Annotated in this window: 95 protein-coding genes, 2 tRNA genes and 1 pseudogene (2 of these 98 running past the window's edge); 68 read left to right on the top strand and 30 right to left on the bottom strand. The window is 44.1% G+C overall.

What is annotated here, in order from left to right; all coding sequences use genetic code 11:
* Positions 1–714, bottom strand: the 5' portion of a protein-coding gene (locus tag P5V12_RS12345; RefSeq protein ID WP_316953396.1) for a diguanylate cyclase. It extends 681 nt beyond the left edge of the window; only the first 714 of its 1,395 coding nucleotides appear in the window; its start codon is at positions 712–714; the stop codon falls past the left edge of the window.
* A gap of 358 nt (positions 715–1,072) precedes the next feature.
* Here P5V12_RS12345 and P5V12_RS12340 point away from each other — a divergent pair, with 358 nt between their 5' ends.
* From P5V12_RS12340 to P5V12_RS12325, 4 genes are all read left to right on the top strand, one after another.
* Positions 1,073–2,005, top strand: coding sequence for a DUF808 domain-containing protein (locus tag P5V12_RS12340; protein ID WP_316953395.1), 933 nt, complete (start codon positions 1,073–1,075; stop codon positions 2,003–2,005).
* A 320-nt stretch (positions 2,006–2,325) separates the two neighbouring features.
* A complete protein-coding gene (locus P5V12_RS12335) occupies positions 2,326–2,997 on the top strand; it encodes a CsgG/HfaB family protein (RefSeq protein WP_316953394.1) in 672 nt (223 codons plus the stop codon).
* A 16-nt stretch (positions 2,998–3,013) separates the two neighbouring features.
* Entirely contained in the window at positions 3,014–3,394 is a 381-nt protein-coding gene (locus P5V12_RS12330; protein ID WP_316953393.1) for a DUF4810 domain-containing protein, read from the top strand.
* On the top strand, positions 3,391–4,035 hold the full coding sequence (locus tag P5V12_RS12325) for a DUF799 domain-containing protein (protein ID WP_316953392.1): 645 nt from the start codon (positions 3,391–3,393) through the stop codon (positions 4,033–4,035). Before P5V12_RS12330 ends, P5V12_RS12325 begins: the two co-directional genes overlap by 4 nt.
* A 22-nt stretch (positions 4,036–4,057) precedes the next feature.
* On the opposite strand, the gene P5V12_RS12320 is transcribed toward P5V12_RS12325, so the two are convergent.
* Genes P5V12_RS12320 through P5V12_RS12310 form a run of 3 tightly spaced genes read right to left on the bottom strand, consistent with a single transcriptional unit; the run spans position 4,058 to position 6,533 of the window.
* A complete protein-coding gene (locus tag P5V12_RS12320) occupies positions 4,058–5,539 on the bottom strand; it encodes an N-6 DNA methylase (RefSeq protein WP_316953391.1) in 1,482 nt (493 codons plus the stop codon).
* Positions 5,540–5,592: 53 nt separating this feature from the next.
* Positions 5,593–6,192, bottom strand: a complete 600-nt coding sequence (locus P5V12_RS12315; RefSeq protein WP_316953390.1) for a restriction endonuclease subunit S — start codon at positions 6,190–6,192, stop codon at positions 5,593–5,595.
* 59 nt (positions 6,193–6,251) lie between these two features.
* Entirely contained in the window at positions 6,252–6,533 is a 282-nt protein-coding gene (locus P5V12_RS12310) for a hypothetical protein (RefSeq protein ID WP_316953389.1), read from the bottom strand.
* A 919-nt stretch (positions 6,534–7,452) separates the two neighbouring features.
* Between P5V12_RS12310 and P5V12_RS12305 the strand changes: the two are divergent.
* The 9 genes and pseudogenes from P5V12_RS12305 to P5V12_RS12265 all read left to right on the top strand — a co-directional run.
* Positions 7,453–8,094: pseudogene (locus tag P5V12_RS12305) on the top strand (IS3 family transposase); the annotation flags it as partial.
* A gap of 349 nt (positions 8,095–8,443) precedes the next feature.
* A complete protein-coding gene (locus P5V12_RS12300) occupies positions 8,444–8,782 on the top strand; it encodes a hypothetical protein (protein ID WP_316953388.1) in 339 nt (112 codons plus the stop codon).
* A 569-nt stretch (positions 8,783–9,351) separates the two neighbouring features.
* Positions 9,352–9,651 carry a hypothetical protein gene (locus P5V12_RS12295; protein WP_316953387.1) on the top strand — a complete coding sequence of 100 codons (300 nt, stop codon included), beginning with the start codon at positions 9,352–9,354 and terminating at the stop codon, positions 9,649–9,651.
* A gap of 81 nt (positions 9,652–9,732) precedes the next feature.
* Positions 9,733–9,999, top strand: coding sequence for a hypothetical protein (locus P5V12_RS12290; protein WP_316953386.1), 267 nt, complete (start codon positions 9,733–9,735; stop codon positions 9,997–9,999).
* A complete protein-coding gene (locus P5V12_RS12285) occupies positions 9,996–10,370 on the top strand; it encodes a hypothetical protein (protein ID WP_316953385.1) in 375 nt (124 codons plus the stop codon). The genes P5V12_RS12290 and P5V12_RS12285 overlap by 4 nt, the downstream gene beginning before the upstream one ends.
* Before the next feature lie 878 nt (positions 10,371–11,248).
* The gene (locus P5V12_RS12280) at positions 11,249–11,713 is read left to right on the top strand and encodes a hypothetical protein (protein WP_316953384.1); all 465 of its coding nucleotides are present in this window, start codon (positions 11,249–11,251) and stop codon (positions 11,711–11,713) included.
* Positions 11,714–11,832: 119 nt separating this feature from the next.
* A complete protein-coding gene (locus P5V12_RS12275; protein ID WP_316953383.1) occupies positions 11,833–12,531 on the top strand; it encodes a DUF3592 domain-containing protein in 699 nt (232 codons plus the stop codon).
* Positions 12,532–12,795: 264 nt separating this feature from the next.
* Complete coding sequence (locus P5V12_RS12270) at positions 12,796–13,284, top strand: hypothetical protein (RefSeq protein ID WP_316953382.1); 489 nt, start codon at positions 12,796–12,798, stop codon at positions 13,282–13,284.
* Between the two features lie 565 nt (positions 13,285–13,849).
* Positions 13,850–14,455: a Vat family streptogramin A O-acetyltransferase gene (locus P5V12_RS12265; RefSeq protein WP_410483339.1), complete on the top strand. Its 606-nt coding sequence runs from the start codon at positions 13,850–13,852 to the stop codon at positions 14,453–14,455.
* A gap of 9 nt (positions 14,456–14,464) precedes the next feature.
* Here the strand turns inward: P5V12_RS12265 and P5V12_RS12260 are convergent, their stop codons facing one another.
* The gene (locus P5V12_RS12260; protein WP_316953380.1) at positions 14,465–14,833 is read right to left on the bottom strand and encodes a hypothetical protein; all 369 of its coding nucleotides are present in this window, start codon (positions 14,831–14,833) and stop codon (positions 14,465–14,467) included.
* A gap of 152 nt (positions 14,834–14,985) precedes the next feature.
* On the opposite strand from P5V12_RS12260, the gene P5V12_RS12255 reads away from it, so the two are divergent.
* The 3 genes from P5V12_RS12255 (at position 14,986) to P5V12_RS12245 (ending at position 18,600) form a co-directional block, all read left to right on the top strand.
* Positions 14,986–17,121: an adenosylcobalamin-dependent ribonucleoside-diphosphate reductase gene (locus P5V12_RS12255; RefSeq protein WP_316953379.1), complete on the top strand. Its 2,136-nt coding sequence runs from the start codon at positions 14,986–14,988 to the stop codon at positions 17,119–17,121.
* Positions 17,122–17,212: 91 nt separating this feature from the next.
* The gene (locus P5V12_RS12250) at positions 17,213–17,893 is read left to right on the top strand and encodes an NrdJb (protein WP_316953378.1); all 681 of its coding nucleotides are present in this window, start codon (positions 17,213–17,215) and stop codon (positions 17,891–17,893) included.
* Between the two features lie 170 nt (positions 17,894–18,063).
* Positions 18,064–18,600, top strand: a complete 537-nt coding sequence (locus tag P5V12_RS12245) for a hypothetical protein (RefSeq protein WP_316953377.1) — start codon at positions 18,064–18,066, stop codon at positions 18,598–18,600.
* Positions 18,601–18,742: 142 nt separating this feature from the next.
* Here the strand turns inward: P5V12_RS12245 and P5V12_RS12240 are convergent, their stop codons facing one another.
* Positions 18,743–19,849, bottom strand: a complete 1,107-nt coding sequence (locus P5V12_RS12240) for an alpha/beta hydrolase family protein (protein WP_316953376.1) — start codon at positions 19,847–19,849, stop codon at positions 18,743–18,745.
* Between the two features lie 178 nt (positions 19,850–20,027).
* On the opposite strand from P5V12_RS12240, the gene P5V12_RS12235 reads away from it, so the two are divergent.
* Positions 20,028–20,705, top strand: coding sequence for a DUF2461 domain-containing protein (locus P5V12_RS12235; protein ID WP_316953375.1), 678 nt, complete (start codon positions 20,028–20,030; stop codon positions 20,703–20,705).
* Positions 20,706–20,985: 280 nt separating this feature from the next.
* Positions 20,986–21,837: a class I SAM-dependent methyltransferase gene (locus P5V12_RS12230; RefSeq protein ID WP_316953374.1), complete on the top strand. Its 852-nt coding sequence runs from the start codon at positions 20,986–20,988 to the stop codon at positions 21,835–21,837.
* A gap of 141 nt (positions 21,838–21,978) precedes the next feature.
* Here P5V12_RS12230 and P5V12_RS12225 read toward each other — a convergent pair whose 3' ends face one another.
* Positions 21,979–22,491 carry a MerR family transcriptional regulator gene (locus P5V12_RS12225; protein ID WP_316953373.1) on the bottom strand — a complete coding sequence of 171 codons (513 nt, stop codon included), beginning with the start codon at positions 22,489–22,491 and terminating at the stop codon, positions 21,979–21,981.
* A gap of 210 nt (positions 22,492–22,701) precedes the next feature.
* On the opposite strand from P5V12_RS12225, the gene P5V12_RS12220 reads away from it, so the two are divergent.
* The 3 genes from P5V12_RS12220 (at position 22,702) to P5V12_RS12210 (ending at position 26,825) form a co-directional block, all read left to right on the top strand.
* On the top strand, positions 22,702–23,295 hold the full coding sequence (locus P5V12_RS12220; RefSeq protein WP_316953372.1) for an outer membrane beta-barrel protein: 594 nt from the start codon (positions 22,702–22,704) through the stop codon (positions 23,293–23,295).
* Between the two features lie 287 nt (positions 23,296–23,582).
* Complete coding sequence (locus tag P5V12_RS12215) at positions 23,583–25,370, top strand: trypsin-like peptidase domain-containing protein (RefSeq protein WP_316953371.1); 1,788 nt, start codon at positions 23,583–23,585, stop codon at positions 25,368–25,370.
* A 276-nt stretch (positions 25,371–25,646) separates the two neighbouring features.
* On the top strand, positions 25,647–26,825 hold the full coding sequence (locus P5V12_RS12210) for an acyltransferase family protein (protein WP_316953370.1): 1,179 nt from the start codon (positions 25,647–25,649) through the stop codon (positions 26,823–26,825).
* 115 nt (positions 26,826–26,940) lie between these two features.
* Here the strand turns inward: P5V12_RS12210 and gloA are convergent, their stop codons facing one another.
* Positions 26,941–27,357 (bottom strand): lactoylglutathione lyase, encoded by a 417-nt coding sequence (gene gloA / locus P5V12_RS12205; protein ID WP_316953369.1) that lies wholly within the window; start codon positions 27,355–27,357, stop codon positions 26,941–26,943.
* Positions 27,358–27,500: 143 nt separating this feature from the next.
* Between gloA and P5V12_RS12200 the strand changes: the two genes are divergently transcribed.
* Positions 27,501–28,634: an MBL fold metallo-hydrolase gene (locus tag P5V12_RS12200; protein WP_316953368.1), complete on the top strand. Its 1,134-nt coding sequence runs from the start codon at positions 27,501–27,503 to the stop codon at positions 28,632–28,634.
* Between the two features lie 104 nt (positions 28,635–28,738).
* On the opposite strand, the gene gnd is transcribed toward P5V12_RS12200, so the two are convergent.
* The 8 genes from gnd to P5V12_RS12160 form a co-directional block, all read right to left on the bottom strand.
* Positions 28,739–30,190, bottom strand: a complete 1,452-nt coding sequence (gene gnd, locus P5V12_RS12195) for a decarboxylating NADP(+)-dependent phosphogluconate dehydrogenase (protein WP_316953367.1) — start codon at positions 30,188–30,190, stop codon at positions 28,739–28,741.
* A 398-nt stretch (positions 30,191–30,588) separates the two neighbouring features.
* On the bottom strand, positions 30,589–31,929 hold the full coding sequence (locus tag P5V12_RS12190) for a hypothetical protein (RefSeq protein WP_316953366.1): 1,341 nt from the start codon (positions 31,927–31,929) through the stop codon (positions 30,589–30,591).
* A 101-nt stretch (positions 31,930–32,030) separates the two neighbouring features.
* Entirely contained in the window at positions 32,031–33,836 is a 1,806-nt protein-coding gene (locus P5V12_RS12185; protein ID WP_316953365.1) for a DEAD/DEAH box helicase, read from the bottom strand.
* Positions 33,837–34,046: 210 nt separating this feature from the next.
* On the bottom strand, positions 34,047–36,365 hold the full coding sequence (locus P5V12_RS12180; RefSeq protein ID WP_316953364.1) for a methyl-accepting chemotaxis protein: 2,319 nt from the start codon (positions 36,363–36,365) through the stop codon (positions 34,047–34,049).
* Between the two features lie 401 nt (positions 36,366–36,766).
* Complete coding sequence (locus P5V12_RS12175) at positions 36,767–38,254, bottom strand: PKD domain-containing protein (protein WP_316953363.1); 1,488 nt, start codon at positions 38,252–38,254, stop codon at positions 36,767–36,769.
* Between the two features lie 418 nt (positions 38,255–38,672).
* Positions 38,673–39,614 (bottom strand): DUF4340 domain-containing protein, encoded by a 942-nt coding sequence (locus P5V12_RS12170; RefSeq protein WP_316953362.1) that lies wholly within the window; start codon positions 39,612–39,614, stop codon positions 38,673–38,675.
* A gap of 18 nt (positions 39,615–39,632) precedes the next feature.
* Positions 39,633–42,536 (bottom strand): Gldg family protein, encoded by a 2,904-nt coding sequence (locus P5V12_RS12165; RefSeq protein ID WP_316953361.1) that lies wholly within the window; start codon positions 42,534–42,536, stop codon positions 39,633–39,635.
* The gene (locus tag P5V12_RS12160; RefSeq protein WP_316953360.1) at positions 42,526–43,458 is read right to left on the bottom strand and encodes an ABC transporter ATP-binding protein; all 933 of its coding nucleotides are present in this window, start codon (positions 43,456–43,458) and stop codon (positions 42,526–42,528) included. The genes P5V12_RS12165 and P5V12_RS12160 overlap by 11 nt, the downstream gene beginning before the upstream one ends.
* A 255-nt stretch (positions 43,459–43,713) precedes the next feature.
* On the opposite strand from P5V12_RS12160, the gene P5V12_RS12155 reads away from it, so the two are divergent.
* The gene (locus P5V12_RS12155) at positions 43,714–44,328 is read left to right on the top strand and encodes a transglutaminase-like cysteine peptidase (protein ID WP_316953359.1); all 615 of its coding nucleotides are present in this window, start codon (positions 43,714–43,716) and stop codon (positions 44,326–44,328) included.
* Between the two features lie 52 nt (positions 44,329–44,380).
* On the opposite strand, the gene gltA is transcribed toward P5V12_RS12155, so the two are convergent.
* Positions 44,381–45,691, bottom strand: a complete 1,311-nt coding sequence (gltA, locus tag P5V12_RS12150; RefSeq protein ID WP_316953358.1) for a citrate synthase — start codon at positions 45,689–45,691, stop codon at positions 44,381–44,383.
* A gap of 600 nt (positions 45,692–46,291) precedes the next feature.
* On the opposite strand from gltA, the gene sdhC reads away from it, so the two are divergent.
* The 13 genes from sdhC (at position 46,292) to P5V12_RS12085 (ending at position 62,392) form a co-directional block, all read left to right on the top strand.
* Positions 46,292–46,666 carry a succinate dehydrogenase, cytochrome b556 subunit gene (gene sdhC, locus P5V12_RS12145; protein WP_316953357.1) on the top strand — a complete coding sequence of 125 codons (375 nt, stop codon included), beginning with the start codon at positions 46,292–46,294 and terminating at the stop codon, positions 46,664–46,666.
* On the top strand, positions 46,660–47,028 hold the full coding sequence (gene sdhD / locus P5V12_RS12140) for a succinate dehydrogenase, hydrophobic membrane anchor protein (protein ID WP_316953356.1): 369 nt from the start codon (positions 46,660–46,662) through the stop codon (positions 47,026–47,028). The genes sdhC and sdhD overlap by 7 nt, the downstream gene beginning before the upstream one ends.
* 3 nt (positions 47,029–47,031) lie before the next feature.
* The gene (gene sdhA / locus P5V12_RS12135) at positions 47,032–48,804 is read left to right on the top strand and encodes a succinate dehydrogenase flavoprotein subunit (protein WP_316953355.1); all 1,773 of its coding nucleotides are present in this window, start codon (positions 47,032–47,034) and stop codon (positions 48,802–48,804) included.
* 90 nt (positions 48,805–48,894) lie between these two features.
* Positions 48,895–49,599 (top strand): succinate dehydrogenase iron-sulfur subunit, encoded by a 705-nt coding sequence (locus P5V12_RS12130; protein ID WP_316953354.1) that lies wholly within the window; start codon positions 48,895–48,897, stop codon positions 49,597–49,599.
* Positions 49,600–49,893: 294 nt separating this feature from the next.
* Positions 49,894–52,734, top strand: a complete 2,841-nt coding sequence (locus P5V12_RS12125) for a 2-oxoglutarate dehydrogenase E1 component (RefSeq protein ID WP_316953353.1) — start codon at positions 49,894–49,896, stop codon at positions 52,732–52,734.
* Between the two features lie 65 nt (positions 52,735–52,799).
* Entirely contained in the window at positions 52,800–54,032 is a 1,233-nt protein-coding gene (gene odhB / locus P5V12_RS12120) for a 2-oxoglutarate dehydrogenase complex dihydrolipoyllysine-residue succinyltransferase (protein ID WP_316953352.1), read from the top strand.
* An 84-nt stretch (positions 54,033–54,116) separates the two neighbouring features.
* Entirely contained in the window at positions 54,117–55,571 is a 1,455-nt protein-coding gene (lpdA, locus tag P5V12_RS12115; protein WP_316953351.1) for a dihydrolipoyl dehydrogenase, read from the top strand.
* 311 nt (positions 55,572–55,882) lie between these two features.
* The gene (gene sucC, locus P5V12_RS12110) at positions 55,883–57,046 is read left to right on the top strand and encodes an ADP-forming succinate--CoA ligase subunit beta (protein WP_316953350.1); all 1,164 of its coding nucleotides are present in this window, start codon (positions 55,883–55,885) and stop codon (positions 57,044–57,046) included.
* A 52-nt stretch (positions 57,047–57,098) separates the two neighbouring features.
* Entirely contained in the window at positions 57,099–57,971 is an 873-nt protein-coding gene (gene sucD / locus P5V12_RS12105; protein WP_316953349.1) for a succinate--CoA ligase subunit alpha, read from the top strand.
* Between the two features lie 354 nt (positions 57,972–58,325).
* Positions 58,326–59,192, top strand: coding sequence for a delta-class carbonic anhydrase (locus P5V12_RS12100; protein WP_316953348.1), 867 nt, complete (start codon positions 58,326–58,328; stop codon positions 59,190–59,192).
* Positions 59,193–59,496: 304 nt separating this feature from the next.
* The gene (locus tag P5V12_RS12095) at positions 59,497–60,237 is read left to right on the top strand and encodes a murein L,D-transpeptidase family protein (RefSeq protein WP_316953347.1); all 741 of its coding nucleotides are present in this window, start codon (positions 59,497–59,499) and stop codon (positions 60,235–60,237) included.
* A 165-nt stretch (positions 60,238–60,402) separates the two neighbouring features.
* Positions 60,403–61,329: a recombination-associated protein RdgC gene (rdgC, locus tag P5V12_RS12090; RefSeq protein ID WP_316953346.1), complete on the top strand. Its 927-nt coding sequence runs from the start codon at positions 60,403–60,405 to the stop codon at positions 61,327–61,329.
* 88 nt (positions 61,330–61,417) lie between these two features.
* Entirely contained in the window at positions 61,418–62,392 is a 975-nt protein-coding gene (locus P5V12_RS12085) for an NAD(P)-dependent alcohol dehydrogenase (RefSeq protein WP_316953345.1), read from the top strand.
* Between the two features lie 112 nt (positions 62,393–62,504).
* Here P5V12_RS12085 and P5V12_RS12080 read toward each other — a convergent pair whose 3' ends face one another.
* Complete coding sequence (locus P5V12_RS12080; RefSeq protein WP_316953344.1) at positions 62,505–63,443, bottom strand: GGDEF domain-containing protein; 939 nt, start codon at positions 63,441–63,443, stop codon at positions 62,505–62,507.
* 340 nt (positions 63,444–63,783) lie between these two features.
* Between P5V12_RS12080 and P5V12_RS12075 the strand changes: the two genes are divergently transcribed.
* Together P5V12_RS12075 and P5V12_RS12070 are read left to right on the top strand one after the other, a co-directional pair.
* Positions 63,784–64,326 carry a flavodoxin gene (locus P5V12_RS12075; RefSeq protein WP_316953343.1) on the top strand — a complete coding sequence of 181 codons (543 nt, stop codon included), beginning with the start codon at positions 63,784–63,786 and terminating at the stop codon, positions 64,324–64,326.
* Positions 64,326–64,733, top strand: a complete 408-nt coding sequence (locus tag P5V12_RS12070; RefSeq protein WP_316953342.1) for a diacylglycerol kinase — start codon at positions 64,326–64,328, stop codon at positions 64,731–64,733. The genes P5V12_RS12075 and P5V12_RS12070 overlap by 1 nt, the downstream gene beginning before the upstream one ends.
* Before the next feature lie 60 nt (positions 64,734–64,793).
* Here P5V12_RS12070 and cmoB read toward each other — a convergent pair whose 3' ends face one another.
* Both cmoB and cmoA read right to left on the bottom strand, forming a co-directional pair.
* On the bottom strand, positions 64,794–65,768 hold the full coding sequence (gene cmoB / locus P5V12_RS12065) for a tRNA 5-methoxyuridine(34)/uridine 5-oxyacetic acid(34) synthase CmoB (RefSeq protein ID WP_316953341.1): 975 nt from the start codon (positions 65,766–65,768) through the stop codon (positions 64,794–64,796).
* Positions 65,769–65,775: 7 nt separating this feature from the next.
* A complete protein-coding gene (cmoA, locus tag P5V12_RS12060; protein WP_316953340.1) occupies positions 65,776–66,516 on the bottom strand; it encodes a carboxy-S-adenosyl-L-methionine synthase CmoA in 741 nt (246 codons plus the stop codon).
* A 110-nt stretch (positions 66,517–66,626) separates the two neighbouring features.
* On the opposite strand from cmoA, the gene P5V12_RS12055 reads away from it, so the two are divergent.
* From P5V12_RS12055 to P5V12_RS12045, 3 genes are all read left to right on the top strand, one after another.
* Positions 66,627–68,240 carry a response regulator gene (locus P5V12_RS12055; protein ID WP_316953339.1) on the top strand — a complete coding sequence of 538 codons (1,614 nt, stop codon included), beginning with the start codon at positions 66,627–66,629 and terminating at the stop codon, positions 68,238–68,240.
* 36 nt (positions 68,241–68,276) lie between these two features.
* A complete protein-coding gene (locus tag P5V12_RS12050) occupies positions 68,277–68,969 on the top strand; it encodes a HAMP domain-containing sensor histidine kinase (protein WP_316953338.1) in 693 nt (230 codons plus the stop codon).
* A 211-nt stretch (positions 68,970–69,180) separates the two neighbouring features.
* A complete protein-coding gene (locus P5V12_RS12045) occupies positions 69,181–70,560 on the top strand; it encodes an SLC13 family permease (protein ID WP_316953337.1) in 1,380 nt (459 codons plus the stop codon).
* 110 nt (positions 70,561–70,670) lie between these two features.
* On the opposite strand, the gene P5V12_RS12040 is transcribed toward P5V12_RS12045, so the two are convergent.
* A complete protein-coding gene (locus P5V12_RS12040) occupies positions 70,671–73,769 on the bottom strand; it encodes a transporter substrate-binding protein (RefSeq protein WP_316953336.1) in 3,099 nt (1,032 codons plus the stop codon).
* Between the two features lie 173 nt (positions 73,770–73,942).
* Here P5V12_RS12040 and P5V12_RS12035 point away from each other — a divergent pair, with 173 nt between their 5' ends.
* A complete protein-coding gene (locus tag P5V12_RS12035) occupies positions 73,943–75,901 on the top strand; it encodes a flavin monoamine oxidase family protein (protein ID WP_316953335.1) in 1,959 nt (652 codons plus the stop codon).
* A 290-nt stretch (positions 75,902–76,191) separates the two neighbouring features.
* Here the strand turns inward: P5V12_RS12035 and P5V12_RS12030 are convergent, their stop codons facing one another.
* A complete protein-coding gene (locus tag P5V12_RS12030) occupies positions 76,192–76,590 on the bottom strand; it encodes a thioesterase family protein (RefSeq protein ID WP_316953334.1) in 399 nt (132 codons plus the stop codon).
* Between the two features lie 119 nt (positions 76,591–76,709).
* On the opposite strand from P5V12_RS12030, the gene P5V12_RS12025 reads away from it, so the two are divergent.
* Positions 76,710–76,889 (top strand): hypothetical protein, encoded by a 180-nt coding sequence (locus P5V12_RS12025; protein WP_316953333.1) that lies wholly within the window; start codon positions 76,710–76,712, stop codon positions 76,887–76,889.
* A gap of 188 nt (positions 76,890–77,077) precedes the next feature.
* Here P5V12_RS12025 and P5V12_RS12020 read toward each other — a convergent pair whose 3' ends face one another.
* From P5V12_RS12020 to P5V12_RS12010, 3 genes are read right to left on the bottom strand one after another with little or no spacing between them, the layout of a single operon-like run.
* Entirely contained in the window at positions 77,078–79,981 is a 2,904-nt protein-coding gene (locus P5V12_RS12020; RefSeq protein ID WP_316953332.1) for an insulinase family protein, read from the bottom strand.
* Between the two features lie 52 nt (positions 79,982–80,033).
* Positions 80,034–80,741, bottom strand: a complete 708-nt coding sequence (locus P5V12_RS12015) for a molecular chaperone DnaJ (protein WP_316953331.1) — start codon at positions 80,739–80,741, stop codon at positions 80,034–80,036.
* Positions 80,738–82,228 (bottom strand): Ppx/GppA phosphatase family protein, encoded by a 1,491-nt coding sequence (locus P5V12_RS12010; protein WP_316953330.1) that lies wholly within the window; start codon positions 82,226–82,228, stop codon positions 80,738–80,740. The genes P5V12_RS12015 and P5V12_RS12010 overlap by 4 nt, the downstream gene beginning before the upstream one ends.
* A 140-nt stretch (positions 82,229–82,368) precedes the next feature.
* On the opposite strand from P5V12_RS12010, the gene P5V12_RS12005 reads away from it, so the two are divergent.
* The 3 genes from P5V12_RS12005 to rrtA all read left to right on the top strand — a co-directional run bounded on the left by P5V12_RS12005 (position 82,369) and on the right by rrtA (position 84,413).
* Entirely contained in the window at positions 82,369–82,998 is a 630-nt protein-coding gene (locus tag P5V12_RS12005; RefSeq protein ID WP_316953329.1) for a class I SAM-dependent methyltransferase, read from the top strand.
* Positions 82,999–83,027: 29 nt separating this feature from the next.
* Complete coding sequence (msrA, locus tag P5V12_RS12000) at positions 83,028–83,657, top strand: peptide-methionine (S)-S-oxide reductase MsrA (protein ID WP_316953328.1); 630 nt, start codon at positions 83,028–83,030, stop codon at positions 83,655–83,657.
* A 147-nt stretch (positions 83,658–83,804) separates the two neighbouring features.
* Positions 83,805–84,413: a rhombosortase gene (gene rrtA / locus P5V12_RS11995; RefSeq protein ID WP_316953327.1), complete on the top strand. Its 609-nt coding sequence runs from the start codon at positions 83,805–83,807 to the stop codon at positions 84,411–84,413.
* Here the strand turns inward: rrtA and P5V12_RS11990 are convergent.
* Both P5V12_RS11990 and P5V12_RS11985 read right to left on the bottom strand, forming a co-directional pair.
* A complete protein-coding gene (locus P5V12_RS11990) occupies positions 84,384–84,668 on the bottom strand; it encodes an EscU/YscU/HrcU family type III secretion system export apparatus switch protein (RefSeq protein ID WP_410483289.1) in 285 nt (94 codons plus the stop codon). The two genes, rrtA and P5V12_RS11990, sit on opposite strands and share 30 nt — an antisense overlap.
* The gene (locus tag P5V12_RS11985) at positions 84,665–86,338 is read right to left on the bottom strand and encodes a flagellar hook-length control protein FliK (protein WP_316953326.1); all 1,674 of its coding nucleotides are present in this window, start codon (positions 86,336–86,338) and stop codon (positions 84,665–84,667) included. The genes P5V12_RS11990 and P5V12_RS11985 overlap by 4 nt, the downstream gene beginning before the upstream one ends.
* A gap of 144 nt (positions 86,339–86,482) precedes the next feature.
* Between P5V12_RS11985 and ccmA the strand changes: the two genes are divergently transcribed.
* From ccmA to P5V12_RS11920, 13 genes are all read left to right on the top strand, one after another.
* Positions 86,483–87,139: a cytochrome c biogenesis heme-transporting ATPase CcmA gene (ccmA, locus tag P5V12_RS11980; protein WP_316953325.1), complete on the top strand. Its 657-nt coding sequence runs from the start codon at positions 86,483–86,485 to the stop codon at positions 87,137–87,139.
* A complete protein-coding gene (gene ccmB / locus P5V12_RS11975; RefSeq protein ID WP_316953324.1) occupies positions 87,129–87,830 on the top strand; it encodes a heme exporter protein CcmB in 702 nt (233 codons plus the stop codon). The genes ccmA and ccmB overlap by 11 nt, the downstream gene beginning before the upstream one ends.
* A 41-nt stretch (positions 87,831–87,871) precedes the next feature.
* Positions 87,872–88,612, top strand: a complete 741-nt coding sequence (locus P5V12_RS11970) for a heme ABC transporter permease (protein ID WP_316953323.1) — start codon at positions 87,872–87,874, stop codon at positions 88,610–88,612.
* 2 nt (positions 88,613–88,614) lie between these two features.
* Entirely contained in the window at positions 88,615–88,833 is a 219-nt protein-coding gene (ccmD, locus tag P5V12_RS11965) for a heme exporter protein CcmD (protein ID WP_316953322.1), read from the top strand.
* Between the two features lie 18 nt (positions 88,834–88,851).
* Entirely contained in the window at positions 88,852–89,334 is a 483-nt protein-coding gene (gene ccmE / locus P5V12_RS11960) for a cytochrome c maturation protein CcmE (RefSeq protein ID WP_316953321.1), read from the top strand.
* A complete protein-coding gene (locus P5V12_RS11955; protein ID WP_316953320.1) occupies positions 89,324–91,414 on the top strand; it encodes a heme lyase CcmF/NrfE family subunit in 2,091 nt (696 codons plus the stop codon). The genes ccmE and P5V12_RS11955 overlap by 11 nt, the downstream gene beginning before the upstream one ends.
* Complete coding sequence (locus tag P5V12_RS11950) at positions 91,411–91,926, top strand: DsbE family thiol:disulfide interchange protein (RefSeq protein ID WP_316953319.1); 516 nt, start codon at positions 91,411–91,413, stop codon at positions 91,924–91,926. The genes P5V12_RS11955 and P5V12_RS11950 overlap by 4 nt, the downstream gene beginning before the upstream one ends.
* A gap of 15 nt (positions 91,927–91,941) precedes the next feature.
* Positions 91,942–92,967, top strand: a complete 1,026-nt coding sequence (locus P5V12_RS11945) for an agmatine deiminase family protein (RefSeq protein WP_316953318.1) — start codon at positions 91,942–91,944, stop codon at positions 92,965–92,967.
* A 112-nt stretch (positions 92,968–93,079) separates the two neighbouring features.
* A complete protein-coding gene (locus P5V12_RS11940; RefSeq protein ID WP_316953317.1) occupies positions 93,080–93,991 on the top strand; it encodes a carbon-nitrogen hydrolase in 912 nt (303 codons plus the stop codon).
* A gap of 97 nt (positions 93,992–94,088) precedes the next feature.
* Positions 94,089–95,339 (top strand): polyhydroxyalkanoate depolymerase, encoded by a 1,251-nt coding sequence (locus P5V12_RS11935; RefSeq protein WP_316953316.1) that lies wholly within the window; start codon positions 94,089–94,091, stop codon positions 95,337–95,339.
* 810 nt (positions 95,340–96,149) lie between these two features.
* On the top strand, positions 96,150–99,287 hold the full coding sequence (locus P5V12_RS11930; RefSeq protein WP_316953315.1) for a TonB-dependent receptor: 3,138 nt from the start codon (positions 96,150–96,152) through the stop codon (positions 99,285–99,287).
* A gap of 86 nt (positions 99,288–99,373) precedes the next feature.
* Positions 99,374–100,882, top strand: a complete 1,509-nt coding sequence (locus P5V12_RS11925) for a tryptophan halogenase family protein (RefSeq protein ID WP_316953314.1) — start codon at positions 99,374–99,376, stop codon at positions 100,880–100,882.
* Positions 100,882–102,393: a tryptophan halogenase family protein gene (locus tag P5V12_RS11920; RefSeq protein ID WP_316953313.1), complete on the top strand. Its 1,512-nt coding sequence runs from the start codon at positions 100,882–100,884 to the stop codon at positions 102,391–102,393. Before P5V12_RS11925 ends, P5V12_RS11920 begins: the two co-directional genes overlap by 1 nt.
* A 40-nt stretch (positions 102,394–102,433) precedes the next feature.
* Here the strand turns inward: P5V12_RS11920 and P5V12_RS11915 are convergent, their stop codons facing one another.
* Positions 102,434–103,939 (bottom strand): tryptophan halogenase family protein, encoded by a 1,506-nt coding sequence (locus P5V12_RS11915; protein WP_316953312.1) that lies wholly within the window; start codon positions 103,937–103,939, stop codon positions 102,434–102,436.
* Positions 103,940–104,123: 184 nt separating this feature from the next.
* Between P5V12_RS11915 and P5V12_RS11910 the strand changes: the two genes are divergently transcribed.
* The 5 genes from P5V12_RS11910 (at position 104,124) to P5V12_RS11890 (ending at position 108,991) form a co-directional block, all read left to right on the top strand.
* Positions 104,124–106,514: a beta-N-acetylhexosaminidase gene (locus tag P5V12_RS11910; protein ID WP_316953311.1), complete on the top strand. Its 2,391-nt coding sequence runs from the start codon at positions 104,124–104,126 to the stop codon at positions 106,512–106,514.
* A 92-nt stretch (positions 106,515–106,606) separates the two neighbouring features.
* Positions 106,607–107,986, top strand: a complete 1,380-nt coding sequence (locus tag P5V12_RS11905; protein WP_316953310.1) for a tetratricopeptide repeat protein — start codon at positions 106,607–106,609, stop codon at positions 107,984–107,986.
* Between the two features lie 47 nt (positions 107,987–108,033).
* Positions 108,034–108,480: a hypothetical protein gene (locus P5V12_RS11900; RefSeq protein WP_316953309.1), complete on the top strand. Its 447-nt coding sequence runs from the start codon at positions 108,034–108,036 to the stop codon at positions 108,478–108,480.
* A 127-nt stretch (positions 108,481–108,607) separates the two neighbouring features.
* Entirely contained in the window at positions 108,608–108,736 is a 129-nt protein-coding gene (locus P5V12_RS11895; protein WP_316953308.1) for a hypothetical protein, read from the top strand.
* A gap of 111 nt (positions 108,737–108,847) precedes the next feature.
* On the top strand, positions 108,848–108,991 hold the full coding sequence (locus tag P5V12_RS11890) for a hypothetical protein (RefSeq protein WP_316953307.1): 144 nt from the start codon (positions 108,848–108,850) through the stop codon (positions 108,989–108,991).
* An 80-nt stretch (positions 108,992–109,071) separates the two neighbouring features.
* Here the strand turns inward: P5V12_RS11890 and P5V12_RS11885 are convergent.
* Positions 109,072–109,148, bottom strand: a tRNA-Asp gene (locus P5V12_RS11885).
* A gap of 31 nt (positions 109,149–109,179) precedes the next feature.
* Positions 109,180–109,255 (bottom strand) — tRNA-Val (locus tag P5V12_RS11880).
* 154 nt (positions 109,256–109,409) lie between these two features.
* On the opposite strand from P5V12_RS11880, the gene P5V12_RS11875 reads away from it, so the two are divergent.
* The 4 genes from P5V12_RS11875 to zipA form a co-directional block, all read left to right on the top strand.
* On the top strand, positions 109,410–109,940 hold the full coding sequence (locus P5V12_RS11875) for a cytochrome c-type biogenesis protein (RefSeq protein WP_316953306.1): 531 nt from the start codon (positions 109,410–109,412) through the stop codon (positions 109,938–109,940).
* 16 nt (positions 109,941–109,956) lie between these two features.
* Positions 109,957–111,228: a c-type cytochrome biogenesis protein CcmI gene (ccmI, locus tag P5V12_RS11870; protein WP_316953305.1), complete on the top strand. Its 1,272-nt coding sequence runs from the start codon at positions 109,957–109,959 to the stop codon at positions 111,226–111,228.
* A 159-nt stretch (positions 111,229–111,387) separates the two neighbouring features.
* Positions 111,388–114,903: a chromosome segregation protein SMC gene (smc, locus tag P5V12_RS11865; RefSeq protein ID WP_316953304.1), complete on the top strand. Its 3,516-nt coding sequence runs from the start codon at positions 111,388–111,390 to the stop codon at positions 114,901–114,903.
* 40 nt (positions 114,904–114,943) lie between these two features.
* Positions 114,944–115,343, top strand: partial view of a cell division protein ZipA gene (zipA, locus tag P5V12_RS11860; protein ID WP_316953303.1) — the beginning only. The gene runs 572 nt beyond the window's last position; only the first 400 of its 972 coding nucleotides appear in the window; it begins with the start codon at positions 114,944–114,946; its stop codon lies beyond the right edge, outside the window.

Genomic DNA, 115,343 nt, shown 5'->3' with positions numbered 1-115,343 from the left:
CGAAATAACAACAACTTGAACGGTGAAGGTTAAGCGCTGGCTGGAGTTGAACAGAATAAAAAATAATCCGGGCAAGCCCAAAAATAGGGTGTATAAAAAGTAATTGCCTGGACGAATAATATCAAAGCTCAGGGTGGCTAGAATGAGCGAGTAGATTACGCAGGCAACGAAGGTTAAGGTGGATTCCCGGGCGCTTTCTCTGGGCGTTAACCAGGAGTAGATCAATGGAGTGAAAAGCAGGGCCCCCGTTGCATCACCGATTAGCCAGGTAAAGAAAATGGAGGTCGCTTTGTGCCCTTCTATAAAACCGAAAATCGATAAGCCTCCTACACCAAACACGGCACTGAGCGTCGGACCGACAACCACACCGAGCACAAAAAAGCACAGAAGGTTGTTTAATGATTCGATGGGTTGTTCTTTACCTATTCTCGATTTTATTAATATTGCGATACCGGGGAGAGCTAGGGCGTCGCCTATCCCGTTAAGCGTTGCTGCTGCGATGGCGCTTGTGGCAACAGTCAGGGAAGATAAGGAAAAGTACGCCCATATATTACCGAGAAATGCGCCCAGAAATATGCCGGGCCATATCTGTGGGCCACGGTATAGTGCAAGCGCGAGCATGACGCCGGATGGAATCCACACTGGTGTGACGTTTGCGGGTTCAATGGCGAACGATTGTCCAATTCTGGCGGTGATGACATAGAGAACCGCCACCCAACAGATTTCTCTGAGGCGAGCATTTTGGAGGCTGTTGGAGAAAAATATCCTTATCTTACTGGATTTCATTCAAGTATTATTACGCGAAATGTACGTTTATAAGGTTAGGCTAGTTCAGCGCATAATCAAATAATAAATACATAAAATAATTTTTAGACTCTATGGGAATATCAAACATAAGTATTAGTGGTGTGGATGCTCATGCCTGGTGCTTATGCTTCCCAAACCATAAGCCAACATAATTAGACGGTTAACTGCTTCAACCCCTCATTCGCCAGAGCAATGCGAGCTATAAGAGGGCTCATGATGAGGTGTTAGCTGCATACAATTGACGGAAATCTGTAAGGACAACACTATGGCCGCTGGCAGCTTACTGACGCTACTCGATGACATTGCGACGTTACTGGACGATATTGCTGTAATGTCGAAACTTGCTGCCAAGAAAACCGCAGGTGTTTTGGGGGATGACCTGGCAGTGAATGCCGAACAGGTACAGGGTGTGCGTGCAGAGCGGGAGTTACCGGTTGTTTGGGCGGTCGCTAAAGGGTCATTTGTCAATAAGTTGATTATTGTCCCCGTGGTGTTGTTGGTCAGTGCTTTTCTGCCGTGGTTAATTACCCCGGTGTTGATGATTGGCGGTGCCTACCTGTGTTTTGAGGGCGCGGAGAAGGTGAGTCATTTCCTTTTCCATCACAAAGCCAAGGGCGATTCGGTGCTTCCTTCTCCTGAACCTGTGCTTGATTTGCTTGCTCTTGAAAAGGCAAAAATCTCGGGAGCGATCCGAACGGACTTTATCCTTAGCTTGGAGATTATTGTGATTGCGCTTGGCACGGTGCAGAGCCAGCCAATGATGACTCAGACCCTGGTGGTATCCGTCGTCGCAGTGGGCATTACGATAATGGTTTATGGGTTAGTTGCGGCTATTGTTAAGCTGGATGATTTAGGTTTACACCTGATAGAGCAAAATCGACTGCGTTATGTTGGGGAGTTCCTATTATGGTTGGCTCCAGTGTTGATGAAGTTTCTTTCCGTTGCAGGCACTTTGGCTATGTTCCTTGTGGGGGGCGGTATTATTACCCACGGCTTTGATTCTTTTTTTCATCACTTGCCGGAATTATTTTTGCCCGACAGTGCATCGGCTTGGTTGGTTTCCAGCGTACAAATCCTAATTAGTGGTGTGGTTGGTTTATTGCTGGGCTTTGTGGTAATTGGCTTGGTAAAACTTGTGCAACTGGTTAGGCACCGGGTTATGGATAAAAAAGCCGACTATTCGTTTGACGGTGAATAATTCCTGGGTGTTACACTCTTTCAACCTTGTTGGCCATAACATACTGTGACGTTCTGATACAATACTGGGCATGCCTTTTGGTTATTATCTGGCAGATGGCCATCGAGGGGTGACGTTGAGCGTTTACTGTGCAGTGCTTGAATAATATGAGGCAATGTTTCTTTGCCAATACTCATGCTGCATGGGCGGTCATCTCGAAAGGTTATAGTGCAATTTCTTTTTGCGCTAATGGCATTGAATAATTCGTTGTGAATAGTGTTCAACTTAGTTGAAGAGTAAACACAGGCTTATCAGCAGTCAGTTTATTTATGGAGCATATTATGTCAGCCAAATCTTTTCTCACTTCTATACTGCTCACTTGTTTACTTGCCGGGTGTGCAACGACCGAATCCCATAAGGTATTAGATACACAAAAAGTTGATTCCTACGGAACAGTGTATACCGGCAGTAAGACTACTCTAGTTGTTGGTAAGTTTAATAACCGATCAAGTTATATGCAGGGATTATTTTCTTCTAATACAGATTTGTTAGGTAATCAGGCAAAAACGATTTTAAAAACACATCTACAGCAAACCAATCGATTTAAATTGGTTGATCGCGAGAATATGAGTGAAATTGAGCAGGAAGCTAAGCTATTGGGTAAAACACAGACCCTGAAGGGTGCTCGTTATGCTGTTACCGGTGGTGTGAGCGAGTTTGGACGTAAAGAAGTTGGTGATAAACAATTATTTGGTATTGTTGGTTCAGGTAAAAAACAAATTGCTTATGCCAAGGTCTCTTTAAATGTGATTGATGTGTTGAACTCTGAAATTGTGTATACCACTCAGGGTGCTGGCGAATACTCGTTAAGCGAGCGGGAAGTTTTAGGTTTTGGGTCCAATGCGGGCTATGATGCGACCTTAAATGGCAAGGTGTTAAATCTGGCAATTACCGAAGCCGTCAATAATTTTGTTCGCGACCTCGAACAAGGGGTATTTGTTATTAACCCATAGGCCCGGTTAGTAGATTATGCGTATGCGATCTTTCAAGGTGGTTGTTCTAATCGCGAGTTTTACGGTTTTGCAAGCATGCGAAACCGTTCAGCCGTTGTATTATTGGGGAAATTACGAAAGCCTTATTTATCAAATGTACCTGATGCCAGGCAAGGCTCCACCCGAAGTGCAAATTGAACGCTTAACACAGGATATACAGCGGGCTGAAGGCAGTGGCTTGCGTGTTCCTCCGGGTTTATATGCTCATCTGGGAATGATGTATGCCATGCAGGGAAGTGTTGCCCAGGCTGAGGCTGCATTTGCAGAAGAGGTCAGGCGTTATCCCGAGTCAGAGGTTTTTATTCAGGGCATGATGACAAGAGTGAAAACTCAAAACATCCAAGGAGTAGCTCTGTGATAAATCGTCTTCGCTCGTTTTTTTTGCATTGCATGGCCATTTTCGCTATTGGTAGTATTCTGGCTGGTTGCAGCAGTATACAGACTCAGAACAACACCGAATTAGTGCAAAACCGCCCTCGTTCAATTTTGGTGATTCCGCCATTGAATAACTCTGTCGAGGTGAATGCGCCTTATACTTTTATTTCAACCATCACGCGACCACTGGCAGAAAAAGGCTACTATGTTTTTCCTGTTGCAGTGATTGATCACTTCTTTAAAGAAAATGGCTTGCCAACACCGGGTGAAATGAATGGGGTTCCTCTGGACAAAATTCGTGAGCACATTGGTGCCGATGCGGTGTTATATACCACCATTGAGGACTGGGGGCAGAAGTACCTTTTGTTTAATACCGTAACGGTGGTAAATGCTAAATTAAACTTAGTCGACACACGTACTGGAACGGTGTTATGGACGGGCAGGGCCAGAGCTGAACGATCGCAAGGGGATGGGCAATTACTGCAAGCCATTGTCAGTCATATTGTTGAATCGTTAACGGATTCCACGCCGGAACTGGCGCGAGAAGCAAATCGTTCGGCAATAAATGGCTCTGGTTCCGGGTTGGTTGATGGCCCCTATAAGGATGTGCAGGTAACCCCCTGACGTTTAATTATTGATTTTACGTTTACGGTTCTTCTTTATCCTGCGTTGAAGAGAGTATTGCGAGGATGTGATCAATTTCATTTTCAATCGCGTTGTACTCCTGTTTTAACTGATGCCGTTCATGTCGAATACTGTGTAAATCCAAAAATTCTTCTTTGAAAGAATTGATGTAACGATGCAAGCTTAAGTTGTAGTTGTTTTTTCTAACTTCATCCCAGCTAGCTATGTAAGACACGTCTTCCTCCTGCTGCCAACGGTTATAGATATTAACCGTATCTGAGATCAATTGATCCGGAAAGTGAATGGACATCTTTTTCGCTGCCGTAAAATTGTTGCCGTCGATAAAAAGGATATCCCGTTTTTTTCGACTTTTCCTAAAAAGCAAAATTACTGTTGGCGATATTCCGCTATGGGATAGTTTTTCCGGTACGCCTATGACAGCCTCAAGCAGGTTTTCATCAATGAGTTTTTTGCGAATAGTCCATTCCGCTGCTTCTCGAAAAAGTGCGCCTTGAGAAATGTGAATTGCCATTCTTCCTGCGGGTAAGGCAGTGCTCTCAATCATATGGAGTATTAGCGCCCAATCGCCTTTCCCTTTGGGCGGTATTCCTCGCCGAAATCGTTTAAATGTATCTTTTTTGGCATGGGTATAGTCCCAGTTTTCAATCGAAAATGGGGCGGAAGAGAGCACTATGTCAAAAGTCGTCAGTTGATTACCGGAATGGGTATAGGATGGTGCACCAATATAATCGCCATACTGAATTGCATTTATATGTTCACCGTGTGTATGCATGTTCAGTTTAGCGATCGCCCAGGTATTCGGGAGTGCTTCCTGGCCATGTAACTGATAGTTGTGGCTGGAAAAATTATGTTGGATATGCTTTCCGCAGGAGATTAAAAGATGCGCGGCGCCACACTTAGGATCGTATATTGATTCTCCAGGGTGTGGATCGAGAAGCTCGGTGATTAATTTCGATATATTGGGGGATGTGTATGCAAAATTCCGGTTATTCGTTGTTTTGTTGTATAGCTTGTCGAGCAGCTGCTGAAATAGCCGGTATTTTGGCTTTTCCGTTTTAAGGGCTGAAGATGTTGAATGATGTATTTGTTCAAGTAGCCCCTCTATAATTTTATTTCGTCGTGTTCGACTCAATCGCTTTTTTGAATAGGAAACGATACTGCTGAAACTGCCCAGACTGTTTTGCGTAAATATATGGGGATTATGAGATTCCAAATTGAGTAGAGCGGTATCAACTAAATTGCTAATGTCTGGGTGGTGTCTAGTGCTGTAAAGTGCAAAGAAATCAGTTTCTATAGGATGTAGAATTTCAGCAGTTCTACCTTGGATTGCTGTAAAAGCAGATTTTACTTCCGGCTTTGTGTGTTTGCTTCTTGTAATGGTTTTATTTTCGCTTAAGTAACGTAAGAAAACGAGTGCGAGCGTGTACTCTTTAAAACTATCAAGTTCAAATTCGTTATGAAATATATTCTGAAGCTTGTCCATTATCGTGTAAATCTGATGGTACGAAGTTGTATTCTATATGGGGGTAGTTGGTTTTATTCCGGGGTATTTTTTATGTCCAATAAGGTATTGAATACGCCATGTATTTGTTTCTCCCGGTTTTTTTGTAGATTTTTTTGACTGCACTGCTCTTTTTCCCATAGTTGCTGTATATGGATGATTTTTTCCTGGACTTCAATGGGGGGAAGTTGAATAGTTAATAACCCTAGGCTGTTTTTACTTAGCCTTGGTATTTTTGTGCCTCGACTCTCGGTATAAAGAAAGTGTTGTGCACCTGGTTGATTGACGGCCCAACATAAGTATGCGGGATTCACCTGTTTCTTTTTAATGGTAACAACCAAAATATGACTGGTGGGCAGGACTCCGGTGTTTCCTAAAAAATATGCAGATTGGTAGTGATCCCCTCGTGCTGGTACCACAATGGAGTTTGGAGGGAGTAGGGTCTTATGGTTGCCATGCCAGTTTATTCTGGGTAACCTGTGAGCCATTAATTGATTTTGTTTGTGTTCAATGAGCTGCTTTCGTAGATCTTTTATTTGCAGTACGTGAACGTTGCCATTGGCGGACTCATTTATTTTCTCGCGAAAAGTATAGCCGTTGCGAATATGCGCCAGATTTTTGAGTTGAGTAAGCATACTGTTTTCCCTGGTATTTGACTTCAGGGCGCATCCAAGTGTGGAGTTGCGCCCACAAATTATGCGTCGTTATCACGCATCTGATTATTCATCCAGGTTGCGGAGTCTGCATCAATACCTTGCCAAGCGGCATCGCCATGGAGGCGTGTGACGAGTAATTGGTCATCATCACCCAATGCTTTTATCAGTTCTGCACGAAGTTCCATCACCCCTTGAGTGCTTGTAATAATCCATGTTGATTCCAGCGGTCGGCACCAGTATCCGCACGCATTTATACGCTTAAACAACGGTTCGAAATGGCTTTGGTTTCTAAGTTCATAACTGATTTGATATACTTTCATAGTTCATGATCCTTAATGTTTGAACTCTTACTTCACAATGTTAATGTCATGAATCGCACGGCAGGTGGCCGCCTGCCGTGCTCTTTTATTCCTTCCCTGTTAATTTTTCCCGCCTTTAAAGCCCTGCACGCTTTTGTTCTTTTAATGCAATTTTTGAAATTTTTCCGACGTATTAACCGGACAATTTTCGGCTGATAAAAGGTGAAAAATACCTACGGGGATAGGCAGGGCGGGACTTTCGCTTTTCTGAAAATTCTTGTCAATACTGTATAAACAGTAGAATGTCTACTGCATTTAAGTGTTTAGGTTGCCGAAATAATGATATTGGTGACAATTTTAAATTGTCTTCTATGTATAATTTGCCAAGATGGCTGATCTTTGTTTTGAGCGGAAGAGAATGTGATATGCGAGGCGATATAACACGCTGCATCTGTGTGAGCAGTATCGGGGTTTTATTATTGTGATTTTGTATTTGGTGGTGGGATCATCTTATGTCCTTCAGTATTAATTTAGATGTTCTCGTCGAGTAATAAATGGAAGGTTATGGTTAAGACAAGCTTCGAGCTAAGCCAATTTTTTCGTCTAGCCTTATCGATCACTATTCCTTCTTCGTTGAAAATAAAACTTCGACCGGGCGTTCTGTGATTAAAATCTAACCGCAATTGAGTTCTGTTCTCAATAAGATGTGCTTGCACTGTTTTGTTAGCGAGAGGGTGGCGGAGAAGAATAGAATCAAATTTGCCATAGGCAGGCATAGTGGAAGTAGAGGGATGATATCGCATTCTGTATGGACAAATAACAAGGAAAACTTCAAAAATACTGGAGGCACGAAGTGTAGTGGTCTAATAAACCTGGACACACCTTTAGGTGATAATATTGCAAATCACTAGAGGTGAGATATGACAAGAAAACGAAGAACATTGGCCGTTATAAAGTTCGTCATTTAATGAGAGAGTGCCATTTAGTATCAAAGCAGCCAGGGTCTCACAAGTATAAGAAGGCTGTTACTGAGCATCCTACGGTGCCGAACCATCTCAACAGAGAATTTGACGTTGATAGGATGAACCAGGCTTGGAGTGGAGATATCACATACATATGGATAAATGGTCAATGGAATTATTTAGCGGTAGTTATGGATCTATATGCTCGACGAATAATAGGCTGGAGTCTATCGACAAGAGCAGATGCTGCACTCGTAATTAATGCGCTGGATATGGCATGGGAAATAAGAGGGGAGCCGAAAAATATTATGTTTCACTCTGATCAAGGTAGTCAGTATGGTAGCAAGGAATTTCGTCAGCGGCTTTGGCGCTACCGCATGAAACAAAGCATGAGTCGCAAAGGTAATTGTTGGGATAACGCACCAATGGAAAGCGTTTTCAGGAGCTTTAAGTCAGAAAGAATGCCAAAAACTGGTTATCCCAATACCAGCATCGCAAAAAAAGATATCAGCAATTATTTGATGACGTATTATAACTGGCGGCGACCACATCAGGCGAACAGCGGGTTGCCACCAGCAGTGGCAGAAGAAAACCTTAAAAGTGTGTCCGGTTTTTGTTGACCACTACAGACGGTAATTATGGAGAATAGAGAACTGGATATGTGGGGTTTTATATGTGCAAAAATAAAAATTTGAAAAAAATATCCTCTGTTAAAACAAAAAATATCTTATGTAAGCATTAAGTAAGTAAAATATATATTTAAATAAGATAAAAAGTAGATAATTATTCAGGATTGTTGGGTGGTTGTGTTCGATATGGGTGGTAATTTATAGTTTTAGACGGCTAACCAATAATTTATAAAATATATGGCTAGCGGTTAAGTGTTTCTAAATTTATACGACTTTACGATGACCTTAGTTTCTGCGTTATTCGTCGTTAACCATTGTTGTTGCTTATCAAGGAGAGTTTATGAAAACAAAAAACATATTTGTGTTAATGCTGGTGCTGTTATCTGCTGTTTCCATGGCTGATACCACCAATAACGCTGAAATCCGACAGATAAATTATAACGCAGCGGATGACTATCTTTTCTTTTTAACAAACGGAAGGTGGGAAGTGAAAGCCGCCGATGGTAGTATTTCCTGTAATCCTGTCTATGTTCAAGTTAATCCTGACTTGAAAGGGCGAGATAAATTATTGTCTATTGGGCTTGCTGCCAAACTGTCTAAGTCTGCTGTTAGGTTTGTTGGCTCATGTCGTAGCGATAATCAAGATTACTTTATTACTACTTATGCAATTATAGAGTAATTCGAAAATTGGATAATTCGGGTTTGGCAAGGCTGCTGTCCTTTTTATCCTAAAAATTCTCTAATCTCACGAGACGTCAGCGTGCGGTGACAGGCAATCCTGCATACTTCGTTTCTTCAATCACGTATCAAATTGGGTTGTTCAGAATTTTAACGTCAGCTACTCGTGCAGTTCCTATGTATTTTGGTTTTTGCGTAATCGGTACGTTCAGTTTATGTGACGCTGGTGCAAAATGTATGCGAGAATTCTGTAATTGCATTTATGTTGTGGAGTGGTAAAGTATCAAAAATAGCCATGTCCAAGTGGCTTAGCACCAGGGAGTGTGCGAAATCAAACTCATTCTCGTTCATTCTCGTTCATTCTCGTTCATTCTCGGTGCCAATAGCATTAGCTGTCAGCGGCACATTTTAAACTTTATTCTTGATGTGTCTCTAGGTGAAATATGCTTGGGGGTAGCTCAAATTTATTTCTTAAATTGCCTGACTTCGTTGGTGCTGTGTAACTTGTGTCCTAAATAGGTAAGGATAAATTTTCCGGTTTTCTGGCTGTTATATTAAACGGGGTGGTTAGTGAAGGCTTTTTACGTAGTATTTTTTTCGTTGTTGTTAATATCTTGTAGTGAAGGTCAAATTGAGGAGTTTGTTTTTAGGAAAACATTAGAAATTTCTCTGGTGGACTTGTGTGGTGAGGAAGATAAAGGATGTGTCGAAGCGGTGAAGTCTCAGGTTGGCAATTGCATGGAGACGAGTAATTGGCGGATGTACATGGAAAATGAAGATAATCAGGATGAATTTAATCGCTTCATTAAGGAATTCTATTCTTGTATTGTTGATGAAGATGGAAATCCGTACTTTGAACCCAGTGAGTAAATATCTAGCATTAGGTCGTCGTTATTTCTACTGCTTAGAATGCCCAAAAGCATTGATTTTTTTCTTCATTCGGAGGTTGATATGTCTGATTTGATACTGAAAGTTAGTGTGTTCCTGAGTAAATTGACCAGTAAGATTGCTGCATTGATTGTTATTGTTATTTCACTTTTTTTGGGTGTTCTCGGCGTTAAGCAATTAGTGAGTTCAGTGTTGGCGATTATGAATTCGAAGGAGGTGAGTGGTAGCTTTGAATATGGCGTTGTGTATGGGGGGATAATTGCTGGCCCGATACTTTTATATGTGGCTTATAGGTTCCTAAGGTACGCCTTTAAAGCATTAAAAGTATGATGAGTGTTGTTAGTCTTGTGCAAACAGTGCGTGCAATTGATAATCGATTTGGCTGGGTGGTGGTTATGGGGATACTATTTAATTCAAATGGTAATGAAAGAACTATCCTATTTAGAGGGATAATTTTCTTTGGATGGTTTATCTTGGCGGTATTTATAGTAAAAATTTTAGCTATAGGGATTGTTAGTGGAATAGGAGGCCTAATCCTGGCATTCCCAGAATATTCCATTGAGCAAGCTTATAGAGCTGGTGCTATAGCTAGAATGCGTTATTTTAATCCATATGAATTTATCGTACCTTATGTGTCGTTTTTTCTGTGTCTGGTTCTTCATTTTTTTGGCATACTTCCATACACAACAAAGTATGAATGAAATTATATGGAAATGATTTTTTCTTTATATTTTGCTTCTTTAAGAGTGGTATGACTGTTGTTGGATATGAGGATAAATTTTCATGCTTTGTGTGTTGCTGATAACGACGCTCCGTATATATACCGATTTTCGAATAAAATATATCCAAATAAGATATCCGAGATGCATTTGGATGTGACTTTTTAAGAATAAATTCTATATTAACTATTTTAGTTTGTGATTAATGTGAAGTGTGTCTGCGTTGTAGGTAGATATATTTTGTATTTGTTGTTGTACTTTTTTGTATGTTAAATGGATTGTTATATGCGGTCAATATTGTTGAGTTTTTTGTATGTTTTCTAGATTTAGTCTAAGTGCCTGCCGGATGTCGTTTTTTATATTTGTGTTTTTGTTTAACGGATGTGATAGGGGGAGTGAAGGTGATGTCACCGTTACACATAATATAAACAACAAAACATATAGCGCACAAATTCTATGTTTGAAAAGCAAAAGTACATGCTATTTGAAGGTTAAAAGAATCGACAGCGGCCAGCTGGTTCTTGAAAAAAAGATGGATCTTTTATGGGGATACCATGATCCTGTGGTAACTTTAACATATATGAGTGATCGAACTGGTATTAGAGTTAGAGTTGATCATGATTTTGGGGATGGAGTTATCGAGAAAGTCTATGAGTTTTAGATAAAGATGTACCAGTTAAGTGAAGTTATAGTTTAGTGGTTCAAATACGTTATATGAGATTCTGAACGTGTCATGGGATTTTTGGAGGACGATAGATAAGATGGTGTTCTCGGATAAATACGTATGAGCACCGGTATAAACTGGAAGGTGAATAGGATTTGTTTTGTCGTAAATATTAGGTTTTGTGTGTGGTATAGGAATGAAGATTCTTTTTTTGGCTATTGGAATGTTTGTGTCGATTAATGGCTATGCATGTTCGGTTGCTTTGCCAGTTATTATTCCTCCAGATGATGCGTTCGGTGAATTTACATATGTTCCTCCTCCCTCAGAAAATGATCTAGCCATTGAAGCTATTTCAAGTGGTGTCGATGTGGCCGTCGTCAAAGTGAGTTTAGATTGGCACCAAGAAATACCTCCATATAATGCACTTACACAAGTTGAAGTGCTATATGGTTGGGGTTATCAAAATTCGAAAGTGGTTAAGTATTATCGATATGCCAACTCATGTGGTAAGCCAGATGTGTTGTTGGAAGGAAAATGGTATATAGCTATTATGGATAAAGGAATACCAACGCGGTTATTGCTGTATAGTGAATTTAAGGATAACTTGGCCGGTAAAGGTAAGCCTACTTATGTTTATAGTAATATAGGTCTGCTTAAGTAAAGGTATTGCGGGGCTTTAATATGAATATGTTGAGTTGGCAATGTTCTTTATCTAAGTTGCCAACTGCTCTTAAGTATATGTTAAAAAAAGACTGTGGTGATATTTGGGTATAGTGAGTTATGAAGACAATTGTAGTTATAAAATATATTTTTACGTTAGTGGGTTTAGGCTTATTGTTGGGCGCTTTCTTCGTGTATAAAAATACACAAGATTTTATGCGGGATAGTTTAGCCGCCGAGGGCGTGGTTGTGGATTTGGTGCGTTCGAGATCAAGCGATTCAACAACCTACCGACCTGTTGTTCAGTTTGAGACTCGAGATGGCACTCTTGTAGAATTTACATCTTCGATGGGCAGTAATCCCCCTAGCTATTCCAGGGGCGAAGTCGTTCAAGTTCTGTATCAATCCTCTTCTCCGGAGCAAGCTAAAATTAACGGATTCTTCTCGTTGTGGGGAGCTGCAGTTATTTTAGGTGGGCTGGGTGCTGTTTTTTCTCTTGTGGGAGCTTCAATTATTGTTTTTGGGAATCTGACAGGAAGGAAAATAGAATATTTAAAGCAGAATGGTGTTCGTGTTAAAGCTAAATTTCAGAGTGTGGAAAGAAATAAATCACTATCTGTTAATGGTAGAAACCCATATAAGATATATGCTCAATGGAAGAATCCTACTACAGGTAAATTGCATGTGTTCAGTAGTGAAAATATATGGTTTGATCCAACGGATCATATTCATACTGATGATATCTCTGTTCTAATCGATAAAGGTAATCCCAAGAAGCACTATATTGATATCTCTTTTCTCCCCGAAGTGGCTGATTAATCTTGGTTTGGAAAATACCATTTTAAAACTGATATCCGTGAGAATGTAATAGTTCTATTCTGTAGCTTTCAGTTTTTACGACTTTGTGTGGTTTATCGTGGCTATAGGAATACTATTTATATAGCCGGATTGCCGGTATGGTACGGGGAGCTAGTAGAGTTTAAAGCTTTACGATTCTTTTCGCTCGCTTAACAATAATTAACAGTTGTTTTGGTTAGTATTGCTGTCAGAAAAACATCAATCATGATATGAACTGTTAATTCTATGTTAAAACTTGTTTTTTTTACTCTGGTGTCCTTTTTTGTTGTTGCTTGTGCTAACCATCGACCTCCGAAACCCGTCAGCGGTGAATTGGTGACTGCTATTTACCCAAATGGGATTAAGCAATTTCAATTTCGTTTAACTGGCCCCGACTTTGACGGTAGACGTCCTGGTGCTCGAGGACAAGGTGATCCCAGGGGAGAAAAAGGGAGAGGTGGCCCTCCGCCGGGTGGAGGAATGGACGGACGGCGTGCACCGGGTAAGCCCAAGCTAAACAATAATAAGCAAATTGAGCAATTACTGAATCAAGCTATAGCGGAATCTCAGTACTGTCGGGAAGGGTATATACTCTACAAAGATGGCGCGACGTCTGGTCGCCCAGTTGTCAGGGGAGAGTGTAACGAACCTGCAACCGAGCAAGATAGGGAGAACTTTCCGAATAAAGGTAAAACACCTGGAGTGGTGACAATTGAAGACCTGGATGACTTGTAGCCATATATTCAGCTTAAAGGGATTTTGTTCTTTGCGTAATGTTAATATGCCTTGATCTAGCGAGTTAAAATGCTCTGGCTTTGATGAATATAATCAGTTATGGAAATTGATAAAAGGCAAGTATTTGTATAAACACATAATATTAATAATCTTCTCTGTATTGTTTTTATTTGGGTGTTCTAAGTCTAGTGAGAATAGATCTATTCAAATTGAGGACTATGTCCTGGGTTCTCCGTATGAAATTGTTCTTGTTGATGGCTCTCCTCCATACAGAGCGGAAAGTAGATTTTTCGTACCAATAGTACCTACAGTATTGGTATCTGAAGGAACTCATATTTTGACTGTAAGGTTAAGCAATCTATACATAATTATGCATGGTGAAACTTTGCCCCAAGACCGCTCTCCAGTTCAGTTGCGTATTAATGTTTCTCCAAACCGTACCTATCGAATAGTTGATTTAAATGGTAATCCCAAACTTATTAAAATTGGTAAGCGGTGAGCTTTAAAAAAGCATCTAGACATAGGAGGCACTTTGCACGGCCCAAATCCTGATGATAAAGAACCTATGAAAGGGTTTCCTCAAGTTGGATATCTGAAAAACTACATTTCTTCTGACAATATTATTGTTGGTGATTACACCTATTACGACGACCCGGACGGGCCAGAGCGTTTTGAAAGCAATGTCCTGTATCACTTTCCGTTTATTGGCGATAAGTTAATTATCGGGAAATTTTGTGCCATCGCCAAAGATGTCAAATTTATTATGAATGGCGCAAACCATAAGATGTCTGGTTTTTCGACTTACCCATTTCAGATATTTGGTCAGGGGTGGGAGAAGGTGATGCCCGAGGATGGTGAGTTGCCCTATAAGGGCGATACGGTGATTGGTCATGATGTCTGGATTGGCTACGACGCAACGATTATGCCCGGTGTTGAAATTGGTAGTGGCGCGATAGTGGCCAGTAAGTCGGTTGTGGTTAACGATGTTCCTGCTTATAGCGTTGTGGGGGGGAATCCGGCCAAGGTGATTAAACAGCGATTTGACGATGAGGTCATTCAGCAGTTGTTAGATATTGCATGGTGGGATTGGAGTGCCGGGAAAATAACGGAAAATCTGGCCGCGATAGTGGGGTGTGATCTTGTTGCTTTGCAAAAGGCGAGTGAATCATAGGCTGGGCAGTTAAAGGCACCCGCCGCAGCTACCGCAACGCCAGTCTTCTTGATTCACGGCTTGATAAAACCAGCGCATATGTTGTTCGTCGATGAGGATATCGTTGAGTAAAAAACATTCAGCCAGCCACTCGGCGTTGTCGACAATCCATTCTTCTTCTTCCTGTCCTTCGGCAAAATCCGGGTCGTCATCATAAATAAAACTGTAGATGCCCCAGGTGCCCATATCGTCGCTTTTTCGTTCTTCGGGGAGTTCGACAGGCATACCTAGGTAGGTTATTTCCCAATGACCCAGGCACAAAGTATGCCCCTTGGCTGTCCATTGGGCAGAAAAAGGGGAGGTGTCTATTTCTTGTGCAACTAAAGCACGAACGGTCATATCCATCACCTAACTTTAAGCGCCATCGGTTCTAAGAGCACTATCTCCGTGTGGGTATTTGAAGTCTCTGTTGACTCAGGTCAATTTGGTCTTTCCTTTCGAACGTTTTAATACTACCCTTTACAAAAAAGCACAATATATGGGGTTGAAGTATGGAAGGTGGCACAATAGATAGTGATTCTACTGCTCAAAGTTTGGACAATGTGGGAATGCAAGAAGCGTCCAGGGATATATGGGATAAGAAGTATCGTCTGAAGGACAAAGACGGTAAAGCGATAGATGATGATGTTGATGCTACGTTACGACGTGTTGCCAAGGCGATCGCCAAGGTTGAGGGGAAGAAGTCTGCAACTTGGGAAAAACGCTTTTTCTATGCCTTACAAAATGGAGCGATTCCGGCGGGAAGAATTATCTCTAACGCCGGTGCAGAAGAGCATAAGCCTGCGACCTCCACGATTAATTGTACAGTTTCCGGCACAATTCAGGATTCCATGCGCGATATTCTGCAGAAAAACCTGGAAGCCGGTTTGACTCTGAAAGCTGGTTGCGGCATCGGCTATGAATTTTCTACTTTACGTCCGAAAGGGGCGTATGTTTCGGGTGCGGGTGCGCACACATCTGGTCCACTTTCATTTATGGATGTGTTCGACAAGATGTGTTTTACCGTATCGTCCGCAGGCGGTCGCCGTGGGGCGCAAATGGCCACTTTCGATGTGAACCACCCGGACGTTTCAGAGTTTATTCGTGCTAAACGGGAAGATGGTAAGTTGCGTCAGTTTAACTTGTCTCTATTGATTACCGATGAGTTTGTTGAAGCGGTTAAAAAAGAGCAGGATTGGCCGTTGTCATTCCCATTATCCAAGGCGGATGTTGAGCGGGATAATATCGACCTGACTAACACTGATACCGTTGTTTGGCGGAGAGTGCCCAGTGCGGAATCGTATGTGACGAATGAGTCTGGTTTAACGGCGTGTTTAATTTATAAAAAAATTCCTGCTCACCGTTTGTGGAATCAGATCATGACCTCCACTTACGATTTTTCTGAACCCGGTTTTATTTTGATTGATCACGTCAATGAAATGAACAACGCCTGGTTCTGTGAGAATATTCGGGCAACTAACCCATGTGGCGAACAACCCCTACCGCCGTATGGTAGCTGTCTTCTTGGCTCGGTTAACCTGACCAAATTTGTTGAAAAGCCTTTTACTGAAGACGCTGTTTTCCAATGGGAGAAGTTCCGCGAAGTGGTGGGGATCTTTACTCGCATGCTGGATAACGTGGTCGAAATTAATGGCTTGGCGCTACCGGAGCAGCAGGCCGAAATTTTCAGTAAGCGTCGTCACGGAATGGGCTTTTTGGGCTTGGGTTCTACGTTAACCCTGTTAGGTATTCAATACGGAAGTTCGGCGTCAATTGCGTTTACAGAGCAGGTATCCCGCGAGCTTGCTTTAACTGGTTGGCGCGAAGGTGTTGCGCTAGCTAAAGAAAAAGGGGCGGCACCTATTCTGGAGCAGGAATTTGATGTAACGGCAGAAATGCTGCGCCTTCGTCCGGAAATGGTGAAAGACGGTATTAAAGTGGGAGATAAACTGGCCGGTAAGCATTTGTTGGCCAAATACAGTCGTTATATGCAAACTGTTGGCGAGGAAGCGCCAGAAATTATTCAAGATATCGTGGAGCATGGTTGCCGGTTTACCCACCATTCTTCCATTGCCCCAACCGGAACCATTTCTTTGTCTTTGGCAAACAATGTAAGTAACGGTATTGAACCGAGTTTTGCGCATCAGTATTCGCGAAACGTGATTCGAGAAGGGAAGAAATCGAAGGAAAACATTGCGGTTTATTCCTATGAGTTATTGGCCTACAGAACTTTGGTTAACGCCGAAGCTGGAGCGAATGACGTACCGGATTATTTTGTGGTTGCGGATAGTATTACGCCAAAAGAGCACGTTGATGTGCAGGCGGCAGCGCAAAAGTGGATTGATTCCTCTATTTCAAAAACTATTAATGTACCTACAGATATTTCCTATGAAGAGTTCAAGGGCATTTATTTGTATGCATACGATAAAGGGCTGAAAGGTTGTACCACCTTCCGTTTTAATCCAGAAGCGTTCCAGGGCGTATTGGTGAAAGAAGAAGATCTGGCCGCGACAACCTATACCTTTACGTTGGATGATGGCAGTACAGTTGAACTAAAAGGGAATGAAATGATTGAATATGATGGAGAAGAACATACTGCAGCCAATTTGTACGATGCGTTAAAAGAGGGTTACTACGGTAAATTGTAAGTTGACCAAAGGTTTTAAGATAAACACCTGTTAACCGTACCCTGAATGCCAAACATAAAAGTAAGATAAAAAAGAATTTGAGAATACGATTATGTCTATGACAAAAATTGAGAAAAAAATTGTTGGTTACTCGGTCAAACGAGAGAATGAGGAAGCCAAACCAGCTGTTGAAGAAGAGCTGAAAATTCAGCATATGCATGAAGACGTGAACCGGCCGGAAATGTTGGTCGGGGCAACCTATAAAATTAAAACGCCTTTATCTGATCATGCGCTGTATATCACGATCAACGATATTATCCTGAATCCAGGAACGGAATACGAACAGCGAAGACCATTTGAGATTTTTATTAACTCAAAAAATATGGATCACTTTCAGTGGGTTGTTGCGTTAACGCGGGTTATTTCTGCGGTATTCAGAAAAGGTGGGGATGTCACCTTTTTGGTTGAAGAGCTTAAAGCGGTATTTGACCCTAAAGGCGGTTACTTTAAATCTGGCGGTAAGTTTATGCCTTCTCTGGTTGCAGAAATCGGGGATGCGATTGAAACACACTTAACCACCATTGGCCTGCTTCAACCAGAAGAATTGAGCGATATCCAGAAGCAAATTCTTCAGGAAAAGCTGGATGAGTATAACCAGAAAAAAGGTAAGAAAACTGAAGCGGGTGAGTTCCCTGAAAGTGCACAGTTGTGCATGAAGTGTTATACCAAAGCCATGATTTTGATGGATGGGTGCATGACCTGCTTGAATTGTGGCAACTCCAAGTGCGGATAGTATAGATTACTCTTTATCGATATTTAAAAGCGCTATAGCTTCTTGTTATAGCGCTTTTTTTTGCTTGGTTATTTCGGCGGTATTTACATTGAAATTTGATCTGGTCGAATCACAATCAAAATACGTTTTCTATAATTGACACCGTTTTTTGCTGTGGGTGGGGTAAGAGAATGAAGCTTTGTCGGTATCTGATTTTAATGGTGATGGTCTTTTCTCCTTTGCTGCTCGCGGAAGAAGCCAGCAAGCCCGCTTTTACGGTGATGTTTTCTGATGCAAGTGCATGGAATGGCAACACTGTACCACAGGGGCAGCAATGCCAACGCTTTGGTGGTGCGCCCAGTACACCAGCATATGTGGTAGAGAATATTCCTCGCGGCACCTATATGCTGGTATTTGAATACAGCGACCGAAACTATCCGCCGATGGATAATGGCGGTCACGGAAGAGTAGGGTTTCTGGTAAAAGAAAGCATTAAACACGTGGCCGTGCCCTCGTTACCTGGGCACAGTTTTGATCTACCGGAAGACTTTCTGTTAATTGCGGAGCACAACGGTGCGGGTTGGGATAAAGCCGGTGCATACATGCCACCCTGTTCCGGTGGCAAAGGCAACGAATATTACGTCACTGTAAAAGCAGTGAAAAAAGTTAAAGGGCACTCGAAAGATAAAATTCTTGCACAGCAAGTCGTTGAGTTGGGGCGTTATTAACTTAGAGTATTTATATAGATGCTGGCCAATATTGGTTGACTGGATTGGTATTGGCCTTTCTATATATAAGTCGACCCATGACGGCAACTTAGCCAAAACTGACACCAGAATCGCCAGTAAGAGAAGTGTGTTGTCCTGTCCATTAGATTGAGCTGTGAATGATTGATTTTGTCCAGCTATCAATCTTATCTACGACTTTCTCTTCAATGGTTGTCTCTATTTCCCAGTATTCATATGGGCCTGTACCTTTTTTTGCCGTTTGAAATAGATGGTTCAAACCGTCATAGGTAAGTGCTTCCGATTGTGGATTTATCAGTAGTTTCCGGACAGGTGCTTCATTGATTGACGATGATACCAGTAGGTCTTTTGAGCCAAATAAGCTTAATATTGGGCCGTCATAGCTTTTTAGTAATGCGATAGGGTCCCGGCGTACTTCTTTGTACCACCAATTAGTAGCAAAGTGATTAACAAGATTTTGTATGTTCTTTTCATTGTCTACGCCAGAGTTCACAGCATACTCGCGAATATTTTCCCTTGCTTCATTTAGCGTGTTTGAGTTTTGAAGAATTGCGATAATATCGGTTATTTCCCGACACATTTGGTCTATCTGTGTTTGGTTCATTCCCTCATGTTTATTTAACGTTTGATTTTGTCTAACAAATAGTTCCGTGGACGTTTCTACCCCTAAGCCAGCCAGTGCGACAATAAAGTCAGGTTTTTCATGTGAGGCAGCAAGTAAAGCTTTCACGCCACCTTGTGAATGCCCGAGAAAACCTGTTAATGAGAGTGGTATATTGGATTCTTCCCGCAGCCACTTCAATGCTGCTGCAGCGTCTGATGCAAATTCATCATCCGAAGCCGTAGTATAGTCACCTGAACTTTTTCCAACACCTCGATTATCAAAACGCAATACAGCGTAACCGCGTTTGGTTAATAGGTCTGAAATCACTAGAAAATACTTGTGTCCGGTTATTTCGCTATTCCTGTTGGCTGGTGAAGCGCCGTCTTCATGACCGGAAATTAATACAAATGCGGGGAAATCATTTCCTGTGGATGGGTAGGTTAACTCACCGGCTATTTTGATTCCGTCTTGGGGGTTGTTAAATTCAATTTCACGAATTTGGTAAGGTCTTTCTTTGGGGGCTTGTGGTCGTGGCACAAGGCTGATAATCATGTTGTCAAAGCTGTTGCTGCACGCGGCAAGAATGCCTATAGGGACTAGCAGAAGTTTTTTTAGATGTGAGAACATAAATACCTTCAGATGTATCGTAAAACTTTCTTTGTTATCATCACTACATTGGTATATGGGTGAGTTCGGAAAACAGTATAAAGTTGTTTTAATTCTTTTTACGCTACATTATTTGGTGAATAGGTTATGATTTGTTACTCACCAATAACAATAATCCTATTTTTCAGGTTTACAAAAGATGTCAATGTTTGAGGGCTTCTCCAAGCATGCGGTTACTTTTCTTAATGAATTGGCAAACAATAATAACCGCTCCTGGTTTCATGAAAACAAGTTGCGTTATGAGGAGCATATTAAACAACCTAGCACAGAGTTTGCTGAGTTAATGGCAAATGAATTGTCTATGATGGCGGGTTGTCAGCTCTTGCCTAAGGTGTTTCGCATTCATCGTGATGTCCGCTTTAGTCGGGATAAGACACCTTATAACACCTGGATACATATGGCGTTTTTCCCCTATACAGAAACAGGCAAACCTGAGCCAGGGTTTCGTGGCTTTTATTTTGGTTTGGAGTTGGATCACTTATCCCTTGGTGCGGGCTGTTTTGAAATGCCGAAGAATAAACTGGCTCGATATCGACAGAAGGTGGCCTACACAGATTTTGCCGCAAACTTGACGAATTTGATGCAACAATACCGCCAGCAACCTAACCTGGAAGTTGAGGGGCCGGACTTGAAACGGGTTCCCTCACAGTTTGATGGGGAGCATCCCTTCGCTGACTTGCTTCGGTATAAACAGGTTTTGAGTTTTCACCGGGGGCATATCCCCTCGGAGTTACATAGTGATTCATGTGTTCACTATGTGGCAGATATTTACAAGCAATTCGTTCCTTTATTTGAGCTGCTAGGGGAATTGGATTGAACGGCGTGGTTAATAATTGCGCTTTTTGGATGCTTAATAGGCCAAGCTAGGAATCTAAATCAAGTAAATAGGCTCTGTCTGCAGGTAAAGTGCCGCCGTCGGAGTATATGGGCGGGTATGTGTTTATACCCGGATAGTTCAATAGCAAAAAATAGGAGGTGCGGTATGTATTTTAACCAAAATAAACAATTTAATGGTCAGGTAGCAAACTAACTGTGAAATGACTAGTTCGTTCATAACGGTTTGTTGCCTGAAAATACATTTATTCTGGTAACAAAATATGTACGACTTTTTAAATAAGATAAACCAAAAACCAAAGGTATTTGAATTTTATACAGCAGAATCCCTCTGGGCGGATGAGTATCGTTCAGAACAGATGCTTCAATATCATTTGCATGAGTCTCTTGATATTTCATCAAGAAATCATCAGTTTATTGAGTCATCTTCAGCATGGATTATTCAAAACTTTTCTTTGGCTGAAGGAAAAAAAGTATGTGACTTTGGCTGTGGCCCAGGGTTATATACATTGAAGTTTGCTCAGGCAGGAGCCGATGTTACTGGTGTGGATTTCTCTCGTAATTCGATTGAATACGCCCGGCAACAAGCTGGTGAGCACGGTTTGAATATTCGCTATTTTCAGCAGAATTATCTTACCTTTACCAGCGACGATCAGTTTGATTTGATCACCATGATTATGTGCGATTTTTGTGCATTAAGCCCGGAACAACGTAAGGCGTTATTAAGTATTTTTAATAGCAGTCTTAAGCCGGGTGGGAAAGTTTTGTTAGACGTGTATACGCTAGCGGCTTTCGATGCAAAAGATGAATGTGCTGTATGTGAAAGGAATCAGCTTAACCATTTTTGGGCTAAGGAAGATTACTTTGCCTTCTTAAATACGTTTAAGTATGAGGAAGATAAAGTTATTTTGGATAAATACACCATTTGTAATCAAAACGGTGATGTTGATCAGGTTTACAACTGGCTTCAATATTATTCGGCAGAATGTTTAACTCGGGAATTTACCAATGCCGGGTTTACTGTTAGCGCTATGTATTCTGATGTTTCTGGAACACCTTTCCAGGACGGTCGGAACGAGATGGCGATAGTGGCAGAAAAGCCGAACCATGGATAAAACCGTTAAGTGTATGATGTTATTGATCATTACCCTTTCGGTTGGAAGGTAATACTTTCGTAACCGTTAAACGGTAGAAAGAAAAAGGGGAGGTATCACCGTTAGGCGACCCTCCCTTTTTGTTGTCTGAGGATTATGCTTTTACATAGTCCTGATCTGTTTGATTTCCGTTTTATCGATATTTAATGATTCCAGAAATCGCTGGTGTTCTTCGGGCTCCATTTTTTCAAACTGTCGATGCCAGTTCTGCATATCATCCTCATTCAATCCAGCGGCTTGCATGATTTCAACCCATCGTTGTTTAGTCATCATTGTTTCCTCTAATAAATTTGGTTGTTGTAACAAAGACACAATCGCTTTTTGCTGCTTTTTCAGTTTTTGAATTTCTAACTCAAGGTTAGAAAACTGTTCGCGCAAAATATCTTCTTGTGACTTTGTTCCCGTTCGATTAACAATGACGTGAATATCTGCAACTGCCAGTCCGTATGAGCGATAGGCCAGTATGGTTTCCAGCCGTTTTAGCTCTGTATCGCCATACCAACGATAACCATTCTCTGAACGGTATTTGGGGAGAAGCAGCCCCTCACGCTCGTAATAGAGTAGGGTTGATCGGGAGACATTAAATTGTCTGGCGAGTTGTGTAATTGTCAGCATTATCCACCTCTTTGTAATCGAGTCTTGAGTGTCAACCCGGAACTGGTAGACAGGTCAAGACTCTTCACAACAAAAAAGTTACAGAGAACAACAAAGTATAACTCAGGGCTTACAGCCATTTTTTCCCCATTTGTTGATACTGTCGACATCACATTAAGACAGTTTGAGTCAGCTTTCTGTCAATAAGCAAAAAACAATTAGGGAACAGGTATGAATATTTTAAAACAGTCGGTATTACCTTTTTTGGTTGCAGGTCTTGGAATTGGTCAGGTTGCTGTAGCAGAAGACGCCAACGATTTGTATCAAGGGTGGTTTGTTGGTGGTCAGATGGGTTACACCAGCTTCGATATTTCGCCAGAGAATACGGATATTGAGAATGACTATAACTCGGGATATACCGGCGCAATTTTCGGTTATCGTTTTAACCGAATGTTTGCTGTAGAAGGTAGTGTCGGGGCGAGTGGTGAAGATGAAGAGCAGTCTTATTATATTGTGTCAATTTTACCCAAATTGATTTTGCCACTGTCTAAACAAACTGCCTTATACATTAAAGGTGGTGTGGCATCCATGACTTATGCAGATGATTCCTCAGATCGAGACTTTGATTGGGAGAAGGATACTTACTCTGGCATGGTCGGTACTATTGGTGCGGGTGCCGAATTCGCTTTTGATACTGGTTTGGTAACCCGTTTTGGTGTGGACTATTTCAATGGTGAACTGGAGGACAACGATGATGACCGTTTCCGACGGGATCTGGATGCATCAGTTTACCAAGTCAACTTTGGTGTGTATTACCAGTTTTAAGGAATAGAGGGATGGTCAAGGACGGCCCTTAATTACGGAGCAGGCATGTTCTCAAACGTGCTTGCTCTTTCTTTTTTTTCGCTTTTTTTCGTTATATTAGTGACTACAAATATCTTGTTAATAGATAAAAAATAATTTCTCTTATCTCGATTTGTTCTATCGAGCCATTGTGTGTTTTCATTTTTGATTCGTCATAACTACGAATTTTGATGTCTGTTACTGCGCATATTGCGCGCGTGGCCATCTTGTTCTTTGTTTTCTTGAAATAATAATAAACAGGTGAACTTATGAAACTACCATTTGCAATGGCTGGCTTAGTGCTTGCGATATCAACTGTGTCACAAGCTCAAGTATTAGACCAATCCGCAGGGGTGACTATTGCGGCGTATAAAGATGTGAATTATACGGTGGGAATAGGTAACGCTTCCATTGAAACACGGGATCTTCAAGACAATGTGTTAACACTGGAGCAAGAGATATACCGCCCTAATGCAGGCTTGATTAAAGTGTATTTTTCTCATTTCTCTCTACCTGACGGTGCTTATGTTACGGTCAGTAATCCAGATGGCAGTGAAAGCTACCGTTATGGTGCGGATGTCAATGATCGGGATGATTTCACTGTAAATAGTGATTTTGGTGAAGACGGCAACACTAAGTTTTCTGCAATGTCGGTAGAAGGGGACAAAACAATTATTCGTTTGGTTGTACCCGATGCGGCTTTGTGGGATGACGCTGTTCACGGTATAAAGATTGATCGAATTTCTGAAGGTTTTTCTAAAGAAGAAATTGCTGAGCGTTTATTGCAAGAACAATATTCCAGTCGTTCATTGTGTGGTTCGGTGAATTCAAGAAAAGATGTTGCCTGTTATGAAAACAGACCATACGAGTATGATAGAGCTAAATCCGTAGCTAAATTATTTACCGGAACCAGTTTGTGTACGGCTTGGCGGGTGAGTGATCAAAACCGTATGTTGACCAATGAGCACTGTTTGGAAAATGCTTCGAAAACATTAGCGTCTGAATCGCAGTTTGGTTATCAGCGAACTGGCTGTGGTACTGGCACAACGCTTTCCGGTATAAAAAAAGCTGCTGGTTCACATTTGAAAACAAATGCGACTTTGGATTACACGCTTTATACCTTGCGTGATTTGAATGGTATTGAGCAATACGGAAACCTGGGCTTGGATGTTCGTCAGGCGAATGATCAGGAACAAATATTTATTCCTCAGCATGGTGCAGGAAACCCGAAAGAGTTGGCGATTGAAAGTGATACCAACACGGGTGGTGTATGTCGAGTCGATGCGACAACAACACGTACCTACGACATTGGTTATCGTTGTGATACTACTGGCGGAGCTTCAGGTTCACCGGTTATTTCAACATCAACGGGTAAGGCGATTGGTCTTCACCATTTGGGCGGTTGCGAAAGCAGTTGGAATAGTGGTGTAAAAATCAGCCTTATTTGGCCTGAAATTCAAAGTTACTTTAATGGCGTACCTCAAGGTAGCTGGGGTAACGGTAGTTCCACCTCAAGTAGTTCTTCCAGTAGCTCTTCTTCATCAAGCAGTTCTTCTTCGAGTTCATCCTCAAGCTCTTCATCCAGTTCTGGCGGAAGTTGTTCGTCTGATCAGTATCAAGCCGGCACAGCGTATGCGAATAATGCGTTAGTGCAAAATCTGGGTGACGAGTATCGTTGTAAAGTCAGTGGTTGGTGTTCCTCTTCCGCTGCTTGGGCTTATGAGCCTGGAAAAGGTTTGTACTGGAAATCTGCTTGGGAGCTATTAGGCGCATGTGGTACTTCTTCAAGTTCCTCGTCTTCATCTAGCAGCAGCTCATCTTCGAGTTCTTCAAGCAGCTCTTCAAGTTCGTCAAGCAGTTCAAGTTCTTCCAGTTCCTCCGGCGGTGCAGCTTGTTCTGGTTTGACTGTTTGGAGTGCTTCCGGTGTGTACACCTCGGGTAACGCGGTTCAATACAATGGCGTGAAGTATACTGCGAATTGGTGGACGCAAAACGATAACCCTGAGTCTAACTCCGGTCAGTGGCAGGTTTGGACAAATAACGGAAGTTGTTTGTAAGTTTTTTCTGAACTGCACAATAAAAAAACCACCGTCATTGACGGTGGTTTTTTCGTTTTACTCTCCTTCAACTTTTTTCTGCCACACCGTATTTCTGTTTCCTCTGCTTATTCACATCATATCGCTGCGTCTTGTGAGGTGATCATCTACAATGAATTAATCTATTTAATGTGGTCAGGCCTTTTCTTTGTGTTGGGGTTGGGGTATATAGGCATTTTATTTCAACCGTAGCCTGTTACATTAAGTGTGGAAATAATGGGCGAGAAGGGGAAAACTATGATGGAAGCCACACCCCCCAATACGCCCAAAGTACGTTTGCACTATATGGATAACCTTCGAGCTTTGGCAATGATGGCCGGAGTATTGTTTCATTGTGCTTTAGCTTATAGTCCATTTCTTCAGGATGTTTGGCTTACTGCAGACATTAGTAAATCCAGTGTTGTAGATGTGTTTGCTTTCTTTATGCATCTATTTCGTATGCCGTTGTTTTTTGTCGTTGCAGGCTTTTTTGCTGCGTTATTGGTTGAGCGGCGTGGTTTGAGGGCGATGATAATAAACCGCAGTAAGCGAATCCTGCTGCCGTTTGTTATTTTTTTGCCTCTGTGCACAGTTGCTGTTATTGGGCTGTCGCTTTGGGCATTGGGCGTGGTTGAAAACCGTTCCACGGTATTAGAGCGAGTTTATCAAGCGACCATGCATCCTACCGAAGATAACCAGATGCCAATATCCACTATGCATCTTTGGTTTTTGTATATGCTCATGTACTTTTATTGCATATACGGATTGGTAAGTCGTTTTGTTCCAGCCTCTTCGCGAGCGGCGTTTATTTCTATAAAACCCCGCATCATGATTGTCTCAGTGTTTTTTATTCTATTGTTATGTTTTTTCGTAACCTCGGCTCCGCACTCTACACCAGAATCGCTGAAGCCTAATATATGGTCAATGAGTTTGTATGGTACATTTTTTGGGTTTGGAGTCTGGTTTTATTTTAATTCTGAATACCTCGAGACATTGAAGCGATATTGGTTGTTATTACTTATTGTGAGTATTCTGGTTTATGCCGTGCTCTTCTTTTTGTTCCCGGAAAAAGCTGTATCCCGAGCTTCATTGCAAGTGGATTATACATTTAAGCACGCATTTCTAGCTATTTTGGAAACGATCGTTTCATTAAGTATGACGCTTACCTGTATGTATTTAGGGTACAGGTATTTATCACAACGAAACCGAGTATTGGCTTTTATTTCTGATTCATCCTACTGGGTTTACCTAATTCATATCCCAATTATTTTTGCTATTCAATATCCATTAATGGATCGAAACTGGGGTGTGGTGAATGAGTTTATGTTAACCACACTATTGACTCTGATAGTCTGTTTTAGCTCCTACATATTATTTGTACGTTGGACGCCGGTAGGTCTGTTGCTTAATGGAAAGCGACGACCGTTTTTACGCTGATGTGTTATTTGGTTTTTATGTGAAGTTAGAGTGAAAAAAAATGCTTTTTGGGCTGTTAGTACTACCCAGCTCTTCCATGAGTTGGGTGAGGTGTCTTTTGTTCGATGGTGACAGTTTACCAGCTGCCGACACTTTCTCTATTACGCCATTTGTCCGATGGGGGCAGGGCGTCGCCTGCTTGTAGCAACTCAATGGAAATACCATTTGGGTCTTTAATAAATGCCATATGGCCATCTCGCGGTGGACGAAGAATGGTAATGCCGGCTTCCTCCAGCCGCTCACATAGCTGATAAATATTGTCTACTTGGAATGCAAAGTGCCCAAAGTTATTGCCTTGGGTGTACTCCTGCGTATCCCAGTTGTGAGTAAATTCTATCTCTGGTTCACCTTCCTCTGTTGCGAGGTAATAAAGGGTAAATCGCCCTTGGGGGTAGTCTTTTTTGCGTAATAGTTTTAAACCGAGTAGTTCGGTATAAAAATGTAAGGATTTTTCTACGTCGGTAACACGGATCATACTATGAAGAAATTTCACGGTTTATCTCCTGCGAGTTCGGAGCGACGATGTTATCGACGCCGATTTTACTCAAATGTATTTTTAGCTAATAAATAAGTTTCACTTATTTTATACCGGCTAGTTTACATAATGTGTTTTTAGAATGCTAAGTGGTATAGGGTATGGTTTGGCGTAAAAATATCCTCTTTTTGCTGGTCGTCAGCGTCTTATCTATAAATTCTTACGGTGTTGATATGTATGAAGACAAGCCCGGAGCGATGATGGAGAATGGTCGCTTCCAAAATAGTGATATTCGTTACCAAACCAGCCTCGCAGATTTTGGCAAAATAGTTAAACAGTATTGGTCAACAAAACGACAGAGTCCAAAGCCTGCGCAGAATTTGCCTATGCAAATCTTAACCCCCGAAATTTTTCATGAGCGTGAAACTAAGGGGCCAGTGTTGTACAGGCTTGGTCACTCAACTGTTCTCATCCATATTGATAATCAATACATACTTACGGACCCTGTTTTCAGCCAGCGAGTGTCACCTGTTCAGTGGTTTGGTCCAAAACGCTATGCCGAAGCGCCAATAGCGATAAGCAATCTTCCCCGAATTAACACCGTTGTTCTGAGTCATGACCATTACGATCATTTGGATAAAAACAGCATTATTCAGTTGGCTCACAAAGTTGATCGCTTTATTACTCCGCTCGGTGTGGGGAAGCACCTGAGAAAGTGGGGTGTCAGCGCTGAGAAGGTTGAGGAATTTGATTGGTGGCAGAGTATAGAAGTAGGTTCTATAAAATTTGTGGCAACGCCTGCCCAGCATTTTTCCGGGCGTGGAATGGGCGATAGAGATTCAACGTTATGGTGTGGCTGGGCGATATTGGCGGAACAAGGGCGAATATATTTCAGTGGCGATTCTGGTTATTTTCCTGGATTTAAGGAAATTGGTGATCGCTATGGGCCTTTCGATATCACATTATTAGAAGCGGGCGCTTACAACCGCCTGTGGGAAAGCATTCATATGTTACCCGAGCAGACTATGCAGGCTCATATTGACCTTGGTGGCAAAGCATTATTGCCCATCCATAATTCCACTTTTGACTTGGCCATGCATGATTGGTTTGAACCGTTGGAAAAGTTATTACATTTATCAAAAGAGCAGAGCGTAAACCTGCTTACCCCGGTGCTTGGCGAGCCAGTTTCCATTACTCAGCCACAAGAATCTGTGGCTTGGTGGCGAGAGTTTATGCCAGAAAATACAGAGCGGCTTGCTTTCAACTTATCTGAAAGTAATTCGATTGCTGAGTAAAAGGTAGTATGAGAAAGGATGACTCTTAATAGGATGAGTTACTAAAATGTCATTGATAAAAAAGCCACCTGAGTAGGTGGCTTTTTTGTGGAGATTTGTATTACTTAAACGTTATAGGTGGTGGAGGCAGTATCGCCACCTTTACCTGTCCAGTTGGTGTGGAAGAACTCACCGCGTGGTTTGTCGGTACGTTCGTAGGTGTGCGCACCAAAGTAATCACGTTGAGCTTGTAGCAAGTTGGCTGGCAAGCGTGGATTACGGTAGCCATCGAAGTAGTTCAACGCAGAACTGATCGCTGGTACGGGAACGCCTTGCAGTGTCGCCGTTGCCACAACTTCACGCCAACCTTGTTGTGCGTTTTCAACGACATCTTTAAAGAATGGGTCTAGTAACAGGTTGGATAGCTCTGGGTTGTTATCGTAGGCTTCTTTGATTTTGCCTAGGAAAGAGGAACGAATGATACAACCACCACGCCACATGAGTGCAATCGCGCCGTAGTTTAGGTTCCAGCCGTATTCTTTTCCTGCTGTTGCCAATAGGGTGTAGCCTTGTGCATAGGAAACGATTTTAGCCGCGAAAACCGCATCTTTCAGTGCGTCGATAAATGCTGCCTTGTCACCTTTGAACTCTGGCGTTGGACCACTGATGATTTTGCTGGCTTCTACTCGCTCTTCTTTGATGGCTGATAAGCAACGACTGAATACGGCTTCGCCAATTAGTGTAAGAGGGACACCCAGGTCTAGGGCATTGATACCGGTCCATTTGCCGGTGCCTTTTTGGCCTGCTGTATCTAGAATTTTTTCTACCAGTGGCTCGCCGTCTTCTTCGTAGCCCATGATGTCGGCACTGATCTCGATTAGGTAGCTGCTCAGGTCACCCTGGTTCCAGGCTTTAAATACTTCGTGGATTTCCTTGGCGGACATGCCAAGTAAGTCTTTCATAATGGCGTAGGCTTCGCAAATAAGCTGCATATCACCGTATTCGATGCCGTTGTGCACCATTTTCACGAAGTGGCCGGAACCGCCTTCGCCAATCCAGTCGCAACAAGGAGAGCCATCTTCTACTTTGGCTGCGATATCCTGGAAAATAGGTTTGACTGCTGGCCAGGCTTCAGCCGCGCCGCCAGGCATGATAGATGGGCCATTCAATGCGCCTTCTTCACCACCGGATACACCAGTACCGATAAAGTGAATGCCTTTTTCTTTCAGGGTGTCATAGCGACGGTTGGAGTCTGGAAAGTTGGAGTTACCACCATCGATGATGATGTCACCTTTCTCTAGATGAGGGACTAGCTGATCGATAAAGAGGTCAACCACTTCACCGGCTTTGACCATTAGCATGACTTTTCTTGGAGTCTTAAGGGCGGCACAGAATTCTTTAATGTCAGCATAGCCAGAGATATTCTTACCTTGCGCACGTCCATTAAGGAATTTTTCGATTTTCTCGGGGCTTCGGTTGGATACGGCTACATGGTAACCACGGCTTTCCATATTCAGAACAAGGTTTTCACCCATGACTGCCAGGCCGATCAACCCGATGTCTGCTTGCTGAGTCATTATTTTGTCTCCAGTTGCTGCTAGCTCACTGCTAATAGTTCGATTTCTTGTCAGAGGCCCTGAGGAGGGGCTTTTTTGAGGGGGCGTAGTATACGCATAACCCACCCCATAAAGTCCATAGTTTCGGCAATAAACATGTACTTATATTGGGGGAGAAGGGTATATGGAGGTGATTGATAGGAAATTCAATTTATGAGGAGCTGGTGATGCTTTTTTCATTCGGCAGGTTCATCGGCACACTGTAAACCAATAACTCGAATGCATCCCCGTATCAACCCCTTCGGGCGTAGACTGGGTTCAAAATGATCCCTTCATGTTGTCCGTGGGGGCTCGATCACCGTATCCCTGCAGCTCACAGTCTATGAATTTACTACTGAATTCCTGAAGTCGGAGTACTTTTATTTGCGGCGAATAATACCCAAACCGAGTAGGAGCAGAGCGTAAAAATAATGCAGGCTGCCGCCGCCAGAGCTGTCGCTACCTGGTATGGCGTTATTTTCGGTAACGCTTTGTTCAGTTGTTCCTTCGTTTATTTCTAAGTTCGTTGAAGGCGCTTCCTGTATGTTCAGTGTGGTGGTTAGGTTTTCGCCCTCCGCGGTGAAGACAAGTTGTCCGTTATTTACCGTAACAACAGATGAAGTATCCACATTAAACTGAAGTTCTCCCACTTTTATTGCGTCAGCGATGAGTTCGCCAGATATTGAGATGGTGCAGGCCGATGGTGTTTCAACCGTAAGGTTTTCTGATCCAGAGGTCAGAGTGGCTGAAGATTCGGTGCTATTGCAACTACCGGTGTTATTTCCAGTTGTCCCTGAGTCTGATGATCCTTCAAAAAAAATCGATGAGTTTGCCCCACCATTAATTGACCCATCAAACGAGGTTGTAAGGTTGAATGCGTTTGCTCCAGTGCCGCCCGTGAGGTTTTCAATGTTACCAAGTCTGGCGACTATTTCATTTTGAATGGAGATTGTTACTACACTTGGGTAGGTTTGTTCTGAGATAAGCCATGGATCGGTGTTCTCCGCCGGTAGCGCTATTTCCCACTTGGTATCTACGTTAGGCCCAATCAATTCGTCGCTGCCTGCGCCACCATTAATGTATACCACCGAGTTTTGATTGGCAGTGATACCGGAGAAATCGAAGCGGTTGTTGCTGCTGTTGCCCAGGATTTTGTATGCACCGTTGAGCAAAATATCCGCGGTGATATTGGCGATTGGCGTTTTATAGAAATAGTAGGTGTGTGGAGCGTCCCACTCGTAGGCGGCTTTGAAGCTAAAGGACGAATTTTGTCCATTTAACACGATCTCGCCACCAAAGGAGTCGATGCTGATGGCTTGGGTAAAGTTGGTTAATAACACACCAAAACCCAGCCCTAGGGTGGGAACTTGCTTGTCCAGAATATCGATGACTTCTGTGTTATTTGAATCGTTAATGGTGATATAGACAGATTCCCCCAGCACACTGGTGATACGAACGCCGTAGTATTGACTTGGTTGTGCTGATGAGGAGTGAAACAGTTCGATTGTGGGGGCTTCAAAACCGAGAACGAGGCTGGCGAGTAAGTTGGCGTCGTCTTCGGTCATTCCGTTGGAGAGATACAACGGTTCCGAGGTAAGGTATTCCGTGATAGTGAGATGGCTTGCGTTGCTTTCCAATGAATCCGTGGATTGCGAGCAAACCGTGTTAGCGAGGAGCATAATCGCCAATAATGCTGCCAGCTTTTTAATTGGAAGTAACATGTCGATCCCTGCGATGTATTCTTAGAACCACGCATTATAAACAAAAAAGCCCAAACCTATGTAGGTTTGGGCTCATTGAGATTGTTAAATTATGTAAGAGTTCAACGTTTGTCTTTCTTTTTGTTCGCCTTTCGGACTTTTTTGTCCTTCTTTTTCGGTGGTCGACCATCAAACTCTTTTGCTTCTGCCCGATTGGAGTCGAATTCATCGCGCTCAATGTTCAATGGCTTCTGGCAAACCCGTGTCTTTTTCAAGGTCTGGAAGACTTCTTTGGGCATACCCGCTGGTAAATCCACGATAGTGAATGAGTCGCGGATTTTGATCTGGCCAATATGTTTGCCTTCTATCCCTGCTTCATTGGCAATGGCACCGACAATTTCCCGGGGGGTGACTTCGTCTTTGTGGCCAACATGGATTTTGAAGCTTTCCATCGGCACACCGGTTTCGTTTTTACGGCCCTTTTTATTCTTGCCTTTGCGCTCATCCTTGGAGTTATGTACACGTTCGCCTCGATCTTTTCTGTCTCTTCGATCACCTCGATCGCGATCATCAAACCGGTCCTGCTTGGGTTTGTTGAATTTCTCGGGGGGTGGCATTAATGGGCGTTTTTGCTGCAGCAAGTAAACCAGCGCGGTGGCCACTTCTTCTGCTGAGGCTTCGTTGTCGTGACAGATTTCGGTCACGATATTCTGGAAAAAAGCTCGCTCTTCCTGATTTGCCAGGGCGTCGACCACTTGCGCTTTAAAGTCCTGCGAACGTTTGTCGATCAGGTCTGCGCGGCTTGGTAAGCTCATCGGCTCGATTTTTTGCCGTGTGGTTTTTTCAATCGAACGCAGTAGACGTCTTTCCCTCGGGGCAACGAACAGAATGGCTTTACCGCTGCGTCCGGCACGGCCGGTACGACCGATACGGTGGACATAGGCTTCGTCATCGTAAGGAATGTCAAAGTTCATTACGTGGCTGATACGCTCAACATCCAGGCCTCGTGCCGCTACATCCGTCGCAATCACGATATCCAACTGACCGCCTTTTAGTTGGTCAACGGTACGTACCCGCAATTGCTGGTTCATATCGCCATTGAGTGGTGCGGCTGAGAAGCCACGGGCATTAAGTTTATCCGCCAGTTCAACGGTGGCCGTTTTGGTGCGAACGAAGATGATCATACCGTCGAAGTCTTCTACTTCGAGAATCCGGGTGAGAGCATCCAGTTTGTTGGTGCCAGAGACTAACCAATAAAACTGTTCAATGTTTTCGTTAGTGGTAACCGCCGTTTCTATGCGAATTTCTTCCGGGTTGTTCAGGTATTTTTCGGCTACCCGGCGAATTGGCGCTGGCATAGTGGCTGAAAATAATGCTACCCGGCGATCGTCCGGGGTTGCCTGAAGAATGGTTTCGACATCGTCGATAAAGCCCATACGAAGCATTTCATCGGCTTCGTCCAAAACCAGGGAGTCCAGTTCGCTTAAATCGATGCTTCTGCGTTGTATGTGGTCAATCAGTCGGCCTGGAGTGGCAACGATGACGTGAACAGTACGCTGCAGTGCACGAAGTTGGGTGCGCATGTCTTGGCCACCGTACAGTGGCAAAACGTGAAAGCCTTTCATTTGTGAAGCGTAGGATTGAAATGCTTCAGCTACCTGAATGGCAAGTTCGCGGGTCGGGCAGAGCACAAGTGCTTGGGGCTTTCTTTTCTTTAGGTCAATACTGGCTAGTAACGGTATGGCAAAAGCTGCGGTTTTACCGGTGCCAGTCTGGGCCATACCAACAACATCTTTACCTTGCATAAGCATAGGGATGGTGGCCGCTTGAATTGGGGAGGGTGTTTCGTAGCCCACAGCGCTTAACGCTGCTAACAGGGGCTCAGGCAGATTCAAATCAGCAAAGCTGAGATCTGAGGTATCGGACATATAAGCCTTCTTAAAAATAGAGAGAAAATCCGGTAAGGGATGTTAGGGTATAACCGATTCTGCTCTACTTTCGACGGGTTACAGCATGGCCTTAAGGCCAATTTCATAGATAAACAGCACAAACGGGATGTTGTTGTAATAACAATCCCTCGGAGAGCCTCAAATCGGGGCGCGGACTATACCAGACTTATGGTCGAATAACGAGCGAAATTAGCACTGAAAACGTCGTACACTTCGCGCCAAATCATCACTGGCGATAGACACTTGCTCTTTCGATTCTTGCACCCGAGTCATCAGCTCGCCATTTTGCTCCGCAAGGTGGCTGATGTGGCCAACATTGGTGGTCATATCCTGCGTCACTTGTGCCTGCTCATGAGCAGCGCTGGCCAGCTGTTCATTCTTCTGGGTAATTTCGTTTAATTGCCGATTTATCTCTAGAAAGTTACTGCCCGCTAATGCAGCCGCAGAAACGGTTTTCTCCAAAATAGTATGTGCCTGGTTCATGGCCGCCACCGAGGAGTCTGAGCCCTGGCGTAAGTTGCTAATAATATTTTGAATTTCTTTGGTGGAGTCCTGAGTGCGTTTGGCCAGGGTTCTGACTTCATCGGCCACGACGGCAAACCCTCTGCCTTGTTCGCCTGCTCGTGCTGCTTCAATTGCTGCATTCAGGGCAAGAAGGTTGGTTTGCTCGGCAATACCACCAATGACATCGAGGAAGGTAAATATTTCGTGGGATTGATTAGCCACTTCTGAAACATGCGCAGCGGTTGTTTGTAAAACCTGGGCAAGTTCCTGTGTAGATTGTTCGTTATCCTGCATGACTGCCAGGCCTGCGTCGGCTTGCTCTTGTGTTTTTTCACTGGCGAGCTGATTTTCTTCGACGTTTTGTTGCAGGATTTGCGACGTGGTTGAAAGCTCTTCCAAAGCGGTAGACATAGAGATAGTCATTTCTCTTTGCTTATTTGATGCTTCAGCGACTTCCACCACACTTTGATTAAGTTGATCGACGGAGTCGGTCAGCGTAGATTCGGTTTTTTTCACTTGTCCGAGTACTTTACTAAAGGCATCCAGCATGCGATTAATCGCGGCGGACATTTGACCGATTTCATCCGGTGAAAGAGCGTTTTGAATTGTCACGCGTTTAGAGATATCCAAAGTATTAGATATCTCCTCTATTGTTTGATGGGCCTGAATAATTGGGCGAGATAAATAACGCCCGAGCATCCAGGCAATAAAAAAAGCAAATGTAAGGATGGCCACGGTTAATACCACAGAAATCCAGCGGAGCGTATCAACCAGTTGATTGGATTGTTCAAGCGCTTCGGACTTATCCATTTCGCTCAGTATTCCCCAGTTCAAGCCGGGTAAAGTTACTGGGCTGTATGCGGAAAAAACCTCTTCATTTCGATAGTCTTTAATGAGTTCAAACCCTTTTTCACCCTTAAGTGCTTTTCTTGCTCCGACAGTTTGCGTAGGTTGCAAGCCGATAGCGGAGCCTTTTGCTTCGATCTCCTGAATGGTGTGTTCTTTGATACCGGCTTTTTTTAAGCCTTCAATGTAAAGCGCTTTGTTTTCGATAATAAAACGGCTTTCGCTGCGAATGGTTAAATCCGGGCCGACCAGATAGGTTTCTCCTGAATTGCCCAGCCCAGCTTCACGCCAGCGTTTGTCATAGCTCATGATCGAATTGATTCGTTCGATAGGCATTTGAAAAATCAAAATGGCCTCGTTGTTAATCGGTGTGGCAATAAATGATGCTGCGCTTTCATAACTGGGAGTGTAAGGGGCAAAATCTGTGAGATACACTTCACCAGGTTGCAGAGACAAGCTATTTTGAAAGGCTTTTCCCAAGCCTGAGTTAGCGTATGGGCCGCTGCTGAGTGAGGTGGCGTAGTCTAATTCTTTAAAAACGGAATACACCACATAGCCTGTTGACCGATCAACAATAAAAATATCGTAATAGCCAAAGTTTCGTAGGTATTTACGATACAAGGGGTGAAACTCTTTGTGTGTCTGATTGTAAAGTGTGTCTGAACCGATATCGTTAAGTTGATCTTTTTCGCCGAGAGGATGAGGATTGTTGGCGATAAGAGAAAACTGGAGTGCCTGACTTTTTTGATTCAACGAGTTCAACAAGTTCTGCGTATCAATATTATCTCCCGGGTTAAGTTTTCGATAATTCTCTGCAAAATGGTTGCTGTAGTAGTTTTGCAGAGCATTTTGTGCAGCAAAATCACCTGTTTGGCTTGGTAGTTGATAATCAATAAAACCCTGTCTAAATGCCTTCTCCGCTCGTTGTGTCATGCTTGACGAAGCGAGAGTAGTAATTTGATTTTCAATAAATTTGAAGTAATGCTCTATTTGTTCTCGTTTAACATCTCGTAGTGCAGTAAACCGTTGTTCGGTTTGATACAAGAGGGCGGATACGGCTTTGTCTTGCGCATATTCTGTGAGTACCAATACTAAAAGTAATGAAGATACAAGGACTAACGCGCTAAATGAGAGCGCAATTTTTTGTTGAATACCCATGTGCAGCCACAAATTAATGGAGTTTGTAATAAGTTATAGCGTGAATATAACTAAGGTGTTAATTACCATATTTATTAAAAAATAATGTGCTTATTTCTTGTCGGCTTTTTTCTGGGTGAAAATATTTAGAATTAAAAAGAAGAGGGCGACAAAGAGAGTCGCTATGCGTACCGACCTGAAAAATAGTGACGGATAAAATGTGGTTATAGTGATTGAAATCATAAAAAAGATTTGGCACACATATTTAGAGTGTTAAATAGCAAATGGGAAATGAAAAAACTATTCAGTATGAGTTGATGCTAACCGGTTGTATTAATGGATTGCCGCGTCCTTGCGGTTTTTTATTCCTCACTTTTTATCTTTGCATTGTTTTTTTGTGTGAGATAACGTGGGAAAAAATATTATTCCGCGAGACACGCACCGACTTCTTCCCAGGCATAATCCCAGAACACGCCAGTGGCTGGTGCATAAGCCCATCCTCCTAAAGAACACCAGCCACCTTGCAGACAGGTAAATAGACGGTCATACCGCCATACTTGATCGCCGGTTGAATAGGTTCCACCATCCTGAAACTCTGGTGTTATATCCTGACAGGCATTTCCCGGAGGTGGTGGTTCTGCAGCACAGGCACCGAGGTTCACCCAAGCCACTATGCCAAAGGGTTCTTTGCCTGGGGCAGGCATGCTACAAAAATCCACTTCTTCACATTGGTAGTCATCGCCAAAGTACTGAATAATATCGCCATTTTTATACGCAGTACCGCGAATAAAGGGCGGTGCCCAACAGGTTTCATCACCTTGCGGTGCAATTTCAATGTTTCTGACGGCTTGTCCTTCTCCACCTTGGTTATCTGTTACCGTCAGGGTGACAGAATAGGTTCCAGGGCTTTGATAAACGTGAGTGGTATTTTCAGTGTCAGCAAACTGTGCATCACCAAAGTCCCAATGGTATTGGGTAATACTACCATCGGCGTCCGTGGATTCGGTGCCGCTGAACGAAATGGCTATGCCGACAACACCGCCGAGAGGAGCGTCAAATTTCGCCGTCGGTAATAAGTTGTAGTCGGTGTTGGTGTTGCAATCGCCTAATTGTTGCCAGGCAGTATCGGTATTCCAACCAGCACCAGGTTCATTTTGATAAGCGTCTGCACTGGAGCAATATCCGCTCAAGAGGCAACGAAAATCCTGTCCACCATTTTGCACAACTTGTCCGGTTGTATAAGTGGTGCCAGCAAGGTATCTCGGGGCGGGGCAATTTGCATTGGGTTCAACGCTCACCACCGCTTTGCCTTCTTCTGTGTCGGAAGCGCCCATGTCATCGAACACGGTTAATTGAACATTGTAAAACCCTGGGCCTGGGTACTGATGTACCGGGTCTGCTGTGGCTGCGGTTGTGCCATCGCCCAACTCCCATGTGTATGTGACTATGGTGCCGTCCGGGTCGCGCGCGATACTTGAACCGTCGAACTGAACACCTTGTCCTTCCAGTCCATGATAGGGGCCGGCCGTTAATATATAGGGTTGGATATTACTGGCGCCGCTACTGGATGATGAGCTTGAACTGGATGACGAAGAGCTGCTAGATGATGAGGAACTACTGCTTGATGTTGTCGCAGTACATTCACCGTCGTGAGTCCAGGCATATTCCCACGCCCAGCCAATACCAGGTTCATAGGGGCCGCCAATTTCACACCATCCGGGTACGGTACAGGTGTATACGTTTTCATTGTGAACGACTAATTCATTTTCTGCATAACTTTCGTTGGCAACAAAAGAACGCATTTGGTCACATTGTTCTGCGGAGTATGTTGTGTATGCGGATGCATTTGTCGTTAACCCTATTATAAAACCTAGAGTAACGCCTGTATTAAACAATGGTTTTAATTTCATAACTGCCTCTTTAGATGACAAAGATAACCGTGTATAGATTCTTGTAGCGGGTTCAATAAAAATATCGAATTTAGTTGCATGATTTATTCGGTTATCAATATGTGATTATTTTTTTATGCAGGCGGTATGCTTGGCTTTCCTTTTCCTGCGTTGTCAGAATAAAGAGAAAGAGCGGCTATTCGAAATATCAAATTCAAATAAGTTTTACTTGATGTTATTTGAAAAAAAATTTTCTGAGTGTGTATTTTTTAGTAAATAATTTGAGGTTGGATTGTGCTGAATCAAATGCGTGCCTGTGTAAAAACCGCATTTCTAAAGAGGTTAATTGTTTTCTAAATTAGCGCGGTGTTGTATTATTTTTGTTGCGTATTTATTAAAGGTAAGGGCGGCCACCGATGAGTGGCCGCACGTATGTGAGTTAATCGTTCTCTGAGTCTGAAACTTCGTTATTTTCTGTAAAATCCGTTTTATTGGTGTTGATAATCCCGTCAGCTTCGTAACTGGATAGTTCATATAATTCCTTTTGGCCGTATCGTTTTATGTAAGTTGTCTCGTTGACTGAATAAAACGCATAGTCCACTGAAGTATCGTTGTTGCTTAAACTCACTTTCAAGATTGGATTTTGTACGGTAATTTTTTCCGCTTCATCCTGAGAAAGAACTAAGCTTTTTACTCGTAATGATTGAAAGTGATTTAGCCACGTATTGGTGTGATCTTCATTGGCGGATACTGATCGTTCTCCTTCTTTAAATGTCCATATGTCGTCGACTTTTGTTAATAAAAGCTTATCGTTCTCCCAGGTAATAGACGCACTCTCCGGTGACGGCGCAAACTGCATGATCGTATTGTCGAACCAGGATGCTGCATCAGCGGAAACATCATGTTGCCCGAGGTTAACCGCGTAGATGTTTTTATCACCATCCATACGAACGTGTAACCGTTTATACGCAGGGCTGGTCCCTAAATACAGTTTTGCCAGCAGTGTGTCGCCGTTATAAAACGCCAGTGTTTTTTGGCTGTTGGTATCATCAACTTCAAAGCGTTTTGCCGCGGCTTCTGTAGTGGCGACAGGCCAACCTATTTTGAGTTGTTTTAATTTATCTAAAAAGGTGTCCATTTTTCTGCTGGCGACAGATAGTTGTCCGTAGTTTTCGAGTGTCCATGTGTCGCCTTGCTTGTTTAAAACGGCTTTATCCTCTTGGCCTGTTATTACTAGTTTGTTTGCCGCTAATAACTGTTCACTGATTAGTGGTGCGGATGCTTTAGGTGTACTCGGGGACGAGTATGACAACCAAAAGCCAAGAGCCAGTACCCCTTGAATAACCAACGCAATCAATAAAATAGAGTTTGTTTTTTTCATTGTATTTTCCTCCTTCCTTTATTGCTCAGTTGGTTTGGCCAGAATGGCTCGATAATGCGCTTGCTTTCTGGCGTTGATGGTCAATCGAGCGAGATAAATAATGAGTAGACCAAATAAAACCAAACCGTAATTCACAAACTCCCAGAACTGACGACTCTCAATCGACTGCGGTGGTAATGTGCGATTGAAATGACTTCTGGCTCGAATACTTAACAGCCCTTGGTCTTCCAGACTCCATTCCGCTGTGCTGGCAAGTAATTGAAATGGTGCAGCATATTGGTTGCCTTGCATTGAACTCATGACGCCGGTTATACGGTCTTCGGCAAAACTGTTGGATGCCAGCACGATTATTTTTGCCGATTCAGAAGAGTGTTTAATAATGCTGCTAATCACTTCTTCCGGTTTATCGGTTTCGTCATTTTCTTCGGTCGTCTCTGTCTTTGCTTCTTCTTTCGCTAAAAGAGGGGACTCCTTATCGGTGTAGTATGAGTTAAAGCTACCACTCACCATCGCCGCAAGAACTTGCTCTCCTTTTGCTTCTCCGGGGTTGAATTTACTGAGCCCGTTTTCGCCGGTATCAGGGCCGATGGCCATATCGTCGCTTAACCAGCTTGACGGTGAACTCTTGATCCATTCTTCAACGGTACGTTGCGCATTTTTATCGGCATTGATGCTTATCGGACTTGCCCAGGGAATGGTTATTTCCGGCGTGTTTGCTGTAACAGGGTTGTCAGCATTTAAGCCTTGCTCCCGTACTTCAACGAAGTAAGGGTAGTCCACCATAGCCATTTCCTGAACGGTAAACATACCCACTTGGCGATTCACTGGAACCGGGAAGGCGGTGCTTTGTGTGTCCAGAACAAACTTGGGTTCCAGAGTGATTCCGTGATGTGCCAGCCATGGTTCAAGGCCCGAAGTGATACGCGATGCATTTAGCCCCTGTTGACTGAAGGTCGCTTGAAACGGCGAGCTGGCGATAACCACTGTGCCGCCTTGCATTAAGAACTGGTCAATGGCGAATACCGCTTTAGGGGAAAGATTTTCCGGTGACATGATCGCTAGCAGATCAATATCTTCAGGTACTTTGCCAGACGAAATATCGGTATTTTTCACCGTCATATTTTCGCTTAGGCTTTGTTGTAATACCTGAAAGCTTGCTCCGACAGGTTGTCCCATTTGTGCGGCATATGGGTTTACTTGCGGTGCCACAAGGCCAATAGTTTTGGTGAAGCCGGATGCAAAGCGTTTTAATCCGGCTTCTAGTGTGCGTTCGAAACCTTCTTTCGATAAGTCATCCGGTAAAGGGATTTGAATATTCAAGTCGCCGTTACTCAATACCAAATAAAAATAGAATGTATTGGTATCAAATAAACTGGACGCCATAGGTTGAAAACCAAAATCTTCCTGAATTTGTGTGGCAACAATGCCGCCATTTGCATCCGGGTCAATAATATCGAAACTGAATTTATTTTCGCTTTCTGTTTGTGTGGCTAGCAGTGTTTGCTGTAAATCAGGAACAAACTTGGCGAGGGATTCCGGTAAACGTTTGGGTTTGGATATGTAACCGGTAAATTGGATATTGTCTTGAATACTGGTAAATAAATTCCCACCGGACTGATATGCGTAAAGCACTTGCTTAATCGCATTGGTGATATCGTATTCCGGGTTACGCAGTTTAACTTCGATATCGGTTGTGCTGCCAGATTTCACCTCAATTAAATCACTGAAGCTCAATACTTTGTATTCATCGCCATATTGAATCAACAGGTTAAAGTAGGAGTTCACTACGGCGGCCTGATACCGATCCGCGACGCGGAAAGGCGTTGGGCGAATACCGTATTTGCTTCCGGCTTCTTCTTCGGCTTCTGCGTTTTTGGCTGGGTCAATAAACTCAATGCGAATATTGCCTTTTGCTTCAGCTTGATATTCTTTGAGTAAATCCTGAACTTCAGGTACGAGAGGAGCCAAAAGAGGGTGGGTTTTGGCACTGAAGTAACCGCGAATCAGTAATGGTTCTTGTAATTGTGCGAGGTAATTCCGTGTTGCATCGTTAATGGAAAATATTTTTCCTTCGGTGGTATCGATGCGAAGTTTACCCAAGGGCGCTAACCAGACATTCGCCACAATAGCATTTACGATGATAAGGCCAGCATAGAGTTTCCAGCGAGTGTGATGTGCTTTGTCACCATCCGATGCCCATCGGTCTTTTTCCAGTGTGTAGCGGTTTAGTGTTAAAAAGATAATGGTAATTGACAAGTAGTACACCAGGTCTCGAATATCAATTACCCCGCGGGTAATGGATTCAAATCGTGAGCCTGATCCAAATGCGCGTAATAACTCGCCGCCTTCATTACCGAATAATCCGGTAATTGTGGGTGATCCAAGCATATAAAATACGCCGCAAACCAATACAGTAATAATCAAACTAACAATTTGGTTGTCGCTGCGAGAGGAAACAAATAAGCCAATCGCTAAATAGGATGAGCCCAATAAAATGGTTGCGATATAGGCACTGATCACTGGCCCCCAATCTAAATTGGCCATTAAGGAAACGGTAATGGGTAAGGGCAGAGTGAGTGCCAGGGCAATGACAAGTAGTGTCTTACAGGCGGCAAATTTACCGAGTACAAATTGCCAGGGGTTCACGGGAAGTGTGATGACATGTTCCAGCGTGCCGCTACGTCTTTCTTCACTCCACATGCGCATGGTTAATGCTGCACTCAGGAGAATAAGTAGTACGGGCATCCATTCAAACATCGGGCGAACATCAGCAATGTTTCGAGCGAAGAAGGACTCTCCCCAGAAAAACACAAATAAGGTGATGGCAACAAATACACCCAGGAATAAGTAGGCGATTGGGGATGAGAAAAATAAATTGAGTTCTTTGCGTGCAATTTTATTCAGGTTGGAATTAAGCAGCATCGTTTAACTCCTTTTCTTGGTGACTATTTCGAAATACCAGTTCCAGGTCCCGTTGGATCGGGTTAAGTGAATAAACTTTATGGCCGTTTTGAATCAGGGTCTCTGCAATGTGCGCGCAGAGGTCTTCAGCGTTGTCACCATTATTCAGTTTAATCTGATAGTGATTTCTCTCTTCTTCCTCCAGAATGTCAATTCTGTGATTGTCCAGGTGAGAGGCAAGTTCTGCAGGATTGATATCGGATACCAGTTGGATTTTGTCGGAAATGCGTAAGTTTGCAAGGGATTCATCGACTGCGATTTTTCCATTTTCCAGAATAATCACTCTGTCACAGAGGGCATCGACCTCTTGCATAATATGTGTGGATAAAATCACCGTTGTTGTTTTTGCTAATTCGCGAATCAGGTCGCGCATAGCACGTGTTTGTTGCGGATCCAAACCATTCGTTGGTTCGTCGAGAATGAGTATTTTGGGGTTGTGGATCAATGCTTGTGCAACACCTACACGCTGTTTATAGCCTCGAGAAAGTGTGGCGATTGGATTCAATGCTTTCTCATGCAGTTGGGTTTTATCAATAACATTCTTTACTTGTTGATCAATATTGCTTGAATCAATACCACGCATTTGTGCACAGTAAACCAAGTAGTCGACCACGGTCATTTCTGGGTAGACAGGTAAGCTTTCCGGCAAATAGCCAATACAGGATTGCACTGTTTCGGCTTGGTTTTCGACATTATTGCCGTCGACTTCTATTACTCCCGAGCTGGGTTCCAGGTATCCTGTGATCATTTTCATGATCGTGGTTTTTCCTGCGCCATTATGACCGAGTAAGCCAACAATTTGACCGTGGCCTATAGCAAAGGAAGCGTCCTCTACCGCCACAAAATCACCGTAGCGCCGGCTGACATTTGTTGCTTTTATCATTGATAGCTCCTAATGCGTTGTAATAATTTTTCTTATCAACTTGGTTTTTCTCCGAGCGGTTTGATTACTGAAAATGCTATATTGTTCCGTAACTTAACCGCAAAAAATATAAGATTCTTCAGCTAAATTTCAAGGTTTGCTGACGATGCTATCTATACTCAGAAAATGATTCCTCAAAAGTTTCACTTTTCCAGGAAAACAACCCTGATTGCATTGTTGTTTTTTTGTTCGATATCGGCTCTTGGCGCAACAGGTGTGCGCTTACTCATCGATTCTGCCCAATTGAGCGCGGTGGAAGCTCTGTATGGCGAAGAAGCGAAACATCGTGTTGCGAGTTGGGGTAATTTGATGCAAGCGGATCGGCAAAATAGCGAAATCAAAGAATCCTTAAAGCTCAATCACGCGAATACGTTTTTCAATCAGGTGGAATGGGTGACCGATCTGGAGCATTGGGGGGAGGAGGATTATTGGGCGACTCCAATCGAAACTCTCGCGTCTAATGGTGGAGATTGCGAAGATTTTTCTATTGGTAAATATTTTACCTTGCTGGAAACTATGGTCGACCCGCAGAAGCTACGCATTACCTATGTTAAATCGAAGACCTATAACCAGGCGCATATGGTGTTAGCCTACTATGAAACGCCGGGAGCAGAGCCACTTATTCTGGACAATATTGATCAATCCATAAAACCGGCCTCGCAGAGACAGGATTTAGTTCCCGTATACAGTTTTAGTGGCAGCGGCATCTGGCTGGCGAAAGAGCGGGGCAAAAAGCTGAGTGCAAATAGTATGAACAGCTTGCCACAGTGGAAGCGGGTGAACGACCAGCTAGCGGGGAAGGCACCTTTAAGGCAGGCAGTTAAAAAATAAGAACAAAAAAAACCGCGCATTAGCGCGGTTTTTTAGTCATTGGCTTTGAAAATCAGAAGCTGGTCTCGTGGCTTTTACGTGAATCGATAGGCGTTAGATCACGCTTAACTTCACCCGTATAAAGCTGACGAGGACGACCGATACGGTAGCCTTGAGTAATCATTTCGTGCCAGTGAGCGATCCAGCCAACAGTTCGGCCAGTGGCAAAAATCACTGTGAACATATCAGTAGGAATACCGATCGCTTTCATGATGATACCGGAATAGAAATCCACATTTGGATAGAGTTTCTTCTCGATGAAGTACTCATCACTCAATGCAATTTCTTCCAGACGCTTGGCGATGTTCAACAATGGATCATCAGTGATGCCAAGTTCAGTCAGTACTTCGTCACAGGTTTCTTTCATCACTTTGGCGCGAGGGTCAAAGTTTTTATATACACGGTGACCGAAGCCCATCAAACGGAATGGGTCATCTTTGTCTTTTGCTTTCGCAACAAACTTGTCGATATTGCTTACGTCACCGATGTGCTCAAGCATGTTCAGTACCGCTTCGTTTGCACCACCATGAGCAGGGCCCCATAAGGTTGCAATACCGGCAGCAATACATGCAAACGGGTTGGCACCTGAAGAACCTGCCAAACGAACAGTAGACGTTGAAGCATTTTGCTCGTGGTCAGCATGCAATAAGAAAATCTTATCCATTGCTCTGGCAAGAACGGGGTTAACGTCTGGTGCCGAGCAGGGGGTGCCAAACATCATGTGAAGGAAGTTTTCTGAATAGCTCATGTTGTTCTGAGGATACATGAACGGTTCGCCCTTCGAATGCTTGTAGCACATTGCAGCGATGGTCGGGATTTTAGCAATTAAGCGATGAGCAGAAATAATGCGGTGGCGGGGGTTATTGATGTCTAGAGAGTCGTGGTAAAACGCGGATAAAGCGCCTACAACACCACACATCATTGCCATTGGGTGAGCGTCATAGTTAAAGCCCTTAATAAAGCGGCTAATTGACTCGTTCACCATGCTATGAGTCGTAATAATTTCAACAAACTCATCGTATTCTGCTTTGGATGGGAGTTCCCCGTGGAGTAGAAGGTAGCAGGTTTCAAGGTAGTTTGATTTTTCTGCAAGGTCATCAATGGCATAGCCACGATGAAGGAGAATGCCTTTGCCACCGTCGATATAGGTAATGGCTGAGTCGCATGATGCGGTTGACATAAACCCCGGGTCGTACGTGAAGTAGCCTTTTCCAGTAAGAGCGGTTACATCAATGACATCTGGGCCTAGGGTGCCAGAGTAAACTGGCAATTCAATGGATTCGTCCAAACCATCGACCGTAAGGGTTGCCTTCTTATCAGTCATTAGGGACTCCTGTTACGTTAAATAAATTGTTGTTATTTGAGCCACCCTAACCCCTTTTGAGGGTAGGACACCACGAAGGATAAGCTCTTTGTAAGATTTGGGTGCGCAAAACTATACGAACCCAAGGATGTATGTCAATCAGACATACGTCTAGTTGCACAGAGACGTATTATAGAGTGAACTATTCGCCCGGTGCAGCCCTGACAACGCTTTCGATTCGATTTAAGGCAAGCAAATCATAAAAAAAATGCGATTTCTGGCTAAAATTTATTCGATTCTGCATAAAAAATACTCTATGCATAAGAGCTGTTTAAAAACTGTACTACGTGAAGGGGGAAGTTTTGGCAAAAGTGGACGTAAGCCCTTATGGGTGTTTGTAATTTATAGACCGCGTCACTATAATTCGCGCGTTCTGAGTTGCCCAATAACTGTGCATTTACGCGCAATCCGACCCAGATTTTGTTGCGTAACCCTTCACAAGTTTAATAAATTCTATCTGTAGTGATCGAGTATTCGTTAGATCGAATGCTTTTTTGCAAGGATTGTTTATGCTAACAAGCGAAGAGTTTTGCCGAATAAAAAAAAAGGTGAGATAAAACCGTGAATAAAAACAGACCTGTTAATCTGGATATCTCCACTATCAAGTTACCCGTTACAGCCTATGTGTCGATTTTGCACAGGGTGTCTGGCGTTGTATTGCTTGCTGGTGTACTCATCCTTTTATGGATGCTTGATACGAGCCTTTCTTCTCAAGAAGGTTTTGATTCATTAAAAGAAATTTTAACTGCGCCTTTCGCAAAAATTATTTTGTGGGGTGTTTTAGCTGCTTTGGCATACCACTTTGTGGCTGGTGTTCGACACCTGATCATGGACATGGGTATTGGCGAGTCACTGGAAGGTGGCAAATTGAGCGCCAAAATCGCCTTGTTCTTCTCCATTGTACTTATTGTTTTAGCGGGGGTATGGATATGGTAACTGCAGCAACAAGCTTTAGCCGAAGCGGTCTTTCCGACTGGATTATTCAACGTTTTAGTGCTGTCGTATTGGCGGCATATTCTGTTTTCATCGTTGCCTTTATTGTGACAACACCTGAGCTGACCTACGAAGTGTGGTCCGGCCTGTATTCTCAACTCTGGATGCGTGTATTTAGTTTACTCGTATTAATAGCAACAGCGGCTCACGGCTGGATAGGTTTGTGGGGTGTGCTCACAGATTATGTCACCGAAAGAATGATGGGTGGTAAAGCAGTAGTGCTTCGAATTATTGCCTTATCTATCTATGCATTAGTGACATTTACCTACCTCGTTTGGGGTGTTGAAATTTTGTGGGGGCTGTAAACAATGGCGAATATGAGAACAATTTCTTTTGACGGTATCGTCGTTGGTGGCGGTGGTGCAGGTATGCGTGCAGCATTGCAGTTGGCGCAATCCGGCTATAAAACAGCGGTAATTACCAAAGTATTTCCAACTCGCTCACATACAGTTTCTGCCCAGGGTGGGATTACCTGCGCAATTGCCAGTGCAGATCCAAACGACGATTGGCGTTGGCACATGTATGACACGGTTAAGGGATCGGACTATATCGGCGATCAGGATGCAATTGAATATATGTGTTCTGTTGGTCCAGAAGCGGTGTTTGAACTAGAGCATATGGGGCTGCCATTCTCCCGTACTGAGGAAGGTCGAATTTATCAGCGCCCATTCGGTGGTCAGTCTAAAGACTTTGGTAAAGGTGGTCAGGCGGCTCGTACTTGTGCTGCTGCAGACCGTACCGGTCATGCACTTTTGCATGCTCTTTATCAGGGCAATGTTAAAAACGACACCGTGTTTCTGAATGAGTGGTTTGCGGTTGATATCGTCAAAAACCAGGACGGCGTTGTGTGTGGTGTGGTTGCCATCAATATGGAAGACGGTGAAGTTGTTTTCATTAAATCCAAGGCAACAGTATTTGCTACAGGTGGTGCCGGACGTATTTATGCTTCTACAACCAATGCTCACATTAATACGGGTGATGGTGTTGGTATGGCGTTGCGTGCAGGCTTCCCTGTACAAGACATCGAAATGTGGCAGTTCCACCCAACCGGTATTGCTGGTGCTGGTGTATTGGTAACAGAAGGTTGCCGTGGTGAAGGTGGTTACCTCATTAATAAAGACGGCGAACGTTTTATGGAGCGTTATGCTCCCAACGCGAAAGACTTGGCGGGCCGTGATGTGGTTGCCCGGTCTATGGTTTTGGAAATACTGGAAGGTCGAGGTTGTGGCCCCAATGGCGATCATGTTTATTTGAAGCTTGATCATCTTGGAGCGGAAACTCTCAATCAGCGTCTGCCTGGTATTCTTGAGCTGTCCCGTACCTTTGCTCACGCAGATCCGGTGAAAGAACCTATTCCCGTTGTACCAACCTGTCACTATATGATGGGTGGTATTCCAACCAATGTTCACGGTCAGGCGCTGACGTCTGATGAGAGTGGCGGTGACAAGGTCATTGACGGTTTCTACGCCTGTGGTGAGGTAGCATGTGTGTCTGTTCACGGGGCCAACCGTTTGGGCGGCAACTCATTGCTTGACCTGGTTGTATTTGGTCGTTCATCCGGTATGTTTATCGAGAAAGCTTTGCGTGAAGGTATTGAAGCGCGTGAGCCTTCTGATAGTGATATCGAAGCGGCGATGTCTCGTCTGAACAAGCTGGAGTCAGCAGCTGAAGGTGAGTCTGCTGCAGCGGTAAGAAAAGATTTGCAAAATATTATGCAGAACCACTTTGGTGTATTCCGTAAAGGTGAGTTTATGCAGCAGGGTATTGAGAAATTGGCTGCCTTGCGCGAGCGTGTCGACAATTTGTGTCTTGCTGATAAGAGTCGTGCATTCAATACCGCACGAATTGAGGCGCTTGAAGTCCAAAACCTATTTGAAGTGGCAGAAGCTACCGCTATTGCTGCTGAGGAACGTAAAGAATCTCGTGGTGCCCACGCTCGTGAAGACTATCAAAAGCGTGATGATGAAAACTGGCTGTGCCACTCACTGTATTTCCCTGGTGAAAAACGAGTGGGTAAGCGCGCAGTTAATTTTGCACCAAAAACTGTTGAAGCTTTTGAGCCAAAAGAGCGTACCTATTAATTTATCGGTTAGGGTATAAATAGGTACCTCGGGCTACTACGAGAATAATTGCGAATATAAAGCTCTCACAAAGAGTGATAGGGTAAAAAAATGCTAAAAGTAGAAGTGTATAGATACAACCCTGAAACAGATTCTGCGCCTTACATGAAATCCTATGAATTGGATACGCAAGGCAAGGACCTTATGGTGTTGGATGTTCTTGAAATGCTAAAAGAGCAGGATCCAACACTCACTTACCGTCGTTCCTGCCGTGAAGGCGTCTGTGGTTCTGACGGATTAAACATATCAGGAAAAAATGGACTGGCGTGTATTACGCCGCTGTCCGATTGTGTAAAAAACAATAAGTTGGTATTGCGTCCGTTACCGGGCTTACCTGTGATTCGAGATTTAATTATCGACATGTCACAGTTTTACGCTCAATACCGCAAAATTGAACCATTCCTGCAAAACGATACTCCGGCTCCGGCTATTGAGCGCCTCCAGTCACCTGAAGACAGGGAAAAACTGGACGGCTTATATGAATGTATTCTGTGTGCGTGTTGCTCAACTAGCTGCCCATCTTTCTGGTGGAACCCGGACAAATTTATTGGTCCTGCTGGTTTATTGCAGGCGTATCGTTTCCTGGCTGATAGCCGTGATACTGCAACAACTGAGCGTCTGGCAAAACTGGATGATCCTTTCAGCGTATTTCGTTGTCATGGGATTCAAAACTGTGTAGATGTGTGTCCAAAAGGTTTGAACCCAACCAAAGCGATCGGACACATACGCGGAATGCTACTTCAGCGCGGCACCTAAAAGTTTAAACACGTTAATAGTGTTAACAACACCACGCTAAGGGTATACTCGCTAGAGCTGGGGCTCAAAAGCTGGCAGGCTTACCAGCGATTAAATAGCAGCACTAAGGAAGTGCGTTTCCGCATATGCTTTGTTTTACCTTTTGGGTTAGCAATGGTTGTGGAATCGCGCTTTTTTGGTGTGTCTGGATATCTCCTATACTGAAAGGTGTTTTTTTCAGTACAGAGAGAATTTAGTAAGAACTAAAAGCTCATAAATACTACTAAATAAGAGCTTTGTTTACGGTGGGCAACAATGCAAGAAAGCATTATGGAACAATTATGGAGCACCTCACATATATCAGGAGGTAATGCTGCATACGTAGAAGAGATGTACGAGGAATATCTTCGTGATCCTAATTCCGTTTCGGAAGAGTGGCGTAATTATTTTGACCAGCTGCCTCGGGTAAATGGTTCTGTTGGTAATGACGTAGCTCATTCAGAAATTATTGAGCATTTCGAACTAATTGGGCGTAATCGCGCTCGTCCTGTGATTGCACCAGGCACGGGTTCCGGTGACATCGCTCATGAGAGAAAGCAAGTTGAAGTTGTTCAGCTGGTCAATTCCTATCGTCTTAGTGGCCATCGTAAAGCCAATATTGACCCGTTGGGATTGCTTGAGCGTGTAGAGACACCTGACTTGCGTCTTGATTATCATCGATTAAATGTTGCTGACCTGGATTCTGTATTCCAGACAGGTGATTTGTCTTTCGGATACAAGGAAGCCAAGTTAGCGGACATTATCAAAGATCTTGAAAAAACTTACTGTCACAACATCGGTGTTGAAGTTATGCACATCAATAATTTTGATGAGCGTAACTGGTTATTACATCGTTTTGAGAGCACTCGGTCGACTCCGGACTTTACTCAAGAAGGTAAGTTAAACATTCTTAACCGCCTGACCGCAGCTGAAGGTTTGGAGCGTCACCTGGATACCAAATTCCCTGGTACTAAGCGCTTCGGCCTGGAAGGTGGTGAAAGCTTAATTCCATTGTTAGATGTGTTGATTCAACGTGCAGGCCAATACGGTGCCAAAGAAATGGTACTGGGTATGGCGCATCGTGGGCGTCTTAATACGCTGGTGAATATCTTTGGTAAAAACCCGGTTGATCTATTCGACGAGTTCGAAGGTAAAAAGCTGGTTGATACCTCAGGCGATGTTAAGTACCACCAGGGTTTCTCATCCAACGTGATGACGCCAGGTGGTGAAATGCACTTGGCCATGGCCTTTAACCCGTCGCATTTGGAGATTGTTGCTCCGGTTGTCGAGGGCTCTGTGCGTGCCCGCCAAGACCGTCGAGAGGATGCGAAAGGTGATCTGGTTGTGCCTGTGGTTATTCACGGTGATGCTGCGTTCGCAGGTCAGGGTGTGGTCATGGAAACCTTCCAGATGTCACAAACCCGTGCCTATAAAGCCGGCGGAACTGTCCACGTCGTGGTGAATAACCAAGTTGGCTTCACTACGAGCAAGAAAGAAGATGCGCGTTCAACCATTTACTCTACCGATGTGGCGAAAATGGTTGAAGCCCCGATTTTCCACGTTAATGGCGATGACCCCGAAGCTGTTGCATTTGTTGCTAACCTGGCTGCGGATTACCGTTACCAATTCAAAAAAGACGTGGTCATTGATCTGGTTTGTTATCGTCGTCGTGGTCACAACGAAACAGATGAGCCTTCTGCAACACAACCGCTTATGTATAAAGCGATTCGAGCACATAAAACCACTCGAACAATATATGCCGAGCAATTGGTCGAAGAAGGTGTGTTAACACAAGAAGAAAGTGACACCCTGGCTAACGATTACCGCTCCTCTTTGGATCGCGGTGAATATGTTGCCCGAGGTTTGGTCAGTGAGCCGGACTCTTCACTATTTGTCGACTGGTCTCCTTATATTGGTCACGATTGGGTGACGCCAGCTGACACTGGTTATGACTTGAGTGACCTGCAGGCTCTGGCCGATGAAGTCAGCCATATTCCTGACGGTGTTCAGGTTCAACGTCAGGTAGCGAAAATCTATGATGACCGTCGCAAAATGGCCGGCGGTGCATTGCAATTAAACTGGGGTGCTGCAGAAACTCTGGCTTATGCCACATTGTTAAAGCAAGGCTACCGTGTTCGAATTACCGGTCAGGATGTTGGTCGAGGAACCTTCTCCCACCGTCATGCAGTCGTGCACAACCAGAAAGATGGCGACTACTATATCCCTTTACAGCATGTCGAAGAAAATCAGCCAAACTTCGATATTTATGACTCCTTCCTATCTGAAGAAGCAGTACTGGCATTTGAGTATGGCTATTCCACAACTTCACCAAATGGCCTGGTCATTTGGGAAGCGCAATTCGGTGATTTTGCCAATGGTGCGCAGGTTGTTATTGACCAGTTTATTACCAGTGGTGAGCATAAGTGGGGCCGTTTGAGCGGTTTAACCATGTTGTTACCTCACGGCTATGAGGGCCAGGGGCCAGAGCATTCATCCGCTCGTCTTGAGCGCTTTATGCAGTTGTGTGCTGAACACAATATTCAGGTTTGTGTGCCAACTACACCAGCCCAGGTGTTCCATATGATTCGCCGTCAGGCTATTCGTCCTATGCGCCGTCCATTGGTTGTAATGAGTCCTAAATCATTACTTCGTCACAAGAGTGCGGTGTCTTCTTTGGAAGAGTTGGCAAACGGTAAATTTGAAACCGTGTTGGCAGACGACTCTGTCGAACCAAAAGACGTCAAGCGTGTTGTTTTATGTAGTGGTAAGGTTTACTACCACTTGCAGGAAGCGCGTGATGAACGTGAACAGAAAGATGTGGCAATTCTCCGAATTGAACAGCTTTATCCGTTCCCGGAAGAAGATCTGAAGGCAGCGCTGGAACCCTATTCTCATGTAACCGATGTCATCTGGTGTCAAGAAGAACCGATGAATCAGGGTGCATGGTATACCAGCCAGCATTGGATGAGACGAGTAGTCGAGCGTGTGAGTGGTGATGATGCATTCTTGCGTTATGCCGGCCGTTCGGCGTCTTCAGCTCCGGCAGCAGGTTATATGTCGACGCACTTGGATCAACAGCACAAGTTTGTTGATGCCGCGTTAGACACTACCGTGTAGTTTTTATTTTAATTAAAGAATTTAGCGAATTTAATTGAGCCTTAAGTAGAAGGACATATCAGGAAATGACAATAGAAATTAAAGCACCCACTTTCCCAGAATCCGTTCAGGATGGCACGATCGCCACTTGGCACAAACAACCAGGTGAAGCCGTTTCTCGTGATGAATTAATCGTTGATATCGAGACAGATAAAGTTGTTCTTGAAGTTGTCGCTCCTGCAGATGGCTCGATTTCTGAGGTTATTAAGGGCGAGGGCGATGTTGTTCTCAGTAACGAAGTGATCGCCAAATTTGTTGAAGGCGCCGCTTCAGCTCCCGCTGCAGGTGCTGCTTCCAGTGAAGCCGCTCCCGCAGAGAGTTCTGATTCCGGTGGTCAGTTAGTTAACCCTGCAGCGGCTAAATTAGCTCAGGAAAGGGGCATTGATATTGCCCAGGTACCTGGTACAGGTAAGGGTGGTCGTGTCACTAAAGAAGACGTCACCAACTTTATTAAGAATGGTGCACCAGCGGCACCTGCGCCAGTGGCTAAAGCCTCCACTCCTGCTGCGGCACCTGCAGCTAAACCTGCGCCTGCGCTAGAGCTTCCTGCGGGCGAGCGTGTTGAAAAGCGTGTGCCAATGACCCGTATGCGTGCACGTATTGCTGAGCGTCTGTTGGATGTGACCCAGTCTACGGCAATGTTGACAACCTTTAACGAAGTGAACATGGCACCGGTTATGGAGCTTCGCAAAAAATATAAGGATCAATTTGAGAAGTCTCATAACGGTACGCGTCTTGGTTTTATGGGCTTTTTCGTTAAAGCGGCTGTGGAAGCGCTTCGTCGACTTCCTTCAGTAAACGCTTCTATTGATGGCAACGACATCGTATACCACGGCTATCAAGATATCGGTGTTGCAGTATCCACTGAAAAAGGCTTGGTTGTTCCAGTGTTGAGAAACGCTGAGCACATGAGCCTGGCGGATGTTGAGTCCGGTATTCGTGATTTCGGCTTGCGTGCTCGTGACGGCAAACTAAGTATTGAAGAAATGACAGGCGGAACCTTCACCATTACTAACGGTGGTGTATTTGGTTCGCTTATGTCGACGCCTATTTTGAACCCTCCACAGGCAGCCATTCTTGGTATGCACAAAATCCAGGAGCGTCCAATGGCGGTGGATGGTGAAGTAAAAATACTCCCAATGATGTATTTAGCTTTGTCATACGACCACCGTATTATTGATGGAAAGGAAGCTGTTCAATTCCTGGTTGCAATAAAAGATATGCTGGAAGATCCTGCTCGAATCTTGCTGGAAATCTAATTTCGTCTCGAGCTGTATTAATTAAATTTGAAATGAGCTCTCCGTTATACCGAGAGCTTCGCTAAACACTTTGGGGATGCACATATGTCCGACAAATATGACGTTATTGTAATCGGTTCTGGGCCAGCGGGTTACGTGGCAGCGATTCGCGCTGCACAGTTAGGTTTAAAAACTGCCTGTATCGAAAAATGGAAAGACAAAGAAGGGAAGGGAGTAAATGGTGGTACTTGCCTTAACGTCGGGTGTATCCCATCAAAAGCCTTGCTTGATACTTCTCACAAATATCACGAAGCTCACCAGGCATATAAAGGCCATGGTATTTCCGTTGGTAAAGTGAGTATCGATGTGCCAGAAATGATTGCTCGTAAGGACAAAATTGTTAAACAAATGTCTGGTGGTATTGCTGGTTTGTTCATGTCCAACAAAGTGACTGCCCTATACGGGACTGGTAAATTGCTGGCTAACCGCAAGGTTCAATTTACCGATAACGAAGGTAAAGAAACTATCCTGGACGCGGAGAACGTTATTCTCGCTTCCGGTTCTGTGCCTGTTGATATCCCCGTTGCAAAAATCGACCACGACACTATCGTTGATTCAACCGGTGCATTGGAATTCCAGGAAGTGCCTAAGCGTCTTGGCGTTATTGGTGCAGGTGTAATTGGTTTGGAGTTGGGCTCCGTATGGGGTCGTCTGGGTTCTGAAGTTGTTTTGCTTGAAGCCATGGATTCTTTCCTGGCGATGATGGATCAGCAGGTAGCAAAAGAATCGCTGAAAATCTTTGGTAAGCAAGGTTTGGATATCCGTCTAGGGTGTCGCGTAACGGCTTCTGAAGTAAAAGGTTCTGGTAAGAAGAAAGAAGTTGAAGTGACCTACATGGACAAAGATGGTAATGAGTCCAACGTCACTTTCGACAAACTTATTGTTTGCGTTGGCCGTCGCCCATTCACTGACGGTTTGTTGGCTGAAGACTCTGGTGTGAATCTGGATGAGCGTGGTTCTATCTACGTTAACGACCTTTGTTCAACCAGCGCACCTGGGGTATGGGCAATTGGTGACGTGGTGCGTGGTCCTATGCTTGCGCATAAAGGTTCAGAAGAAGGTGTGATGGTTGCTGAACGTATCGCCGGTCAAAAGCCTGTGATGAACTACGACATCATTCCTAACGTGATCTATACCCACCCTGAAATCGCTTCCGTAGGTCGTACCGAAGAACAAATCAAGGCCGACGGTGAACCCTACAACATTGGTGTTTTCCCATTTATCGCTATCGGTCGAGCGGTTGCTGCTGACGAAGCCGAAGGTATTGTGAAGATGATTGCTCACGCTGAGACAGACCGCGTATTGGGTTGTCACATTGTGGGTCCTAATGCTGCGGACTTGGTACAGCAAGTTGCGATTGCTATGGAGTTTGGTTCCAGTGCGGAAGATATCGGTATGACAGTATTTGGCCATCCAACGTTCTCTGAAGCGGTGAAGGAAGCGGCACTTGCAGTTAACGGTCACGCGATCCACATGCCAAACCGTAAGCGCAAAAAGTAATTCTTTCATACAGTTTTAATTTTTATGGGGCATCTTTTGCCCCATTTGCATTTTATAAAACTCCATTTTTGGAGCGCTTTGTGTAAAATGCAGCTCGAAAAAGTCCTGCTCTTATCAAGATCAGGCTAAGGGTTGCGCTAAAAATCGTCGTTCTGTCAGGTAGTCGAACCACATTTTTAGGGCCGCCCTTAACGGTTATCCTCAGTAATCAATCATTACCGGGGGCAAAGTTCGTGGCTTAAGGGTTTCTTTTTGGTGGAAACTCCGGTCATTTCAAATTACAAATTGTTCAATACGGACGGATTTGACACATGAATTTACATGAATACCAAGGCAAACAACTATTTGCCGAGTATGGCTTGCCAGTATCAAAAGGCATTGCTGCTGAAACTCCTGCAGAAGCGGCGAATGCAGCCGACATTTTGGGCGGCGACAGCTTCGTTGTTAAAGCTCAGGTTCACGCAGGTGGTCGCGGTAAAGCGGGCGGTGTGAAACTGGTTACTACCAAGGCAGAAATCGAAGAGTTTGCTAAGCAGTGGCTAGGCAAAAATCTGGTTACCTATCAAACAGATGAAAATGGTCAACCAGTTAGCCGTATTTTGGTAGAAACATGTACCGATATTGCACAAGAGCTATACCTTGGTGCGGTTGTCGACCGCTCAAGTCGCCGTGTTGTATTCATGGCATCCACTGAAGGTGGTGTTGAAATCGAGAAAGTTGCGGAAGAAACGCCTGAGAAAATTCTGAAAGCAACAATCGACCCGCTTGTTGGTGCACAGCCTTATCAAGCGCGTGAAATGGCCTTTAAACTTGGTTTGGAAGGCAAGCAAATTAAGCAGTTCACTCAGATCTTCCTTGGTTTGGCCAAAATGTTCCAGGAAAAAGACCTGGCTCTATTGGAAATCAACCCTCTCGTTATCACACCAGAAGGTGATCTTCACTGCTTAGACGCGAAAGTTAACATCGATGGTAACGCGCTGTACCGTCAACCAAAGCTAAAAGAAATGCACGATCCATCTCAGGAAGATGAGCGTGAAGCCCATGCGGCTAAGTGGGAGCTTAACTACGTAGCATTAGATGGCAACATCGGTTGCATGGTGAACGGTGCCGGTTTGGCAATGGGAACCATGGACATCGTGAAACTTCATGGTGGTGCGCCAGCAAACTTCCTTGACGTAGGTGGTGGTGCGACTAAAGAGCGTGTTGTGGAAGCGTTCAAAATTATCCTTTCGGATGAAAATGTAAAAGCCGTATTGATTAATATTTTTGGTGGGATCGTTCGTTGCGACCTGATCGCCGAAGGTGTTATCGGTGCAGTTGAAGAAGTCGGCGTAAAAGTACCTGTGGTGGTTCGCCTTGAAGGTAACAACGCAGACTTGGGTGCAAAAGTTCTTGCAGACAGTGGCTTGAACATTATTGCTGCAAACAGCCTGACTGATGCTGCTGAGCAAGTTGTTGCTGCAGCAAAAGGCTAATAGCGCTCGTTTAGCGAACGCTTCAACTGAATCGAATTTGAGGAATTTTTAAATGAGCGTATTGATTAACAAAGACACTAAAGTGCTTTGCCAAGGCTTTACCGGTTCACAGGGTACCTTCCACTCTGAACAGGCTATTGAATACGGTACAAAAATGGTCGGTGGTGTTACTCCAGGTAAGGGTGGTCAAACTCACCTAGGTTTGCCTGTGTTCAACACCATGAAAGAAGCGGTTGCCGAAACTGGTGCAGACGCTTCTGTTATCTATGTACCAGCACCTTTCTGTAAAGACTCCATCCTTGAAGCTGCGAACAGCGGCGTAAAGTTGGTGGTATGTATTACTGAAGGTATTCCAACGCTGGATATGTTGGACGCTAAAGTACGTTGTGACGAATTAGGTGTACGCCTTGTTGGTCCAAACTGCCCAGGTGTGATTACTCCGGGTGAGTGTAAAATCGGTATTATGCCTGGTCACATTCACAAGCCAGGTAAAGTTGGTATTGTTTCCCGTTCCGGCACCTTGACTTACGAAGCGGTAAAACAAACTACGGATTACGGTTTTGGTCAGTCTACTTGTGTTGGTATTGGTGGTGATCCGATTCCTGGTTCCAACTTTATCGACATTTTGGAATTGTTCCAAAATGACGAGCAAACCGAAGCCATCGTAATGATTGGTGAAATTGGTGGAACTGCGGAAGAAGAAGCGGCAGCTTACATCAAGGAGCATGTCACTAAGCCTGTTGTTTCCTACATCGCTGGTGTAACTGCGCCTCCTGGAAAACGTATGGGTCACGCGGGTGCAATTATTTCTGGCGGTAAAGGTACTGCTGACGAGAAGTTTGCTGCATTAGAAGATGCTGGCGTAAAAACTGTTCGTAGCCTTGCAGACATTGGTAACGGTTTGAAAGAAATTACCGGCTGGTAAGTTTTATTGCCAAGTAGTTTTTAAAAAGGCGAGTCCGAAAGGGCTCGCCTTTTTTATTATTTGTTTAAATTAGCTTGTTTTGAACGTAGTGGGTGTTAAATCGAAATCACGTCTGAATATGATTATTTGCTCAAGAGCGGTCATGTTTTTTTAGATATACAGAGTTATCGGTTTATTCGAGTATCTCCATGCCGCTGGCGTTCACTGTTTCTATTTAAGTCATTAGTATGAGTTTGGTTGGGAATCGAATAAAAATATAAAGATGAAGACTATAAACGCTATGTTATCGCGTAGACAGTGGCAAATCATGGGATATACTTTTAGCGTCTACTAATAATCCATTGGGGTGAAACCATGAAGGTGAATGTACTTCTAGTCCTGGCTGCTGTCGCAGCGATGCCACTGAATGCTTTAGCGAAAGATGCGCATTCCAGCGGCCATAAATCAGTTTCAAATAAAGTTATCGCCGAGCAACGTGAAAAATTGGCAAAGAATACTGAAGGTAAGGGGTTTGGGCCTCAGTCTCCGAGAAATATCGATTCTGTGAAAGGGCGTAACCAAATAACTTTTAACGAGGCACCAGCCTATTCGGATATGAACTTATGTAATATACACTTTCATAAGAATGCCGAACACAAAGGCGGTGAGTTTACTAAATATGCCGGTAATGGAGATGGACACGGATATCTAAGTGGTTACAAATATTCAGGAAAACTGACAAAGGCAGAGTTATCTCCAGTTAAAAATGAAATTTGCCCAAGTGAACATGGTGGCTTATACCCCGGGGATACGATTGAAGTGCACTATGTGCATTCATCGGCACAGATAAATCCGGGGCCAACTTTAGGTGCATGCCTCAGTGACTCGATTAAGAATCCACAATTAAGGGTGGAGACGCAAGTATATGTTCTGGTGAACGATGAAAAGGCTGGTGATTTTATTCAGTTAACTCAGCTAGGAAAAAAAGACGGCTTGCATCAGGCGTTAAATATTCCCAGCAATACGGGAACACCTGTTGAATATGCGGGTTCGACCACTGGACCGGGATATAACGAAAAGGGCTCGCCTTTTCAGGTGACCTGGAGTGTTCGTCCAAAAGTTATCAAAGTGAATATCGATTCCGTTGGCAAATGGTGTAAAGGAAATGTGTTCGACGAAGATCATGCTCATGGGGTAAGAAATCTGGTTAAAAATCCTGATCTGCTTTCGAAAATTAAATGATGTTTTATGCTTCTCGATGTAATCATGAGCAGCTGTTTTTACGTTAGCGGGTTTTTATTTGATTGAGTTTTGATGAACGGGTGAAAAGGGATTTTCCCAGTTATCTATTGAAATAAAAAGGCATATTTTCACTGGGAAACAATATGCCGCAACATGTAGTTAGAAAACCCTTCGTCTCATGTATAAATAATTAAAAGTTTTATTCAATAGTTGGAATACGAAATGGTTCATTATGTTCCAACTATATTAACAACTTCTCTCGTGTCTTTTCTTTTTTGCCCGACAAGTACATGATCTCAATATTATGGTGAGGTTAGGATTGATTGTTCGTTATTTTATATTTGTTTTAATCGGCTTTTTGGGTCACAGTGTCACTGGAGTGACTCTTCCTTCGAGTCCCCGAGCTGAAAAATCAATTGAGCAAGTCAGGCCTTCTTTAACAAAAACATTACACGAGCGGGGTTTACAATACGGTGCACCAGTATTTATTCGGGTGTTTAAAGATCCCGGTTTACTTGAGCTTTGGGTTGAATCTGCTTCAAAAAAATTTGAGTTGTTTAAAACCTATGATATCTGCAGCTTTTCTGGAGAGCTTGGGCCGAAAGTACGGCAAGGTGATAATCAAGCTCCGGAAGGTTTTTATTATGTTAACCCTGATCGTTTAAACCCTTGGAGTCGTTTTCATTTGTCATTTAATTTGGGTTATCCCAATACCTATGACAGATATCATGGGAGAACCGGTGATTACCTGATGATACACGGAGACTGTGTATCCATCGGATGTTATGCCATGACCAATACCTACATGAATGAAATTTATGCTTTGACCGCTGCAGCATTGGAGCAAGGTCAACCTTTCGTTCGAGTACATATATTCCCGTTTATGCTTGAGCAGGAACGCCTTCAAACATATGCTTCACATGAGTGGTATGGGTTTTGGTTGAATCTGAAAGAAGGGTATGAGTATTTTAATCTGAATAACGTTCCGCCCAACGTCGAAGTGAGCAATGGTCGGTATGTTTTTAATTCTGCTGTTGATGATTAATTTATCGCCTCAGTTTCATCTGTTTTGAGATATAGATAAGGTTAAAATATAAACAGCTTTTCCGTGTGCAGGTAGTAGTGTAATCGAGTCTATGACTTCGGTTACAATTCCCACCCTTAGTACGGTATCCAAAACTCCATTCATCCAATCAAAGAATTCATTTTAATGTGGTTTAAAAATCTCCAAGTTTTCCGTTTTACTCAACCCTTCAAATATTCACCCGAAGAGCTTCAGGAGCTTTTGGAGAAAAAACCATTTTCTCCATGTTTTGGCCAGGAGCTCTTTAGTTATGGCTGGGTGTCGCCCCTGGGACGTAATGGTAATCTGTTGGTTCACGTGTGTAATGGCTACATTATGGTGTGTGCCAAACGTCAGGAGAGGGTATTGCCCTCGGCGGTGGTTAAGGAGTATGTCGAAGAGCAGGTAGAGCAAATAGAGCGGGATGAAGGTCGGAAGGTAGGGGGCAAGGAAAAGCGCGATATGCGTGATGAGGCGACTTTCACTTTGTTGCCTAAAGCGTTTACTCGGTCGTCGTTGCAGTTTGCCTATATTGCACCCAAGGAAGGCTTACTCGTGATTGATGCCGCTTCCGCCAAGCGTTCTGAAGAGTTAATGAGCTGTCTAAGGGAATGCTTGGGGCGTTTATCGGTTCTCCCGCTGGCTTCCAAAAACTTACCTCGTCAGGTGATGACCGAATGGTTAACCCAGTCCCATGAGCCGGAGCACTTTGAATTTGGTATGGAATGTGAGTTGCGTGGTCTGGGTGAAGACTCCGGTATCATCCGCTGTAAAAACCAGGATTTGGTTGCGGAAGAAATTGTCAGCCATCTAAAAACCGGTATGCAGGTCAGTAAGCTGGCCCTGGCCTGGGAAGGTGGAATCGAGTGTGTTGTCGATGAGCAACTGGCAATAAAACGATTAAAGTTCACGGATATTATTCAGGATAAAGCTGATGACGTTACTGTCGACAGCGCAGCAGATCAGTTTGATCTGGATTTTTCCATTATGGCTCCAGAGGTTTCCGGCTTACTTCGGGATCTGGTTGCGGCTCTTGGTGGTGAAAGTGATATAGATACCGATGATGAGGAATAATCCGTCACACTGACTGCAGATTGACTATTATGTTTTGTGAGGGTTTATTTGTAATTACGATCTAAATCTGACCAAATTGGGGGAAACAGTGAAAGCTGTTGTAATGAGCAAGTACGGATCAGCGGATGATTTAACAATAAAAGAAGTGGAAACACCAAACCTGAAAGACAATGAGGTGTTGGTTAAAGTTAAAGCCACATCGGTAAATGATTGGGACTGGAGTTTACTCACAGGTAAACCTTTCATCATTCGTTTACTTATTGGTTTGTTCAAACCCAAAAAAGTGACAATTCCCGGTGTGGATATCGCTGGTGAAGTGGTGAATATGGGCAGCCGTGTGACTCACTTTAATCTTGGTGATCGTGTTTATGGTGATCTCTCTGAAGACAATTTTGGTGGATTTGCAGAATTCGTTGCCGTTCCTGAAACTTCTTTAACGCCCATACCAAATAACATGTCCTACGAGCAGGCCGCGGCTATGCCTCATGTATCAATGCTTGCCGCTCAGGGTTTACGGGATGTTGGCGGTGTGCAGCCTGGTCAAGAGGTGTTGATTAACGGCGCTGGCGGTGGAGTGGGAACAATTGGTGTTCAAATTGCCAAAGCCATTGGGGTAAAAGCCATTACCGGTGTGGATAGTGAAGACAAATTTCCGGTTATGGCATCAATCGGTTTCGATCATATGCTGGATTACCAAACGCAAAGTTTTATCCAGCAGGGAAAAGAATACGATTTAATTCTCGATAACAAAATGAGCTGTTCTGTGTTTAGTGCCATTCGTGCGCTTAAACCTAATGGTAAATATGTTGTTGTCGGTGGCTCCCTATCATGTATGTTGATATTGATCTGCGCTTCATTTTTTATTCGTTTTTTTTGTCGCAAACATGTGCATATTTTAAAACTTATCCCGAACAAGAATATGAGATTAGTTGGGGACTTGTTTGACGCAGAAAAACTAAAGCCCGTAATAGATGGCCCATATCCATTTGACGATGCGATCAAGGCAATAGAGCATTTTGGTAAAGCAAAGCACGTGGGAAAAGTGGTCATCACCCTAGATTGAGATGTTGTGTTACTGCGTAGAAAAAGAAAAGCCACTTGCTAGCAAGTGGCCAAAAAACCTTCCCTGAATGAGAGCCCTACCAAAACTCTCACAACTCCATCGCTTTGAAACTTTAGCTTGCAGATGACTCTTGCTGAGTCAGGCTTGCAGTAACCACTTTATTTCTGCCTGTGCGTTTTGCCTGGTATAGCGCTTTATCTGCACGTTCAAATAAACTGTCGGTTGTGTCTGTTTGAAGTAGCTGACTGATGCCTAAACTGATGGAACAGAACTGTTCTTCATCCCGAATAAAAATGGGCGTCATGGCAACTTTCATTCGAATGCGTTCTGCGGTCAGACGACCGGATTCCTGATCCGTTCCATGTAGGAGCACAACAAATTCTTCACCGCCAAAACGGAAAATCTGATCCGTTTCCCTCAAGCTTTCACGTATGCAATGCACAACATGTTTGAGTACTTTGTCGCCGTTGGTATGACCCAGGTTATCGTTAATTTGTTTAAAGTGATCAATATCAATTAATAACAGTGACAACGGTTGTTCATGACGATGGGCCAGTTTTATTTCTCGTGCGTAACTCAGTTCCATTGCTGCGCGATTGCCGATACCGGTAAGCGTATCGCGCATGGAATTTTCCAACGCTTCGCGATAGAGAAGGGCATTACGCAACGGATAAAACAGAACGCTGATAAACATTTCCAATAGGGCGAGTTCACCTTCGAGGAAACGTTTGCCCCGGGTGAAAAGAATTGTGCCCAATTGGGATTTTGACGAGGCAATTTTATATTGCGCCTGGTGTTGGCACTGGCGACCGAGACAAACCTCCAGGTCTTCTGTGGGATGCAAATACGTTAATCCTGAAACCTTTACCGCATCCTGAATGTTGTTAAAAAAGAGTTCCAGTGCGGTTTGGATATCCAGCGTGCTTTGCAGGTTATTGGCCAGTTTGAATTGCAGGTCCTTTAGTTCATTTTCTCCGGGGAAGCCGTTCACACGATGTTCTTGCATTCGTTTAATATCGGCTTCATTACGTGATGAGGCTAAAGTAACCATAATTGCTAACCCGTTTGTTCTATCGCTTGAGTGATGACCGTTTTTTGATCTAGTTCACACCTTTATCATGCCTATAGCTAAAACTGTGCCAAATAATATGGTTATTAAAAAGCGATACAAAACAATAAGTTAGCTGTGTCTGGAAATGAGTTGAAAAAACGCCGGCAAGAATTTGACGCCACGACAGGTAGTTTTTAGCCGAATTCCATATTTAGTCGGCGATGGTTTGCCTTCTCTCATAGAATTTCCGGCAAGATATTGAGACAATGCGGCCCGGTTTTGGTAGGCGTACGTAGTAAGTTTAAGTACGTCGTTAAAAAATAGATTAAGCGAGGTTGTGGTGGCAGAGATAGGCCTATTTTTCGGTAGTGATGAGGGAAACACTGAAAGTGTGGCGCACCGTATTCAGGAGCGTTTTGGAGAAGATGTCTTGGATGTGAAGGATATCGCGGACGCAACTCAAATGGATTTTGCACAATACGACCGACTTATTCTCGGTATTCCCACTTGGGATTTTGGCCAGATACAGTCTGACTGGGAAGAGTTTTGGGATGACCTGAACGAAATCGATTTCAGTGGTAAAACCGTGGCGTTATACGGTTTGGGAGATCAGTTTGGTTACGGAGATTTCTTTTTAGATGCCATGGGGATGTTGCACGAAGTTATTGTGCAGAACGGTGCAAATATTGTTGGGCGATGGTCGGCGGAAGGATATGAATTCGATGCCTCCAAAGCCTATATGGAAAATGAAAATGTATTTGTCGGCTTGGCAATCGATGAAGATCAACAGTCTGAACTTACGGCCTCCCGCTTAAATACGTGGTGTAAACAAATCGCCAAAGAATTTGGTATACCAATAGAACCTGAAGAGATTGATGACTAATGTCCGAACAGCTTTCACCCGAGAAGGAAGAGTTACAACAGGATAGCGCCATACCAAACCATAAGGGCTTCACGCGTTTTCGAAAAGCCGCTTATTATTCATCTAAAGGATTTATCGCTGCGTATCGCTACGAAGAAGCCTTCCGCCTTGAGCTGTTTTTTTCCCTGTTTCTTGTTCCGGCGGCTTTTTTTCTTCCCGTTACCAAGCACGAACGTATCGCTATGGTCGCGACCATTATTATTGTCCTTATTGTGGAGATTCTGAATACTGGAATTGAAGCGGTGGTCGACCGTATTGGTTACGAAAAACATGAGCTTGCCGGACGGGCAAAAGATATGGGTTCTGCGGCTGTGTTTTTGAGCCTTGTACTGTGGGCATGGGTGTGGGGCAGTATCTTATTTATGTAAGCTAGAGAGGGTGCGGAGACGCACTCCTCTATGACCAAGACTTCGGCTAAGCCATAAATACTATGGCTTGGTCGCAATAAATATACCCCGCTTTGGTGCCGGGTGTCCTTCCGCCGTCAAACTCATATCTTCTGGATCGAGAAAGTTTTCCAACGATTGGAATTGCATCCAGTCTGTTACCCGTTGTTCTTGCAGGCTAGTGGTATTGATGTCCACACAGCGTGAGTTCTTGAATCCACACTTTGTTAACCAGGAAACCAAGGTGTCCGCGCTGGGTAAAAACCACACGTTGTTCATCATGGCATAGCGGCCTTCTGGCACTAATACTGTTCCGTTAGGGCCATCGACGATTAGCGTTTCCAATACCAGTTCGCCACCGGGTTTCAGCGTATCTTTGAGTTCTCGTAAATGATCCATGGGCGATCGGCGATGATAAAGTACTCCCATGCTGAATGTGGTGTCGAAGGCTTCCAGTTTTTCCGGCAAGGCTTCGATGCCAACCGGGAGTAAATCAACGGGTGTGCCTGCATCCAGATATTGCTTTAGCATGTGGAATTGGACAACAAACCGGGGAGAAGGGTCGATGCCAATCACTCGGGCGGCGCCAGCGTCGTGCATTCGCCAGCAGTGGTAGCCGTTGCCGCAACCTACATCCAAAACCTGTTTGCCGGTTAAGTCTGATATGTGCGGAATTAGGCGATCCCATTTCCAGTCTGAACGCCATTCGGTATCGATAAATGTATCGAAGAAATGATAGGGGCCTTTTCGCCATGGAATAAGCGCCTTTAAGGCTGTGACTAACTGTTCCCGTTGTTCATCCGTAATGTCATCCTTGCTACCCAGTCGTATGCTGTCACCGATTTCAAACACCGAGGGGCTGACCTTTGGCATGGCATCCATTGCGGCCAGCCAGTCGGGTAAGTCGCCGTAACGCTGGGTGGATAAGCCCTGGGCAATCTGTTCGGGCAGAAGCTCGGCCCAACGGCGTAGTCGGGAAGGCGTAATACTATCGATAAAAGGTTGGTAATCTATCATGAGTGTTTTATTTAAATGCGAGCAGGGAGGCGAAGTTAAAGCATTGAAACCACAGGTCAACGTTATTAAAACCGGCGTTGATCAGCCGTTGTTTATGTGTGGCCACTGTTTCCGGGATAAGCACATTCTCTAAGGACTGGCGTTTTTGCGCAATTTCCAAATCACTGTAACCGTTGGTTTTCTTAAAATAATGATGTAACTCTGTCATCAATTCATTGTGGTGCTGATCTTCGAAATACAGCTTTTCGGACAGTACCAGCACGCCACCCGGAACCATGCCTTGGTAAATATTTGTGAGCAGAGTTTCCCGCTGTTCTATAGGAATAAATTGCAGGGTGAAATTCAGGATAACGACCGAGGCATTTTCGATGTTCACATTATTGATGTCGTCACACAAAAGGGTGACTGGTAACTCACTGCTATCGGCATCAATTACCTGCTGGCAGCGATTTATCATTTGTTGCGAGTTATCCACCGATACGATGCGGCAATTGGCCGCGCGAATCCTATGGCGCATGGCGAGCGTTGCGGCCCCGAGAGAGGCACCCAGATCGTAGCAGTGGCTGTTTGCCTGTGCGTATTTTTCAGCCAACTGGCCGATCATATGAATAATCGTAGAATAGCCGGGTACGGAGCGCTTGATCATGTCCGGAAATACGTCGACTACTTTTTGGTCAAACGCAAAGCCACTCACTTCTGCCAGGGGGTGGGCGTAAATATCGTCTTTGTTATTGCTTGTTTTATCCACATCAATATCACTTTGGATGGTTCGAGGGTGTGCATTTTAGCTTTGTCCCCACCCGGTCACAATCAACTACACTTTAAATTGGTGCCTAACGAGGCGTATTAGGACGGTGAATGGCCGAGTTAAATTACAAAGATTTGTCCGTACTGGTTGCTGACGACTTCAGTAGCTTTCGCAGTATTGTCAACGGTTTGCTACAAAGCCTGGGGGTGACCAAGGTGGATATGGCCTCGAGTGGTGAAGATGCCATATCGCTTTGCCAGGAAAAACCTTACGACGTGATTCTTTGTGACTACAACCTCGGACAGGGCAGGAACGGCCAGCATGTACTGGAGGAGCTTCGTCATCGCAGTCTGTTGGGTAAGGAAAGCATCTTTATTATGGTTTCTGCAGAGGCGGCACGGAATATTGTGATGTCCGCTTATGACTGCGAGCCAGACGATTATTTGATGAAGCCCATTACTGCCCGGTCGCTGCAACAGCGTATGGATCGGTTATTGCGGTTAAAGCGGGTGATGAAACCCGTATACCAGGCCCTTGAACAGAGTAATGTCTATGGCGCAATGGATAGGTTGACAGAAATGTCCCTGGCGGAGGACCGATACTCTCTTTACGCACAAAAAATGCTGGGCGAGCTTTTTATCCGTGAAGGTCAGTTGGACAAAGCAGAGCGTTTATATACTCGTGCGCTGGAAGTGCGTCAGGTCGATTGGGCCAGATTGGGTTTGGCCAGAGTAAAACAGTTAAAAGGGGATCTGGATTTAGCCGAAACCTGGCTTGAACGCATTGTGGAAGATAACCCTCTGTTCCTGCCTGCCTATGATGTACTGGCAGAAAACTGGGAGCAGAAAGGCGAGCGTCTGCATGTACAGAGTACGGTACAACGGGCGGTCGATATATCCCCCATGTCGATATTGCGGCAGAAGCGTCTTTCCGATGTCGCGTTACTGAATAAAGATTTTGACACGGCCATCAGTGCGTTACGTAAGACGGTGCGTTTGGGTGAGTTGTCCTGCCATGGCAAAGCTGAAGACAGTATTGATTTTGCACGCCTGGTTTCATCCACCATAGAGCAGAAACTGAATGTGGCTGGCGTTTCAATTGCTGAAGCGCTGGAGTATCTCGATGCGGCGCGAGATCGATATGAACTGGATGCAAACAGGCAAGCTCAATGTAAGCTGTTGTCAGGTCGTATTCATGCCATTGATGGCAATGCTGAAATGGCAGAGCATTTTCTGGAAGAGGCCAATATGGTGATGGATCTGGATGCTCTGGATATTGACTTAGACCTCGACCACGTTTCGATTTTATTAGCCCTGGAAAAAAACAAAGAAGCAAATGCGCGCCTGGATGAGTTAAAGGTCAAATATATGCACGACCAGGATGCCTTACAAAAACTGGATGAGTTCCTGACCGAACCGGTAAGCGACGCGAACCGAGAGATGATTGCCGAAGTGAACAGGGAAGGGATCGACTTGTACAAACATGGTGAGTTCGATGCCGCTCTGGCGTGCTTTGAACGGGTTCGGGAGCTTTTTCCAAAACATGTCGGTATTCAATTAAATATTGCGCAAACCTTAATAGGTAAACTCAAATCCGGCCAGGCTGACGATAAAGTGGTGAATCATTGCCAATCGTCATTGGATTTGGTGGCGAGTTTGATCGATCCAGATCACCCCCAGTACAGTCGTTACTGCCAGTTACGGCGAATGGCCATAGCGGCATAACCTTACTGAAAATGAAAAAACTGTTGGAATGTAACAATGACCGATAAAAACGACGATATAGATTTTTCTATGGTGCTTGCATCCAGTGTCCATGATATGAAAAATTCGGTAGGGATGTTATTAGCTTCTCTGGAGGGAGTGATAGAAGAGACGCCTCCCACGTCTCCCGCTCAGGCACATCGGTTCAGTACGTTGCATTATGAGGCATCGAGAATTAATAGTGAATTAATTCAGTTGTTAACCATTTATCGAATGCAAAATGATTTTCTGCCCGTGCGTATTGATGAGCATTTTGTCTTTGATGTAATTGAAGATCAAGTTGCGAGAAATCATATCTTATTGGAAACCAAGGGAATCAATCTCGATATAGAATGTGATGATACCTTGAGCTGGTATTTCGATCAGGATTTAATTGGCAGTGTATTACACAACGTTATTGTTAATTGCGCGCGTTATACAAAATCGGCAATTTTAGTTACGGCAATGATCGAGGATGAAATGCTGGCGATGACCGTTGAAGATAATGGGCCAGGTTATCCTGATGCTATGCTGCGACGTCCGGCCGGTCAAATAAATGACAGTTTGGTGAATGAAGGACAAACTCATTTAGGGCTATTCTTTGCAGATAAAATTGCATCATTTCATAAACAAAGTAACCGTTGTGGGTATATTCAATTGAATAACGAAAGTAAACTCGGAGGAGGCTGTTTTAAACTGGTTATTCCATAACGGTGTATGAATATAATTGCAACGTATAGATGATTCATTTATACGACGTAACCATCTAAGAATAGACGCGAAAAATCTAATCTCGTCACACAATTTATATTCTTCGGTAAATATATACCGGTTTCTCTATTCTATAATTTAGTTATAAACTCTAATTTTATTCACTTTGTTTGCTGAAAGTGTTCTTGATTGATTACGAAGGGTGATCAGTATGAATAGTCGATTGCAAGCAGTATCACTCTATGCCGGCCCTGTTCTGGGGTTGTTTTTTTATTATTTGTGTTTGCCCTGGGGGCACGAAGTCGGCATTGCCGCAGGGGTTGCCTGTTTGTGTGTTGCCTGGTGGTTGTTTGAACCTGTGCCGATTCCGGTCACGTCGCTTGTGCCACTTGCGGTGTTTCAATTAACAGGGGTTCTGACGAAAGATCAAGTTGGTCAGGCTTATGGTAACCCTCTGGTTCTGCTCATGCTGGGTGGTTTTATTTTATCAAAGGCTATGGAAAAGAGTGGGGCACACCGGCGGTTGGCTTTTTTTATGATTCATGCTTTTGGTGGACAAAGCAGTCGTCGTTTGGTTTTTGGGTTTATGGTCGCTTCGGCATTTTTAAGTATGTGGATTTCCAATACGGCCACATCGCTGATGCTTTTACCTGTTGCGCTTGCCATTCTAGACCACAATGACGATAAAGCTCTGGCCGTACCTTTAATGCTGGGGATTGCCTATGCGGCAAGTATTGGTGGTATTGGTACACCCATTGGTACACCGCCAAATTTAATTTTTATGCAAGTCTATGAACAGCAATTTGGTGTGGCGATAACCTTTTCCCAATGGATGAGTTTGGCGGTTCCGGTTGTCATTATTATGCTTCCCGCTGCAGGCTTTTGGTTAACCCGTTCTTTAAAAACACATGGCGGTTATCGGGTACCGGAGGTCGGGCACTGGACTGCAGAAGAGAAGCGTGTATTAACTGTGTTTGCCGTTACAGCGTTATTGTGGATTACCCGCAAGGAGCCTTTTGGTGGTTGGAGTGCGCTGTTGGATCTTCGTTCTGCCAGCGATGGCTCTGTGGCACTGCTCGCGGTGGTCGCAATGTTTGTGATTCCCAGCGGAAAAGAGCGCAACGAGAAATTACTAAATTGGCAAGTAGCCTCTACAATTCCCTGGGGCGTATTGTTGCTATTTGGTGGCGGTATTTGTTTAGCCAAAGCCTTTAGCGCCTCCGGGTTAAGCGAGCAAATAGCCAATCAACTTAGTCATCTCGCTGTTTTCCCTATTTGGTTAATTATTTTCGGTATATGCCTTGGCGTGACTTTTTTAACGGAAGTGACCAGCAATACAGCAAGCACAGTTTTGCTCATGCCGGTGCTGGCATCAACAGCAATGGGAATAAACATCGACGGAATGCTGTTGATGGTACCTGCAGCCATGAGTGCGAGTTGTGCATTCATGATGCCGGTGGCAACGCCACCCAATAGTATTGTGTATGGTAGTGGTTACGTAACAACACGGCAGATGGCAAGAGCTGGATTAGTGTTGAATCTTATCGGAGCATTTGTTATCGGTTCGCTTTGTATGCTTCGTTTGGGGTAACGTTGTTGATTTTATAGAATACGCTGAAACGCCTGATATGTTGCTAATTAACACAGGTAATTTATGCGCATTATCTATTACAATTGGGATAGCTGAGTTTCTCCGTATATTTATGCTTGCGGTTGTAACGAGTTTTCCCATTTTTCCCCAAGTATTTTTCTTTCTTCTTCGATAAACACTTCCCAGTCGATATTGTGCTCTCTCAGAGGGAAAGGGCTGGGAGGGATAGGGCTATCCGATTCCCATTCAATATGATATTCGCCATCTTCTCCGACCCTTGCTAATCTCACCTTGCGCCATACATGATTGTTATTTTCATCGAAGTAGGCAATGCCTCCGGGGGCTATCAAGGAAATACCTTTCATGGATTGAATAATTTCGGATGGTGTAAATGATCCTGACTTTTGCACGGCTTTTGCCCAAAGATGAACACCGGTATAAGCCGATTCCATATACCCACCTATGCGAGCATTTTTACCAAATGCATGTTTATATTTTCGTACAAAGTCTTCGTTTATAGGGGAATCAATATTTTGAAAGTAACTAAATAAGGTATAGACACCGACGACATGATCGGTTGGGATCTCACATAAATCATTCTCCGATAATACCAATGACAGTACCGTCAGATCTTTCGGTGAGATATTTTCTTTATGTAACTCTTTAAAGAAGGCTTTATTGGCTTCAAGGCCTACCAGAGTAATAATCACCGTGTCAGCATTACTGTGTTTAATTTGTTTGACCACCGGTGTGAAGTTCGTTTCTCCTAAAGGAACATAGGCTTGATGCACTTCACTTGTATCGTGTTCCTTGAGTCGGGCATCAATCAACTTATTGGTTACTCTCGGATAAATGTAATCTGAGCCGACCAAAAAGAACTTGCGGTGATTGTTCTGCAGTAACCAGTCGACAGCGGGTAAGGCTTGTTGGTTTGGGGCAGGGCCAACATAGGCAATGTTTTCCGATGTTTCTATGCCTTCGTATTGAAATGGGTAAACCAGAAGTTGTTTTGCCTGTTCAATAATAGGCTTGACTCGTTTGCGCGATGATGAGGTTGAGCAGCCAAAAAAACTGACAATGTGTTCGTCATCAATCAATTTTTTAACTGCATCTTCGAAGCCTTGGGCATTGGAACCGCTATCCTCAATGATAGGCAGAATGGGTCTGCCTAATAAACCGCCATGATTGTTGATTTCACTAATAGCCAGTAGTGTTGCTCTTAATACACCTTCTTCTAACTCTTTTAAAAAGCCGCTGAGAGAGTGCAGTATGCCAACTTTTACCGGTGACAGTTGGCCCGATTTTTTATTTGCATAAGTTAATTCTTTTGACGAAGAAAGTGTGAGTTTTTCCAGTGTTGCCTGATAGTCAGGTACAATCGCTTCACTGCAGTCTTCGTGCTTGCTGTTTTCTATTGCGTCAGCTATCTGTTTTAATCTGTTGCCTAATTCTTCCGATAGAATTGCTGCGTATTGACCTTGGGTCTTTTTAATTTTCTCATCTGCTTCGGTTTCTCTACCTGCGGAGAGTAGGGCAGAAGCTAAAGCGATTTCAGATTCGGCTTTATCTTGATTTGTCTGCGCAATTTGATGCGCCTGTTGAAAAAGAGTGATTGATTTTTCAGCTAAATCCAAACGTTGAAGAATAAACCCCTTAGTGATGAGAAGTTGGTACTGTTCCTGGGGGGATTTATTCAGGCTTATGGCTTGATCAATTAAATTGAGTGCATCGGAATAGTTGCATGTTTTTAGGAAGTTTTGTGCCGCGTTTGCCAGAGCTTCCGATGCGTTTGTGTGACGCACTTTGGATAGATGGAATGCGTAATTGACAGGGTTTCTGTCTTTGAACCACTGAGCTAATCGTTCATGCCAAAACGATTTCAGTTGTGTGTCTATTGAATCATACACCCCTTGGCGAATCAGTGCGTGACTGAATCGAAAGTCGTTATTTTCAATGGGGTAGATAAAGTAACTGTTAATGAGATTTTCAGTATTAAATTCTTTTCTATTTAACGTGTAGGCCAGTTCATCAAAAGAGAAACTGTCGCCGATAACGGAGGCCGCGCATACGGCTTCTTGATCTGCGGGGGATAAACCCTTTAAGCGGGTAATCGTTAATTCTGTAATAGAAGATGGGGTGGCACCCAACCTTTGGGGGTAATTAAATAGAAGTTGTTTCAGAAACAGTGGATTACCTTCTGCCAGATTAATACATTGTTGAATGTATTTTTCGTCTTCTATCGGGTGTGCTTTGGTTAGGCTTTCAGCATCCCTTGGTGTAAGCGGAATGATATCCATCGTAAAAAATGGTGTGTTAATGATGCTGCTGCGCCATATGGAATCCAATGGATCGTTTTCCATACGTGAGGACAACAAAAGAAGCGCACGATGTTTATTCAGATTTGCGCATAAATATCGGAGGGTGAGTAGAAGTTTGCTGGATGCCCAATGAATATCTTCTACTACAAGAACAACAGTTTTATTGGTGTCATCTATCAGTTTTAGTAATATCTTGTTTTCATTTTCCGAAATGGAGAAATAAGACATTTTGGAGCAGCATTTCTTAATGTGCGAAGGCACGGGAATATTTATCAGGCTGAATATGTGGAAGATTTCACCTTGATTAAACCCTTTATTTTTTAGGGTTTTTTCCAGTTCATTAATGTCGCGCTCAGTATCCAGTGGCAAAGTTACGTCTAATAGTGATGTTAATATGTGTGCAAGCGTTTCTGTCCAGTTACTATTTTTATTTGAGCTTAAACAGATTGTGACGGGATGAAACTGTTCGCAGGGTAGTTTTGCCAAAAAAGTGTTAATCAGGTGTGTTTTTCCAATACCTGCAACACCACGGATATACACGACACTACCAGACTCGGCGCTCTCGACGGTATTGGCTACCTGTTCTAGTTGTTTTAATTCGAAACTTCTACCAACAATGTTGGCATTTAATTCATCGTTCGGCATAGATTGAGTCGTTTTATCTTCCGTGTTAACAATAATGTCTTCTAATGTTGTATTGTAATACGACGCCAGACACTTCGCAGTTCTATATAGAATAGGACGACCTAGCTCAGCTCGCTTAATTGTTGCCAAAGATATTTGTTGTCCTGCAGCGAAACAGCGATTGGCTAATGCCTCTTGACTCAATCCACTCTTTTTTCTCAGGCTTTTTAATTTTTTTGCATCTAATTGAAGTTTACCATCATTCATGCTTTTACCTGATGACACGAAAACGCGTAATTCCCTACACATGGTAGACCAATTGATACTGAGATGACACTAAATATCAGTTCGTCGTAGTCAACAATTTAGTTTGCTAATTGTTTAGAAGTTTTAAGCGCCGAATATCTATCTAGTACAAAAATCTACTACGAGGAAAGGACGTGAGTATTCATAAATCAACGATTATAAAAAAACAGCTTTTAGAACTGGCAAAACAGAACACATCGGATAACCCTTGGGTTTGTTCCTTCCCCAATGTCGCTGACTTTAATTTTAATTATTACACGTTACTTAATAATGCTAAGGATACTGGTATCGCTATGAATACCAATCCTGGGTACAGGGTGGCGGTCATTGGTTTGGGCGTGGCGGGCTTAACTGCTGCGCGAGAATTATTTCGCTCGGGCTACACCAATCTCGATATGTATGAAGCAACGGATCGCATATCCGGTCGAACTTACTCCATTCCTGCTAAAGACCAGTACACCACGTTTGAATTAGGCGCAATGCGAATGCCATTTTTTACCGAGGTGGGAGATGGGCAATGTATTCTTGACTATTTAACACAGGAATTTGGTTTAACTGTGCAGGATTTTCCAGACCCCGGATCGTCTGTGGCGAATACCGGAATTTACATGAACAATGGTTTGGGGCCAGATGACAATCAGCCTTTCCCGGAACCAGAGTTAATGATTTGGGAGACCAAAGGGCAGGACCCCGTGCCGCCGCCGCCCAATGAATTATTGCAAGATGTATATGCGAAATGGGAAAAGTTTGCGGATATGTTTACCACGCAAGCAGCTCAAGTATATGGCACAGACCAATGGGATGCTTTTTGGAAGCAGTTTGTTACCTATTATTGGAACCTGAATTTTCGTGAGCTGGTTGTATTGGATGCGGTTGATCAATACGACCCAAATAAACCGGCATATTTTGGTGGCTTGGGGATGTCTGAATCAGAGGCGAGACTGTTTTACACCATTGGTGCTGGTGATGGCAGTTGGGGAGCCTTTTATCAAATTGGGGCTTTATATCCAGTAAGAACATTGCTCTTTGGCTTTGCAAGTAATCACAAGCTGATACAAGGACGTTTTGATGGTAAGGGTGAGCATAACCCCGGACCGTACAGCGGACAGAGTGTTTACGACAGTTTTGGTCGGGCTTTTGAGTCGCCAAAATATTTGGGCGTCCAGTCCTATGGAGAATGTTTGATGTTTAATGCGGTTTCATCGCATGACAAAGACGTCAATGGATGTTCGCTTTACGACTCGGTGAAATCGGATAAATTTGATACCAATCTCTATATGTACACCTCGGTAAACCGATTATCAAAAAACTCTGACGGTACAATTACATTAGGTACAGAACAATTTAGCAAAACCTATGATGCGGTGATTCTGACCGTGCCAACCTGGGCGATGCAACTAAGTATTAACTTCGAAAACTTTGACTACGCCATGTTGCCACCGGAAGTGCAGTATGGGCTTAAGTCTTCCCATTGGATTACCAGTTGTAAAGTGTTCTGTTCGTTAAAGGAGAGATACTGGGAAACTACCGATATTCCACAGCTCATTAGTACAGATACGTATTTGCAAGGAGTATATGGTTACGGCGTGGACATTAAAGATGAGCAGGGAAATATTGTTAAACAAGACCCCGGCGTACTTTTATTGAGCTACACTTGGGAAGACGACGCAAATAAATTTCTACCGGATTTGGATGATGATCAACTGGTAGATAAGTGCATTGCCAAATTGGATTCCATTTTGGAGAACTGCACTAATATTGGTCAGGGAATTTCACAGTACGTGAACAGGGATGAACCTGCTGTTATTCATTGGTCTCAACAGCCTACGTATAGAGGGTGTGCCAAATTATATCGGCAGAGCACATGGAGTGAGAATTTTGCATTGCTATCCTATAATCAAGATTATAGCCATGCGTCAAATTTATATTTTGCCGGCGAAGCATTTTCGTTGGAAGGTGGTTGGACGGAACCTGCACTGCGATATTCAATTGATGCCGTATTGAACCTGGTAAAAAACAGCGGCGGAAAATTTCTCAATGGATTTGATATGGAAACCATGTATCCCACGCATGAGAATTGGATCCCAGGGTAGATAACGGATTTCGACGGGTATATCTGCCTAATGGATTCTAGGTTAGTAAGGGAAAAGCCAGGAGGTAAAGGAAAATAATTAGGGAAAGAAAGATCAGGGAGAGAGGCGTACTAGGGATAGATTTGTCAGGCTTGCCTGGTAGATCTCTATTGCCGCCACAATCTATTCCAGGATTGTGGCGGCTAGTGAGACCAAGCAGTTTATTGTTTCTGCCATTCCTGTTGTTTTACTTTCTGAATAAGTTTTTTATTTTATTCGTATGTAGCAGTTCTTTAGTAATTGTTGCGCGTTTAGTATTGAGTAACAATTTTCTCCAACAAGTCCCGTGTTTCTTTGGGGATCTCAATCGTTTCCTGTGTTTTGTAATCGTAGAAAGCCGCAACGGTTGTTCCTTCTGCAACCAAGTCGCCGTTTTGCCAGGCTTGATGAGAGAAGGTCATTGACTTGCCTCCTAATTTGCTTACTATCGCTTTAACAGTAACGGCGGCGCCCATAAATATTTGTTGTTTGAACGACACTTCGTAATGCGCCAGAATCAGCGGCCACTTACGTACGCTTAAACTTGGGTGAATACGTGTAAAAATTGGGCCACGGCTGTGTTCAAACCAAACGGGTAAAACGGTATTGCTGACATGTCCGAGGGCATCAAGCTCGGAAAAACGAGGTTCAATTTTCGTTTCAAAGATCATTTTTTATTCGTTTTTGTGATGGTTAATCTGGTCGAACAGTGTTGCTGGATATAAGGCGTTAGTCAACCGTTTAACGTGTGTATTCAAAATAATTATTTTATTTGGAGGAAGGTGATTTCGTGAAAGTGGTATTTGGTATTTTAGCTATCCTTTTTTTGGCGCTTATTATCATAGTGCCCCTAGTGGAAAAATATGGAAAATCCTACTCTCAAGAAGAAGTGAGTAAAATTTCTCGCTGGGTTTTACCATTGGTTGGGTTACTGCTTGTTATTCAACTATTGGCGTTTATCTTTAAATAGCGTTCTTTAAATAGAAAAATGATAAACAAGAGGGGATTTTATTATTTGGAAGTAGTACGAAAGTATTGTGTGAATCAAGCCAGTTAATGCTTAGAAATTCTGATGTTTTGTTGCGCGCATCAAGTCTTCCAAACATTTACTGGCGATAACAGTTATATTCGATTTATATAATATTGTTTTTTAACCCACTAAATTTCCATAATATCCAGTTGAAGTTTTTCCGCTATGCCCCGTGAACTGGTGTCACAGATGATTGCACAGTTTGCTTTTTCCGGTTGCAGATATTGGCCTGCTACGCGAGCGAGATCCGAATAGGTAACCGCCAGAACTCTTTCTCTAAATTGTTGACGTTTTTCTATCGTTCGTCCATGTAGCGATGCATAGAAACAACGCTTAACACGTCCCGCTGGTGATTCGGATTTGTCTAGTGAACTGATTGTTCCCAGAATGGCTTCCTCGATACGTTGCCAAGGTTGTTCTTCCGCTAATAGCCATTCTACTGCCCGATCAAAATCGGTTAAGGTGTCTTCAAGTCTTGGATCGCGATAGGAGTAAAAACGGAATGCGCCGTTGCTGCTGTCCTGGCTGGCACCGCCGCCATAAGCCCCGCCTTGTTCGCGAATAGTCTTATGTAAAAACCCATTGCGTAATACGCCACCGAGTACGGTTAGTGCGGCGGCGTCAGGGTGTTCGATTGGTACCGTTTGGTAAGCTTTGGCGCAAAAATTTACGCCGCTGTTTATTAACCAGGCCTGACGAATTTTTTGCTCATGTTTTTGCAGTTCAAAAACCGAAGAGGTTCCGGCGGCTTTTTGCGGTTGAGTTTCCTCTATGACGTTGCAGAACTCGTCGATATATTGTTGTTCGGCAATGAGTAAAGATTGATGTTCGTTGGTGGTAATCGCTTGGTGAATTGCGGCCAACTGATCAGCCAACTCTATACGAGCATTGTTCTCCTTGAGTTGAGTATCCAACGCTTTGATCTTACTTATTCCACCCAAGCCACTGGTCATATGTGTCAGGTTTGCAGCGGCACAAATACCGGAGGTAGCGGCAATCATGGCCAGAGAGTGTCCATTACCCGGGATGCTTTGTTCTTTTCGCGCTTTAACCTGAGCCACCAGCTCGGCTATTCTGCTGTGTTCGTCAAATCGCAGGCTGTTTATTGTGTCGCTTAACAGCTCCGTGAGTGCTTTCTGATTACGATTGAGCGCTCGCCCGGAATAGATAAAGTAACCACTGGTGGTATGAGGGTTATCCGGCGTCGTGCGTATAGAGCTGAAGCCGGAAATACCGCCGGTAACGCTAGCTTGTTTTCGTTGCACGTCCAGATAATTCAGTTCGCCCACACCCAGTTCACTCACGCACTGGCTATACAGTGGCAGTATCTCCAGCTGTTGCTGGTTGAAATCAGGCAATGCATAAATATTTTGTTGGTATACCAAACCGTTGGTGCCGGTTGGATAGCAGGTAACGGATTGGCGTTTTTCACCTGTAACATCGACTTCTTCTTTTGGCACGTCAGACAAGGTTACTTTCGGTAAAATGGACTCGTCGTCCTTTTTATTTTGTCGTTCTTCCAGAGCTTTACTTTGTTCGATAATGTGTTGGACATCACTGTCGGTTAACGCTTGACGAATTTTATCCAGTCGGGCTTTCTCTGCAGCCTCTTTACGTGACGACATGTCTTTATCGGGAGAAAGCATTAATCGCACACGGTGAGGGTTGTCAATTAAATACTGCTGCGCCAGTTTCTGAATAAAATCCGGGTCCTGGATATCTTGTCGCAGTTGTTTCAGTGCCGCTTCAAGATTGAGCTGTTGTACCGGGTCACCGTAGTGTGTGGCGGCGGTAAGTGCGGTGAGAATTAATTGTAAACCGTAGGGGTAACTGTCACCGCCAATTTCCCGTTGGTGTAATTCCAGTTGGTGCAAGGCGGATTCAATATCTTCCTGGGCAATGCCTTCTTCAATAACCTGACTTAAGGTTTCAATTATCAGTTTTTCAACATCGTCCACAGCATCTTGGGCACAACCTTCCAAACCACACATGAATGACAACTCTTTTTGAGAATCGTCCAAACCGCAGAGAGGCGAGGGAGCCTGGCCCAGTTCTGTGGATTCCAGCGCGTGCATTAGTGGTGTTGCACTGTTGTCTAGCAGAACGCTGGAGAGTAGACGAAGACGCATAGTTTCGGTCAGGTCTGTAGTGTGTCCGAGCAGCCAGGCAACGACGACATGGGTTTTATTCTCCAGATTGTCTTCATTGCACGGGTAGCCTTCTTGAACCGAGATCGGGGAGTAATACCGTTTTTCGTCGGTGACTACGATTTTTTTATCCAACTTTTTAAAGTGCTGTAAAACCTGGCTTTCGAATTTCTCTTGATGAGTCTTTGCTGCAATATCTCCGTAGGTCATAAATATTGCATTACTTGGGTGGTAGTGGGTTTTATAAAACTCCACCAATTCTTCGTAACTTAAATCGGGGATGCAGTCTGGCTCGCCACCGCTATTAAAGTGGTATGTGCTGGTTGGGAATAGGTAACGGCTTAATGTGTGCCAAAGTTGTGAGGGCACAGAACTCATCGCACCTTTCATTTCATTGAATACCACACCTTTAAAAACCAGAGGTGAACTGGGATCATCCGCTTTTTCAAATTCGAGACGATGTCCTTCTTGAGCAAAGTCGAGTGGATCAAGTCGGGAGAAAAATACAGCGTCCAGATAAACGTCGAGTAAATTGTTAAAGTCTTTTTTATTTAGTGAGGCAAACGGGTATGCAGTCCAGTCTGAACTGGTGAAGGCATTCATAAATGTGTTAATAGAACGCCGGGTCATCATAAAAAACGGGTCGCGTACCGGGTACTTTTTACTGCCACACAAGGCTGTGTGTTCAAGAATGTGGGCAACACCGGTTGAATCTTCGGGTACGGTACGCAAGGCCACTAAAAAAACATTTTCTTCGTTGTCCGTTTGCAAATGAATGTGTTGAGCGCCAGTTGCAATGTGTTCGAATTCCTGAACAACAACGTTTAATGATGCTATGGATTCTTCTTTCACTAATTTAAACGTGGGGTGACTGGCCGTAGACATTTAAACCTCAATAATAAAAATGTGTCTGTTGTGGGGTGGGTAACTGGCTGAGTTATTTTTCTAAGTGTTTCAGCAAAACATCTTTTGCCTGATTGACTCGTGAAGCCAAATAGTCGTTACCGCCTCGATCTGGATGTAGTTTTTGAATGAGTTTACGATGTGAGTGTATTACATCTTGCCGGGAATATCCTTTATTTAACCCTAAAACCTGTTCGGCTTCTTGTATGGAAGGCGCGCGTACGTTGGAATAATCCTCTCTGCTGTGCTGCTGAGTACTGCCTGCCCGTTGTTGGAGCACACGGATTAAATAGTGAGATCGAAGGTCTTTGTCTCGATAAAACTCGACGAGTTCATTAAGCTGGTCTGGGGTTAGCTCGGAAAAACATTTCCCCGAATGTGGGCCGGAAAGAATGCTTCCGGATATTTCTCCGGTTTCAATATTGATTTGGGCTTCCAGGTGTGGCGTTGAAAATTTTGGGTTGCCAAAGGTGCCGGTGCGGCGTAAGAAGCCGAGCATAGGCAGTAGGCGTCCTAAGTTGGATAGGCCAAACTTGGCTATACCGAACAGTGCGGCTACCGCTGCTCCGAGCCAATGGAGCCTTCCTGTGAGCACCGCTGCAATCAAAAGAATCAGTATTGCCCAGAATACATATTTGAACAGCAGGGCTTTGCGTTTTTTTGGTGGAAGTTTTTTAAGCTGGGCATAGCCATAGAAGAGTGTGGTGAGAATTAATCCGGCAAGAATGATACGAATGATCATTGAACACCTTTAACTTGTAATTCCAGACCAATATTTTTCAGGCTGCTGATTTCCTGTTCCAGCCCGGATTGCGTTAATGGGTGAGCATCGAGCCAGTCCTGGTTAAATGTCAGTACAATTTTTTTGTCTTTGATACTCAACGAGGGAAGCTCTTCGATATCTTCCCTGTGTCGATGTAATTTTACGGACAGGCGGAGGCACAGAAGAAGTGGAACAAATGCTGCCACAGCATGTTTATCCAGTTCGTCAAAACGGATAAGTGACAGCTTTTTCCTGTGTGAGCGAACCAGGTTTGCAAGAATATACTGTTCATAACGACCAAAGCCCGCCAGGTCACTGTGTCTGAGTATGTAGTAACCGTGATGGTGGAACCCGGTATGGGAAATACTCAGGCCTATCTCGTGAAGTTCTGCTGCCCAGCGTAAAATTTTGGTCCTTGATACGCCGGGCAGATCGGGAGCGTCCAATTGTTGCCACAACGATAGTGCGGTTTTACTGACCCGTTGTGCCTGGTCATCATCAATTTCATAGCGTTGTTTAAGTTGGGCAATAGTTGCTACACGGGAGTCATGATCACTGAACCGGCCAATGGTGTCATACACCAAACCTTCTTTCAGCGTTGCATTTGCAACGTGTATTGTCGACAGCTTGAGTTCGTCGAATATCGCTTGTAATACAGCGAGACCACCGGGCAGTACATCTTGTCTGAGTTTGGTAATGGCATCGTTGTTGACGCCGCCGTCCTTGATGACTTGTTGAATGACGGCTTCCAGTGATTCTTTGGTGATCACTGCGCCGCCATCACGCTCGGCAACCAGTTCAGCAATAGCTCGCATGGTTCCAGAGGTTCCGTAGGCGATGTCCCAACCTTTTCTCAGGTAGTTTTTACGTATTGCTTCCAGTTCATTGCAGGCGGCCAGGTATGCGCGTTTCATACTGGCTGCGGTGAGCGTATCGTCACGGAGTCGGAAGCTTTCGCTGTAGGTAACACAACCCAGAGGGAGGCTTTCCAGCATGATTGCGTCATAGGATTTGCCAATAACGAACTCGGTGCTACCACCGCCGATATCGATAACTAAGCGCTGATGGTCATCATTGGTTACAGTATTTGACAGCCCGGTGTACACCAGACGCGCTTCCTCGTAACCGGAAATAATTTGAACTGATGTGCCTAAGGCTTCTTCCGCTCTACGCAGGAATTTTTTTGCGTTCTTGGCGGCTCTCAGGGCTTTGGTTCCCACTGCTCGAACCTGTGCGTTGGGGATGGTGCGAATGCGTTCAGAGAAGCGGGTCAGGCACTCCAAAGCTCGTTGCTCTGCGTCTGCATCCAGAGTGCCATTTGCCTGCATGCCGCGGGCAATTTGCACCATTTCCTTTTCCCGGTCGATAATGTCGATCTTGTCTCCATTTAAACGGACAACCAGCATATGAAAACTGTTTGATCCTAAATCAATTGCGGCAAAATAAGGGGAATCGAAATCTGGCATGGACGGTGCTGCGCTATGTTGGCCCGAAGGCAAAGTCATTTATTAATAAAGATAGATTATCCTGGCATTATGCCAAGCAATGTTGTCATTGCAAGTTGCATTACATGTCTGAGTTATTTTTAATCAATGGGGGTTGATGAATGTCGGATATACCGATGAACAAGTATGAACGCAGTGCATTTGGTTTGCGTATATTGCAAAACGGTCACACGGATATTCGTCGTTTACGTCGCCAAACTGACTCGCCGAAAATTCATGGGAACAAAGTGTGGAAATCGAGTTTTCTATTGATGGATTATTTGAACGAATTTCCTCCGGAAGCTGGCTGCAAAATATTGGAAGTGGGGTGTGGTTGGGGGTTGTCCGGGATTTATTGCGCCAAGCAATTTCAGGCGCAGGTAACTGCATTGGACGCGGATAGTTCTGTGTTTCCCTTTTTGCAGCATCACGCAGAGATCAACGGCGTAGAAGTAGAAACCTGGAAGTGCCGTTATGAGAAGGTTCGCAAACAGGATTTGGCTGAGTTTGATATGGTGATTGGTGCGGACATTTGCTTTTGGGATTCCATGGTCAACCCGTTGTATAACCTGGTGCGTCGGGCGTATCAGGTTGGCCATGTGCGGGTGGTTTTGACCGACCCAGGACGGCCGACGTTTCGCGAAATGGCGGAAAGGAGTGTTGATAACCTGGAAGCGGTGTACGAAAATTGGGCGGTGCCGGCACCTTACAATGCCTCTGGTATTGTATTGGATATACCGGTAGAAGCGTAAATACAAAGAACAGGTCTGGAGACATAAGAATGTACAGAAAAAAAACGGTTATGCCTTTGCCTGATCAGTCATTACCTGGTCGAGCGGACCCGATTAACACCGCAAGTCATCATTTTGTGCATCAGCATTCTATCCATCCTCCTTTTCCTGAAGGCATGCAGCAGGTGGTGTTTGGGTTGGGTTGTTTCTGGGGCGCGGAACGAAAATTCTGGCAACTGGACGGTGTATATGTGACCGCGGTGGGGTACGCCGCAGGCTATACGCCAAACCCCACCTATGAGGAAGTCTGCTCCGGTTTTACCGGTCACAATGAAGTGGTCTTGGTGGTGTATGACCCCGAAAAGGTAAGCTTTGCTGATGTGTTAAAAGTGTTTTGGCAGTCTCATGACCCGACACAGGGTATGCGACAGGGCAATGATGTTGGTACTCAATATCGATCAGGGATTTATTATTCGACAGAAGAACAAAAAGCAGCCGCTGAAGCCTCGCTTAAACTGTATCAGTCTGTTTTAGTGGAGCAGGAGTTTGATTCAATCACCACCGAAATTTTGCCGATAGGTGAATTTTATTATGCTGAGGAATACCACCAACAATATCTGGCAAAAAATCCAAACGGTTACTGTGGTTTAGGTGGTACAGGAGTGATATACCCTGAATAACTTTAGCCTAGCCAGGATAGCGTTATGGGCAAAGGCATTATTGCATCTATTGTGTTAAGGGTTTAGTTGTGTTGCTAATGTTTATTTTATTATGGGGTGTGCTGTCTTTGCACCAGTATCATTAGTTGGAATTGCTCAGGTCTGTGTGTGCTAAAGGTTTGGTTAAAACATTTTTTTCAGCAAAATAAGTACTACGGTTTGGTTGTGGTACTTATTGTGGTTGTGTCTACCATTGAATGGTTTTCTCACAATTTATTAAATTATCAGCGACAGGCAATTGCTGATGGCGAAGTATGGCGTTTGTTGAGTGGGCATTTTGCGCACCTTAATACTATGCATTTTTTGCTTAATATGTCTGTGTTTTTGTTTTTTCCTTTTGTGTTTTCTGTTTCATCCAAAATTTGGTTTTATACCTCATTGTTATTTTCTTTGCTGGTTGGTATGTGTTTGTATTTATTCTCGCCAGGGGTATCCAGTTATGTTGGTTTTTCTGGAACTTTGCATGGCCTGCTTGTGATCGGCTTATTTCACGAATTTGGTCAGGTAAAAGGGCGATTGAAATGGGTATATGTTTTTGTGTTGCTTTTTGTCATCGGAAAAGTGGTGCGAGAGCAGCTACCGGGTTTTGATGCAATGCATCTATCCAATGTGATTGATGGAGCTGTCATCGTTGATGCGCATATGTATGGCTTGATTGTAGGGTTGGTTTATTGTTGTGTGGAAAAGCTAATAGGTTTTTCCAAGGTCAAGTTGTAGTTTATAGGCAAAGGCAATGATGTGGGCGACTGCAGTGTAAAGCGAATGGGGGATGCTATCGCCTAACTCCAGTTGCGCCAGAAGTTCAACCAGCGCCGCGTTATCACACAAGGGAACATCATTTTCCTGGGCGACTTTTATTATTTCTTCTGCTGTTAACCCTTCGCCCTTAGCGGATACTACCGGAGCCTCTTTCCCGTCATAAAAGAGTGCAACAGCTTTGCTGAGTTTGTCTGGTGTTAAATTCATACTCATGTGGTGATATCTACCAAGTTGTGTGTGATTTCGTAGTTTGGTTTCTTAGGTGGTATGCCATCCAATACTTGAATGTCTTCTACCTGAATGCCGCTGTCGACCAGCTTTTGTTTGAGTTCATCCAGACGTTTTCTGGCCGCGGTTTTGGTATCGTCTTTTTCTGCCCACATTTTGGTTTTTACTTTTTCATCCAATGTGGTGACCTCGCACGAAAACCAGCCAATATCATCAAGGTCAAACTCCATAAACAAGTTCCATTGTCGCCGTCTTTTATTTGAATTTTTTTTGTCTTTTTTATCTTCTTCTACTTTTTCATCTTTTGTCGGTGTTTCGTATATTGCCAGCGATAGCGGAATTATGGCCTCGCCAAATCTTAACGGTAATTCAATCTGTCCACCGATTGGGGCTTGACCTTCGCTGAAGGAGGATATGATTTTCTGTATTTGTTGCGTTGTGATTTTGGCGATGCCCGCCTGGCTTAATTGGGTGAGTGCGCGGAGTACAAGGTCTTTTTTACCTTCAACTGATGATTTGGTGTTGGGTTTGCCAAATAGTAGTAACAGGTTGTTCAGAACTTTGTCGATGGCATCGTTGCTGGTTGTTAAAGTGGGTCTGCTTCCGATGTTATGTTGGCTGGTTTGTAATGCTTCTTCTGTCACTTGAGTCAAACGAAGTAGTTGGGCTTTTAAATCCTGGTCGAGATTTTTGTTTTGTTGCTCTGTTGAAGCTCGAGTAATTGGGCGATTTAATGCTTCAGGTGATGGCTGATTGGATGGCAGCAGAGCCCGGCTTGTTCTTTGCGCGATGTGGGTGCTGAGCCCTCGTTCAAGAAAGGAGCCACTGGTATTTAGTGCCTGCTTTACGTTTTCTGTGGCCATTTCCTGTTTGGCATTTACCAGGCTGGCCAATATTTTTTCGACTTGTACGGCAACTTTAGGCGGAATAATGTTGCTTTTGCCTAGGTTTGTTAGTTGTGGTGCGGTTTTTATTAGGGTGCTGACTAAATGGCTTAACGGTTGTTGCTTTGGCATATAGCTTTTCAGTGCACCTTGTAACTCATTCATGCCGGCTGAGTTTATTTTTAACGTGGATGGTGGGGGAGCATTCGGATTGCTTTGTTGCGTTACTGAGTTGGCTGCGGCTTTTCCCTGCGTGGTGTTCAATAGTGGGTGTCCGGTTGTTTTCGGTTGTTGTACCGCTGGCCTATTAGTATCCAATAATTGAAGTTGGCCAGACTCTGTAACCTGTAGTTTTACTTTATGCTGGGTGGGTAACGGCGTTGGTGAGATAGTCAGTATTTGTTTACGGCCGACAAGCAATTGAATGGCGTATAGGCTTTGTTTGGTTGTGATTAACGTCTGCAGATCCTTTGGCGCACCCGGTTCTGCTGTGGTGTTTCCTGTCGAATTAGTTGGTAATAAGGATGTTGAGCTTGTTGTGGTTGTAGAGGCCGCTGTTTTTGTGGGTTGTTTCAGTAAATTGCCCAAATTATTGGTTGCCGCTTTGGCAATTAAGTTGAGCAGTGTTTGTTGCTCTTCCGCAGAGAGTTTTTGTACCTGGCTAACTATGGCGTGTATCTGGGTTCCGGCTTTTGCTGATAGCGCTGGATCGTTCGCTACAGTGCTGGTTAGGGTTTGCAATGCATTTTTAATTGAAGGGGTTAAATCCATACACTTAGCTTAGTTAATTCAGTGTTACTTTTCAGTTTGGCACGAGGTTTCATGGATTATCGGCTTTTTATGAGAAAACCTTATTCCCCTCGGGTATAATGCCGGCCTTTATTGCCAGTGGTGTATAACTTTTTTGGATCCGATATGGAGTTAACCCTATCTAATTTACGCTTTGAGCGGGATGATTTGCCGTTGTTTTCAGGCATGAATGCTCAGTTTAAGGCGGGCAGCGTTGTCCAAATTGCCGGACCAAACGGTGTTGGCAAAACGACCTTGCTGAAAATTATCGCGGGCCTGTTAACACCTACAGATGGTGAGGTTTTGTGGTGTGGTGTGCCAGCATCAGGTTATGAATTTCGTTCGTCGATGTTATATCTGGGGCACCATCCAGGAATCAAAGTGTCTCTTACTCCAATGGAAAATCTGAGCTGGTATTTCGGCATTAACGGTGTGGTGAAAAGTGATGATCCGTCATTATTTCCCCGAGCATTGGAAACCGTAGGGCTGCGAGGCTACGAGGATATTCCCTGTCAGCAGATGTCTGCCGGCCAACAGCGTCGTGCAGCACTGGCCAGACTGTATTGCACTGCTGTGCCAGTTTGGATATTGGATGAGCCTTTCACTGCAATTGATGTGCAAGGCGTCAAGAATCTGGAAGAATTAATTGGCCATCATACGCAAGAGGGTGGCATTGTGCTTATGACTTCCCACCAACCAATATCAATCGATGGTCTCAGTATCTTGAATGTCGCAGATTTTCTGGCAGGTGATGAAGTAGGGGAGGAAGTTTATGTCGGATAAGCACTTCCAGACCATGCCGGGAATTGGGCAGGTCTTGGCTCGAAGTTTTCGGCGTGAAGTACTGATTGCTTTTCGCAATCGCGGAGATATTGCCAACCCGCTGATTTTCCTGTTGACGGTAACCATGTTTATTCCTTTGGGAGTAAGCCCTGAATCCAATGTGTTATCCGGTATTGCGCCAGGAATGATTTGGGTCGTGGCTTTGTTAGCGACCCTGCTATCCTTGGATAAGCTATTCGAGGGGGATTATGACGATGGCTCTCTTGAGCAGATGATGGTTTCCGGTCAGCCATTATATTGGTTAGTGTTGGTGAAGGTTTTAGTGCATTGGCTAATGACCGGGTTACCCTTGACTTTGCTTGCCCCGATACTTGGTATCATGATGGCCTTGCCAGATGAGGCTTACTTTGCTTTATTGGGCTCGCTTTTATTGGGGACGGGCTCTTTAAGTTTAATTGGGGGAATTGGGGCCGCTTTGACGGTGGCGTTGCGTCGAGGTGGGCTGCTATTATCGCTCATCGTTATGCCTCTGTATGTGCCGGTTTTGATTTTTGGTTCTGGCGCTGTCCGCAACGCGGTGGACGGTTTTCCTTTTTTGGGACAAATAGCCGTACTGGGCATATTTTTTTGCGTATCTTTAATGCTGGCTCCCCTGGCTGCGGCCGGGGCTCTTCGTGTAAGTAGCCAATAAATGTGCCGGTATCAATCGATTTTTGGGGATAATAATTAGACATGTCGTGGCAATGGTTTCATCGTTTGGGGTCGCCCAGATGGTTTTACGAAAAAACAGGTGCCTGGTTACCTTGGCTGTCAGTCGCTTCCATCTTATTGCTTGCTTTGGGCAGTATCTGGGCATTGGGTTACGCGCCGGCAGATGCTAAACAAGGCAACAGTTACCGTATTATTTTTATTCATGTTCCCGGTTCTTTTCTTGCCTTGGCGGGCTACTATGTTATGGCCATTAATGGCGCTATAGGTTTGATATGGCGAATGAAGTTGCCGTATATGATGATGCGCTGTGCGGCCCAGATCGGAGCGGTATTAACCTTTATTTGTCTATTTACCGGCTCGTTATGGGGTAAGCCCACTTGGGGTGCATGGTGGGTCTGGGATGCGCGTGTTACCTCTATGTTGGTATTGTTTTTTCTGTACTTGGGGATTGTCGCTTTACAACAAGCATACGACAACCAGGAAGCCGCAGACAAAACCTGCGCCATTCTCGCTTTGGTCGGTATGGTCAACATTCCTATTATTTATAAATCTGTTGACTGGTGGTACACCTTACACCAGCCAGCAACCCTGAAACTGACGGGAGGATCGACAATTGATCCAAGCATGGCTTACCCGTTAATTTGGATGATAATTGCATTCTATGTGACTTATGCTTGGTTGCTTATTTTACATACCAACGCTGAAATTTTACGTCGTGAACGAAAAACACGCTGGGTTCAGGATTTGGTGGTAGGAAAATAATTATGATCGATGTGATAACCAATCTGGTTTTTCAGTTTCACTCTTTATCCGATTTACTGACCATGAAGGGGCATGGTTTTTATGTGTGGGTCAGTTACCTGGCAACTTTCCTGGGGCTTGGTTATCTGGCTATCCAACCTAAAATAAAAACAAAAACATTTTTTAAACAACAACGGGCAATTCAAGCTAGATTAGCGACGACATCCACCCCTGAAAATTAAAAAGGTTTTATTTTCCCTATGCACCCGGTAAGAAAACAACGACTTTGGATTGTGATTTTTATTATTTTGGGCAGTAGCTTGGCTATTGGCTTAACTGTTTTCGCGTTAAGAGAAAACATCAATTTATTTTACCCCCCTTCAAAACTGGTTAACGGTGAAGCGCCTCACGGTAAAACCATTCGGGCAGGGGGTTGTGTTGTACCCGGAACTGTAGAACGCTCCAAGGAAAACCTGGATGTCGCGTTTAAAGTTACCGATGGCGCTGAAGAGATTGTGGTCTACTACTCAGGCTTGTTGCCGGATTTATTCGCTGAAGGTGAGGCTGTGGTGTTGACTGGCAAGTTGGAAGACTCTGGCGTATTTACCGCGAGTAAAGTGTTGGCCAAACACGACGAGAATTATACCCCGTCAGAAGTCAGTGACACCGTGCAGGTAGATGAATCTTATAAGCAAGGCGAGCAGCATATGACGGTGTGTAAGGGGATACAATATGATACCTGAGTTTGGTCAACTGGCTCTGATACTCGCATTATTGCTGGCCTTTTGCTTAACCATTATTCCTTTGGCCGGAACATATAATGGCAAGTTGGTTTGGATGTCATCCTCGCGCCCCTTGGCGTTGGGGTTATTTGTCTTTGTTGCCATTGCTTTCGGCTTTTTGGCTTGGTCTTTTTACGTTGATGATTTTTCTGTTGTCTATGTGGCGAATAATTCCAACTCCCTGTTGCCCCCTGAATATAAGCTCAGCGCGGTTTGGGGTGGTCATGAAGGCTCGCTGTTATTGTGGGTACTTATTTTAGCCGGTTGGACACTCGCTGTTAGCGTATTTAGTCGTGATTTACCTTTAGATGTTCTCGCCCGAGTGTTATCCGTAATGGGCTTTGTGGCGGTCGGTTTTCTTTTATTTTTGATCTTCACTTCGAACCCGTTCGAACGTTTTCTACCAAATATCCCTCAGGACGGTGGTGACTTAAATCCGTTGTTGCAAGACCCCGGACTCATTATTCATCCTCCAATGTTGTATATGGGCTATGTGGGTTTTTCTGTTGTGTTCGCTTTTGCCATAGCTGCGTTACTTTCCGGTCGTTTGGACAGTGCATGGGCGCGTTGGTCCAGACCGTGGACGAACCTTGCGTGGGCATTTTTAACTATTGGTATCGCACTTGGAAGTTGGTGGGCCTACTATGAATTAGGCTGGGGAGGCTGGTGGTTCTGGGATCCGGTTGAAAATGCATCTTTTATGCCTTGGTTGGTGGGAACAGCATTAATTCACTCACTGATTATGACGGAAAAGCGCGGTGTATTTAAAAACTGGACTCTGTTACTTGCAATATTTACATTTTCGTTGAGTTTGCTGGGCACGTTCCTGGTTCGTTCGGGGGTATTAACCTCTGTCCATGCATTTGCCGCAGACCCAACTCGAGGTGTGTTTATTCTAGCTTTCCTTGCTGTTGTGGTGGGTGGATCCTTAACTCTTTTTGCTCTTCGCGCTCCGGTATTAAAAAGCACTTCCGGTTTTGGTCTGTTGTCTCGCGAGGCTTTCTTGTTGGTTAACAGTATTTTGTTCGTCGTTATCTGTGCTTTTGTTTTACTTGGAACAATTTACCCGTTAATTACAGAGGCCTTGAATATCGGGAAAATATCTGTTGGCGAGCCTTATTTTAATTTCTTTTTCGTTAAGTTGATGATTCCGGTCGCGTTGTGTATTGGTTTAGGTTGCATGCTGAACTGGCGTAAAACGCGATTTGAAAAAATTCAAAAGTGGCAGCTTTATCCTCTGCTTATCAGTATATGGTTAGGCTCGTTTATTCCTGGCACGATTGAAGGCGATTATTCCATTGCAGCCGCTATCACTATTGCGTTGGGCAGCTGGGTTGTGTTTGCTTCCATTTCTGATGTGTGGCGAAAGTGTCAAAATACAGAAAGTATTTCTTACGGTTTAAGACGCTTGCCTCGCAGTTACTATGGGATGATTATTGCCCACATCGGTTTTGGTATCAGTTTGTTGGGCGTGAGTCTAAACACGATCTACAGCGATCAGCGAGATGTTCGCTTAACCATTGGCCAGCCCTTGGTTGCCGCTGGTTACCAATATGAGCTTGCGGACGTGACTCATCAGCGTGGTCCTAACTACGTTGCTGATAGAGGCACGATGATAGTAAGCAAAAACAATAAAGTGATTGTTGAGTTGCACCCGGAGAAAAGACGTTATTTCTCCGGTGGCAATATGATGACAGAGGCTGCGATTGATGCCGGCCTGTTTCGTGATATTTATGTATCGTTAGGTGAGAAATTAGATAACAACGACTGGGCGGTGCGTATCCACTATAAACCTGTAGTTCGCTGGATATGGTTGGGTGCAATTTTTATGGCGTTGGGTGGTGCCATCGCTGTATTTGATAAGCGTTATAAGCTCAGCCGTAAAAAACAAACTCAATCGAATGATGAATCTGTAGATTCTGATTCTGCACCCGCCCAGGAAGATCTTAATCAAGAGGACGAGCAGGGGGATGAGGTTACTCAACCACCAAACGATGATGAGATATCTAATGAGCAGGGGCTGGGTGAGGAAGTAAAATGAATCGGTTAAAACTGTTCATTCCATTAATCGTTTTTGCTGTTCTTGCGGTTTTTCTCGGGGTTGGGCTAAAAAATGATCCTTCGGAATTGCCTTCAGCATTGATTGGCAAACCCTTACCCGAATTTTCCTTGCCAAACTTGCTGAACAAAAGTCAGATGGTAAGTGACAAGGATTTTCATGGGAAACCATATTTGTTAAATGTATGGGCAACCTGGTGTCCCAGTTGCCGGTCTGAACACCCGTTTTTACTTGAGCTAAAAAAGCGGGGCATCACTATTGTTGGTGTTGACTACAAGGACGAGGATGCTGCAGCGAAGGAATGGTTAAATGCATTGGGCGATCCTTACGCTGTTAATATTGTCGACGCAGATGGCAAATTCGGTTTAGATTTAGGGGTTTATGGTGCGCCTGAAACCTATGTTGTTGATTCTAAGGGCATTGTGCAATATCGCCATGTCGGTGTTGTTGATGAGCAAGTCTGGCAGCAAATACTTGCGCCTCTTATGCAGTAGCCTGTAAGGGGATATATGGCGAACGTTTTATTGCCAGAGTGGAATAGTTGTAAATCTATTTTACTTGCCTGGCCTTTTCCAGGTAGTGACTGGAGTGACAGTGAAAGCAAAATGCAGGCTGTTGACGCCTGCTATTGGCAAATGCTGACTCAGTTTACTCAGTATTGTGCGGCCAGTAATCCAGAGTTTGTGGTGACAGTGTTATTACATCCCAATATGGATCAATCTGCTTGGCTGAATAACTTAACTGCCTTGGGTATTCCTGACACCAGTGTAAACGTTATTTCCCACCTTTATTACAACGACACCTGGATTCGTGACTACGGCCCGCTATCCTGTTCTTCCGGTTACAAGAGTTTTGTCTTTAACGGGTGGGGAGGAAAGTACTCAGCAGAATGTGATAATAATGTTGCTGGTGAGCTATGTCGCCATATGGGTGTAGGTATTGAATTGAACGAATTTGTTCTCGAAGGTGGCGCGCTTGAAATAAATTCGCGGCGTCAGCTACTTGCGAATAAAGAGTGTGTAATTAATGACAACCGCAACTCAGGTTATAGTTGCGCTCAGGTTGAACACATTCTTCAATCAGAGCTGGGTGTTGAAGAAATATTATGGATTGAAGATATTCAATTGACCGGGGATGATACTGACGGTCACATTGATACTGTTGCACGGTTTGTCGATGATGAGACTATTGTTTACAGTGGTTTTAATGCTCAACACTCTGATGTCGCTGTGTTGCGATCGTTAGAAGAACAAGTCACACGAATTGCAGAAGAGCAAAACTTTAAAACGTGTTCTCTTCCTACCCCTCAAATACATAGCCAGGAAGATGGTCGACCATTACCGGCGACCTACGCCAACTTTTTAATCACTAACGGGTTTCTATTTTTGCCGGTATACGGTGTTGAAGAAGACTCGTTGGCAATCGATATACTCAATAAATGTTGCGGCGATAAATATACCATTGTTCCAATTCGCTGCGAGGCCTTGCTCGAGCAGCATGGAAGTTTGCATTGCGCAACTATGCAAATGGCCTGAGTGTTTTTTCAGTAAACAACTGTGCAGCCGCTCGGTTTGCATGTTGTATTCGATAAATTGTTCATAATAATTTAACACTTGTAAAAAACTGGTTTAATTTTTGGTGATGACTATGTCCGATAAAATTGTTGCTGCAATTGTTCAGCACGCTGTCAGTGATAATGATAAGCAGAAGAACCGTGATCAATTGGCTTTCCATGTCCGTGATGCTGTTGCTCAAGGTGCCCAGCTTGTGGTTCTGCCAGAATTGCATGATACGCAATATTTTTGTCAGGTTGAGGACACAGATTTATTTGATCTCGCTGAACCGCTTGACGGAGAAACTTACCAGTTCTATGAGACCTTGGCGTCCGAGTTGGATGTGGTTTTGGTTATCTCGGGGTTTGAAAAACGAGCACCGGGTTTGTACCACAATACCGCACAGGTGATTGATGGATGCCGGGGGCGGGCTGGTACATTTCGTAAAATGCATATCCCGGATGACCCAGGATTCTATGAAAAGTTCTACTTTACCCCTGGTGATTCGGATGCCGAGCTAAACGGTTTTAGACCTGTTCAGACCAAGCTGGGCAGACTCGGTGTAATGGTGTGCTGGGATCAATGGTATCCCGAAGCTGCTCGCTTAATGACGTTGGCCGGCGCCGATTTGCTTATCTATCCCACTGCAATTGGTTGGGACCCCAATGATGATGCCGATGAGCAGCAGCGTCAGCAAGAGGCTTGGGTTACGGTGCAAAGAGCTCATGCCATTGCAAACGGTATTCCGGTTATTGTGGCGAATCGCACCGGTTATGAGGCGTCTCCAGTTGATGAAAATGAGGGCATTGAATTTTGGGGCAGTAGCTTCATCGCTGGCCCACAAGGTGAATTTCTCGAGACAGTTTCTTCAGAAGAAGTCGGAGCCTTTTGTACCGTGGTCGACATGAAACGTTCTGAAGATGTGCGGAGAATCTGGCCTTATCTTCGTGATCGACGTGTCGATGCCTATTCCAACCTGACCAAACGGTGGCTCGATCAGGATTAGTAGATGTTGCTATGCAGCATAATTCTGCTATGCTCTAACTAGGCCTCTTTTCACCGATCTACTGTGTTCTAGTTCGGTCCTTTATGGGAGGGCAGTTATGCTGTATCACATTTACGAACTGAACCACGCGTTTATTTCTCCCCTGCGGGAAATGGTCGGGCTGAACAAAAGGCTCATACAGTCCCAGTACAATCCTTTCCCGAATACATGGGCCAGCAAAAACATGCTGGCCGCCTGCGATCTTTTTGAATCTGTCACCCGGCGTTATGGTAAACCCGATTGGCGGATATCCGAAACTGAGATAAAAGGGCAAGCTGTTCCTGTAGAAATCAAAAGAATCTGGCAAAAAAGTTTCTGTAACTTATTGCACTTTAAGCGGGATGTTGAGGTTCTTGACTCTGTTGACCCAAAAGCCGCCAATGATCCAAAGGTACTTTTGGTGGCTCCAATGTCCGGTCACCACGCGACGTTACTTCGGCAAACGGTAGAGGCGTTTCTGCCTGATCATGATGTATATGTTACTGATTGGATTGATGCCCGGGAAATTTCGGTAAGAGTCGGCAGGTTTGATCTTAACGATTACATCGATTACCTCATCGATATGCTTGAGTTTCTTGGGGGTGGGGTAAATGTTGTGGGAATTTGCCAGCCTGGCCCACCGATATTGGCGGCAGTATCGATTTTATCTGCTCACCCTTGTGATTTTCTTCCTGCTTCGATGATTTTTATGGGATCGCCGATTGATACCCGTCTCTCACCGACTATACCCAATGAGGTGGCCAAAGAGCGCAGCTATGAGTGGTTTAAAAATAATATGATTTACACCGTGCCCTGGCCTAACAGGGGCGTTGGGAGAAGAGTTTATCCCGGTTTCTTACAGCTTGGGGGGTTTATCACGATGAACCAGGATAAGCACATTGATGCTCATAGCAATTATTTTGATCACCTGGTTGAAGGGGATTGTGACAGTGTCCAGAAGCATAGAGAATTTTATGATGAATACCTTGCGGTGCTTGATCTTACCGAAGAATTTTACCTGCAGACGATTCACGATATTTTTCAAGAACACCTTCTGCCTCGCAACGCATTCTATCATCGAGATGAATTGGTGCGGCCGGAAAATGTGACTCAGGTAAGGCTAATGACTGTTGAAGGTGAAAGGGACGATATCTCCGGTGTTGGACAAACCCAGGCGGCACATGATTTGTGTTCGGGTATTCCATCTGATTGGCGCGTGGATTATGTTCAACCCAATGTTGGTCACTACGGTGTCTTTAGTGGTAAGCGTTTTCGAACTGAAATCCAGCCTGAAATACGTAAATTTATACGTGGTATTTCTCAAAAGTGAATAAAAACGGATTTATTTCGGTTGGATAAATCTCGTCGAACTTCAAATTATTAATGTTTCAGTAATTACTGAAAGTATATATTTTTCTATTGTTTATCATTCTGAATAAATACGATTCATTCATCAATCCGACTCAATCAAGCATTTTTCCAGATCTAAGTATTCTTTATTTTGTTTCAGAAATAACTGAATGATTTTAAGTTTTTTGCTTTGCTTGACAACTTGCCCATCATTGACTTTCCTTAAGCATTAATTTGGTCAGTTTTCCTGATATTTAAATATTTTATTGATGTAATAAATATGTTTTATATATGCCTTTGTTTGGGGATTTTTCTAAAAATATGTGGCGGCATGTATAACCGACCTTCGTCTAATGGACACAAGATCAAACAATAATTATTTTTATGTGAGTTTTAATTCTTCTTTTGGCGTAGAAATTACCAAAAATAAAAAATATATAAGCTGATGTGTGAATGTTTACCCTGATCATTGTTACAGAAATAATGACTGTTATATCCGAAAAGTATTTCTATCGAATTGAAAAGTACGCAACTAAGAAGCTGCGAGGGATATAGTGCCGATAACGTATAAATTTGTTTTTTGTAAAGACACCGTCCCCTTGTCTTTTGCGGCGCCCCTTAAATGGGGTGCCGATTTATTTTTTGAGGGAAAAGCAAAGATAAAGTGGTGAGATATAGAATTCATGTCTGATTCCGCTAGGAATTGGGAAGTCTCTGCAGGTGGGTTTCGCATAAAGACATGAAGCCTGCATATAAAACAAGATATAAAAACTATCATGAGGATAATCCAATGGGGTTAAAACCAGAGTTCAAGAAGAAAATACTTGCTTCTAGTATCTCTTCAGCGTGTTTGTTTTTGACTATGGGTGCCGTAGCTCAAGATCAAGCTGGTATTGAAGAAGAAGTAATTGTTACGGGTATTAAAGCTTCACAAGCCAGCGCAATCAATACTAAGCGCGATGCGGTTTCCGTTGTTGATGGAATTGCTGCTGAAGATATTGGTAAGCTTCCAGACGTTACTATCTCAGATTCGTTGCAACGTATTCCTGGTATTCAGGTAAACCGTACAGCTGGTGAAAGTGGTGGTGTACAGATTCGTGGTTTGGGTAACGTTGGTACCATGCTTAATGGTGAGCAGTTCTTAAGTGCTACTACCATTGATCAGGCCGCTGCAGACTTCGGTGACTTGCCTTCTCAGCTATTTGCCGGTGCCTCTGTATATAAATCACCAATTTCCACATTACCTAGCTTGGGAATTTCTGGTGCTGTAGATTTAAAAACTCGTCGTCCATTTGATTTGGATGAGGGCTTTACTGTTTCTGGCGGTGTTGAAGTTGATAGGGGGTCAATCAGCGATGAAACGGATCCAACAATTAACTTGTTGGGTAGCTGGCAGAACGAAAAAATTGGTATTTTGGCTGCAGTTGTAACGGCAGAGAAAACACTGGCTACAGACTTTAATGGTTACTTCGATACTTCTGAAAATGGTGGTATTGGTGCAGCAAATAACAACCATTTAAGTTGGGATTCGGCGGATACAGTAAATAACGATATATACCATATTGTTCCTCAAGGCTTCGCTGCTTTCCACAAAGAAGAAGAGCGTCAACGTGATGGTGCGAATCTTTCTTTCCAATGGGATATTGGTCAAGGTTTTGAGTTAACTGCGGATTACTTCTACAGTAAGCAGGAGCGTTGGAATCGTCGTGCCGGTGTTTCTCAAAATAACCGTTGGCAAGGTTTTAACAATTATGCTCGTCCATCTAACTGGGGAGCTAATGACTTTACTGTTCAGGTAGATGACGGTGAAGTGCAAAACTGGAGAACCGTTACAGCCTACAATGCTGAACCTTGGCGTTTACAATCTTTTGCTCAAACAAACAAAAATACTGAAGTTTCTCAGAACTCAAACATTGAGCTGAACTATGATAACGACGGCGCTTTGACTGGTCAGGTTCGTATTACACGTGCCAGCGCTACTGCAAAAATGCGTCATGGTTATACTGAAGGTGATTTGTTGAGTATTGATTCTGGTTCTGTGGTAACTGGACCTGGTGGTCTACTTCCAGCTCAGTACTGTGATGAATCTCGTGGAGATATCATTGTTGGTGATAATGGTGGTTGTTTCGCAGCATATTCTGCAAACGGTATAGAAGACTCTGATTTTGTAATTGGTTATGATTCTTCTCCTGAGCATCCACACTTTACTGGTTTTGACCAAACAGTAACTGGCGGCAAAGGTCCGCGTACTGTCGCTGAGTACATGGCGGATATCGACTCTTATCATGTTGGTGCTTTTTCTTCTGAAGGTAACACTGATGATAAAGCTTCAATGGATACTTTCAGCACTCGTTGGAATTACGAGTTTGAAGATACCCCATTTATTTCAAGTATCGACTTTGGTTTACGTCAAAGCGAGCGTGAAATCGAACATCGTCAGTTCTCTTACTTTAATGACTTCCCGTACACAGGTTGTTCTGCTCAGTGGAAAGCGGTAGACCAATTTGCTGGCTCAAATGAATGTTTGCCGTATGAGCTTCAAGAGCAGTTGGCTAATGGTGATATCCCTGAAATTACTCAAGCCATGATCGATGAGTATCAAGGTGAGTATGTGACCGGTGTCGATCAGGAAGGTACAGCGTATAACAATGAATTTGTTAACTACACTTTGCTTCAACCAATGCGCATTGACCAAGCGAATAATGTAATCTGGATTGACGACTTTGGTGGTGTAACTGGATTGCCAGGTGTATGGGTTGCGGATCCAAAAGATTTTGACGATACATTTGCGTTCCAGGAAAGAACTTTTGGTGCTGGTACAACAAAGAAAGTTTCGGATCCAGGCCAATCATACGATGTGACCTTGTCTGAATTTAGTTACTACTTGCAGGGTAATTTCGAAATGGGTCCTGTTAGCGGTAACCTTGGTATGAAGGTTGTTGAGACTGACCTTAAGATTCGTCAGAATGAAGTTGGTGCAGGTATTCCACACTCTGGAGCAAGTGTAGACACTGGTGACGTTGTTACTACTCGTGAATACATTGATTACTTACCGTCTTTAAACCTTTCTTACACTATTACTGAAGATTTGACCGCTCGTTTTGCCTGGGGTAAAACAATGCAGCCAATCAATCTATTGGATTGGGGGGGTGGTAAATCTGTTGGTCGTGTATTTAATGACGATTGTCAATGTATGCGTGTAGCTAACGGTAGCTTTGCTGGTAACCCTGCATTGAACCCAACTCGCGCGGAAAACCTTGATTTGTCGTTTGAATACTACCTTGGTGATGCCACTATGTTTAGTATTGGCTACTACAACATCGACGTAGAGAGTTTCGTTCAACCTGGAAGCGTTTGGGTAGACGAGCCAGATGATGATGGTGTTAACCGTGGTCCGTTCTTGTTTACTTCTCCAGTTCAGGGTACCGGTGGTGAAGTTTCTGGTTGGGAAGTTGGTGCTAAACTGGCCTTTAGTGATTTGCTTGATGCGCCGGTTATCTCTGACATGGGTCTGGACTTGAACTACACCTACTCAGATAGTAGTCAGGAAGCCATCGGTGACGGTGCGATTCTAGTAAATGGTTCTCAGAAAGAATTACCTTTCATCAATAACTCTAAAGATACTTACAACTTCGTAGTTTGGTACGAAAATAGTCTTGTATCTGCGCGTGTTGCTTATAACTTCCGTTCAGAGCGTTTGATGACTGAAGGTAATCCGGCTACAGGTTATCAAGGTCTATATGAAGATGATTATGGTCAGCTGGATATGAACGTAACTGTAAATGTTACGGATCAGGTTTCTGTTTACCTTAATGGTCTGAATGTGACTGAAGAGTATCAGCAAGCGTACCTTGAGTATAAAGATCAAAAAGCTTTCCAAAACATCTACGAAGCTCGTTGGTCTCTTGGGGCACGTTTCACTTTCTAATAATAGAAAGCGAATGTTCTCATGATGTTAAAAGCCACTGCATTTGCAGTGGCTTTTTTCGTTTTTCACTGGCAAAATTTAAAACTATGAAAAGAGTAAATAACATTGTGATCGCCGGCGGCGGTACATCGGGTTGGATGACTGCTGCAAAATTAAGTCAACATTTTTCCAAGACTGATGTTCAGATTACATTAGTTGAGTCATCCCAGATTGGAACGATTGGCGTTGGTGAAGCAACGATTCCAACGCTGAGACGTTTTTACCAGTCATTGGGGTTGGATGACCTTGAGGTTATTCGAAAAACGCAGGCGACAGTAAAGCTTGGGATAGAATTTCAAGATTGGCGTGAAAAGGGTAGTGCTTTTTTTCACCCGTTTGGTGTCTTTGGACAAAATGCAAATGGCGTTAGATTTCATAATTACTGGCTCAAGCTCAATCAGCTAGGGCATAAAAGTAAGCTTTCAGAATATTGCCTGGCTTCTGAGCTTGCCAAGAAAAATAAGTTTACATTCCCTTCAGAAAAACCTCGTTCCTCTCTTTCTGTATACGATTGGGCGCTTCATTTTGATGCAGCGCTTTTTGCGGAGTTAATGGCTACCTATGCCCGTGAACACGGTGTTAACCGAATTGATGCAAAAATAGAGAATGTCAATCTGGATAAGTCGGGTGCTATTAAATCGTTAACGCTCAGTGATGGCGTGATTCTACCAGGCGATTTGTTTATTGACTGTACAGGGTTTCGCAGTTTGCTTTTGCAAGGATCTTTGGAAACGGGTTATCAGAATTGGAGCGATTGGTTATTTTGCGATAAGGCTGTTTCAGTGCAGACCACTCGGCAGGGGGCACCATTAGTTAAAACTATATCAAAAGCACATTCTGTTGGCTGGCAGTGGAAAATTCCATTGCAGCATCGTCAGGGGAATGGTTATGTCTACTCAAGTCAGCATATTAGTGATGGTGAAGCGAGTAATTTGTTAATTAAAAATGTGGATGGTGAGCTGATCCATGAGCCACGCTTTTTCTCATTTACTCCGGGTAGGGCAAATAAGGCCTGGAATAAAAATTGTATCGCAGTGGGACTGTCATCAGGGTTTCTTGAACCCCTTGAGAGTACCAGTATTGCCTTGATTGAGACTGCAATCGAGAAAATATGTGGATCCTTCCCTCGGCCTGGATACGACGAAAGTATCGTAGATCGCTTCAATGAGGTTACCGCTATCGAATATGAGCGAATTCGCGATTTTATTATCATGCATTACAAATTAACCCGACGAGACGATAGTGAGTTTTGGCGGGCCTGCCGGAGTATGAATGTGCCGGATACCTTGGCTGAAAAAATCTCAACCTATAAAGAGACGGGAGAGCTTTTACACTGGTCTTGGGAAATTTTTCACCCCGATAGCTGGCTGGCGATATACGATGGGTTTGAAGTTTATCCTAGTATTTACGATAGAAATGTGGATAGGCTAGATGATGCATATCTGGTTACCAGCCTTTCTGATATGAAGTTCTCTGTTAAAAAAGCAGTTGAGGCTGTGACAACCCATGAAGAGTTTTTAGCGCAACACTGCGGTTACCAAGCTGGAAAAATATAATGTCACTGACGCAAGACCCTATATCTCGAATCGTCATTGTCGGAGGTGGTACTTCTGGCTGGATGGCTGCAACCATGTTGTCTTCAATTTTAAAGAAAACCAATACTCAAATTGATTTGGTTGAATCATCAGAAATAGGGACTATTGGTGTTGGTGAAGCGACTGTGCCGCCTTTCCTTGTTTTTTTGCAGTCTGTTGGGATTGATGAAAAGGATTTTATCCAGAAAACCTCGTCAACCTTCAAGCTGGGGATTAAGTTTGATAATTGGTTGAATAAAGGTCATAGCTATTTTCATCCTTTTGGCCAAATAGGGCGCAATATTGATGGTCACGATTTTTTTCATCTCTGGTTGAAAAACAATCGTACAGGGAATAGTTCCTCTCTTATGGATCACTCTGCTGCTGCGGTAATGGCTAAGCAAAATAAATTTATGCCTACTGTTAAGCTGCAGGGAACACCGCTAGAGCAATCTTTGTATGCGCTGCATATTGACGCAGGGCTGGCTGCAAAATATTTACGGGATGTGTCAGAGAAAAATGGAGTTCGAAGAGTCGATGCAAAAGTAGATAAGGTTCATTTGGCCGATAACGGCTATATTAAAGAGTTGGAGCTGGATAACGGCGATCGTATGTCCGGTGAATTATTTATTGATTGCACTGGGTTTAGAGGATTGCTAATTGAGCAGGCAATGAAAACAGGTTATGAGGATTGGAGTCATTACTTGCCCTGTGACAGAGCGGTCACTGTGCAAACCTCATACGACGATGAGCCGCCTGTTTATACAAATTCAATTGCTCAGGACGCGGGGTGGACGTGGCATATTCCCCTACAGCACAGAATGGGGAACGGGTACGTGTATGCGAGTCGCTTTATGTCTGATGATCAGGCGCGCGATACCCTCATGAATTCAATATCTGGAGATTGTATTAACGAACCAAGATGTATTCCATTTTTAACTGGAAAGAGAAAAAAGATATGGAATAAGAATTGTTTGGCGTTGGGCTTGGCATCGGGCTTTCTGGAACCGCTTGAATCCACCGCCATTCACCTTGTATTTAAAACCTTGTCTTATTTTATTCGATACTTTCCCGATAAAGATTTCGATACGGCATTGCAAAATGAATTTGAGCATAAAATTAGTCAGGAATATCTCAAAATACGTGATTTTATTATTCTTCACTATGCGCTTACTCAGCGAGAGGATACTGAATTTTGGCGTTGGTGCAAAACTATGTCATTGCCTGATTCGTTAAAAGAAAGGGTGGATAAGTATTGCTCTAATGGAATCGTTGTTAGTAAAGAGGAAGATTTTTTTCGGGCACCTAGCTGGTACTCTGTATATACCGGGATGGGCGTTTTACCCAAGAAATATAATCCGTTAGTTAATGCCTTGGATGATGAGGCATTGGCAAAATCAATTGCATCAGGGCAAGCGGCAATAAAGAATACAGTTGGTCAATTGCCAGCTCACGGAGAGTTTGTCAGAAAGATGTGTCCTGCGATTAAGTAGTATTATTATGCGGCCCGTGATGGCGGGCCGCATAATGCTGTTAATCGACAATGAGTTTGTGAGTGTTCATGAATTCTGTATGCAGCGGTGCTTCACTGGCAGCATTGGCAATTGCAGACCTCATCGCATTTAATTTGCTTTCTATTCCTTGTATAGGAAATAAATCTGCCCGGTTGTCATGATGTTTGGGGTGAGCATCGAAGCCGTGAAATAACGTCAGCCAGCTGGATTTTTCGAATGCTTCTGGTAAATATTCAACGATTTTCCCTGTGTTTTGAAATAGTTGAATTTTATGTTCCAGTGTTCTGGGAATGGGGAGCTTTTGACAATATTGCCAGAAAGGCGTATCCGTTCTGTTTGTTAATTTGTAATGCAGGATAATAAAATCCCGAATGGATTCCATTTCATGCTGGTGTCGGCGGTTAACTTCATCTTCCAGAACTTTGTCATAGCCATATGCAGGGAAAAAGTTAAGTAGATGAGCGATTCCTGTTTGTATCAATGAAATACTTGTACTTTCTATAGGTTCAAGAAAACCAGAAGCAAGACCCAGAGCGTAGCAGTTTTTATTCCAGACCTTTTTCCTACGGCCAGCTTTAAACGTAAAGCTTTTTATATTGCCGAGTAAACTCCCCTCAATGCTGTCTTCGAGGACACTCTTTGCTTCATCATGAGAAGTAAACTTGCTACAGAATACATAACCGTTACCCATTCTATGCTGTAGTGGAATGCGCCAGCGCCAACCTGAATCATCAGCGATGGATCGGGTATAGGGCAGAGGGGCTCCAATCGCTTCGCTTTGTACGGCAACAGCTGAGTCGCAAGGAAGGTATTGGCTCCAGTCAATATAGCCTGTCTCCAGTGCTTTCTCGATTAATAGGCCGCGGAAACCTGTGCAATCAATAAAGAAATCCCCTTCCAGCTGGGAGTTGTCTTCCAGCGTTATTGAGCAAATAAAACCCGATTCGGGGTCGAGGTTAACCTCTGCCACATTTGCGTCGAGATGTTCTACACCATTGGCTATGGCTATTTGTTCCAGGTATTTCGCGTAAAGGCCTGCGTCGAAATGATAGGCATAACCAAAATCGGCAAGAGGTGAACTCGAGGGGACCTGGGGTTGAGCAAACTTATTGGATTTTGCCAGTTGACAGGCTATGGAATAGTCTTCGAGTTGGCTGTCGGAGTTTAATTCTTTTTTCAGACGATAGTAATAATGATGGAAGTCTACATCTTCATTCGCTACACCGTAGTCGGAAAACGGATGAAAAAAACGACTGCCTTTTGTGTTCCAGTTTTCAAATTCAATGCCGAGCTTAAATGTTGCCTTGGTTGATTGAATAAAATCTTTTTCATCGATTCCAAGTTGATGATTGAAATTGACTATGCTGGGAATGGTGGCTTCGCCAACACCAACAGTGCCAATATGGCTTGAGTCGACCAGCGTGATTTGAATATCCAAATGCTTCAGATGTGTGGCAAAACTTGTCGCTGCCATCCAGCCTGCTGTGCCGCCGCCTACAATAATCAATTTATTAACTTTTTTCATAGTCTTGTCTTATATAAAAACACTTACGGTTAGTAAGATTATAGAGTTTATCTGCCATGATGAGAATAATAGATTCGACCTTAGTCTAAGTATTTGGTCTAACTAAATAGCGTTGCGCTATGAATATGTCATGATTCTAGGTATATTGACGCTGTCAATAGAATTGTAAAAAGGCTTTGATCAAATGCGTGTTCACTTCATCTTGGTGTTTTTATTTGCCCTGTTATCTTCCATCAGTTTTTCAGTTTATTCTTCTACGGAAGAGTTGATGTTGATGCCATACCCGCAATCGGTTGTACAGGGAGATGGGTATTATCAATGGCGCACTAAAGTCAAATTAAAAATTCAATCTGAGAAAGATAGGGAGCGTATTGCTTCAATTGTGAATCGCTATAAAGCTCAACTGAATGCCTATGCTGTGCGTGAATCAATCGAGCTGAGTAAGGGCTATTCAAAAATCAAGGTGTATATATCTGAGGGGGGAAATTCAGATTTATTCCCTGATGAACGTTATAACTTAAAAATAACACGGCGTGGTATTTCGATTAAAGCTGAGTCGGTTGAAGGGTTAAATCGTGCGTTGTCAACCATGCTTCAGTTGTCTGAAAAACGTGAGAATCAACTGTATTTCCCTTATGTGGAAATAAATGATGCACCAAAATATACGTGGCGTGGGTTGCTGTTGGATACCTCCAGAAATTATTTTTCAGTTGCAACAATTAAGCGTCAGTTGGATGCAATGGCTAGTGCAAAATTGAATGTTTTTCACTGGCATTTAACTGATGATCAAGGGTGGCGACTGGAGTCCAAACGCTATCCTCGTTTAACTTCGGTGGCATCTGAGGGGCAGTATTATACGCAATCTCAAATTCGCGATGTGATTGCCTATGCCGCTGATAGAGGTATACAGGTGTTACCAGAAATTGATTTTCCTGGGCATACGAGTGCTTTTGCTGTTGCTTATCCAGAGTTGATGAGTAAAGACATGGAATATTCCATGACTCCAGAGTGGGGTGTGCATAAACCACTTTTAGATCCCACAAATCCTGCTGTCTATGAATTGATTGATGGTTTGGTTGAGGAAATGACGGAGTTATTTCCTTTTCCCTATATTCATATTGGTGGTGATGAGGTTAACCCTGCTCACTGGAGGGAGAACCGTAAAATTCAGCAGTTTATGAAAGAAAATAATATTGAGGATTTTCATGGTCTTCATCTCTACTTTAATGAGCGTGTCGCAAAAATATTTCAGAAACATAATCGTAAATTAATTGGCTGGGATGAAATTCTTCATGATGATTTATCCAAAGAATTTGTGGTTCAGTCCTGGCGAGGGCATGATTCGTTAATTGATGCAGCATCCAAAGGCTATAAAAGTATCCTGTCTACCGGTTTTTACTTGGATCAGCCTCAGTCAGCGGCGTACCATTATCGAAATTTTTTAGTTCCTGAGAAACAGCCTGTTCCGTCACTGTTGCCGGAAAATTACAGTTATTGGAGCTTTAGAATTCCGCGCAAGCGTGGTTCTGCGGTAACGGGGAAATTGGCTTTTTCTGATGATAGTGCAGACCCGGTAATAATTGAATTTCGCAATAAGCCTGCTGAGGTGGCCAATCAGAGCGAACATTTTCTCGGTATGAAAGTGTTTTGGCTTGACACATGGATGGGGAAGACCGAGTTCAGGCTCAATATGGTTGAGGATAAAAGCAAAGGTAAAGTGAAGGTGGGTAACGCTTTTTATGATATTCATCTCACCAAAATTAAACCGGAGAAATTCCGCATAAGAGAAAATGTTGTAAATACGCAACTGCAGAAAAACGTGATTGGTGGTGAAGCAGCTTTGTGGACCGAGCTGGTTGATGAAAACTCCATTGATAATCGTTTATGGCCGCGAGTGTTTGTTGTGGCCGAACGTCTGTGGTCTGGTAAAAACCATGTTGACGAAGAATTTATGTATCGACGGCTAGAGCAGCTTGTCCCGTGGTCTGAGGCTATGCTTGACCTAAAGCATTTGAAGCAATCTGAAAACCGTTTGCTGGATCTTGCTGGAACGGATTTGCTTGCTTCTCTTCTCATGTTGCAGAAAGCGGTGGAGCCAGGTCATTACTACCATCGGCATCACGAAAAAAGCGTATATCACACCTACTCGCGCCGTGACACACTTGATCGGTTTGTCGATAGCCTGCCGGCGGAAAATTTATATCAAAAAAGGCTCCGAGAGCGATTGATTAGTTGGTTGGGTAATAAAAATGAGCAGGACATTCGTGTTATTCGGCAGTTTTTCAATGATGCAATAAAAAATCAGGAATACTTGTCTCAACAAACAATAAAAGGGCAACGCTTCGCCGAAGTGCTTGAAATTTCGGGTAATGCGGCATCAGTTGCAAGAATGGGATTGAATCTAATCGAGATGATACAAAAGGGGGAAGAAGTTGATCATCCCCGTATCTCTGCCTTATATAAGCAAACCGTAGAGCAAAGGAGGTTGTTAGGAGAAACGGTTTGCACGGCGGCTGAGTTAAATGAAATACTGCTTAAGTACATAGAATCAGAGTTGTTATCGCATCAAAAATAAAAACGACAGTAGGAAATGATGTATTCAGTCTGTATTAATCTGCGATAAGATAGCTTTGTTGTGTCGAGGTTTGGGTCATTCTGGAGGGGAAAATGACGCCTGTTCGTGCTTTATTGCTTATCTTATCGTTTCTGTTTGTGTTGAGTGGTTGTACTCAAAGCCGCTTGAAAAGCCAAGGAAAAAGCTTGTTGGAACTGGGGCGCTACGAAGAAGCCAAGGATAAGTTTGAGCAAGTTATTGAGAAAAACCCGGAAGATGAAAGTGCCCTTGCTGGTCGAGCAATGGCAAGCGCCGAATTACAGTCATGGATTCCTGCGGTTCAGGAAAAAGCAGATCAAGCATACAGCAAAGGTCAGCTAGGCAGGGCCTTGCTGTTGTATGGCAAGGTAGCACAGCTTACTAATAACGACGAAGCTGTCAGTCGATATCGCGAATTGTATCGGCAGCTTCGACAATCCAATTTAATCCACATAAAGATGAGTTACCCGGAATCGACGTTAGGGCCGGGGTTGGGAGCCGATATATCCGGTTTGGTTATGGTTCCGTCTGGTGTGGAGCTTATACAGGAAGGTGGACAAATTGAAGTTAAGCTGTCTCCCGTTACTGTTACCAAAAATGTTCAGGAAGTCATAAAGTCCAAGCAATATATCAGCGGTTATGAAACGGTTGAAAACCCTTCATATCGAATGATTCTTGATGAAATTAATATGATTTCAATGGATAGTGAGCATGTTTATGCCAGCCTGGAAAGCAAAAAAAATGCGGAGCTGCAGTTTAGGCGAGAGTTGGATAGTGGGAGAAAAGAGCTTGAACGTTTGCAGCTAAAAAGAGATTCTCTTGCTTCGACAGATCCAAGCTATAACGATTATGTAAACCGCTATCAATCTCAGAAGAATAGCGTAGCGCAGTTGAACGACAAGGTGGCGAAAGCACTGGCTAGCGTGCAGCGTTTAGAGAAAGTTGCAGCGGACAATAGGCTAAAGGTGAATAACCTCCGGGTAGAACTGAGTGCAATACAGCCAACGGTGGAAAGGCCTGTACACGAAGAGTATGAGTATTCGGTTTTTGAACATTTGCATCAGGCATCGTGTCAATTAACGCTAATAATAGATGGGAAGCCCAAACAGCTGACATTGCTAGCCTCTGATTCAGATCAGAGTAATAAGACCCATGCTTTGATTGATTTGCCTGCAAAAGAGGCAAAATTGAAAGGTGCTGTTGATTTTGAGAAAGAAATTTATCAGCAGGCTGTTTCTCATGTGAAACAGTTTTTAACTCAATATGTTCAAGAGCAAAAAAATGGCAAGTTAAAGCAGGCGGAAGTGTCACGAGAGCAGCTTTGGGTTGAGCATGGCTTAACTGGAACTCCGGGTGTTTCTGGAACCTTGGAGTCCAAAATACAAAGTTTCTACGAATTGGAGTTGGGGCGGGTTGGCGTAATCAGGATGAATGAATTACTCGCTTTATATTAAAATTGCCCCTTATCAAATTAAAGGTTAATACCAAAATGCGTTTTTCTGTGAGTTACTTAGCTGGGCTTTTGTTTGCTGTGAGTAGTTGTTTCGTGTTGGCGGAGTCAACGGAAGAGTGGGCCAAAAGAGAAATGTTGGTTGATCCTTATTCCACAGGCGAAGAGGTTGTCAGTGAGTGGATGGGGGGAGAGTGGCGACATAAAGGCTTAAGAGGAAAGTACCGTTTTGTTATTACAAAATCCCTTCACGCTAATTCCCATAAATTTTACATCCAGTGGTTGCGAGCACTAGAGCAGGGCGATGAAGAAGTTGCCTACTCTTTGGGGGTTCGTGAAATCAATATGGTACCTAGCTTCCAGTTGTCAGATGTTAACTGCGTCGAAGGTGATACGTGCCGTATTGTTCAGCTTAAGGCGACGCATTCGGAGGAGTTAACCAGTCGAGAGTTGCGTCTGGATTTATACGAGCTTGGACGTTATAACCTAAGTTTCTGATAGTTACAGAAATTGCAGGCTGGCTCCAAAAACAGTTTGATTTTGATCAATATGGCGAAAAAACAACCTTGATACTGTGGGGTTAGAAGGGGGCTCTTCTGGCTCCTGTCTGACCAGTGAGGTTGGTATGTATTTAGACGATGTTGTCATTGCCGGTTTGTTTATTGTGGTGGCTACCTGTGTCTTTATGGTGTATGCAACCAAATATATCTTAAAGCACATGAGAGAAGATGAAGAGAAGGCTGCGCATAAGTAGCTTGTTTCTTCATCTGCATATCTTTTTTTGCAGCGATCCGAATGTGTCGCTACGGTCTCTTTTATCTCTGATTCTTTATTGAGAACCCATTTCTCGGGTTCTGCGTCCCCTATGTTTGAGGTAATAAAAAAGCCCGCACTTTGCAGTGCAGGCTTTTCTGAATATGGCGACCCGGAAGGTGTTTACTCGGTTCTTCCTGAACCTCGGCCTTCGGCCAGATTGCGCTGTGCAAAATTGCTCCCGGCAATTTTGTGAACCCTCTTCTCGGGTTCTGCGTCCCCTATGTTTGAGGCAATAAAAAAGCCCGCACTTCGCAGTGCAGGCTTTTCTGAATATGGCGACCCGGAAGGGACTTGAACCCTCGACCTCCGGCGTGACAGGCCGGCATTCTAACCAACTGAACTACCGGGCCGCGGTAGTTTTACCAAAACCCCTAAGAATTTTGGTGGGTGGTACAGGGGTCGAACCTGTGACCTACGGCTTGTAAGGCCGTCGCTCTCCCAACTGAGCTAACCACCCTGGAAAGGTCGGCTATTGTAACGATTTTCTTAGTGCGGTCAATACTTTATGACAAAGGAATTTGAAGATTAAGTATTTCTAGTGATTAAGTGAAGGATTGCTATAATTGCCGGTCATGGTCAATGAGAGAATAGTCCTGGCCACGGGGGATAATATGAATAACGTACAAAAGCTATTTTTCGCGCTATGTTTTTGCTTTATTGCCGCAATGAGCGGACGCGTATTTGCCGAAGTTGATGTCTTTGATTTTGATACGGATAGCCAGCGCTTGAGATATCAGGATCTTGCGGCTGAGCTTCGGTGTCCAAAGTGCCAAAACCAAAACTTAATCGACTCTAATTCCCAAATATCTGCTGACTTGCGCAAAGAGGTGGTTCGCCTGATAAAAGAAGGCAAGAGCGATCGAGAAGTTAAGGCTTATTTAGTACAAAGATACGGTGATTTCGTTTTGTACAAACCACCATTTCAAGGCAATACACTGGTGCTTTGGTGGGGCCCGGTATTTTTGTTGTTCTTGGGATTGTTGGTTTTTGTGGTGATTATTGTTCAAAGACAAAAACAGCCAGCAGAAGAGATAGATACCTCACTAGACGAGTCTGAGCAAGAGGTTCTGGCCTCTTGGGTTGCTGATGAGCAACAAAACGAACATCATTCAGAAGATAGTAGCCAACCTAAAAGCGAATAATTAAAGAGGAACACCTATGGAATTTTGGCAAGGTTTTTTGGGGTTGAGCTTGCTTGCATCCTTTTTTCTGTTGTGGCCAACATTGTTTACCAAAGCCAGGTTGCGCGCTTCCGTTGGCGACGATGAGCGTGGCGAGGCCAATGCCAGAGTGTTTCAGGATCACTTGGAAGACTTGGAGGCGACGCGAGATCGGGGTGAGATCGAAGCTCAGGAATTTACTTCCTTAAAAAATGATCTGGAAAAAACCTTTGTTTCTGAAAATGAAGCATTTCGGTCAGAGTCTGAACAACCTATTGTGGCCAGCTTCCGTAGCCGAATTCCGGTTATTGCACTTGTTTTTACTGTGCCTTTGGTGGCTTTATTGGTCTACTCCCAGATTGGGGCGAAAGCCGATTGGCAGATACATGAGCTTTCTCAGTCCATTATGTTTGAACAGGATGCAGACAAGCTAAGCCAGGGGCGTGCGGAATTAATTTCCAAATTACAAAACCGATTGGACAAGAAGCCCGGTAATGCTCAGAACTGGTATTTGCTTGCAACAGTGGCAATGCACCAAGGAGAGTACGACGAAAGTGTGCGAGCTTATCGCAAGCTGCTTGAGCTAGAACCCAGCAGCGCGCGCGTTATGGCCGAGCTGGCGCAAGCACTGTTTTTACGTGCAGGCAACACCATAACCCCAGAGGTGCGTAATTTTACTCAGCATGCATTAAGCCTTGATGCAGGTATGCCCACAGCCTTGGGGTTGGCGGGAATAGATGCATTTCAATCCGGTGAGTATGAGCAGGCTATCACACACTGGCAGAAAGCCGTGCATATGCTTGACCCTCAATCGGTAAGCTCTCAAGTGTTTGCACAGGGGATAGCCAGTGCGAAATTGGCTCTGGAACAGCAAGGCAAGGATGTGCCAGAAGATTCGACCAAGGCGGAGACTGGCGTATCCGTTGATGTTCGAGTATCGATTGATAAGGCCATCCTAGAAAACGGTGATATTACTCCTTCGGACACGGTATTCGTTTATGCCAGGGCGTGGCAGGGACCGAAAATGCCTTTGGCCATTCATCGGATTTTGGTCTCTGAATTGCCGAAGAAGGTGACTTTAGATAAATCGATGTCCATGGCGCAGGGAATGGATTTGTCCAGTTTTCCTCAGATTGAGATTGTGGCGAGGGTGTCCAAAACCGGCAGTGCGATTGGACAGGCAGGAGATTGGCAGGCCACAGCCGGTCCAGTGATTCTTGGTGACCAGAAAAAACCGGTCAAATTGAAGATTAAAGAACAGATCCCCTAATTCGGTTAATGACGATCTCCTTAATGATTCATCTTTAGCAAAAGTGTAGAATCACCCGTTTGCTCAATTGGGGTAGCGGGTGTTTCACCTATTGTCGACAAAACCACCCCTCCAGAGTGTGGTAAACGTACAGAAATAAAATACTAGCGATCAATATCTATGCGGCTTAAGTGTATTAAATTAGCGGGCTTCAAATCCTTTGTTGACCCAACAACGGTCACATTCCCAAGCAATCTTTGTGCTGTCGTTGGGCCAAATGGATGTGGTAAGTCCAATATCATTGACGCCGTGCGTTGGGTTATGGGGGAGTCCTCTGCGAAAAACCTTCGTGGTGAAGCCATGACTGACGTTATCTTCAACGGCTCCGGTGGTAGAAAGCCTGTTGGCCAAGCTTCTATTGAGCTGGTGTTTGATAACAGTGATGGCACCATCACTGGTGAATACGCGGGTTATTCGGAAATTTCCGTAAAACGTAAAGTGACCCGCGAAGCGCAAAACTTTTACTATCTTAACGGCAATAAATGTCGTCGCCGTGACATTACCGATATCTTCCTTGGTACGGGCCTTGGGCCTCGAAGCTACGCGATTATCGAGCAGGGAATGATTTCCCGTCTAATCGAAGCAAAGCCGGAAGAGCTGCGTATCTACGTTGAGGAAGCGGCGGGCATCTCCAAATATAAAGAACGTCGTCGCGATACAGAAAACCGTATGCGGCGGACGATGGAAAACCTTGAGCGTCTGACAGATATTCGAGAAGAGCTGGACAGGCAGTTGATGCGCCTGGAGCGTCAGTCTCAAGCGGCTGAAAAATATACGATTTTCAAAAAAGAGGAGCGTGAGCTTAAAGCCAAGTTACAGGCGCTTCGTTACAGCATCCTTCAGGAACAATCCAAGCTAAAACACAGCACAATTGTTGAGCTGGAATTGAAAGTTGAAGCGGGGGTAACCGATCAGGTTCATCAGGATTCCGAAATCGAAAAACATCGAACTTTGTATACCGAGTTGGGTGATAAATTTAATGAAGTACAAGGGCGCTTCTATTCCATTGGCGCAGAGATCGCGCGGGTAGAACAGTTTATTCAGCATTCTCAGGAACGTGAGCGTCAGCTTAAAGTCGACCTCGAACAGACTGAGAGAGACTGCAAAGAGGCTGAAGAGCACTTGGCTTCGGATATGCAAAAGGCTGAGGGTTGGGAAGCCGAGATCATGGAGATCGAACCCGATCTCGAAGAAGTAAAAGCACTGGAAGAAGAGTCTGGAATGACCCTGCTCGAAGCTGAAGAGGCGATGCAGGAATGGCAACAGAAATGGGACGGCTTTAACCAGAAAGCCGCGGAGCCACGCCAGCAAGCGGAAGTACAGCAGTCTCGGATCAAGTATCTTGAGCAGGTTCAGCAGCGTCTCTTGGAACGCATCGAGAAGCTTGAGCGTGAACGAGAGGGCTTGGTTGTCGGTGAGGTCGAAGAGGAAATTGCCGAACTGGACGAAGAACTGGCAACACTGGAATTAACGCTGGAGGAAAAAAACCAAACGGTTGATGACCTCAGTGAATCGGTCAATGAAACCCGTGAGTTACAACAAGAGTTGGCTGAAAAACGGGACGAACTAAAAGACGCCTATCAAACCAGAAAAGGTCGCCGGGCTTCCCTGGAAGCGCTACAGCAAGCGGCTTTGGGGCGTGGAACAGGCGCAATCAGCGACTGGCTGGAAACTCAGGGCATGTCCAACTATGCCCGGTTAGCTGAGAGTGTCACGGTTAAAGATGGCTGGGACAAGGCGGTTGAGACGGTTTTGGGCAGTTCGCTACAAGCGGTTTGTATCGATGACGACTTGAACAGCGTCTTTGACAAGATTGATAGCATTGATGCGGGTCAGCTCACCATTCTCAGTAAATCTGCCTCCGCCAATACTGTGTCTGGTCAAGTAGGGCTAGAAACGTTGGCAAGTAAAGTCTCGGCCGATGTGGAGGTTTCAGCGCTTATTGCCAATATCTATATTGCGCAAGGGCTTGATGAGGTGGCTCAGCATCGCAACCAGTTACAGGCGCACGAATCGATTGTGACCAAAGATGGTATCTGGGTTGGACCGAACTGGCTTCGCGTAATCAAAGAAGAAGACAGTCAGTCCGGGGTAATAGCTCGTCAGCAAGAGCTGGAAACACTGGAGGAAAGTATCACTCAGGATGAGGCGGAAATCGAAGACATCAACGACCGCTACCAGCAAGCAAAACTGAAGTTGGTAGATGCTGAAAAGCGTCGTGATGAAACTCGCCGTGAAGTGGGAGACTTATCGCGTAAGCTTGGTGAGCTCAAGGCTCAAGTAGGCTCCCGTAAAGCCAAGGTCGAGCAGGTGTTGGAAGGGCGTGAGCGTGCTAATCGGGACATCATTGAAGCCAAGGAGCAGATGAACCTTGAAGCCGAAAACCTGGCTGATGCGCGTTCGTTGTTGCAGGAAGCCATTGATGCTATGGAAACAGACACAACGGAGCGAGAGTCATTACTGAGTCAGCGCGATTCCATTCGTTCCAAATTGGACGAGGCGCGACAAAAAGCACGGCATGACAAAGATAAATCCCACGAACTGGCGATGCGCTACCAAAGCGTGAAAACTCAGCTTGAATCCATTCGTCAGGGCGTGCAACGGTTGCACGACCAAATGCAACGTATGCAGGAGCGTCGAGAGCAACTGCAGCAGTCGCTGACAGAAAACACCGAACCTGTTGAAGAAAGTAAGCTTGAATTGGAAGCCTTGCTTGAGAAACGTGTTGCGGTGGAAAAAGAATTGTCGGAATCACGTAAAGCGGTGGAAACCGTTGAAGCTGCGATGCGAGAAGCGGAGAAATTACGTCACCAAGCGGAACAGGGGCTTTCTAGTGTACGCCATAGCCTGGAAACAGCCCGGTTGGAGGCTCAAGGTTTAGATGTAAAATGTGAAGGTTTGAAAAAAGCATTGGAAGAGGAAGAGTTCGAGCTGGATCAGGTCATCGAGCTGCTTTCCGAAGATGATACCGAAACCGCTTTCGAAGAAGAGCTGGTGAAAGTGGGGAATCGTATTTCCCGATTGGGGCCAATCAACCTGGCTGCAATCGAAGAGTACAAAACTGAGTCTGAGCGTAAAACCTATCTGGATTCGCAAAATGAAGACTTGCGCGAAGCCTTGGAAACACTGGAAAACGCGATTAAGAAAATTGACCGTGAGACTCGCACACGTTTTAAAGAGACATTTGATCAGATTAACTCTGGTTTACAAGAACTGTTTCCCAAAGTTTTTGGCGGTGGCCATGCCTATTTGGAACTTACCGGCGAGGATATGCTCGATACAGGTATTGCCATTATGGCTCGTCCACCAGGTAAGAAAAACAGCACAATTCATCTATTATCAGGTGGTGAGAAAGCGTTAACGGCGATTGCATTGGTATTTTCAATTTTCCGTTTGAATCCTGCGCCATTCTGTATGCTGGATGAGGTGGATGCACCGCTGGATGATGCCAACGTTGGCCGCTATGCTCGAATGGTAGAAGAAATGTCTTCTCAGGTGCAGTTTATTTACATTACCCACAATAAGATCGCTATGGAAATGGCTCACCAGCTGATGGGGGTCACCATGCACGAACCTGGGGTGTCGCGTATGGTTACTGTGGATGTGGAAGAAGCTGCTGAATTGGCAGAAGCATAACGTTAAATGTATTCAGGAGATTCGGGGGTAAAAAAACGCAATGCGTGATTGGCTTACTGTAATCATTGTTTTGCTTATTGTGGGGATTGTGTTGGATGCGGTGCGCAGAATGCGCCAGGCACGTCGTGAACACCTGCAGTTGTCAAAGAATGCAATTAAGGCAGATCAGGAAGCGGTAGGAGCGAGGTCCAGTGACAGCGAGTTCCCATCCGGTGGTCCGCGTGTAGTCGGTGTGCGTGATGAAAATCACGCGAAAAAGGTGACTCAGTCTCTCAGAGAAAATTTTGAATCCAGTAAAACTACGCGGGGAGCACCACAGCGTATTCCTGAGCAAGTGACGTTGAACCTGGAAGAAGCGGTGCCCATGCTTATGGAATCTGTGGAAGAGGAACTGGAAGACGAAACACCGATTGAAGAGGAAATAGAACAGCACATTGAGC

Origin of the sequence: Teredinibacter sp. KSP-S5-2 (genome assembly GCF_032773895.1) — a bacterium.
GTDB lineage: Bacteria > Pseudomonadota > Gammaproteobacteria > Pseudomonadales > Cellvibrionaceae.
The sequence above is the reverse complement of the archived record's forward strand: the minus strand, read 5'-3'. Positions and strand labels throughout refer to the sequence as shown.

Bases quoted from the DNA above. Each gene is read 5' to 3' on its own strand.
- P5V12_RS12340 (WP_316953395.1), top strand. From the start codon at position 1,073: ATGGCCGCTGGCAGCTTACTGACGCTACTCGATGACATTGCGACGTTA.
- P5V12_RS12335 (WP_316953394.1), top strand. From the start codon at position 2,326: ATGTCAGCCAAATCTTTTCTCACTTCTATACTGCTCACTTGTTTACTT.
- P5V12_RS12330 (WP_316953393.1), top strand. From the start codon at position 3,014: ATGCGTATGCGATCTTTCAAGGTGGTTGTTCTAATCGCGAGTTTTACG.
- P5V12_RS12320 (WP_316953391.1), bottom strand. From the start codon at position 5,539: ATGGACAAGCTTCAGAATATATTTCATAACGAATTTGAACTTGATAGT.
- P5V12_RS12315 (WP_316953390.1), bottom strand. From the start codon at position 6,192: ATGCTTACTCAACTCAAAAATCTGGCGCATATTCGCAACGGCTATACT.
- P5V12_RS12310 (WP_316953389.1), bottom strand. From the start codon at position 6,533: ATGAAAGTATATCAAATCAGTTATGAACTTAGAAACCAAAGCCATTTC.
- P5V12_RS12300 (WP_316953388.1), top strand. From the start codon at position 8,444: ATGAAAACAAAAAACATATTTGTGTTAATGCTGGTGCTGTTATCTGCT.
- P5V12_RS12290 (WP_316953386.1), top strand. From the start codon at position 9,733: ATGTCTGATTTGATACTGAAAGTTAGTGTGTTCCTGAGTAAATTGACC.
- P5V12_RS12285 (WP_316953385.1), top strand. From the start codon at position 9,996: ATGATGAGTGTTGTTAGTCTTGTGCAAACAGTGCGTGCAATTGATAAT.
- P5V12_RS12280 (WP_316953384.1), top strand. From the start codon at position 11,249: ATGAAGATTCTTTTTTTGGCTATTGGAATGTTTGTGTCGATTAATGGC.
- P5V12_RS12275 (WP_316953383.1), top strand. From the start codon at position 11,833: ATGAAGACAATTGTAGTTATAAAATATATTTTTACGTTAGTGGGTTTA.
- P5V12_RS12270 (WP_316953382.1), top strand. From the start codon at position 12,796: ATGTTAAAACTTGTTTTTTTTACTCTGGTGTCCTTTTTTGTTGTTGCT.
- P5V12_RS12265 (WP_410483339.1), top strand. From the start codon at position 13,850: ATGAAAGGGTTTCCTCAAGTTGGATATCTGAAAAACTACATTTCTTCT.
- P5V12_RS12260 (WP_316953380.1), bottom strand. From the start codon at position 14,833: ATGACCGTTCGTGCTTTAGTTGCACAAGAAATAGACACCTCCCCTTTT.
- P5V12_RS12255 (WP_316953379.1), top strand. From the start codon at position 14,986: ATGGAAGGTGGCACAATAGATAGTGATTCTACTGCTCAAAGTTTGGAC.
- P5V12_RS12250 (WP_316953378.1), top strand. From the start codon at position 17,213: ATGTCTATGACAAAAATTGAGAAAAAAATTGTTGGTTACTCGGTCAAA.
- P5V12_RS12245 (WP_316953377.1), top strand. From the start codon at position 18,064: ATGAAGCTTTGTCGGTATCTGATTTTAATGGTGATGGTCTTTTCTCCT.
- P5V12_RS12240 (WP_316953376.1), bottom strand. From the start codon at position 19,849: ATGTTCTCACATCTAAAAAAACTTCTGCTAGTCCCTATAGGCATTCTT.
- P5V12_RS12235 (WP_316953375.1), top strand. From the start codon at position 20,028: ATGTCAATGTTTGAGGGCTTCTCCAAGCATGCGGTTACTTTTCTTAAT.
- P5V12_RS12230 (WP_316953374.1), top strand. From the start codon at position 20,986: ATGTACGACTTTTTAAATAAGATAAACCAAAAACCAAAGGTATTTGAA.
- P5V12_RS12225 (WP_316953373.1), bottom strand. From the start codon at position 22,491: ATGCTGACAATTACACAACTCGCCAGACAATTTAATGTCTCCCGATCA.
- P5V12_RS12220 (WP_316953372.1), top strand. From the start codon at position 22,702: ATGAATATTTTAAAACAGTCGGTATTACCTTTTTTGGTTGCAGGTCTT.
- P5V12_RS12215 (WP_316953371.1), top strand. From the start codon at position 23,583: ATGAAACTACCATTTGCAATGGCTGGCTTAGTGCTTGCGATATCAACT.
- P5V12_RS12210 (WP_316953370.1), top strand. From the start codon at position 25,647: ATGATGGAAGCCACACCCCCCAATACGCCCAAAGTACGTTTGCACTAT.
- P5V12_RS12200 (WP_316953368.1), top strand. From the start codon at position 27,501: ATGGTTTGGCGTAAAAATATCCTCTTTTTGCTGGTCGTCAGCGTCTTA.
- gnd (WP_316953367.1), bottom strand. From the start codon at position 30,190: ATGACTCAGCAAGCAGACATCGGGTTGATCGGCCTGGCAGTCATGGGT.
- P5V12_RS12190 (WP_316953366.1), bottom strand. From the start codon at position 31,929: ATGTTACTTCCAATTAAAAAGCTGGCAGCATTATTGGCGATTATGCTC.
- P5V12_RS12185 (WP_316953365.1), bottom strand. From the start codon at position 33,836: ATGTCCGATACCTCAGATCTCAGCTTTGCTGATTTGAATCTGCCTGAG.
- P5V12_RS12180 (WP_316953364.1), bottom strand. From the start codon at position 36,365: ATGGGTATTCAACAAAAAATTGCGCTCTCATTTAGCGCGTTAGTCCTT.
- P5V12_RS12175 (WP_316953363.1), bottom strand. From the start codon at position 38,254: ATGAAATTAAAACCATTGTTTAATACAGGCGTTACTCTAGGTTTTATA.
- P5V12_RS12170 (WP_316953362.1), bottom strand. From the start codon at position 39,614: ATGAAAAAAACAAACTCTATTTTATTGATTGCGTTGGTTATTCAAGGG.
- P5V12_RS12165 (WP_316953361.1), bottom strand. From the start codon at position 42,536: ATGCTGCTTAATTCCAACCTGAATAAAATTGCACGCAAAGAACTCAAT.
- P5V12_RS12160 (WP_316953360.1), bottom strand. From the start codon at position 43,458: ATGATAAAAGCAACAAATGTCAGCCGGCGCTACGGTGATTTTGTGGCG.
- gltA (WP_316953358.1), bottom strand. From the start codon at position 45,691: ATGACTGATAAGAAGGCAACCCTTACGGTCGATGGTTTGGACGAATCC.
- sdhD (WP_316953356.1), top strand. From the start codon at position 46,660: ATGGTAACTGCAGCAACAAGCTTTAGCCGAAGCGGTCTTTCCGACTGG.
- sdhA (WP_316953355.1), top strand. From the start codon at position 47,032: ATGGCGAATATGAGAACAATTTCTTTTGACGGTATCGTCGTTGGTGGC.
- P5V12_RS12130 (WP_316953354.1), top strand. From the start codon at position 48,895: ATGCTAAAAGTAGAAGTGTATAGATACAACCCTGAAACAGATTCTGCG.
- P5V12_RS12125 (WP_316953353.1), top strand. From the start codon at position 49,894: ATGCAAGAAAGCATTATGGAACAATTATGGAGCACCTCACATATATCA.
- odhB (WP_316953352.1), top strand. From the start codon at position 52,800: ATGACAATAGAAATTAAAGCACCCACTTTCCCAGAATCCGTTCAGGAT.
- lpdA (WP_316953351.1), top strand. From the start codon at position 54,117: ATGTCCGACAAATATGACGTTATTGTAATCGGTTCTGGGCCAGCGGGT.
- sucC (WP_316953350.1), top strand. From the start codon at position 55,883: ATGAATTTACATGAATACCAAGGCAAACAACTATTTGCCGAGTATGGC.
- sucD (WP_316953349.1), top strand. From the start codon at position 57,099: ATGAGCGTATTGATTAACAAAGACACTAAAGTGCTTTGCCAAGGCTTT.
- P5V12_RS12100 (WP_316953348.1), top strand. From the start codon at position 58,326: ATGAAGGTGAATGTACTTCTAGTCCTGGCTGCTGTCGCAGCGATGCCA.
- P5V12_RS12095 (WP_316953347.1), top strand. From the start codon at position 59,497: ATGGTGAGGTTAGGATTGATTGTTCGTTATTTTATATTTGTTTTAATC.
- rdgC (WP_316953346.1), top strand. From the start codon at position 60,403: ATGTGGTTTAAAAATCTCCAAGTTTTCCGTTTTACTCAACCCTTCAAA.
- P5V12_RS12080 (WP_316953344.1), bottom strand. From the start codon at position 63,443: ATGGTTACTTTAGCCTCATCACGTAATGAAGCCGATATTAAACGAATG.
- P5V12_RS12070 (WP_316953342.1), top strand. From the start codon at position 64,326: ATGTCCGAACAGCTTTCACCCGAGAAGGAAGAGTTACAACAGGATAGC.
- cmoB (WP_316953341.1), bottom strand. From the start codon at position 65,768: ATGATAGATTACCAACCTTTTATCGATAGTATTACGCCTTCCCGACTA.
- P5V12_RS12055 (WP_316953339.1), top strand. From the start codon at position 66,627: ATGGCCGAGTTAAATTACAAAGATTTGTCCGTACTGGTTGCTGACGAC.
- P5V12_RS12050 (WP_316953338.1), top strand. From the start codon at position 68,277: ATGACCGATAAAAACGACGATATAGATTTTTCTATGGTGCTTGCATCC.
- P5V12_RS12045 (WP_316953337.1), top strand. From the start codon at position 69,181: ATGAATAGTCGATTGCAAGCAGTATCACTCTATGCCGGCCCTGTTCTG.
- P5V12_RS12040 (WP_316953336.1), bottom strand. From the start codon at position 73,769: ATGAATGATGGTAAACTTCAATTAGATGCAAAAAAATTAAAAAGCCTG.
- P5V12_RS12030 (WP_316953334.1), bottom strand. From the start codon at position 76,590: ATGATCTTTGAAACGAAAATTGAACCTCGTTTTTCCGAGCTTGATGCC.
- P5V12_RS12020 (WP_316953332.1), bottom strand. From the start codon at position 79,981: ATGTCTACGGCCAGTCACCCCACGTTTAAATTAGTGAAAGAAGAATCC.
- P5V12_RS12015 (WP_316953331.1), bottom strand. From the start codon at position 80,741: ATGATCATTCGTATCATTCTTGCCGGATTAATTCTCACCACACTCTTC.
- P5V12_RS12010 (WP_316953330.1), bottom strand. From the start codon at position 82,228: ATGCCAGATTTCGATTCCCCTTATTTTGCCGCAATTGATTTAGGATCA.
- P5V12_RS12005 (WP_316953329.1), top strand. From the start codon at position 82,369: ATGTCGGATATACCGATGAACAAGTATGAACGCAGTGCATTTGGTTTG.
- msrA (WP_316953328.1), top strand. From the start codon at position 83,028: ATGTACAGAAAAAAAACGGTTATGCCTTTGCCTGATCAGTCATTACCT.
- P5V12_RS11990 (WP_410483289.1), bottom strand. From the start codon at position 84,668: ATGAGTATGAATTTAACACCAGACAAACTCAGCAAAGCTGTTGCACTC.
- P5V12_RS11985 (WP_316953326.1), bottom strand. From the start codon at position 86,338: ATGGATTTAACCCCTTCAATTAAAAATGCATTGCAAACCCTAACCAGC.
- ccmA (WP_316953325.1), top strand. From the start codon at position 86,483: ATGGAGTTAACCCTATCTAATTTACGCTTTGAGCGGGATGATTTGCCG.
- ccmB (WP_316953324.1), top strand. From the start codon at position 87,129: ATGTCGGATAAGCACTTCCAGACCATGCCGGGAATTGGGCAGGTCTTG.
- P5V12_RS11970 (WP_316953323.1), top strand. From the start codon at position 87,872: ATGTCGTGGCAATGGTTTCATCGTTTGGGGTCGCCCAGATGGTTTTAC.
- ccmD (WP_316953322.1), top strand. From the start codon at position 88,615: ATGATCGATGTGATAACCAATCTGGTTTTTCAGTTTCACTCTTTATCC.
- ccmE (WP_316953321.1), top strand. From the start codon at position 88,852: ATGCACCCGGTAAGAAAACAACGACTTTGGATTGTGATTTTTATTATT.
- P5V12_RS11955 (WP_316953320.1), top strand. From the start codon at position 89,324: ATGATACCTGAGTTTGGTCAACTGGCTCTGATACTCGCATTATTGCTG.
- P5V12_RS11950 (WP_316953319.1), top strand. From the start codon at position 91,411: ATGAATCGGTTAAAACTGTTCATTCCATTAATCGTTTTTGCTGTTCTT.
- P5V12_RS11945 (WP_316953318.1), top strand. From the start codon at position 91,942: ATGGCGAACGTTTTATTGCCAGAGTGGAATAGTTGTAAATCTATTTTA.
- P5V12_RS11940 (WP_316953317.1), top strand. From the start codon at position 93,080: ATGTCCGATAAAATTGTTGCTGCAATTGTTCAGCACGCTGTCAGTGAT.
- P5V12_RS11935 (WP_316953316.1), top strand. From the start codon at position 94,089: ATGCTGTATCACATTTACGAACTGAACCACGCGTTTATTTCTCCCCTG.
- P5V12_RS11930 (WP_316953315.1), top strand. From the start codon at position 96,150: ATGGGGTTAAAACCAGAGTTCAAGAAGAAAATACTTGCTTCTAGTATC.
- P5V12_RS11925 (WP_316953314.1), top strand. From the start codon at position 99,374: ATGAAAAGAGTAAATAACATTGTGATCGCCGGCGGCGGTACATCGGGT.
- P5V12_RS11920 (WP_316953313.1), top strand. From the start codon at position 100,882: ATGTCACTGACGCAAGACCCTATATCTCGAATCGTCATTGTCGGAGGT.
- P5V12_RS11915 (WP_316953312.1), bottom strand. From the start codon at position 103,939: ATGAAAAAAGTTAATAAATTGATTATTGTAGGCGGCGGCACAGCAGGC.
- P5V12_RS11910 (WP_316953311.1), top strand. From the start codon at position 104,124: ATGCGTGTTCACTTCATCTTGGTGTTTTTATTTGCCCTGTTATCTTCC.
- P5V12_RS11905 (WP_316953310.1), top strand. From the start codon at position 106,607: ATGACGCCTGTTCGTGCTTTATTGCTTATCTTATCGTTTCTGTTTGTG.
- P5V12_RS11895 (WP_316953308.1), top strand. From the start codon at position 108,608: ATGTATTTAGACGATGTTGTCATTGCCGGTTTGTTTATTGTGGTGGCT.
- P5V12_RS11890 (WP_316953307.1), top strand. From the start codon at position 108,848: ATGTTTGAGGTAATAAAAAAGCCCGCACTTTGCAGTGCAGGCTTTTCT.
- P5V12_RS11875 (WP_316953306.1), top strand. From the start codon at position 109,410: ATGAATAACGTACAAAAGCTATTTTTCGCGCTATGTTTTTGCTTTATT.
- ccmI (WP_316953305.1), top strand. From the start codon at position 109,957: ATGGAATTTTGGCAAGGTTTTTTGGGGTTGAGCTTGCTTGCATCCTTT.
- smc (WP_316953304.1), top strand. From the start codon at position 111,388: ATGCGGCTTAAGTGTATTAAATTAGCGGGCTTCAAATCCTTTGTTGAC.